The sequence below is a fragment of the Pseudomonas sp. UYEF17 genome (genome assembly GCF_040546125.1).
In the GTDB taxonomy this organism is placed as follows: Bacteria; Pseudomonadota; Gammaproteobacteria; order Pseudomonadales; family Pseudomonadaceae; genus Aquipseudomonas; species Aquipseudomonas putida_Z.
In genome coordinates this window covers 1-111,743 of sequence record NZ_JBEPNE010000015.1, presented here as the reverse complement: position 1 = coordinate 111,743, position 111,743 = coordinate 1, and the positions used below count along the sequence as shown (strand labels likewise).

Genomic DNA, 111,743 nt, shown 5'->3' with positions numbered 1-111,743 from the left:
GGTTGATGGCCAACCAGGCCCAGCGGTTGCGCAGCGAACGCCAGACCGAGGCGAAGATGTCTTCTTCCTCGCGCAAACCGGCCATGTTCAGCACTTCGCTCTCGCTTTCTTCACGAATCAGGTCGACCATTTCGTCGATGGTCAAGCGGCCGATCAGGCGTTCGTTCTTGTCCACGACCGGCGCAGATACCAGGTCATAACGCTCGAAGGCCTGCGCCGCATCATAGGCATCTTCCTCGGGGTGGAAGGAGACCGGGTCGGTCGCCATGACTTCCGCCACCTTCTTTTCCGGGTCATTGACCAGCAGGCGCTTGATCGGCAATACGCCCTTGAGAATGCCGTCATAGTCGACCACGAACAGTTTGTCGGTGTGGTTCGGCAGCTCTTTCAGGCGGCGCAGGTAGCGCAACACCACTTCCAGGCTGACGTCTTCGCGGATGGTTACCATCTCGAAGTCCATCAGCGCACCAACCTGCTCCTCGTCGTAGCTCAGCGCCGAACGCACGCGCTCGCGTTGCTGGGCATCGAGGGTTTCCATCAGCTCGTGAACAACGTCACGCGGCAGCTCAGGAGCCAGGTCGGCCAGCTCGTCGGCGTCCATTTCCTTGGCGGCGGCGAGCAGTTCGTGATCGTCCATGTCGGCGATCAGCGATTGCCGCACGGCGTCGGACACTTCCAGCAGGATGTCGCCATCGCGATCCGAGCGCACCAGCTGCCAGACCGTCAGGCGGTCTTCCAGGGGCAAGGCTTCGAGGATGTAGGCGATGTCGGCGGGGTGCAGGTCATCGAGCTTGCGCTGCAGCTCGACGAGGTTCTGGCGGTGGACCAGGTTTTCCACCAGGTCGTTGTGGGCGCCTTCCTGACGATGGGTCAGGTCTTCGACCACGCGCTGGCGTTGCAGCAGTTCGACCACCTGGGCCAGGCGGTCCTGCAGGCTTTCCTGCGCTTTTTTTACTTCTACTTCAGTCATAGGCGAACTCCACTCCCAGCAGCGGAGCACGCCGGGAGAATCAATCGGTCAGATCTTTCTGTATGAATCTTGTTAGCGAGTAACTACTGGGTAAGTCCATGGTGGTTTTCCACAAGCCCCGGCGGGGCTGACGGGCGCAATCATACACTGCTAAAGCTGTCAGATCGCTTAAAATTTTGGCCAGAACAATCGTTTGCGTGATAAAGCTGGGACAACGCTCGAGGCTATCAGTGCGACGGTGGGTCTGGCGGTCAAGTTACATTTGTTGTGTGCCGGATGTGCATGCGGTGCCTGATCGATCTTGGGGCTGCTTTGCAGCCCATCGCGACACAAGGCCGCTCCTACAAGGGATCGCGTACTTCTGTAGGAGCGGCCTTGTGTCGCGAAAGGGTCGCGCAGCGACCCCAAAGGCACACGCTCAATCTACAGAAGAGCTTAGATCGACATCACCAACAATTCATTGGCGCAGAAAAACAAAAAGCCCGCTCAATTGAGCGGGCTTCTTGATTTGGTGTGGCGGACTCAGGAGGATTCGAACCTCCGACCGCTCGGTTCGTAGCCGAGTACTCTATCCAGCTGAGCTATGAGTCCGTGGTGGTATTTTTTAGACCAGGTTACCACTGGTTGGTTGAAGTGCCTTTGCAAGCAGAGCCACTTCAAAAAGTGGCGGACTCAGCAGGATTCGAACCTGCGACCGCTCGGTTCGTAGCCGAGTACTCTATCCAGCTGAGCTATGAGTCCGCGATGGTAGTTTTAGACCAGATTACCACTGGTTGTTTGAAGCAGCCTTGCAAACAAAGCCACTTCAAAAGTGGCGGACTCAGGAGGATTCGAACCTCCGACCGCTCGGTTCGTAGCCGAGTACTCTATCCAGCTGAGCTATGAGTCCGTGTCTTGCCGCGCATTATAGGTCGCTGAAACATTTTTGCAAGAACTTTTTCGTTTAAAATCAACTACTTAGCGTTCTTACTGCTTACAGCGCCCTAAGCGAATAATGGCGGTGAAGGGGGGATTCGAACCCCCGATACCCTTATGAGGTATACTCCCTTAGCAGGGGAGCGCCTTCGGCCACTCGGCCACCTCACCGCAACACGAGGCGAATATTAAACAGGCTCTTCCTCGTTTGCAACCCTTTTTTTGAAAAAAACTTCAAAAAAATTAAAGGCTTGGCTCCTCGTCCTTCTCTTTCTTGATCCGCAGGTAGATTTCCTCGCGGTGCACAGCCACTTCTTTCGGGGCGCTGACGCCAATACGCACCTGGTTGCCTTTGACGCCGAGCACCGTCACGGTGATCTCGCCGTCTCCAATGATCAGGCTCTCGGCGCACCGACGAGTCAGAATCAACATAGCTTTCTCCTTACGCAAAACATTCAGGGGTAACAGTCTTGGGTGTCGCGGCCTGGTCGTGGACGACGACCAGGGCCCGGTTACTCGCCACACAGGGCAGGACAGGCCTGTGTGGCGAGCAGAAACGCGAAGGGCGCGGCAAGCCGCGCCCTTCCAGGCAGCGTATTACTCGCTCTGTCGTGCCGGAGCGTCGAGCTCGAACGCGGTGTGCAGCGCGCGTACGGCCAGCTCCAGGTACTTCTCTTCGATCACGACCGAAACCTTGATCTCGGAGGTGGAGATCATCTGGATATTGATGCTCTCCTTGGCCAGGGCTTCGAACATGCGGCTGGCAACACCGGCGTGCGAACGCATGCCGACGCCAACGATCGAGACCTTGGCGATCTTGGTGTCGCCGATCACTTCACGGGCACCGATTTCGCGGGCAGTGTTTTCCAGCACGCTCTGCGCCTTCTCGTACTCGTTGCGGTGTACGGTGAAGGTGAAGTCGGTGGTGTTATCGTGGGCAACGTTCTGCACGATCATGTCGACCTCGATGTTCGAGGCGCTGATCGGGCCGAGGATCTTGAAGGCCACGCCCGGGGTGTCCGGCACGCCGCGAATGGTCAGCTTGGCTTCATCACGGTTGAAGGCGATACCGGAAATGATCGGCTGTTCCATGGATTCCTCTTCATCAATGGTAATGAGGGTACCCGGACCCTCCTTGAAGCTGTGCAGCACGCGCAGCGGAACGTTGTACTTGCCGGCGAACTCCACCGAACGGATCTGCAGCACCTTGGAACCGAGGCTGGCCATTTCCAGCATCTCTTCGAAGGTGATCTTCTCCAGGCGCTGGGCCTGCGGCACAACGCGCGGGTCGGTGGTGTAGACGCCATCGACGTCGGTGTAGATCTGGCACTCGTCAGCCTTCAGCGCAGCCGCCAGGGCCACGCCCGTGGTGTCGGAGCCACCACGGCCCAGGGTGGTGATGCTGCCGTGCTCGTCGACGCCCTGGAAGCCCGCTACCACGACCACGCGGCCTTCCTTGAGGTCGGCACGAATCTTCTGGTCGTCGATCTGCAGGATGCGCGCCTTGTTGTGCGCGCTGTCGGTGAGAATGCGCACCTGGTTGCCGGTGTAGGACACCGCTGGCACACCACGCTTGATCAAGGCCATGGTCAGCAAGGCAATGGTGACCTGCTCACCGGTCGACACGATCACATCCAGTTCACGCGGAACCGGCTGATCGGTGATCTGCTTGGCCAGGTCGATCAGGCGATTGGTTTCACCGCTCATGGCCGACAGCACAACCACCAGGTCGTCGCCCGCCTCACGGTGTTTCTTGACCTTATCGGCTACCTGCTCGATCCGCTCGATGGAACCGACAGAGGTGCCGCCAAATTTCTGTACGATCAACGCCATTTCAATGGTGCCTCAGCCCATACAGGGCCCCAAAAAACAATCCAACATGAAGAGGCCGGATGGGAGTGGCCTGTGTGGCTAATTCTTGCACTCGAATTTGAGCGCAAGAATTAGCCGTACAGGCCCCTAGACCGCCGGCCCCCTCATCTCAAAGTCCCTGCTCTGCGAATGGCACGGCCAGCGCCAGGGCCTGGTCCAGTGCAGCGACGTCGACGCCGCCACCCTGGGCCATGTCCGGACGGCCACCGCCCTTGCCACCCACCGCCGCAGCGGCTTGTTTCATCAGATCGCCAGCCTTGAGTTGGCTGGAGAGGTCCTTGGTCACGCCGGCCACCAGCACGACCTTGCCCTCATGCTCGCTGCCCAGCAGGATCACTGCGTGGCCGAGCTTGTTCTTCAGCTGATCGACCAGCGCCAGCAGGGCCTTGCCGTCCTGCCCATCCAGGCGGGCGGCGAGCACCTTGGCGCCCTTGACCTCAACGGCCGCGTTGGAGAGATCATCCCCGGCGGCGCTGGCGGCCTTGGCCTGCAGCTGTTCCAGCTGCTTCTCCAGCTGGCGGTTGCGCTCGAGCACAGCCGACAGCTTGTCGATCAGGTTGTCGCGATTACCCTTCACCAGCTGCGCGGCTTCCTTGACCTGCTCTTCGGCAGCGTTCAGGTAGGCCAGCGCAGCAGCGCCGGTGACCGCTTCGATACGGCGCACGCCAGAGGCCACGCCGCCTTCGCTGATGATCTTGAACAGGCTGATGTCACCGGTGCGCTTGGCGTGGATACCGCCGCACAGCTCCACCGAGAAATCGCCGCCCATGCTCAGCACACGCACGGTATCGCCGTACTTCTCGCCGAACAGCGCCATGGCACCCTTGGCCTTGGCGGTTTCGATGTCGGTCAGTTCGGTTTCCACCGCAGTGTTCTTGCGCACTTCGCGGTTGACGATGTCTTCCAGGGCCTTGATCTGCTCCGGTTTCACCGCCTCGAAGTGGCTGAAGTCGAAACGCAGGCGCTGGCTGTCGACCAACGAGCCTTTCTGCTGCACGTGCTCGCCCAGTACCTGGCGCAGCGCTTCGTGCAGCAGGTGGGTGGCGGAGTGGTTCAGCGAGGTGGCGTGCTGCACGTCGGCATCGACCTTGGCCTGGACCGGCGAACCGATCACCAGCGCACCGCTGGCGACCACGCCGTGGTGCAGGAAGGCACCACCGGTCTTGGTGGTGTCGCGCACGTCGAAGCGCGCAGCGCCAGCCTGCAGGTAGCCGGTGTCACCCACCTGGCCACCGGATTCGGCGTAGAACGGCGTGCGGTCGAGCACGACCACGCCCTGCTCGCCTTCACCCAGCTGGTCGACGGCCTGGCCGTCCTTGTACAGGGCGATGATCTTGCCCTGGCCTTCGGTGGCATCGTAGCCGAGGAACTCGGTGGCGCTGTCGACCTTGACCAGGCTGTTGTAGTCCATGCCGAAGGCGCTGGCGGAACGGGCGCGCTCACGCTGGGCGTCCATCTCGCGCTCGAAGCCGGCTTCGTCGATGGTCAGCTCGCGCTCGCGGGCGATGTCGGCGGTCAGGTCCATCGGGAAGCCGTAGGTGTCGTACAGCTTGAACACCACGTCGCCCGGCACCACATCACCCTCGAGCTGGGCCAGGTCCTGCTCGAGGATACGCAGGCCCTGCTCCAGGGTCTTGGCGAACTGTTCTTCTTCAGCCTTGAGCACGCGCTCGATGTGCGCCTGCTGGCTGTTCAGTTCCGGGAAGGCCTCGCCCATTTCAGCGACCAGCGCGGCAACGATCTGGTAGAAGAAGCTGCCTTTGGCGCCCAGCTTGTTACCGTGGCGGCAGGCGCGACGAATGATGCGGCGCAGCACGTAGCCACGGCCTTCGTTGGACGGCAGCACGCCGTCGGCGATCAGGAAGCCGCACGAACGGATGTGGTCGGCGACCACTTTCAGCGAGGCCTGGCCCTCATTGCTGCAACCGATGGCCTTGGCCGCGGCCGACAGCAGGTTCTGGAACAGGTCGATCTCGTAGTTCGAGTGCACGTGCTGCAGCACGGCGCTGACGCGCTCCAGGCCCATGCCGGTGTCTACCGACGGCGCTGGCAGCGGGTGCAGCACGCCGTCGGCGGTGCGGTTGAACTGCATGAAGACGTTGTTCCAGATCTCGATGTAGCGATCGCCGTCTTCTTCCGGCGAGCCGGGTGGGCCGCCCCAGATGTCCGGGCCGTGGTCGTAGAAGATCTCGGTGCACGGGCCGCACGGGCCGGTGTCGCCCATGGTCCAGAAGTTGTCGGAGGCGTACGGGGCGCCCTTGTTGTCGCCGATGCGCACCATGCGCTCGGCCGGCACGCCGACTTCCTTGGTCCAGATATCGTAGGCTTCGTCGTCAGTGGCGTAGACGGTGACCCAGAGCTTTTCCTTGGGCAGGTTCAGCCATTTTTCCGAAGTCAGGAAGGTCCAGGCGAAGGTGATCGCATCGCGCTTGAAATAGTCACCGAAGCTGAAGTTGCCCAGCATTTCGAAGAAGGTGTGGTGACGCGCGGTGTAACCGACGTTTTCCAGGTCGTTGTGCTTGCCGCCGGCGCGCACGCACTTCTGGCTGCTGACGGCACGCGTGTAGGCACGCTTCTCCGCACCGAGGAAGCAGTCCTTGAACTGGTTCATGCCGGCATTGGTGAACAGCAGGGTCGGGTCGTTGTTCGGGATCAGCGAACTGGAGGCGACTCGGGTATGTCCCTGCTCTTCGAAGAAGCGAAGGAAGGCTTCACGGATTTCTGCGCTTTTCATAGGTTCTTCCACGGAAACGGCGGCCGTTTGGGCTAATACGTCGAATCGACGAAACGACGGCAAAGGGCGCCATTATATCCAGCCTGAACGGGAGATACAGTGTGTTTGTACACCAGAACAGCAATCGGCGGATGAAAAGCCGTTCATGAGCACGGCCAGGGCGGAAAAGCAGACCTGCAGGCCCACCCATGCGGTACATAAGCAACACCTGACCCGCGCAGTGGAACGGGATCCTGCCGGCCCACCCTCACTGCCGGAGCACTCCATGCCTGAGCTGAACCTCTCCAAACTCCACTCGGACCCGCATCCGCTACCCCACGGCATCATGCAGGCCAACCCGAGACCGATCTACTACATCGACGCACGGGAACCCGGCCACTCGCAAACCGCCTTCGACAATGACGAAGACAACCCTCGGCAGCAGACCGAGGTCAAGTACATCCAGGCCGACGAAAATGTGCGAATCACCCTCGAACGCGCCTATCCATTGGGGCGGCGCTATCACCGCAGCACCCAGAACAGCGAGCTGCTGGTCTTCAACGTGGCCCCGCGTGCGCTGCGCGCGAATGAGCAGCAAAAGCGCGTACGTATCGCCCCGCGCGAATGCCTGCTGGAAGTGACCATCAACGATGCGGTATTCATGGTCGCCGCGCATACCGCCCAAGCCATCGCCATTCGCCTCACCGATGGCAATCACCACATCGTCATCGCCCGGGAGGTAAAGAAGACGGTGCTGATCGACATGATAGGGAGCGGCAACAGGATCGAGACCGGCGCAGGTATCGTCCACATCGACGCCCATACCGGCACGCACCAGATTGTGGTCGGTAGCGGCCCGGTACTCATCGACAAGGGCAACGCGGTCGTCAACGTCACGGGGCACCGCCTGCTTGGCAGCGAATCCTCCAGGGTCGAGCTCTACCGCGATACCGAAAACGATGCACGACTGGCCCGGCCCGTGACGGCCGAACATCAGGCCCAGGACAATATCGGCGTGCGAGTGACGGGTAGCGACCCGTTCAGGCAAGCAGCACAGGATGCGCTGGAGCTGCTGCGCAAACTACCCTGCGGCCAGGCGCTGCTGGCGGCCCTGGATAAAAAGGCCGGGCAGTCCGGGACACCGATCAGCCTGATCGAAGCATCCAGACACCAATTCACGACCTATACACCCAGCGACCACGAAGAAGATGAAGACGAAGGCCACTTCATCATCGACGAAAACCAGAGTAGCTGGGGCTACAGCGGCGGCACCCTGGCATACAACCCAGGCTGGTCGACCGCAGCGCAACTGCCACTACTCGACCTGTATCGTTGCTTGTGCCAAGGCTGGAACTCGATGTCAGGCACCGTCTTTCCGGGCCAGACCGAGGTCCAAGGCAAAAACGGCGCTTACCCGGTGGACAACCTGCTGCTACAGAGCATCGGCTTACCCACCGATTGCAGGTTCACATTCGGCGGCAGCACCGCCCTGAACACCAACCCACCCGCCTTCACTGAGAACGGGCTACGTCAGGCGCTGCAACTGGAGCTGCGCACACAGCCGTGAGCTCAGTGCATCGGGGCCAGCTCAGCCTAGTCGCTGGCCGGAGTCAGGAACGATCAGAATCCCCGCCCTGAGGCCATTCTTGACCTTGGGGTTGGGGAAGATGATGCGCGCGCCCTCCTCCTCGACCACCCAGCGCGTCTCGGCCAGGTCTTCGGCCAGCAGATAACCCTTGCTCAGCTCGGAAAAATTCTCGATGTCCGCCGGCAGGTGCAGGTGGAAGCTGTCGCTGTGCTTGATGATCTCGCGGGACACGCTGAACAGCTGCAAGCCATCCAGAGAGCCTTCGCCCTGTGGCTCGGTGTCTTCGATGATGTGGATCAGCCTCGCTTCCAGCTTGTCGAGGTTGACCAGCTCGTTCTGACCGAACGGGCGGGCCTTGCCCAACTCCAGGGTGAAGGCTTCGGCCTCCAGCTGCTCGTAGGTGAAGGCGCTGAAGGTGATGGAGGATTTGCTCTGCAGCAACACCGCCTCCATGCCCGCCGCCGCCAGGCGTGCCAGCTCGCGACGGGAATGCTTGCGCCCCTCTTTATAAGGGTACAAGGCGAACTGCTCGATCTTCGAGCCGCGGATGGCGGTATGCAGGTCGTAGTGCAGGCGGTTGCGCCCCGGCTTGCTGAAGAACACCCGGGCGAACTGTTCCAGCTCGGCGGCACGCAATGCCTCGAAGCCACTGGACAGCTCGTGGCGGCCGTTGAACAGGCGGTTGATGTCCTGCTCGATGAAGCGCTCGCCCTTGCGGATCGCTGCCGGGTTGCCGAACAGGAACAGCACCCGGGCCTTGGGTTTGATCTTGCCGTTGGCCACGCCATGCAGCAGCCGCTCGAGCAACTCGATCGGTGCCGTTTCGTTGCCGTGGATGCCGGCGGACAACAGCAAGTCCAGCCCGCAATCCTCGCTTTCGGCCGGGCGCACTTCGAGCGCGCCCTCCCCCAGCCAACGCAAACGCGCGCCCTTGGGTGTCACTTGGGTCTTCTCGGCCGGTTCGTGATCGGTGAGGGTCAGCTCAAGCAATTTGCCAAGGGCGAGCATAGGTACTTCCTTAGTGGTGGTGGCCGCAGTCGGGGCCATGGACGTGATCGTCGTCTTCGCCGACCTCCGCCGGTTCCATTTCCAGCTGCAGGCTGACCAGGTTGGTGGCCATCGGGCGCAGCAGCAGGTTGGCGTACTCGGTGTCGTCTTCCTCGACATCCACGCCGATCAGCAGCTGGCCACGACCATCCTGCTGAATCCACACTTCCTTGCCTTGCCAGACCACGGCAAAGCGGGTGCAGGAAGTTTCCAGCTGGGTGCCGTCTTCATCTTCCAGGATAAGGCGCAGGGCGTCGGTCATTGCAAAGTCTCTCTTCAAGGTTGGCGTTGGAACGGATACACCGAGCCCAACTTCAGGATCTGGGTCAATTCGTCCAGTGCCGTACGGCATTCCACCAGCAACTGCGGGTCGGCCAGGTCCGCCTCGCCAAGGCGATCGCGGTAATGCTTGTCGACCCACAGCAGCAGGGTGTCGTACAGCGAGGCGGTCATGATAACGCCTTGGTTGACCGCTGCCAGTTCCGTTTCCTTCAACGCCACGCGCAAACGCAGGCAAGCCGGCCCACCGCCGTTCTGCATGCTCTGCTTGAGGTCGAACACCTTGACCTCTTTCACCGCGCCGCCCTGGCTGGTCAACTGGCCCAGGTAGGCCCAGACCCGCTCGTTGTTGCGGCACTCTTCCGGCACCACCAACAGCATGGAGCCGTCGTCGCGGCTGAGCAGCTGGCTGTTGAACAGGTAGGAACGCACCGCGTCCTCCACCGTCACCGCTGCCCGCGGCACGCAGATGGCCTGGAAGTTGCCACCCTTGCTGGCCAGTTTAGCTCGCAGCTGGCCAAGTACCGCGTCGGTGTCGAGGAAAGCGTCCTCGTGGTAGAACAGCACCTCGCCGTTACCCACCGCAATTACATCGTTATGGAACACGCCCTGGTCGATCACGGCCGGGTTCTGTTGAGCGTAGACCACGCCGTCATCGCTCAGGCCATGCAGCCGGGCCACAGCCTGGGAAGCCTCCAGGGTTTGCCGGGCCGGGTACTTCTGCGGCGCCGGGTAGCGGCTGTCGAAGGCGCTGCGGCCGTAGACGAAGAACTCCACGCCGGCCTCGCCATATGCACGGCAGAAGCGCGTATGGTTGGCCGCCCCCTCGTCACCGAACTGCGCCACGGCAGGCAGTGCCTCGTGGTGGGCAAAGTGCTTGTCGTTGCTGAACATGGCACCCAGCACACGGCTGGTGGTCGGGTGCTCGATGCTGCGATGGTACTTGCAGTTGAGGTTGGCAGCAGTAAAGTGCACGCGGCCATCGGCTGTGTCGGCACTGGGGCTGACCGTGGCGGCGTTGGCCACCCACATGCTCGAGGCCGAGCAGCTGGCCACCAGCAATGGCATGGCCTCCTTGGCGGCGCGCTGGATCACTTCGGCATCGCTGCCGCTGAAGCCCAGGCGGCGCAGTGCGGCCACGTCGGGGCGCTCCTGCGGCGCCAGCACGCCCTGCTTGAAGCCCATGTCGGCCAGCGCTTTCATCTTCGCCAGGCCCTGGCGCGCGGCTTCGCGCGGGTTGGAACCCTGCTGGCTGTTGCTCTGCGAAGCCACGTTGCCGTAGGACAGGCCGCCATAGTTGTGGGTAGGCCCCACCAGGCCATCAAAATTCACTTCATAGGATTTCATCGGCTAGGCTCCGTGACCTGTTGTTATAGGGTGACGCCCGGCGTCAGGGTTGCCGGCAAGGCAAGGCTGGCGGTCTCCAGCGAAGCCACGGGGTAAGCGCAGTAGTCCGCCGCGTAATAGGCGCTGGCGCGATGGTTGCCACTGGCGCCCACGCCGCCGAACGGCGCACTGCTGGCGGCACCGGTCAGTTGCTTGTTCCAGTTGACGATGCCGGCGCGGCTACGCAGCCAGAAGTACTGGTAACGGGCGCGGGAATCGGACAGCAAGCCGGCAGCCAGGCCGTACTGGGTGTTGTTGGCCTCATCGATGGCGGCATCGAAGTCGGCATAGCGGATCACCTGCAGCAGCGGGCCGAAGAACTCTTCGTCCGGGCGCTCGGCCACGGCGGTGACATCGACAATGCCCGGGGTCAGCAGTGCGGCATCGGCCTGTGGCTGGGTCATTTCCAGCAGCTTGACGGCGCCCTTGGCGACCAGTTCGGCCTGGGCTGCAATCAGCGCCCGCGCTGCCTGCAGCGAAATCACCGAGCCCATGAACGGCGCCGGTTGCTGGTCGAACGCACCGACCGTGATGGATCTGCTCACCTCGACCAGGCGCGCGATCAGCGCATCGCCCCAGGCGCCTTGCGGCACCAGCAGACGGCGGGCGCAGGTGCAGCGCTGGCCGGCGGAAATGAACGCCGACTGGATAATGGTGTACACCGCCGCATCGAGGTCCTTGACCTCATCCACCACCAGCGGGTTGTTGCCGCCCATTTCCAGGGCCAAAATCTTGTCCGGGCGGCCGGCGAACTGCTGGTGCAGCAGGTTGCCGGTGCGGCTGGAGCCGGTGAAGAACAAGCCATCGATACCCGGGTTGGCGGCCAGCGCCACACCGGTTTCGCGCGCGCCCTGCACCAGGTTGAGCACACCCGCCGGCAGCCCGGCGGCAATCCAGCAATTGACGGTCAGCTCGGCGACCTTGGGCGTCAGCTCACTGGGCTTGAACACCACGCAGTTGCCCGCCAGCAGCGCCGGCACGATATGGCCGTTGGGCAGGTGGCCGGGGAAGTTGTAAGGGCCGAACACCGCCACCACACCATGGGGCTTGTGCCGCAGCACGGCCGTGGCATCGGCCAGCGGGCCGCTCTTTTCGCCGGTGCGCTCGCGGTAGCTCTGCACCGAGATCGCTACCTTGTTGATCATGCTGGTGACTTCGGTCGCCGACTCCCACAGGGGCTTGCCGGTTTCCTCACCGATGCACTGGGCCATGGCTTCGGCATGCGCTTTCAGTTGCGTGGCGAACTTCTCCAGCAAATCGATACGCGCTTCCAGGCTCAATTGCGCCCAGGCCGGGAACGCCTGACGGGCTGCCTGCACGGCGGCATCCACCTGGCTGGCGTCAGCACCCTGCCCCTCCCAGACGACGGCTTGCGTCACCGGGTTGAGCGACTGCAGGGTTTCACCCTGGCCAACCTGCCAATTGCCTGCGATGTAATGCGTGGTCATTTACTGGGCCTCCCGGCTTGCCGACAGCGGCACGGCGCGCACGTTGTCGCCGGCGCCCATGCGCAGGCGCTTGGCGGTCAGGGGGTCGACCACCAGGGTACCGGCAGCCAGCCGCGCAGGTGCGGCCGTGATGCGGCAGTCGTCGCGCTTGCGGTTGTGGATGATGTAAGGCGTCGCGTCATCGCCCGGCGTGCCCACCGCCAGCACCAGGGTCTGGCTCTCGCGCACGGCGCGGATCTTGGAGGTGTCGCACTCGATGGCGGGGCCGGCGTCGAAGATGTCGACGTAGCCCTGATAGTTGAAGCCTTCCTGCTTGAGCATCGCCAGCGCCGGCTCGGTGTCCTTGTGCACGCGGCCGATCACGTTGCGCGCTGCCTCGGACAGGAAGCAGGTGTACAGCGGGAACTTCGGCATCAGTTCGGCAATGAACGACTTGTTGCCCACGCCGGTGAGGTAGTCGGCCTGGCTGAACTCCATCTTGAAGAAGTGCCGGCCCAGGCTTTCCCAGAACGGCGAGCGGCCCTGCTCGTCGGACATGCCGCGCATTTCGGCGATGATCTTCTTGCCGAACAGCTCGGGGAACTCGGCGATGAACAGCATGCGCGCCCGCGACAGCAGGCGGCCGTTGAGGCCGGAGCGGTAGTCGCTGCGCAGGAACAGCGAGCACAGCTCGGAGTTGCCGGTCAGGTCGTTGGCCAGGAACAGGGTGGGGATTTCGCGGTAGATCTTCAGCTCCTGCGAGGCGCTGACGGTCAGGCCGACCCGGTAGTTGTACCAAGGCTCGCGCAGGCCGACGGCACCGGCGATGGCACTGATGCCCACCACCATGCCTTCGTCGTTTTCCAGCACGAACAGGTAGTCGGTGTCGCCACGCTCGGCTTCGCCGCGGAAGCTCTTCTCCGCCCAGCCAACGCGATGCCCCAGGCGCTCTTCGTTGGCCGGCAGCGTGGTCAGCCCGGTGGTACCGGTGCTGCGTGCCAATTCGATCAACGCAGGCAAATCGCTGCTGCGTACAGGACGAACGATCATGCTATCTCCTTTTGCGGCGGCGGCGGCCGGCGCGAAACTCTTCTAACGCATCAATCCCGAAACGTCTGTTGCCAGACCTCAGACCGCAACCAGACGCACGCTGGCACCCTCGCCCACCCCCAGCGCCTCGGCAGCGGCCGGGCTCAGGCTGACCGGCTTGCCCGGCACCCAGTCCAGGTCCAGCAGTACCGCGCGGTAATCCTGCAACTGGCCGTTGCACACCAGGTACGGGCGCCCGCCCTTGACCGGGGTGTCCTCGAGCTTCACCGGCACCACCCGGCTCTGGGCGATGGAGCGGATACCCGAAGTACGCGCATGCAGGGTCGGGCCACCATCGAAGATGTCGATGTAGTGCTCGGTCTCGAAGCCTTCGCGCATGAGGATGTCGAAGGTAATCTGCGCCCGCGGGTGCACCTGGCCCATGGCTTCCTGCGCCAGGTCAGGCAGCAGCGGCACGTAGATCGGGTAGTGCGGCATCAGTTCGGCGAGGAAGGTGCGGCTCTTCAGGCCGCACAGGCGCTCGGCGTCGGCGTAGTTGAGGTCGAAGAAGTTGCGGCCGATGGCATCCCAGAACGGCGATTCGCCCTGCTCGTCGCTGTAGCCGACGATCTCGGTCACCACCGAGTCGGCGAAACGCTCCGGGTGAGCGGCCATGAACAGCAGGCGACCACGCGAATTGAGCTCGGCCCAGCCACTGTTCACCAGTTCCGGCAGCACATAGAAGCTGGTCAGCAGGCTGTTGCCGGTCAGGTCATGGCACAGCGACAAAACGTGGATCTTGTTATGGATCTTCAGCTCGCGCGAGGCGTGCACGAAGGTCTCGTTACGAAAACTGTAGAACGGCTCGGAGTAGCCGGCCGAAGCGACGATGGCCGAGCAACCGGCCAGCTTGCCGGTTTCGCTGTCCTCGAGCACGAAGAAGTAGCTTTCTTCACCGTTGAAGCTGACCTCGGCGGCGAAGGAAGTCTCGGATGCGGCGATCTTGTCGCCCAGGCGAGCGGTGTCGTCCGGCAGCGAGGTGACACCAATGGGGCTGTCTGCAGCCATGCGCTGCACTTCGTTCAGATCAGCCATTTGCGCGGGGCGCATCACCAGCATGGTGTCACTCCTTTGGAATACGGGCCGCTCACGGCGGCACGGAAAAACGGCAGGTGCACTGGCACCTGCACTGGAATCGGGTATCACCGGCCCGGTGCAGACTCGGGTTGAGCCTGCACCGGGGCCGGCGAAGGAACCGCAGGCGGATCAGCCCTTGGTCAGGGTGGCCACGGCGCGCTCGAAGCGGTCCAGGCCTTCGTCGATGTCGGCGTCTTCAACCACCAGGCTTGGCGCGAAGCGGACCACGTCCGGGCCGGCCTGCAGCACCATCACGCCTTCTTTCTCGGCGGCGTTGAGCACGTCCTTGGCCTTGCCTTTCCAGGCCTCGGTCAACACACAGCCCAGCAGCAGGCCAACGCCACGCACCTGGCTGAACAGGTTGTACTTCTGGCCGATCTGCTCCAGGCGGACCTTGAAGCGCTCATGCTTGGCCTTGATGCCGGCCAGGGTTTCCGGGGTGTTGACCACATCCAGCACCGCGCAGGCGACGGCGCAGCCCAGCGGGTTGCCGCCATAGGTGGTGCCGTGGGTGCCGACGGCCAGGTGCTTGGCCAGCTCGGTGGTGGTCAGCATGGCACCGATCGGGAAACCGCCGCCCAGGCTCTTGGCGCTGGTCAGGATGTCCGGGGTAACGCCGTAGTGCTGGTAGGCATACAGCGAACCGGTACGGCCAACGCCGGTCTGCACTTCGTCGAAGATCAGCAGGGCGTTGTGTTCGTCACACAGTTTGCGCGCGCCTTCCAGGTAGGCCTTGTCGGCCGGCACCACGCCGCTCTCGCCCTGGATCGGCTCGATCACCACGGCGCAGGTCTTGTCGGAAATCTGTGCCTTCAGCGCTTCCAGGTCGTTGTACGGCACATGGCTGATGCCGGTGATCTTCGGGCCGAAGCCATCGGAGTACTTCGGCTGGCCACCGACGCTTACGGTGAACAGGGTACGGCCGTGGAAGCTGTTCACGGTGGCGATGATTTCGTGCTTTTCCGGGCCGAAGCGGTCGTGGGCAACGCGACGGGCCAGCTTGAAGGCGGCCTCGTTGGACTCGGCGCCGGAGTTGCAGAAGAACGCACGGTCGGCAAAGGTGGCGTCCACCAGCTTGTGGGCCAGGCGCAGGGCCGGCTCGTTGGTGAACACGTTGGATACGTGCCAGAGGGTGTTGGCTTGCTCGGTCAGGGCCTTGACCAATGCCGGGTGGCAGTGGCCCAGGGCGTTGACCGCGATGCCACCGGCAAAGTCGATCAATTCGCGACCGGACTGGTCCCAGACGCGGGAACCCTCGCCTCGCACAGGAATGAAGGCCGCCGGAGAATAGTTGGGGACCATGACCTGGTCGAAATCGGCACGTTGCACCGGGGCTTGCTCAACGGACATCTGAGTCTCCTGAAGAGGAACGCTGGCCTGGAAGTGGCGAGCGATGGGGGGATTGTAAGGACTGATCCGCGCCTGTCCTTGCGGCCAAGCGACAACTTGTTACAGCGCAAAACCCAGTTTTGACAAGGCTTTCGGCAATGCGACAAACACTGTCGCAATCGCGCAGTGTACGGGAGAGAGGGGGCTGGGTGAACGGGTGTACACGAAGGTTTGTGAGGGGCTGGCTACCTGGTGAATCGTGCAGGATGTCCGGCGAGGTTCGTGTGGCGCCTGTGAGATCGAGCGCCGCCCGCGCGGCGCTTCGCAGCACAAGGCTGCTCCTACATCTGTTTCGGGCCAGTTATTCCTGAGGCGAGGGCGCGCGACCCCTTGGTGTCCACCTAGATATCGCGTCGGGCAACCCAGGCGGTCGCGTGCGATGGTGCAGGCGTGACTGGCCGGAAACAGATGTAGGAGCAGCCTTGTGCTGCGAAGCGCCGCGCGGGCGGCGCTCGATTTCAGCCCCGCCATCAACCTCAAGGCATACGCCCCGATCCCACCCGGAACCTCAACCCTTTTCGGCAGGCGCCGAGCTCAGTTCGAACGGGCTGCTGCTACGCCGCTGGTTGCGATCCTCCCGCGGCGTTGCGCCAAAGAAGTTGCGGTAGGCACTGGAAAAATGCGGCCCCGAGGAGAAGCCGCAGGACAGCCCGATCTGGATGATCGACTTGCTGGTCTGCATCAGCATCTGCCGCGCCTTGTTCAGCCGCAGCTCCAAGTAGTACTGGCTCGGCACGCGGTTCAGGTACTGCTTGAAGATACGCTCCAGCTGCCGGCGCGAAACGCACACGTGCTGGGCAATTTCGTCGGTGGTCAGCGGCTCTTCGATGTTGGCCTCCATCAGCAGCACCGCCTGGGTCAGCTTGGGGTGGCTGGAGCCCAGGCGGTTCTGCAGCGGAATGCGCTGGCGCTCGCCACCCTCGCGGATGCGCTCGACCACCAGTTCCTCCGACACTGCCCCGGCCAGCTCCGCCCCGTGGTCACGGGCCAGCACCGCCAGCAGCAGGTCGGTCACGGCCATGCCACCACAAGCGGTCAGGCGATCGCGGTCCCAGTCGAACAGGTGACTGGTGGCGATGACCTTGGGGAAGCGCTCGGCAAAATCATCCTGCCAGCGCCAGTGCACCGCAGCCCGGTAACCGTCGAGCAGGCCCAGCATCGCCAGGGGGTAGACCCCAGCCGACAGGCCGCCGATCATGCAGCCACTGCGCGCCAGTTGCTTGAGCGCCGCCGACAACGCAGCCCCCACCGCCGGCGGCTGCTCGTCAGCCAACAGGAACAGCTTTTGGCACCCCTCAAGGCGGCCGTTCCACGGCTCGCCCGGCAGGCGCCAGCTGCCCTCTTGCGCCGGCTCCGCCTGCAGGAAGACCAGCTCGTAGGCCACCTCCGGGTGCACCCGCTGCGCCACCTGCAACACTTCCTCGGCCAGCGCCAGGGTCAAGGGCCGGGTGCTGGGCCAGATGAGAAAACCGATTCGCTGGGTGGTCATAGGGTGCGGTCCGAAACCTGAGGTCGTTCGAGTCTGTGCGCCGGGTCAGGCTGCGCTCGCCGCGCAGCATGCCCTATTCTGGTGCAAAATTGCAGTTTTTACTTCAGGCTGCCGGAGAGGAACTGCTTCAGGCGCTCCGACTGCGGGTTGGCCAGCACTTCACGCGGGCAGCCGGTTTCTTCCACCAGGCCCTTGTGCAGGAACACCAGCTGGTTGGACACCTCACGGGCAAAGCCCATTTCGTGGGTCACCACCACCATGGTGCGGCCTTCCTGGGCCAGCGCCTGCATCACCTTGAGCACATCGCCCACCAGTTCCGGGTCCAGCGCCGAGGTCGGCTCGTCGAACAGCATGACCTCCGGCTCCATGGCCAGCGCCCGGGCAATTGCCACACGCTGCTGCTCGCCGCCGGACATGTGCCCCGGGAAAGCGTCCTTGCGATGAGCGACACCCACCTTGGCCAGATAGTGCTCGGCCTTTTCCAGGGCTTCCTTGCGGTTCACGCCCAGCACGTGCACCGGCGCTTCGATGATGTTTTCCAGCGCGGTCATGTGCGACCACAGGTTGAAGTGCTGGAAAACCATCGACAGGCGCGAGCGCATGCGCTGCAGCTGACGCGGGTCGGCGGCCTTGAGCGCGCCGTCCTTGCCCGGTACCAGCTTCAACTCTTCGTTGTTGAGCAGGATCTTGCCGGCGTGCGGTTGCTCCAGCAGGTTGATGCAGCGCAGGAAGGTCGACTTGCCCGAACCGCTGGAGCCGATGATGCTGATGACATCGCCTGCCTTGGCCGACAGGGACACGCCCTTGAGCACTTCATGGCTGCCGTAGCGCTTGTGCAGGTCTTGGACTTCGAGTTTGTACATGCTGTCGATTCTCACAAAGCGGTCAGTGCTTGCGCGGCGCCAGGTAGCCGAGCCAGCGGCGTTCGGCCATCTTGAACAGGCGCACCAGGATGAAGGTCAGGCACAGGTAGAACACGCCCGCCGTGATATAGGCCTCGAAAGGCAGGTAGTACTGGGCATTGACCGTGCGCGCAGCGCCAGTGATGTCGATCAGGGTGACGATCGACGCCAGGCTGGTGGTCTGCAGCATCATGATCACTTCGTTGCTGTACTGCGGCAGCGCCCGGCGCAGGGCCGACGGCAGCAGGATGCGCCGGTACATCTTCATGCGCGACATGCCCATGGCCTTGGCCGCCTCGATTTCGCCATGCGGCGTGGCCTTGAGGCTGCCGGCGATGATTTCGGCGGTGTAGGCACTGGTGTTGATGCCGAACGCCAGGCAGGCGCAGAAGGTAGCGCTGGACAGCAGCGGCCACAGGAAGCTTTCGCGCACCGCCTCGAACTGCGCCAGGCCGTAGTAGATCAGGAACAGCTGCACCAGCATCGGCGTGCCGCGGATCACGTAGGTGTACAGCCACGCCACGAGATTGACCGCTGGCTGCTTGGACACCCGCATCAGGCCCAGCGGAATGGCCGCCAGCAGCCCGAAGAACAGCGAAATCGCCAGCAGCTTGAGGGTGGTCAGCAGGCCGCCGAAGTACATCGGCAATGCCTCCCAGACGACGTTGTAGTCGAAGATCATAGTTCAGCCACCTTGACGCCCACCGAGTAGCGGCGCTCGAGATACTTCAGGGCCAGCAGCGAGATGCTGGTCAGCACCAGGTACAGGGCCGCCACCGCCAGGAAGAAGGTGAAAGGCTCGCGGGTGGCGTCGGCCGCCTGCTTGGCCTTGAACATCATGTCCTGCAGGCCCACTACCGAAATCAGCGCGGTGGCCTTGGTCAGCACCAGCCAGTTGTTGGTGAAGCCCGGGATCGCCAGGCGAATCATTTGCGGCACCTGGATGCGGAAGAACACCTGGCGGTTGCTCATGCCATACGCCACGCCCGCTTCGGCCTGGCCTTTCGGAATACCGAGGAACGCACCGCGGAAGGTTTCCGACAGGTAGGCACCAAAGATGAAGCCCAGGGTACCGATACCCGCGATCAGCGGATTCAGGTCGATGTAGTCTTCATAACCGAGCAGCGGCGCAACGCGGTTGATGATGTCCTGCCCGCCGTAGAAGATCAGCAGGATCAGGACCAGGTCCGGAATACCACGAATCACCGTGGAATACAGATCGCCCAGCCAGGCCACCCAGCGCACCGGCGACAAGCGCAGCGCCACACCGATCAGGCCGAGCACGATGGCCAGGGCCATCGACGACAGGGCGAGCTGAAGCGTCAGCCACGCCCCGTCGAGGATGACTGCCCCGTAGCCTTTCAACATGATGAGGTCCTCGACCTAGAGAATGAAAAATGGTGCAAACCTCAGAGCCTCTGCTGTTTGCACCATTGCACAGGTGAAACCCGACGTCTTAGTTCGAGTCTGGACCGTAGATATCGAAGTTGAAGTACTTCTTCTCGATTTCTTTGTACTTGCCGTTGGCACGGATGGCATCGATGGCAGCGTTGATGCGGTCGACGTTGGCCTTGTCACCCTTGCGCACGGCAATACCGATGCCGTCACCGAAGTACTTGGCGTCGGTGAAGGACGGGCCTACGAAGGCGAAGCCCTTGCCGGCGTCGGTCTTGAGGAAGCCGTCTTCCAGCAGGGTGGCGTCAGCCACGGTGCCATCGAGGCGACCAGCTGCCACGTCCAGGTAGATTTCGTTCTGGGTGCCGTAAGGAACCACGGTGGCACCTTTGGCGCCCAGTACTTCCTTGGCGAAGCGGTCGTGGATCGAACCGCGCTGCACACCAATCTTCTTGCCCTTGAGCTCATCCAGGCTGTCGCTGACGGCGGTACCTTCCTTCATCACCAGGCGCGCCGGGGTCAGGTAGTAGCGCTTGGTGAAGTCGACCGATTTCTTGCGGTCTTCGGTGATCGACATGGACGACAGGATGGCGTCGATCTTGCGCACTTTCAGCGCCGGGATCAGGCCGTCGAACTCCTGCTCGACCCAGGTGCACTTGGCTTTCATCTCTTCGCACAGGGCGTTGCCGATGTCGTAGTCAAAACCGGCAATGCTGCCGTCTGGCTGCTTGAAGGCGAAGGGTGGGTAAGCGGCTTCGATGCCGATTTTCAGCGGTTTTTCATCGGCCTGCGACACCAGGGAAAACACGGACAGCGCCAGGGCGCCAAGCAGTGCGAGCTTCTTCATCAGGTAACTCCATCGGTACGGAGCAATACAAGGCAGGTAACGGCTGCCCGATATGCGAATGGGTACAACGCGAGCCGCGCAGGGTTCGACCAAGGTCGCAGACCACGAGCGAGTGATTGGCATTTTAACGACAGCCCGGTAGTCGATATTTCTTCAAAGCGACAACTACTTACAGAAGCGCTTGAAACGGCAGCGGGCAATGTTGACAGCCATTGCAAAATATGCAAGAGCGCAAGAAATAGAACCTATAGTACTAGCAATTCCCGGGCCTATTATTGGCAAAGCCTTGTATTACGGCAAGTGCAGCGTGCCGTGTCGCAAAAAAGGCTGCGAAAACGCACCGAAACAGGGCCGGATTTGTTTCCTGGCGCCCCGATATTGTGCGGCGCCGGTGACAGAACAGTTACCGATGAATGTCGGGTAACAGTAAAGCAAAAAACCCCGCCGGTTGCCCGGACGGGGTTTTGTTGGCGGCATACGCCCCTGTAGGAGCGGCCTTGTGTCGCGATGGGTCGCAAAGCGACCCCGGCAATTCAGGCTGTGAAGCCGAAATCCTGGGGCCGCTTCGCGACCCATCGCGACGCAAGGCCGCTCCTACAACGGATCGCGTCCAGCCCCACTATCAGGCCGAAGCCAGGCTCATGGCCTTGTGGGTATCGATCAGGTGCTGCACCACACCCGGGTCGGCCAGGGTCGAGATATCGCCCAGGGCATCGTACTCACCCGTGGCAATCTTGCGCAGGATGCGGCGCATGATCTTGCCCGACCGGGTCTTCGGCAGCCCCGGCGCCCACTGGATCACATCCGGCGAGGCGATCGGGCCGATTTCCTTGCGCACCCAGTTCTTCAGTTCCAGGCGCAGCTGCTCGCTGGCCTCGATACCGGCGTTGAGGGTGACATACACATAGATGCCCTGCCCCTTGATGTCGTGCGGCACACCCACCACCGCGGCCTCGGCCACTTTCGCATGCGCCACCATGGCACTTTCGATCTCGGCAGTACCCATGCGGTGACCGGACACGTTCAGCACGTCATCCACGCGACCGGTGATCCAGTAGTAGCCATCCTCGTCGCGGCGCGCACCGTCACCGGTGAAGTACATGCCACGGAAGGTCTTGAAGTAGGTATCGACGAAACGGTCGTGGTCGCCGTACAGCGAACGCGACTGGCCCGGCCAGGAATCGAGGATCACCAGGTTGCCTTCGGCGGCACCCTCGATCAGGTTGCCCAGGTTGTCCACCAGCGCCGGCACCACGCCGAAGAACGGGCGGGTTGCCGAGCCCGGCTTGAGGCCGGTAGCGCCCGGCAGCGGGCTGATCAGGATGCCGCCGGTCTCGGTCTGCCACCAGGTGTCGACGATCGGGCAACGCTCCTTGCCCACGGTCTTGTAGTACCAGTTCCAGGCTTCGGGGTTGATCGGCTCACCCACCGAGCCCAGCAGGCGCAGGCTGGAGCCATCGGCACCTTCAACAGCAGCCTGCCCTTCGGCCATCATCGCGCGGATGGCGGTTGGCGCGGTGTACAGGATGTTGACCTTGTGCTTGTCGACGATCTTCGACACGCGGGTGATGTCGGGGTAGTTCGGCACGCCTTCGAACAGCAAGGTAGTGGCGCCGTTGGCCAGCGGGCCGTAGACGATGTAGCTGTGGCCGGTGACCCAACCCACGTCGGCGGTGCACCAGTACACCTCGCCCGGGCGATAGTCGAACACGCGCTCATGGGTCAGCGCGGCGTATACCAGGTAGCCGCCAGTGGTGTGCAGCACGCCCTTCGGCTTGCCGGTGGAACCAGAGGTATAAAGGATGAACAGCGCTTCCTCGGCACCCATCTCTTTTGGCGCGCAGTGGCTGGAGGCGACTTTCATCAGGTCTTCGTACCAGATGTCGCGGTGCTGGTGCCAGGCAATGTCGCCACCGGTGCGCTTGCACACGATGATCTTCTGCACGCTGTTGGTTTCAGGGTTGGTCAGCGCCAGGTCGACGTTGGCCTTGAGCGGGGTACGCCGGCCACCGCGCACGCCTTCGTCGGCGGTAATCACGACCTTGGACTTGCAGTCGATGATACGGCCGGCCAGCGCCTCGGGCGAGAAGCCGCCGAACACCACCGAATGGATCGCACCGATACGGGCACAGGCCAGCATGGCGACCACGGCCTCGGGGATCATCGGCATATAGATGGTGACCACGTCACCCCGGTGCACATCCTGGCCACGCAGGGCGTTGGCGAACTTGCAGACCTGCTCGTGTAGTTCGCGGTAGGTGATGTTGCGGTGTTCGGAAGGGTCGTCGCCTTCCCAGATGATGGCCAGCTGGTCGCCGCGCTCTTCGAGGTGGCGGTCCAGGCAGTTGGAGGAAACGTTCAGAGTGCCGTCGGCGAACCATTTGATATCGACGTGGTGGTCGTCGAAGGAGGTCTGCTTGACCTTGGTGAACGGCTTGATCCAGTCGATGCGCTGGGCCTGCTCGCGCCAGAAGCCGTCCGGGTTGATCACCGACTGCTGGTACATGGCCTTGTAGGTGGCCTCGTCGGTCAGGGTGGTGGCCGCAACCTCGGGACGAACGGGATACAGTGGAGCCGCACTCATCTGTGTTACCTCGGTGTAATAGTTGTTTTTGTATGGAACCGTTTGTAACTGTACCAGAGCGACAAAAGCCATTCGACGTTGGTAGTAATTTGGTACGCCCGTCCCGACAAAGCGCTCTGGCACGCACCTTACAGCCATGGCGAGGAAAAAATGGGGCCGTTTACCAGAGGATTGTTACAGATTCTGTCAAAACACTTTATCAAAAGACCCACTGTTTCGGCCTTGGCCCCAGCCATAAAATTCACCTCGCCAGCAACGGCAAGGCGATTAACAACTGGTAACAGCCCCCACGAAGGCAAACGTTAATCCCCATCCAAACCCGATAGTTAAAACTAGCAATACTCGCGGCGCCATAAGCGCCGCGTGCCCCCTCACGACCTTAGACAGGTAAATTGAAAATGAAAGCTTTACTGGTATTGGTACTTGGCAGTCTTTGCGGCGCGGCGATGGCCGGCGAAGCCAAAGATGCCGAGCAGATTCCGGTTGAACAGTACAGTTACTCGCAGCACCTGGACATAGCCCGCGTCATTTCCATGAGCGAAGTGCCCAATGTGTGCGAAGTCGTGCCAGCCCGCATGACCTACGAGGACTCCAAGGGCCAGAAGCACATTCTCGAATACCGCGTGATGGGGAACGGCTGCTCGAACGGCTGATACCTTGTGAATTGGGGGCCCTGCGGGCCCCTTTCGCGACACAAGGCCGCTCCTACATTGATAGGCGTACGCAGGCCTTTGTAGGAGCGGCCTTGTGTCGCGAAACGACTGCGCAGCAGTCCCACCTTTTATAAAGGCGGATTAATCTGCAGACTTGCCAAGTGAATAATCCCTCAACTTGTTGGCAATAGTCGTATGCGAAACACCCAGTCTTTTACCTAAAGCCCGACTACTCGGGAATTCCCCCATCAAACTTTCCAGCACCGCTTTTTCAAAGCGCCCGACAATCTGCGAAAGATCCCCATCCAGCGAAAACTCACCCAGCGGTTGGCGCACGCCGTAATCCGGCAAACGTATATGTTCACTTTTGACCACGCCGCCTTCGCATAACGAAACCGCCTGGAACAACACGTTTTCCAACTGCCTTACATTACCCGGCCAATGATATTGGCCAAGTTTGTCCATCGCCGCCGGCGCCAGGCGCGGCATGGCACAGCCGATCTGTCGGCTGGCCTGGTCGAGAAAGTGCTGCACCAGCCCTTCCAGGCCATCCATGCATTCGCGCAAAGGCGGAATGTGCAGCGACAACACATTGAGCCGGTGATACAAGTCCTGGCGAAACTCGCCACGGGCACACAATTCGGACAAATCCACCTGGGTCGCGCAGATCACCCGCACATCCAGGTACACCTCTTCATCGCTGCCGACACGACGGAAACAGCCATCCTGCAGAAAACGCAGCAGCTTCACCTGCAGGCGCGGGCTCATCTCCCCTACCCCGTCAAGGAACAGCGTGCCACCGGCGGTCAGCTCCAGCAGCCCCAGCTTGCCCTCGGCCCGCGCCCCTTCGAATGCCCCGGGCCCGTAACCGAACAGTTCGGTCTCGGCCATCGACTCGGGCAACCCGGCGCAGTTGAGCGCCATCAGCGGCGACTGGCCGCGCGGGCTGGCCAAGTGGCAGGCACGCGCCAGCAACTCCTTGCCGGTGCCGGTCTCGCCCTCGATCAGCAATGGTGCGTCCAGCGGCGCCATGCGCCGCGCCTCGCGTACCACCGCAGCCATCACCCGCGAACTCTGGAAGATACTGTCGAAACCGCGCAGCTCCTGCTTGCGCACGTTGTAGATGCGCTCACCGATACGGTCGGCGCGGTGCAGGGTCAACACCGCGCCAGCCAGCGCCTCGCTGTCGTCGTGCTCGGACTGCAGCGGCGCGATATCGGCCAGGAACACATCGCCCTTGACCTTGATGCGCAGGCCGTTGATGCGTGACTTGTTGGCGCGCACCAGCTCTGGCAGGTCGAAGTCCTCCACATAGCGCGCCAGCGGCATGCCCGGCACCTCGTCCACCCGCACCCCCAGCAGCTGCGCAGCGGCCCGGTTGGCAGCGACGATGCTGCCGCCCATGTCGATCGACAACACCGGGAAGTCCAGCGCCCCCAGCAGCGCATTCAGCTCCATGTGCCGGCGCTCGCTGGGCATCAGCCCCACGCGCTTGACACCGAATACCCCGGCAATCGCCTCGAACTTCGGCCGCAGCGCCTGGAACTGCAGATTGATCAGGTTCGGGCAATGCAGGTAGATGGCGTTGCCATGGTCACCGCCCACCTCGCCGCGCAGCACGTTGATGCCGTACTCCACCAGCAGGTTGAGGATGTCGCGCAGGATGCCAATACGGTTCTGGCAATGCACTTTGATACGCATGAGGGCTCTCGAAGCGCCAATGTTTTTCAACACCGCGCGGAAAAGTCGTAAAGATAAGCTGACAAAAACAGCCGAAGCTTCAGCCAGATGCCTCGGATTTTCCGACACCTGCGCCTTTTTGTAAAATTATCGTTACGAAAACGTCGCCGGATGCCGGTCCCGCCCACTGGCCCACCCCGTGCAAAGCGGCCAGCGAAGGGATATTCCTAAGGCATGTCCTGCACATAACAAGAAAAGCCCTCACCAGGAGAGCCACATGAAACAGACGCAATACGTGGCACGCGAGCCCGATGCGCATGGTTTTATCGATTACCCGCAGCAAGAGCATGCGGTATGGAACACCCTGATCACCCGTCAGCTGAAAGTGATCGAAGGCCGCGCGTGCCAGGAATACCTGGACGGCATCGACCAGCTCAAGCTGCCCCATGACCGTATTCCGCAATTGGGCGAGATCAACAAGGTGCTGGGCGCCACCACCGGTTGGCAGGTTGCCCGGGTCCCTGCGCTGATCCCCTTCCAGACCTTCTTCGAACTGCTGGCCAGCAAGCGCTTCCCGGTGGCCACCTTCATCCGTACCCCGGAAGAGCTGGACTACCTGCAAGAGCCCGATATCTTCCACGAGATCTTCGGCCACTGCCCGCTGCTGACCAACCCCTGGTTCGCCGAATTCACCCATACCTACGGCAAGCTCGGCCTGGCCGCGACCAAGGAACAACGCGTGTACCTGGCGCGCCTGTACTGGATGACCATCGAGTTCGGCCTGATGGAAACCGCGCAGGGCCGCAAGATCTATGGCGGCGGCATCCTCTCGTCGCCTAAGGAGACCGTCTACAGTCTGTCTGGCGAGCCCGAGCACCAGGCCTTCGACCCGATCGAGGCCATGCGCACACCGTATCGCATCGACATCCTGCAGCCGCTGTATTTCGTGCTGCCGAACATGAAGTGCCTGTTCGACCTGGCCCACGAAGACATCATGGGCATGGTTCACAAAGCCATGCAGCTGGGCCTGCACGCACCGAAGTTTCCACCCAAGGTCGCTGCCTGAGCGACCTTGCCGATAACAACTCGAACCGGAAAACACCACATGAATGCCTTGAACCAAGCCCATTGCGAAGCCTGCCGCGCCGACGCACCAAAGGTCACCGACGAAGAGCTGGCCGAGCTGATTCGCGAAATCCCGGACTGGAACATCGAAGTACGTGACGGCCACATGGAGCTGGAGCGCGTGTTCCTGTTCAAGAACTTCAAGCACGCCCTGGCGTTTACCAATGCCGTGGGCGAGATCGCCGAGGCCGAAGGCCACCACCCGGGCCTGCTGACCGAGTGGGGCAAGGTTACCGTGACCTGGTGGAGCCACTCGATCAAAGGCCTGCACCGCAATGACTTCATCATGTGCGCACGCACCGACAAGGTGGCGGAGACGGCTGAAGGTCGCAAGTAAGCACTGAGAAACTGGAGCCTGTGGGAGCGGGTTCACCCGCGAAGCAGACAACGCGGTGCATGGCACCGGCTTCGCCGGTGTTCGCGGGTAAACCCGCTCCCACAGGGGCCCCAGTTTTTTGCAGGAAAAATGTCCGCTGTTCGCCCGCAAAACCGACAAGCGACCGCTAAAAAATCCAAACTGTCATCCAGACTTGTGTATCCTGCCCCAGCTTTGCGAAGCTTCAAACGCGCCTGGCGCAGACTTTTCACTCACACTTGCGAGGAACGACGAGATGCATGAAATCCCGAATCTTCCCTTCCCAAGCCTGAACCCAGAAGAGCCAACCGTGACCGTTCACGCCGAACCGGCAGCTGCCGTCGAGCAGGATGGTGACGATCAATCCAGCGCTGACCAGGAATAACCGCGCATCCCCCGACTGTGTGAAAACGGCTGACCTGCGGGCTACCCCCGTCATCACGTTTTCACACCGTCCAGAACCCACGTAGGCCCTCATGCCCCACTCACCGCGCCCCCTTGCGGTCACCCTGCAAGTCGTCTCCATCGTCCTCTTCACCTTCATCGGCTACCTGAACATCGGCATCCCACTGGCCGTATTGCCCGGCTATGTGCACAACGATCTGGGCTTCAGTGCCGTGGTCGCGGGCCTGGTGATCAGCGTGCAGTACCTGGCCACCCTGCTCAGCCGGCCCACCGCCAGCCGCATCATCGACAACCACGGCAGCAAGAAGGCAGTCATGTATGGCCTGGTCGGCTGCGGGCTCAGCGGAGTGTTCATGCTGGCCTGCGCCTTCCTCACCCACCTTCCCTGGCTAAGCCTGGCCTGCCTGCTGGTCGGCCGCCTGGTACTCGGCAGTGCGGAAAGCCTGGTGGGCTCCGGTGCCATTGGCTGGGGCATTGGCCGCGTAGGTGCCGAAAACACCGCCAAGGTCATTTCCTGGAATGGCATCGCCAGCTATGGCGCGCTGGCCATCGGTGCTCCGCTGGGCGTGCTGATGGTCAAGAGCCTGGGCCTGTGGAGCATGGGCGTGAGCATCATCCTGCTGTGTGCGCTCGGGTTGCTGCTGGCCTGGCCCAAACAGGCCGCACCGATCGTCAGTGGCGTGCGCCTGCCGTTCCTGCGGGTGCTGGGCAAGGTGTTCCCGCACGGCTCGGGGCTTGCCCTGGGCTCGATCGGCTTTGGCACCATCGCCACCTTCATCACCTTGTATTACGCCAGCCGCGGCTGGGCCAATGCGGCACTGACGCTGAGCCTGTTCGGCGCCAGCTTCATCAGTGCGCGACTGCTGTTCGGCAACCTGATCAACCGGCTTGGCGGGTTCCGGGTGGCGATTGCCTGCCTGTCGGTGGAAACGCTCGGGCTGCTGATGCTGTGGCTGGCACCCAGCGCCGAACTGGCGTTGGCGGGGGCCGCGCTGAGCGGGTTCGGCTTCTCGCTGGTGTTCCCGGCACTGGGGGTGGAGGCGGTGAACCAGGTGTCGGCGGCCAACCGCGGGGCGGCGGTGGGGGCTTATTCGCTGTTCATCGATTTGTCGCTTGGGGTGACCGGGCCGCTGGTGGGCGCGGTGGCGGCGGGGTTCGGGTTTGCTTCGATGTTTCTGTTTGCGGCAGCGGCGGCGGCTTGCGGGCTGGTGTTGAGCCTGTATCTGTACAGGCAGGTGCGGCGTCAGCGGGGTCTTTAAAAACAGGGGGGGCGCGTTGCGCCCCTTTCGCGACACAAGGCCGCTCCTACAAGAAAAACGCGATCTCTTGTAGGAGCGGCCTTGTGTCGCGATGGGCTGCAAGGCAGCCCCCGGGGCCCTGAAGGTCAGCGCTGAGCGTACTGCAGCACTACTTCCAGCGGGTGGCGCATCTGCCGCTCGGTCATGCGCTTGACCTGGCTGCGGCACGAGTAACCGGTCGCCAGCGGCTCGCCTTCCTTGTCCAGCTTGGTCGCCCACGACTGCTCGAAGATGGTCCGCGAGGTGTCCTGGTTACGCGCCTCATGCCCATAGGTACCGGACATACCGCAGCAGCCAGTCGCCTCGGTCACCAGCTTCAGGCCAAGGCGGGCGAACACCTGCTCCCACTGCCTGGTGCTGGCCGGCACGTTGGTCTTCTCGGTGCAGTGCGCCATCAGGCGGAAATTGCCCGGCGCGGTCGGTGCCTGCTCCGGCAGCACATCCATCAACCACTCCTGCGGCAACAGCACCTGCGGGCAGCCATCCAGGCCCGGCACCTTCTGGTACTCCTGGCGATACACCAGGGTCATTGCCGGGTCCAGGCCCACCAGCGGCACGCCGCACTCGGCCAAAGCCTTGAGCTGGGTGGCATTGCGGATCGCCGCCTTGGCGAACGCACCGAGGAAGCCCTGAACGTGCAGTGGCTTGCCGTTGGCACTGTACGGCGCCAGGAACACCCGGTGGCCCAGGCGGTGCGCCAGGTCGATGAAGGCCGACAGCAGCGGTGTCTCGAAGTAACGGGTAAAGGCATCCTGCACCAGCACGATGCTGCGCTCGCGCTGGGCCGGGGTCAGTTCACGCAGGGCCGGCACGCTGGCCACGCCGACGCGGCAGCGGGTCAGGGTGGCCTGGAAGTTGAAGCGGCTAATCAGCGGGCTGTCGACCATGCCGACCTTGTCGGCCAGCAGCTTGCTCACCCACTTCGAGCCCATCACCGCGTTGTACAGCCCTGGCGCGTGGGCCAGGTACGGGATGGTGAACTCCAGCGAACCGATCAGGTAGTCACGCAGCGGGCGCTGGTAGCGGCCGTGGTACAGCTCGAGGAAGCGCGAGCGGAAGTCCGGCACGTTGACCTTGATCGGGCACTGACCGGCGCACGACTTGCACGCCAGGCAGCCGGCCATGGCGTCATACACCTCATGGGAGAAGTCTTCCTGGCCCTGGCTGCGCGCACGGTTGTTGCGCAGGCGTGCCGGCAGGCCCTTGAGCCACGACACCTTGTTGCGCGCCGCCGCCAGCACGTCGATGTTGGCCTCGCCCTGCAAGCGCAGCCATTCGCGCATCAGCGAAGCACGGCCCTTGGGCGAATGCTGGCGCTCACGGGTGGCCTTCCACGACGGGCACATGGCGTCGTTGGGGTCGTAGTTGTAGCAGGCGCCGTTGCCGTTGCAATGCACGGCGCTAGGGAAGTCCTGCCACACGCGTTCGTCGATGGTGCGGTCGAGGTCGCCGCGCAGGGTTACGCCATCGACCTTGGTCAGGCCTTCGGCGCTGCCTGGCGGGGTGCAGATCTTGCCCGGGTTTAGCTGGTTGTGCGGGTCGAAAGCGCCCTTCAGGCGCTGCAGCGCCGGGTACAGCTCGCCGAAATACTCCGGCACGTATTCCGAACGCAGGCCCTTGCCGTGCTCGCCCCACAGCAAGCCGCCATAGCTTTTGGTCAGCGCCGCCACGGCGTCGGAAATCGGCTTGACCAGTGCGGCCTGGGCCGGGTCCTTCATGTCCAGTGCCGGGCGCACGTGCAGCACGCCGGCATCGACGTGGCCGAACATGCCGTAGGCCAGGCCGTAGCCATCGAGCAGTGCACGGAAGTCGGCGATGTAGTCGGCCAGTTGCTCCGGCGGTACCGCGGTGTCTTCCACGAACGGTTGCGGGCGTACTTCGCCCTCGACGTTGCCCAGCAGGCCCACCGAACGTTTACGCATGGTGTAGACGCGGGTCACCGCCTCGGCACCCTCGGCCAGGGTATGGCCCAGGCGCTCGACGCTGGTGTCGCTCTGCAGGTGCTGGATGAACGCTTGCACCTTGGCATTGACCTCGGCCGGCTCGTCACCGCAGAACTCCACCAGGTTGATGCCCAGGGTCGGGCGCTCGGGGTCGGCCGGGAAGTATTCGGCAACGCTGTGCCAGACGATGTCCTTCATCGCCAGCATCAGTACCTTGGAGTCGACGGTCTCGATCGACAGCGGCTTGTGCGCCATCAGCGCGTTGGCGTCACGCAGGGCATCCATGAAGCTGGTGTAACGCACGTTGACCAGCACGGCGTACTTGGGGATCGGCAGCACATTGAGCTTGGCTTCGACCACATAGCCCAGCGAGCCCTCGGCACCGCACAGCACGCTGTTGAGGTTGAAGCGGCCCTGCTCGTCGCGCAGGTGCGCCAGGTCGTAGCCGGTCAGGCAACGGTTGAGCTTGGGGAAGGTGGTTTCGATGAGGTCGGCCTGGGTTTCCTGGATTTCCCGCGCCATGCGGTACACCTCGCCGACCCGCCCAGGCGCGGCACAGGCCTGTTCCAGCGCGGCATCGTCGATCGGCAGGCTGTGCAGGCGCTCGCCACCGAGCAGCACGCTGTGCAGCTCCAGTACGTGGTCGCGGGTCTTGCCATAGGTGCAGCTGCCCTGGCCGCTGGCATCGGTGTTGATCATGCCGCCGACAGTGGCACGGTTGGAGGTGGACAGCTCGGGGGCGAAGAACAGCCCGTGCGGCTTGAGCGCGGCGTTGAGCTGGTCCTTGACGGTACCGGCCTGCACCCGCGCCCAGCGCTCCTCGACGTTGATTTCGAGGATCTTGTTCATGTGCCGCGACAGGTCGACGACGATCCCGTCGGTCAGCGACTGCCCGTTGGTGCCGGTACCACCGCCGCGCGGGGTCAGCTTGATCTGCTGGAAGCGCTCCTCGGCCATCAGCGTGGCGACCCGCGCCACATCGTCGGCGTCCAGCGGGAACACCGCCGCCTGTGGCAAGCGCTGGTAGATCGAGTTGTCGGTGGCCAGCACCGTGCGGGTGCCGTAGTCGGCACTGATCTGGCCACGGAAGCCGCTGTTGCGCAGGGCTTCGAGGAATTCGGGGTAGTTGGCGCTCGGGGCAACGGTCGGCAGCTGGGCGATCATCGAAGGATGGCCTCTTGATATTGGCTAATTCACGGGATTCCTGTCGTTCCGGCATGGGTGATGGCATGCGGAGGTGACGTGCAGACCAATGTTCCTGTAGTTTCGCTTCAGGGGCAAACGGATAATCCTGCCGCTATTAATGACTTTCATGAATGAATTACCGCCATCTGACCCCGTCCATGTCGCTGCTACTGGCTTTCGAGGCTGCGGCCCGGCATGAAAGCTACACCCGCGCCGCCGCCGAGCTGTCGCTGACCCAGAGCGCGGTCAGCCGCCAGGTGCAGGCGCTGGAGCAGCAACTGGGCCTGACCCTGTTCCGCCGCGAGGGGCGCCAGGTGCAGCTGACCGATGTCGGCCGCCTGTACCAGCGCGAGCTCAGCGAGGCACTGGGGCGCATCCGCAGCGCCACCTTGCAGGCACTGGCCTACCAGTCGGGGGTGGGCACCTTGCGCCTGGCCACCTTGCCCACCTTCGGCTCGAAATGGCTGCTGCCAAGGCTGCACGCCTTCTACAGCGCCCACCCGGGCATGCTGGTGCACATACATTCACGCATCGAAGCCATCAACTTCGACACCAGCGAGATCGATGCCGCCATCGGCGTGGCCAGTCACGACCTGCCGGGGTTGATCTGCCATCGCCTGCATGCCGAGGAACTGGTGGTGATATTGCCGCCGGAGGCTGGCGCGGACAGCCAGGGCTGGAGCCCTGCACGCATCAGTGAAGAAGTGCTGCTGAATGTGGCCAACAACCCGCATGCCTGGGGCGAGTGGTTCTCGCACCATGGCCTGGCGCACCGGGCGATGCGCCTGGGGCCGAGCTTCGAGCTGACCTCGCACCTGATCCAGGCGGTACGGGCCGGGATCGGCATCGGCCTGGTGCCGCGCATACTGGTGGAGGAAGAACTGGCCAAGGGTGAGCTGTACAGCCCCGGGGTGGCATTTGCCAGCCAGCGCAGTTATTACCTGATCTACCCACCGCGCAACGAGGCGTTGCCGTCGCTGCGGGCGTTTCGCAGTTGGTTGCTGGAGCAGATCTGATGTTTGCCTGTGCCGGCCTCTTCGCGGGTAAACCCGCTCCCACAGGTATAGCGCTGCTTTCAGATCAGGTGATGTCCCTGTGGGAGCGGGTTTACCCGCGAAGGGGCCGGTACAGGCAATAAAAAACCCGAAGCCAGTTCCTGACTTCGGGTTGTTTGTACGCTACCTGCAGCGCCTTACTTGGCCACACTACCAGCAGCCCCAAGCGCCTGCGCCCTGCGACGCGGCTTGACCATGTAGACCACGAACATGGCGAACAGCCACACCGGGATCACATACACGGAAACCTGGATACCCGGGATCATCGCCATGATGCCCAGGATCAGCACCACGAACGCCAGGCAGATGTAGTTGCCATAGGGGTACCACAGCGCCTTGAACAGCGGCTTCTGGCCAGTGCGGTCCAGGTGCTGGCGGAACTTCAGGTGCGAGTAGCTGATCATCGCCCAGTTGATCACCAGGGTGGCCACCACCAGCGACATCAGCAGCTCCAGCGCGTTTTGCGGCATCAGGTAGTTGAGCAGCACCGCGATCAGCGTCACGCCTGCCGACGCCAGGATCGAGCGCACCGGCACACCGCGGCTGTCGACCTTGGCCAGCGACGCCGGGGCATCGCCCTGCTCGGCCATGCCCAGCAGCATGCGGGCGTTGCAGTAGGTGCCGCTGTTGTACACCGACAGCGCTGCAGTCAGGACCACGAAGTTCAGCAGGTGCGCAGCCACGTCACTGCCCAGCAGCGAGAACACCTGCACGAACGGGCTGCTGCCATAGCTGCCGCCGGACGCATCGATGCTGGCGACCAGGTTGTCCCATGGGGTCAGCGACAGCAGCACCACCAGGGCACCGACATAGAAGATCAGGATACGGTAGATGACCTGGTTGATCGCCTTGGGGATCACGGTCTTCGGCTTGTCGGCCTCGGCAGCGGTGAAGCCGAGCATTTCCAGGCCACCGAAGGAGAACATGATGAAGGCCAGGGCCATCACCAGCCCGCTGACACCGTTCGGGAAGAAGCCGCCGTGCGACCACAGGTTGGCCACGGTGGCTTCAGGGCCGCCGCTGCCGCTGGTCAGCAGGTAGGCACCCAGGCCGATCATGCTGACGATGGCCACCACCTTGATGATGGCAAACCAGAATTCGGCCTCACCGAAGAACTTCACGTTCATCAGGTTGATGGCGTTGATCAGCACGAAGAACGCTGCCGCCGTGACCCAGGTAGGGATCTCCGGCCACCAGTAGTGGACATACTTGCCGACCGCCGAAAGCTCCGACATGCCCACCAGAATGTACAGCACCCAGCAGTTCCAGCCCGACAGGAAGCCGGCGAAACCACCCCAGTAGGTGTGGGCGAAATGGCTGAACGAGCCGGCCACCGGCTCTTCGACGATCATTTCGCCGAGCTGGCGCATGATCATGAAGGCGATGAAGCCGCAGATGGCGTAGCCAAGGATCATCGACGGGCCAGCGGATTTCATCACGCCTGCCGAGCCGAGGAACAGGCCGGTACCAATCGCACCGCCGAGGGCGATCAACTGGATATGGCGGTTCTTCAGGCCCCGCTTGAGCTCGCCTGAATGCATGTTTTGTCCACTCATGAACGAAGTCACCTGCATTGTTTTTATCTGTGACGGAATCGGACCCACCGCGCTCGTGGCGCAGCGGAATGGGCAAGGTGGTTACCTTGGGTTTCCTGACCTCAGGTGCCGCCGGGGCGGGTCAACCAGGCGTGATCAAGAGTGCGCGGTACGCAAGGGAGTCACAGGTAAAACGCGGCGCACTGTATACCCCTGCAAACGCGCAGGCGTCAACGCGTTGCATCGTTTCCTCGGGAAAAAACGCAGCGATCCTGTGGTGTGGGCCTTGAAAGGCGAAGTGATCGGCGTACATGGCGCCTCCATTTGTTGTTTTGTCAGCCTGGCTCTGTGGACAGGCTTTTGCACACGGCAATGGCGGCTATAACACCGTGGGGCGGGGCTTTGAGCAAGGGTGGGTGGGGCTTAGTCGGCTGTTTTGACGGGGAGGCAGCGGCAAGGTTTGTTTACACGATTCGACCTAATCTGAAATACGGGCTGAAACCGACCACATTTGTACAATTTTCTTTACAGAGTGGTTCGAGAACTTGCCAGTCGTCCGAAAATTCTTTTTGTTCAATATCTTGGGGCCGCTTTGCGGCCCTTTCGCGACACAAGGCCGCTCCCACAGGTGACGCGTTTTCTGTGGGAGCGGCCTTGTGTCGCGATGGGCTGCACAGCAGCCCCAAAATCTGACAGGCATAAAAAACCAGCCCGAAGGCTGGTTTCTCGATTACCACACAGGCCAATCAACCACGCGGTTTGCCGCGGCCACGCCCTGCTGGCTTGTCACCTTCAGGCTTGGCCGGACGCTTGCGCATCTCGCTAGGGCGTTCGGCCACGGTGCTGCCACGGCCGGTCTTGCGCGGGGCCTCTTCACGCGGCTGGCGCGCCGGGCGTTCGCCGGCAGCAGCACCTTCGTGGGCCGGGCGCAGGCTGCGCACGCGCTCGCCACGGCCCAGCGGGCGGGTCGACTTGCGCTGCAGGCGCTCCATCTTGTCCTTGGCCTTGAGCTTCATGGCTGGCAGCGCCACCGGCTGCAGGCCAACTTCAGCAGCGAGGATGTCGATTTCGCCCTGGCTCATTTCACGCCAGCGGCCCATCGGCAGGTCGGAGTTGAGGAACACCGGGCCGAAACGCACGCGCTTCAGGCGGCTGACCACCATGCCCTGAGACTCCCACAGGCGACGCACCTCACGGTTGCGGCCTTCCATCACCACGCAGTGGTACCAGTGGTTGAAGCCTTCGCCACCTGGTGCCTTCTGGATGTCGGTGAACTTGGCCGGGCCATCTTCCAGCATCACGCCGGCCTTCAGGCGCTCGATCATTTCGTCGTCGACCTCACCACGCACACGTACCGCGTACTCACGGTCCATCTCGTAGGACGGGTGCATCAGGCGGTTGGCCAGTTCACCGTCGGTGGTGAACAGCAGCAGGCCGGTGGTGTTGATGTCGAGGCGGCCAATGTTGATCCAGCGGCCTTCTTTCGGCCGTGGCAGGCGGTCGAACACGGTCGGGCGGCCTTCCGGGTCGTCACGGGTGCAGATTTCGCCATCGGGCTTGTTGTACATGATCACCCGACGGGTGGCCTCGGCGGCCTCTTCGCGCTTGATCAACTTGCCATCCACGGCAATGGCGTCGTGCAGGTCGACGCGCTGGCCGAGGGTGGCCTCGACGCCGTTGACCTTGATGCGGCCCTGGCTGATCCAGGCCTCGACGTCACGGCGCGAGCCAACGCCAATGCGCGCCAGCACTTTCTGCAGCTTTTCGCCGGATGGAGGGGTGATTTCGGTATCTTGCAGGTCTTGCTCACTCATCTGGGCACCTCCCGGTGTAGGAATGAAATAAGGGTTCTGGCGACGAACGCGCCAAAAGGCCGCGCATCATACGCGGTTCGGCGGGGGAACGCACTGGAGGGTAGAGGGTTTTGTGGGCATTGCGACGGGTTTCTGCCTAATGGTTATGTATTGGCAGTACCGGCCTCTTCGCGGGTAAACCCGCTCCCACAAGTACCGCATCACTCTCAGGACCTGTGATATCCCTGTGGGAGCGGGTTTACCCGCGAAAGGGCCAGCACAGACAACAGAAGACTCAGGGCTGCAACTTGCCGTCCTCTTCCACAGCAGCCTCAGCCTCTTCCTCGCGCAAATCATCGAAATCGGTCTTCAGCCCCTCTTCCATCGCATCCAGCTCCACCAGCAGGCTACGGAAGCTGGTCTCCTCCTTCGGTTCGGCAACCTCTTCCTCTTCCCCAAGGCTGGCATCCGCCAATGCCTGCAGGTGCGCCGGCACTGGCGCATCGTCCGGGTCGAGCAGCGGCTCGGGCTCCATCTCCCGCAGCTCGGCCAAGGCTGGCAGCTCGTCCAGGCTCTTGAGGTTGAAATGGTCGAGAAACGCCTTGGTAGTGGCGAACATCGCCGGCCGCCCGGGCACTTCGCGGTAACCGACCACGCGGATCCACTCGCGCTCCATCAGGGTCTTGATGATGTTGCTGTTAACCGCCACGCCACGCACATCCTCGATTTCGCCACGGGTGATGGGCTGGCGGTAGGCGATCAGGGCCAGGGTTTCCAGCAGCGCGCGCGAGTAGCGCTGCGGGCGCTCTTCCCACAGGCGCCCGACCCACGGCGCAAAGTCCTCGCGAATCTGCAGGCGGTAACCGCTGGCCACCTCCTTGAGCTCGAAGGCACGGCCATTGCACGACTTGCCCAGCAGCTCCAGAGCCTGCCTGAAGACCTTGGGCTCCGGTCGCTCGGCTTCCTCGAACAGTTCGTACAGGCGCTCCAGGGATTGCGGCTTGCCCGAAGCCAGCAGGAAGGCTTCGATCAGCGACGCCAGGTCGCGGGGTTCATTCAGGTTCATCAGGTTCTTCAACAAGCGCGGGGCGAAGCCGCACGTGGATGGCGGCGAAGGGTTCATTCTGCACCAGTTCGATCAGCGATTCCTTCACCAGCTCGAGAATCGCCATGAACGTCACCACAACACCTAGCTTGCCCTCCTCGGCGGCGAACAGCTCGACGAACGGCACGAAACCGCCGCCCTTCAGGCGTTCCAGCACCTGGCTCATGCGTTCGCGGGTGGACAAGGTCTCGCGGGTGATCTGATGGCTTTCGAACAGGTCGTTGCGGCGCATCACCTCGGCCATCGACACCAGCAGCTCCTCCAGGCTGACCTGGGGCAACAGCTTGCGCACCTTGGCCTGCGGCGCCTCCAGCCGCGGCACCACCACCTCGCGGCCAACCCGTGGCAATTCATCGATACCTTCGGCGGCGGCCTTGAAGCGCTCGTACTCCTGCAGCCGGCGGATCAGTTCGGCGCGCGGGTCGCCCTCCTCCTCCTCGACGTCGGCCGAGCGCGGCAGCAACATGCGCGACTTGATCTCGGCGAGCATGGCAGCCATCACCAGGTATTCGGCGGCCAGCTCCAGGCGCACGCTCTTCATCAGCTCCACGTAGCCCATGTACTGGCGGGTGATTTCCGCCACCGGGATGTCGAGGATGTCGATGTTCTGCTTGCGGATCAGGTACAGCAACAGGTCCAGCGGGCCTTCGAAGGCTTCGAGGATGACTTCCAGGGCGTCCGGCGGGATGTACAGGTCCAGCGGCAGCTCGGTCAGGGCTTCGCCATAGACCAGGGCCAATTGCAGTTGGCGAGGCACCTCGGCCTGTTCGGCCGGTGCCTCGGGCGTTTCCACCTGGCTCACGCGTTGACCAGGAACGGCGTGGGGTCGCCGCAGCCTTCACGGACCAGTTCCGGCTCATCACCGGACAGGTCGATGATGGTCGATGCCTTGAGGTCACCGAAACCGCCGTCGATCACCAGGTCGACATGGTGCTCCAGGCGCTCACGGATCTCGTAAGGGTCGGTCATCGGCTCGGTGTCGCCCGGCAGGATCAGGCTCACACTCATCAACGGCTCGCCCAGCTCAGCCAGCAAGGCCAGGGTGATGGCATGGGCCGGCACCCGTAGCCCGATGGTGCGGCGTTTATCGTGCAACAGCAGCCGCGGCACTTCGCGCGTGCCATTGAGGATGAACGTGTAAGGCCCCGGCACATGTGCCTTGAGCAGGCGGAAGGTGCCGGTATCGACCTTGGCGTACAACCCCAGCTGCGACATGTCGCAGCACATCAGGGTGAAGTTGTGGGTCTTGTCCAGCCCGCGCAGGCGCCGCACCCGTTCGATGGCCGCCTTGTCACCCATCTGGCAACCCAGCGCATAGGCCGAATCCGTCGGGTACACCACTACACCGCCCTTGCGGATAATCTCGACGGCCTGCTTGATCAGGCGCTGCTGCGGGTTCTCCGGATGAATCTGGAAAAATTGGCTCACGTAGTCGTCCTGTTCATACCGCCAAAGGCTGTTCATGGCTGAATCGGCGCCACAGAGGTGGCAGGTCCTCGGGCAAAGGCCGGTAGGCACCGATCTCGCCCCAGGTGCCGGGGCCGTGGAAGTCACTGCCAGCGCTTGCCAGCAGGCCGAACTCACGGGTGAGGATGGACATGGTGCCCACCTGCTCGGCAGGCATCATCCCGTTGACCACTTCAAGCGCCTGCCCGCCTGCCTGAATATAGTCGGCAATCAGCCTTCTGCGCTTGCTGCGGGTCAGATCGTAGTGCATGGGATGCGCCAGGCTCACCCAAGCGTTGGACTGGCGCAGGGTGGCGACGGTTTCATCGAGGGTAGGCCAGTGCTGCTTGACGTCCCCGAGCTTGCCGGCGCCCAGCCATTTGCGAAACGCCTCGCCGCGGTCCTTGACGTGCCCGGCACGCACCAGGTACTCGGCAAAATGCGGGCGCGCCGGGGCGTTGCCGCTATCGCCCAGTTCGTGCTGCACGGCGCGAGCGCCGTCGAGGGTACCGGGCATGCCCTTGGCCGCCAGCCGTTTGTCGATTTCTTCGGCGCGCAGCCAGCGGCCACGGTGCAGCGCTTCGATCGCCGCCAGCAGGGGCGGCGCGTCGAGCGGGAAGTCATAGCCCAGCACATGGATGGTCGCGCCACCCCAGGTGCACGACAGTTCCACCCCGCTGACCCAGTGCATGCCCTTGTCGCGGCACGCCTGGCGCGCCTCGGGCAGGCCTTCGATGGTGTCATGGTCGGTCAGTGCCAGCGTTTGCACCCCATGCTCATGGGCCCGGGCGACCAGTATCGAGGGCGACAGGGCGCCGTCGGAGGCCGTGCTGTGACAGTGCAGATCAACATTCATGGAGGAGCGCTTTCGCTGGAATCGATGTTTGTTATTATGCCGTCACATCCTGATTCTGGCTGCCATTGTGAAACAATTCATCGATTTCATCCCGCTGCTGCTGTTCTTCATCGTCTACAAGCTCGACCCGCGCCCCATGGAAGTCGCCGGTCACAGCTTCGAGTTCGGCGGCATTTACAGCGCCACCGCCATGCTGATCATCAGCTCGCTGGTGGTCTACGGCGCGCTGTTCCTGCGCCAGCGCAAGCTGGAAAAGGGCCAGTGGCTGACCCTGGTGGCCTGCCTGGTGTTCGGCGGCCTGACCCTGACCTTCCACAGCGAAACCTTCCTGAAGTGGAAGGCGCCGGTGGTGAACTGGCTGTTCGCCCTGGGCTTCGCCGGCAGCCACTTCATCGGCGACCGGGTGCTGATCAAGCGCATCATGGGCCACGCCCTGAGCCTGCCTGATGCCATCTGGACCCGCCTGAACCTGGCCTGGATCGGCTTCTTCCTGTTCTGCGGCGCGGCCAACCTGTTCGTCGCCTTCACCTTCCAGGACTTCTGGGTCGACTTCAAGGTGTTCGGCAGCCTGGGCATGACCGTGATGTTCCTGGTAGCGCAGGGCGTGTACCTGTCGCGCCACCTGCACGACGACCCTTCTACCTCCAAACCCAAGGATTGACATGCTCTACGCCATCATCGCCAGTGACGTCGCAAACTCCCTGGAAAAGCGCCTGGCCGCCCGCCCGGCGCACATCGAACGCCTGCAGCAGCTGAAGGCCGAGGGCCGCGTGGTACTGGCCGGCCCGCACCCGGCCATCGACAGCAACGACCCGGGCGAAGCGGGTTTCAGCGGTAGCCTGATCGTTGCCGAGTTCGACTCCCTGGCCGCTGCGCAGGCCTGGGCCGATGCCGACCCTTACATTGCCGCGGGCGTGTACGACAAGGTGGTGGTCAAGCCGTTCAAGCAAGTGCTGCCTTGATCTGAGACCGCGTGGGCTTCTTCGCGGGCTTGCCCGCTCCCACAGGGACACCACAGGTCCTGAGGTTTGTGGGTTACCTGTGAGAGCGGGCAAGCCCGCGAAGAAGCCCACGCGGTACCGGCAGTTATACTGTTGCCATCAGTCTGCGGTATCTTTGCCACTGGCGGGCCGAATAGCCGCCGTCAATGGTTGAATTGAGTGAGTCATGAGCGAGCTGTTACTGATAGATGATGACCAGGAGCTGTGCGAGCTGCTCGGCAGCTGGCTGACCCAGGAAGGGTTTACCGTGCGCGCCTGCCACGACGGCCAGAGCGCACGCCAGGCCCTGGCCACGCATGCCCCGGCGGCCGTGGTGCTGGACGTGATGCTGCCCGACGGCAGTGGCCTGGAACTGCTCAAGCAGTTGCGCAGCGAGCATGCCGAACTGCCGGTGCTGATGCTCTCGGCCCGCGGCGAGCCGCTGGACCGCATCCTCGGCCTGGAACTGGGCGCCGACGACTACCTGGCCAAACCCTGCGACCCGCGTGAACTCACCGCTCGCCTGCGTGCCGTGCTGCGCCGCAGCCACCCCACCGCCACCACCAGCCAGGTGGAGCTGGGCGACCTGGTCTACAGCCCTGCCCGTGGCGTGGCCAGCATCGATGGCCGCGAAATGACCCTGACCCTGTCCGAAAGCCGCATTCTCGAAGCCCTGCTGCGCCAACCCGGCGAGCCGCTGGACAAGCAGGAACTGGCGCAGATCGGCCTGGGCCGCAAGCTGACCCTGTACGACCGCAGCCTGGACATGCACGTCAGCAACCTGCGCAAGAAGATCGGCCCCCACGCCGATGGCCGGCCGCGCATCGTCGCCCTGCGCAGCCGTGGTTATTACTACTGCCTCTGAACATCTTTACCGAGCCTTTACCATCCACTGACCGCGCTTGACGGTGATCTCCCTAGACTGTGCTCATCCGGTAACCACCGGCCCATGAAAGGAGAGACACCATGCGCAAGACCCTTATCGCCCTGATGTTCGCCGCCGCCCTGCCGACCGTGGCCATGGCCATGCCTGAAGGCGGCCCGCGCCACGACGGCCCACATCATCGCGGTGATGCGCCTTTCCACCAACTGGACCTGAGCCGTGACCAGCGCCAGCAGATCGGCAAACTGATGGGCGAGCAGATGAAACAGCGCCGCGACATCACCGAGCGCTACCTGTCCAAACTGCCGGCCGCCGACCAGAAGGCGCTGAAGGACGAACTGCAGGCCAACCGCGACAAGACCGACAGCGCGGTCCGTGCCCTGCTCAAGCCAGAGCAGCAGAAGAAGTTCGACGAACTGCAGAAGGAACGCGCCGCACAGAAAGCCGAGTGGCAGGAGTTCCAGGCCTGGAAAGCTGAAAAAGGCAACAAGGCCCAGTAAGCTGTCCGCCCGATGCCCGGCCCGCCTCAGTGCGAGCCGGGCTTTTCTTGTTTGCAGGAGGTGCACTTGCGTTCACTGTTCTGGCGCATCCTGGCCAGTTTCTGGCTGGCCATCACCCTGGTTGCGGGCCTGTCGATCCTGCTGGGCCATATGCTCAACCAGGACGCCTGGATCCTCAGCCGCCACCCGGGCCTGAATACCCTGGCCAGCAAGTGGGCCAAGCATTACGAACAGGAAGGCCTGGCTTCGGCACAGCACTTCCTGGAACGGCGCAAGGACCGCTACAAGATCGACGTGCAGGTGCTCGACGACAGTGGCGAAGCCGTGGTGCCCGGCACCTTCCCGCGCCGTGCGGCAGCCTTCGAGGCACGCCAGCACAATGACCAGCGGCGCCTGCCGTGGCGCCGGTTGACCGAGGAATACACCAGCCCCGACACCGGCGAGACGTACCTGCTGATCTATCGCATCCCCCACCCGGCGCTGGATGCCTGGCACCGCGAAAGCCTGTTGTGGCCGCTCAGTGCGCTGGGCATTGCCCTGGTGGTGCTGACCCTGTTCAGCCTGCTGGTGACCCTGTCCATCACCCGCCCGCTCAGCCGCCTGCGCAGCGCCGTGCATGACCTGGGCCAGACCACCTACCAGCAGAACAGCCTGGCGCAGCTGGCGGCGCGGCGTGACGAGTTCGGCGTGCTGGCCAAGGACTTCAACAAGATGGGCGCGCGCCTGCAAAGCACCATCGGCAGCCAGCGCCAGTTGCTGCGCGATGTGTCCCACGAACTGCGCTCGCCGCTGGCCAGGCTGCGTATCGCCCTGGCCTTGGCCGAGCGCGCCGAGCCTGAGCAGCGTGAGGCGCTGTGGCCACGCCTGACCCGCGAATGCGACCGCCTGGAAGACCTGATCAGCGAAATTCTCGCCCTGGCGCGGGTCGATGCCGAACAGGCCCATGCCGAGCCGGTCGACCTCAACGCCCTGCTCGGCAGCGTGCGCAAGGACGCCCAGCTCAGCGCACCAGAGCAGGACGTGCGCCTGGAGGCACAATCGGGGTTGACCTTGCAGGGTTGGCCAACGCTGATCGAGCGTGCCGTGGACAACCTGCTGCGCAACGCCCTGCGCTTCAACCCGCAGGGCCAGCCAATCGAAGTCAGCGCCATGCGCGAGCAGGATCGTATCGTGATCAGCGTGCGTGACCATGGGCCGGGAGCGGCGGCGGAACACCTGGCGCAGCTGGGGGAACCGTTCTTCCGTGCGCCGGGGCAGGATGCGCCGGGGCATGGGCTGGGGCTGGCGATTGCACGCAAGGCGGCAGAGCGGCATGGTGGCAGCCTGGTGCTGGAGAACCATCCACAGGGGGGCTTTGTGGCGCGGCTGGAGTTGCCTGTGACTGAAGCGACAGGCAGTTGATTTGATGTAAATGCTCCCGGCCTCTTCGCGGGTAAACCCGCTCCCACAGGTACCTGTGCAAGGCCTGAGATTTGCGCACCACCTGTGGGAGCGGCGGGCGGTGATGTGCTGTAAAGGCACCCGCCCTCTTCCACAGGTACTGTGCAAGGCCTGAAATTTGCGCAACACCTGTGGGAGCGGGTTTACCCGCGAAAGGGCCGGATGCCTTGATACGGCAATCAGCCCAAGGCCGCGTTACTCGCCCCAGGCACTGACGAAATCTGCAGTTTCCAGAATCGGCGCGGTGCGCGGCTCGGTCAGCGGCGTACCCACATACAGGTAACCGATCAGCTCCTCGTTCGCGGCCAGCCCCAGGCCCTTGTGCACATGGGCATCGAAAGCCATGTCCCCGGTGCGCCACACCGCACCGATACCTTGCGCATGCGCCGCAATCAGAATGCCGTGCGCCGCACAGCCTGCCGCCAGCCGCTGCTCGGACTTGGGCACCTTGAAGTGGTCCTGCAGCTTGGCAACGACCACGATCAGCAACGGCGCCCGCAGGGGCATGGCGCGGGCCTTGTCCAGGGCAGCCTGGCTGGCATCCCCCTTGTGCTGCAGCGCTTCGGCGAACAGCTCACCCAGCTTCTCGCGGCCCTGGCCTTCGATGGTGAGAAAGCGCCACGGCCGCAGCTGGCCGTGGTCCGGGGCGCGCAGGGCGGCCTGGAACAGCGCCTCGCGCTGGGCGGCATTGGGCGCCGGGTCGGTCAGGCGTGGCACGGAAACACGGTTGAGCAATGCGTCGAGAGCCTCCATCGGCTACCCTCCTGGCAGGTAAATGTGCCGCCATTCTAGCGTTTACATCACCAGACCCATAGGTAGAATGGCGCCCTTCCGTTTCGAGTCAGAGCAGATCACATGGCGTTGCCGACCTTAAGGATCATTGGTTTCATCATCGGCATCTTCCTGATTACCCTCGCCGTCAGCATGGCCGTGCCCATGGCGACCCTGGTGATCTTCGAACGCACCCGTGACATGCCGTCGTTCCTCTGGTCGAGCCTGATCACCTTCATCGCCGGCCTGGCCCTGGTGCTCCAGGGCCGCCCCGAACATGTGCACCTGCGCCCGCGCGACATGTACCTGCTGACCGTCAGCAGCTGGCTGGTGGTGTGCGTGTTCGCCGCCCTGCCGTTCCTGCTGACCCAGCACATCAGCTACACCGACGCCTTCTTCGAAAGCATGTCGGGCATCACCGCCACCGGCGCCACCGTGCTCAGCGGGCTGGACAACATGTCACCGGGCATCCTGATGTGGCGCTCGATGCTGCACTGGCTCGGCGGCATCGGCTTCATTGGCATGGCGGTAGCGATCCTGCCGCTGCTGCGCATCGGTGGCATGCGCCTGTTCCAGACCGAATCGTCCGACCGCTCGGAGAAGGTCATGCCGCGCTCGCACATGGTCGCCAAGTCGATCGTGGGGGTATACGTCGGCTTCTCGATCCTGGGCGCGCTGGGCTTCTGGTGGGCCGGCATGAGCCCGTTCGATGCGATCAACCACGCCATGTCGGCGATTTCCACTGGCGGGTTTTCCACCTCCGACCAGTCGCTGGCCAAGTGGGATATCCCGGCCGTGCACTGGGTCGCGGTGGTGGTGATGATCCTCGGCAGCCTGCCCTTCACCCTTTACGTGGCGACCCTGCGCGGCAACCGCAAGGCACTGATCCGCGACCAGCAGGTGCAGGGTTTGCTGGGCATGCTGGTGGTCACCTGGCTGGTGCTTGGCACCTGGTACTGGGCCACCACCAACCTGCACTGGCTCGACGCCCTGCGCCACGTTGCGCTGAACGTGACTTCGGTGGTCACCACCACCGGCTTCGCCCTGGGTGACTACAGCCTGTGGGGCAACTTCTCGCTGATGCTGTTCTTCTACCTGGGCTTCGTCGGCGGCTGCTCCGGCTCGACGGCAGGTGGCATCAAGATCTTCCGCTTCCAGGTCGCCTACATCCTGCTCAAGGCCAGCCTCAACCAGCTGATCCACCCACGCGCGGTGATCAAGCAGAAGTACAACGGCCACCGCCTCGACGAAGAAATCGTGCGTTCGATCCTGACTTTCTCGTTCTTCTTCGCCATCACCATCTGCGTCATGGCGCTGCTGCTGTCGTTGCTTGGCGTGGACTGGATGACCGCCCTGACCGGCGCTGCCGGCACGGTCTCGGGTGTGGGCCCGGGCCTGGGTGAAGTGATCGGCCCGTCGGGCAACTACGCCACGCTGCCGGACGCTGCCAAGTGGATTCTCGCCAGCGGCATGCTGCTCGGCCGATTGGAAATCATCACCGTGCTAGTGTTGTGCATGCCGGCGTTCTGGCGTCACTGACCACCTCGGGCTCGGCACCCAGGCGGGCGCGGTACTCACTGGGCGTGGCATGGAACCAGCGGCGGAACGCCCGGTAGAAGTTGCTGGGGTCGGCAAAACCCAGCAGGTAGGCGGTTTCCAGCAGGGTCATGCCTGGCTGCGCCAGGTACTGTTCGGCCAGTTCGCGGCGGGTATCGTCGAGCAGGGTCTGGAAGCTGGTGCCTTCTTCCTGCAGCCGCCGCTGCAAGGTGCGCTGCGACAAGTGCAGGGCCTGAGCCAGGGTTTCGCGCTTGGGCTCGCCCTGCGGCAGGATGCGGCACAGTACCTGGCGCACGCGGTGGGTGACCCGGCTTTCCGAGAAACGCGCCAGGTATTCGCCGGCAAAGCGATCATGCAGGATGGCCATGGCTTCGTTGGCGGTGGGCAGCGGCGCCTCCATGTCGGCGCGTTCGAACACCAGCGCATCGTGCGGCGCACCGAACACCAGCGGCGAATGGAACGCCACCTTGTACGGCTCGATATTCTTTGGCTGCGGCCCCTGCACCAGCACCCGGCGCGGTTGCACCGGCCGACCGCTGAGCCAGCTGCACAGCGCCAGCGCGCAGGCCAGCGATGCCTCGGCACTGTGCCGGGTCGGTGGCAGATGGTCGCCGTGTACGGTCAGGATCAGCGAATAGCCCTCGGGGCCGAGGACGAAGCTGAGGTCGGAGCTTTCGGCGATGATGCGCTGGTAACGCACCAGGCGCTCGAAGCCTTCGGCCAGGGTGCGGCTGGACATCAACGCATAGCCCACCACATGGAACGACGCCGGGCGCACCACCCGCGCCATGTTCAGGCCTATGGCCTCGTTGCCCGAGAGTTCCACTGCCAGTTGCCATAGCCGGGTCATGGAGTCCTGGGGGAAGCGCGCGTCGGGGTCGTCGAGGGCAGCGAAATCCAGCCCCAGCTGCTTGAACATGGCCCGGCAGTCCAGCCCTTCCAGTTCGAGTGCCTTCACGATCCCTGATGCCCAGCTGGCTGACGTGGTTCTTTCGCTCATGACAGGCATTTATGCTGACCGCTCCTGCGGTGAACCCCAAGGATATTCAATTGGCGCCTATTGTCACTGATAGGCCTCGCCAGTCACTCTAGACTCGATTCAGGCTCCACGCCGTGCATCTTGTCCAGAAGTATTAATCCCGGAGCACTGTCATGAACCGCACAGCGCAGTTTCGCAGTTTTGCCGAGTTCTACCCTTACTACCTGGGGGAGCACAGCAACCCCACCTGCCGCCGCCTGCACTTCGTCGGCACCAGCCTGGTGATAGCCCTGCTGGCCTTTATCATCGGCAGTGGCAAATGGTTGTTGCTGCTGGCCTTGCCCGTGTTCGGCTACGGCTTTGCCTGGGTCGGGCATTTCTTTTTCGAAAAGAACCGGCCTGCGACCTTTACCCATCCGCTGTATAGCCTGATCGGGGATTTCGTGATGTTCAGGGATATCCTGTTGGGCAAGATCAGCCTGTAGATTTTTTGGGGCCGCTTTGCGGCCTGTGGGAGCGGCCTTGTGTCGCGAAAGGGCTGCAAGGCAGCCCCCTTGGCCCTCAACCCCTACGCCGGTTCGCGCACCGCCGCCGCTGCCTGCGCTTCACGCGCCTGCGCCTCCGCCAGCCGATACAGCTCGATCGTGCCATCCCAATGCTCGATCAGCGCCGTGCACGACTCCACCCAATCCCCGCAATTGAGGTACTCCACCTCCCCCACCTGGCGAATCTCGGCATGGTGGATATGCCCACACACCACCCCATGAAAACCGCGGCGGGTGCACTCGTGGGCAATGGCATCCTCGAAGTCGCTGATGAAGTTCACCGCGCCTTTGACCTTGTGCTTCAGGTATGCCGACAGCGACCAATAGCCGTATCCATAGCGGGCACGCCAGTGGTTGAGCCAGCGGTTGAGCACCAGGGTGAACTCGTAGGCACGGTCACCGAGGAACGCCAGCCAGCGGTGGTAACGGGTAATCACGTCGAACTGGTCGCCATGGATCACCAGCAGGCGGCGGCCATCGGCGGTCAGGTGCTCGGCCTCGTCCACCAGCTGGATGTTGCCGAGCATCAGCTTGGAGTAACGGCGCAGGAATTCGTCATGGTTGCCGGTGACGTAGATCACCTCGGTGCCGCGCTTGCTCATGGTCAGCAGGCGGCGGATCACGTTGGTATGGGCTTGAGGCCAGTAGATTCCGCCGCGCAGCTTCCAGCCATCGATGATATCGCCCACCAGGTAGATGCGGTCGGCCTGGTAGCCCTTGAGGAACTGCGACAGGTGTTCGGCCTGGCAGTCGCGGGTGCCCAGATGCACATCGGAGATCCACAGGGTACGCACGCGTTGCTTGCGCGAGGGACGTGACAGTTCGGCATGGGTCATGGGCAGGCTCCGGCGCAGTTTGCTGGAGACTGGCAGGCGCGGATGACAGCGCAGTGGCAAAACCGTTACGAGTGATGGACTGCAGGGAATGAGGCACAATGCGGTTCTGCCCTGCGAGGACGACTCTCCCCATGACCGCCGGCCCGATCCTCTCGCTGCGCCATTACCGCGACAGCCTGATCGCCCACAGCCACGAACACCCGCAACTGGTGTTCGGCCTGCGCGGTCGCCTGGAGTTCGAGGTGCAGGGGCATGGCGCCGGGATCGATCGACAGGGGCTGATCGTGGTACCGGCGGGCGCCCATCACACCTGCACCAGCGATGGCGGCAGCGATTGCCTGGTGCTGGATGTACCAGGGGACCACTGGTTGCGCGAGCAACTGGGCGAACATGCCGATGCCAGCCGCCGCCTGCTCGACCGCCCCGCCGCCCTGGGCCTGGACGAGCGCCAGCAGCAATTGGTGGACTGGCTGGCGACCAGCCCCATGCACGACCCGCTGATTGCCCGGCAAGGGGCAGCGCTGCTGCTGGCCAGCCTCAACCCCACGGCAGCAGCCAGCGTCGCAGCCAGCCAGCGCCTGCCCTATGCCGCCTTCGATGCGCATATCGAGCGGCATGCCGCCTACCCGCTGCAAGTGGCTGACCTGGCGCGCATCGCCGGGTTGTCCAGTGCCCGCCTGCATGCGCGCTTTACCGCAGAATGCGGGATGACGCCGATGGACTACATTCGCCAGCGGCGCTTGCTCAAGGCGCGGCGGCTGGTGATGCAGACCTTGCTACCGATGGGGGAGATTGCGGCGCAGGTGGGGTACAGCTCGCAGAGTGCGTTTTCGGCGGCGATGTTGCGGGCGTTCGGGTGTACGCCGTTGGCATTGCGGCGAGAGTCTGGCGACAATTGACGCCAGTCTTGCGACAGACCGCCTTTGCCTGTGCCTATACACTTTGCCTGTGCCGGCCCTTTCGCGGGTAAACCCGCTCCCACAGGTACTGCGCAGGCTTCAAAAGCGGTGCAGTAACTGTGGGAGCGGGCATGCCCGCGAAGAGGCCGGCACAGCCAGTAGAGATCTTGAGCAAGGACCACCCATGAACCACCGCACCGCCCTCGGCGCCCTGCACATCGGCGCGCTGTTCTTCGGCCTCACCGGCGTTTTCGGCAAACTGGCCGCCAGCGCCAGCCCGGCGATCATCGTCTTCGGCCGCGCCGCCTTCGCCGTGCTCGCCCTGGCCCTGTTCGCCAGCCTGGCCGGGCCGGGCTGGCAACGCCTGAGCGGCCAGGACGCCCGCCGCCTGCTGCTCGGCGGCGTGCTGCTGGCCGGGCACTGGGTCAGTTTCTTCATCGCGGTAAAGGTCGCCGGCGTGGCCATCGCCACCCTCGGCTTCGCCAGCTTCCCGGCCTTTACCGTGATCCTCGAAGGCCTGCTGTTCCGCGAACGCATCCGCCGCAACGAGGCTTCGCTGGTGTTGCTGGTCAGCATCGGCCTGGTACTGGTCACACCAGCATTCGACCTGGCCAGTGAAGCCACCGGCGGCCTGCTCTGGTCATTGCTGTCGGGGCTGCTGTTCTCCTTGCTGTCACTCACCAACCGCGCCGGCTCCGGCCGCCTGCCTGCAGTGCAGGCGGCGCTGTGGCAGAACCTGGTGGTGGGCTTGTGCCTGCTGCCGTTCGCGGCACCGGACCTGGCCGGCGTAGCCACCATGGACTGGCTGTGGATCGCCCTGCTCGGCATCTTCTGCACAGGCGTGGCGCACAGCCTGTTCGTCGCCAGCCTGTCGGTGATCAAGGCGCGCACCGCCGCCGTGGTATTCGGCATGGAACCGGTCTACGGCATTGCCGTGGCCTGGGTGGTGTTCGCCGAAACCCCGACCCTGCGCATGCTGCTGGGCGGCGCGCTGATCATCTTCGCCATCGTGCTGTCCAGCCGCCTGGCCGCCGAGCAACCGCCCAGGCAGCGGCCGCTGGCCGAGGGCGCCTGATTCAGCGGTCGTTGTGGCCCAGGTCGCGCTGCGGGTCGATCTGGTCGCGCACCCGCTGCTTCAGCACCTTGGCTTCGGGGAAGCCACCGTCGGCCTTGCGCTCCCAGATCTGCACGCCATTGCAGGTGATGCGGAAGATACCGCCGGTGCCAGGCTCCAGGGCCACCCGGCCAAGGTCGTCGGTGAAGGTGCTGAGCAGTTCCTGGGCCAGCCAGGCGGCACGCAGCAGCCATTGGCACTGGGTGCAATACGTGATGACGATTTCCGGTTTGCTGTCGGCCATGGTGAGGCATCTCCAGGTGAGGGGCCGCTTATACTAGCGGTCTTTAGCCCACGGTTTGAGACTCACGATGCGCCGTTTGCTGTTCTGTTTCCTGCTCACCCTCACCTCCCTCACGGTATTCGCCGCCGAACCGGCCAGGCCCAAGGTTGGCCTGGTGCTGTCGGGGGGCGCGGCCCGTGGCCTGGCCCACATCGGTGTGCTCAAGGCCCTGGAGGAACAGGGCGTGCGCATCGACGCCATCGCCGGAACCAGCATGGGCGCGGTGGTCGGCGGCCTGTATGCCTCGGGCTACAGTGTCGAAGAGCTGGAAAAGCTCGCCACCACCCTCGATTGGCAACAGGCGCTGTCCGATGCCCCGCCGCGCAAGGACGTGCCGTTCCGGCGCAAGCAGGATGACCGCGACTTCCTGGTCAAGCAGAAGCTCAGCTTTCGCGACGACGGCAGCCTGGGCCTGCCGCTGGGGGTGATCCAGGGCCAGAACCTGGCGCTGCTGCTGGAAAGCAAGTTGGCGCATACCGCCGACACCCGTGACTTCGACAAGCTGCCCATTCCCTTCCGCGCCGTGGCCACCGACATCGCCAGCGGCGAAAAGGTGGTGTTCCGCCGTGGCCACCTGCCCCAGGTGATCCGCGCCAGCATGTCGATCCCGGCGGTGTTCGCCCCGGTCGAACTGGACGGCCGGCTGCTGGTGGACGGCGGCATGGTCGACAACATCCCGGTGGACGTCGCCCGCGAAATGGGTGTGGACCTGGCCATCGTGGTCGACATCGGCACCCCGCTGCGTGACCGCAAGCAGCTGGCCACGGTGGTCGATGTGCTCAACCAGTCGATCACCCTGATGACCCGGCGCAACTCGGAAGAACAACTGGCCAGCCTGCACCGCGACGACATCCTCATCCAGCCACCACTGACCGCCTTTGGCGTCACCGACTTTGGCCGCGCCCGGGAAATGATCGAGGCCGGCTACCGCGCCACCCGCCTGCTCGACCCGCGCCTTGCCGCCCTGCGCCAGCCCGAAGGTGACAGCAGCCTGGCCGTGGCCCGCTCGCCGCGCCAACGCACGCCGACGATCACCGCGATCAGGATCGAAAACGACTCCAAGGTCAGCGACGAGGTCATCCGCTCGTACATCCGCCAACCGATCGATGCGCCGCTGGAGCTAGGCCGCCTGCAGACCGACATGGGCACGCTGTACGGCCTGGACTACTTCGACCGGGTGCAGTACCGCGTGGTGCACAAGGGCGACGACAACACCCTGGTGATCAACGCCCGCGGCCGACGCGGTGGCACCGACTACCTGCGCCTGGGCCTGAACCTGTCGGACGACCTGCGCGGCGACAGCGCCTTCAACCTGGGCGCCAGCTACCGGGTCAACGGCATCAACAGCCTCGGCGCCGAATGGCTGACCCGTGGCCAGATCGGCGACCAGCAGGAGTTGTACAGCGAGTTCTACCAGCCGCTGGACGTGGGCTCGCGCTACTTCATCGCGCCGTACCTGGACTTCAGCTCGCAGAACATCGAAGCCACCCTGGACAACGACCCGGTGGCCGAGTACCGCCTGGAGCGTTACGGCTTTGGCCTTAACGTGGGGCGGCAGATCGGCACCAACGGCGAAGTGCGCCTGGGCGTGGGCAAGGCCTGGGGCGAGGCCGAGGTACGCATCGGCGACCAGGACCTGCCCAAGGTCAGTTTCAACGAAGGTTTCTACGAGCTGAAGTACTCGTTCGACACCCTCGACAACGTGTACTTCCCGCACAGCGGCGAGGATATCGGCCTGACCTTGCGCAAGTATGACCAGTCGCTGGATTCCGACCAGGATTACCGGCAGTGGATGTTCAACCTGGACAAGGCCCTCAGCAGCGGGCCGAACACCTTCGTGCTGGGCGGGCGCTACGGGCGCACGCTGGATGATACCGAAGTGGTGACGTCGAGCTTCGTGCTGGGTGGCGCGCGGGAGCTGTCAGGCTTCCGCCAGGACTCGGTGTCGGGGCAGAACGTGAGCCTGATGCGCATGGTCTACTACCGCCGCCTGACACCACGGGCCTACGTGCCGCTGGACTTCCCGCTGTACATCGGCGGGTCGCTGGAGCGAGGGCGGGCGTGGAACAACGACAACGATTTCGACAGTGGCTACATCAATGCGGCGAGCATCTTCCTGGGGCTGGAGACGCCGCTGGGGCCGTTGAACCTGAGCTACGGGGCCAACAGTGCGCATGAGCAGGCGGTGTACCTGAACCTTGGGCATACCTTCTGAACCGTCGGGGCTGCCTTGCAGCCCATCGCGACACAAGGCCGCTCCTACAGGAGTACGCGATCCCCTGTAGGAGCGGCCTTGTGTCGCGATGGGCCGCAAAGCGGCCCCAGGCCCCTCAGGATTTCTCCAGGTTGGCCAGGATCTTGGCATGCACCCGCATGCACACCTGCAGCTCCGCCTCGTCAACCCCGGTGAACAGCTCTACCCGCAGTTGATTGGCAATGGTCTCGATCTGGTCGATCAGCGGTTTGGCCGGCGGGCAAAGCACAATCTTCTTCGCCCGCCGGTCTTCCAGCACCGCTTGCCGGCGTACCAGCCCCTGCGCCTCCAGGCTGTCGAGCAGGCGCGCCAGGGTCGGGCCTTCGACGCCCACGCTCTGGGCCAGCTCACGCTGGGTCGGGGCCTCTTCGAAACGGGCCAGGTGCAGCAACACCAGCCAACGCGCCTGGGACAGGTTGAGCCCGGCCAGGCGGCGGTCCAGCTCGGCACGCCAACCCCGGGACATCTGGGCCAGCTGCATGCCGAAGCGGTGTTGGTTGTCGGTCAGGGGCATAAGCAACTCATTGAACAGATCTAATTATTAGGCAGCTAACCATGGCCCGTCCCACGAGGCAAGGCTCGGGCACCCTGGAATGTTCGATAATCGTCAAAAAACATGACAAAGGTCAGCAGATGGCAGTTCTGCCTTCGATCCTGTCGTCACTTACAGCTCGAACTCGGCCGCCAGCGCAGCCCGCACGCAGTACAGCACGCCCTCCGGTACCCGCGCCCCGAACAGTGGCGCAATCGCCGATACCGGTGGAAGCTCGCCCTCGCCATCGAGGAAGGCATCCTGCACTTCCATCAACAGGTCTTCCGGCAGGTCCAGGGCCTGTTCCAGGCTCAGTTCCTGGCGGCCCAACGCCTCGGCCAACAGGCTGTAGACGTTCTTCTCGCTGCAGTTGAGCTGCCCGGCGATCTGCGCCGGAGTCATGCCGGCACGGGCCAGGCTGACCAGTTCGTGGCGCAGGTCGAGTACCACTTTCGGCGCTTCGTCGGTGCCGCCGCTGTTGTTCAGCACCTCGAGGAAGGCCTGGCCATAACGCTCCAGCTTGCGCGCACCCACGCCGCTGACCTGGGCCATGTCGCTGAGGCTGACCGGCTGGCTGCGCAGCATCTCCAGCAGCGTCGAGTCGGGGAAGATGACGTAGGGCGGCACGCTGTGCTCCTCGGCCAGCTTGCGCCGCAGGGTACGCAGCGCTTCCCACAGTTCGCGCTCTTCGGCACGCACCAGCTGGCTGGCCGGGCTGCCGCCACTGGACGACGAAGTCCTGGCGGTGGTCTGCGGCTTGAGGTCACGGCGCAGCTGCAAGGTCACTTCGCCACGCAGCAGCGGCCGGCAGCTGTCGGACAGGCGCAGGCCGCCGTAGCCTTCCAGGTCGATGTCGACCAGGCCGCGCGCCACCAGCTGACGGAACAGCGAACGCCACTCGACTTCGGCCAGCCCCTTGCCGACGCCAAACACCGAGAGCTTCTCGTGGCCGAAATTGCGCACCTTCTCGGTGTCCTTGCCCAGCAGCACATCGACCAGGTGACCGACGCCATAGCGCTGGCCGGTGCGGAACACCGCCGACAGCGCCTGGCGGGCCGGCTCGGTGGCGTCCCAGGTCTGCACCTGGTCGACACAGTTGTCACAGTGCCCGCACGGTTGCTCGAGGGTTTCGTCGAAATAGGCCAGCAGCGACTGGCGGCGGCAGCGGGTTTCTTCGCACAGGGCCAGCATGGCGTCGAGCTTGTGCTGCTCGATGCGCTTGTGGCGCTCGTCACCTTCGGAGTTCTGCAGCATCTGCTTGAGCATCACCATGTCCTGCAGCCCGTAGGCCATCCAGGCATCGGACGGCAACCCGTCACGGCCGGCACGGCCGGTCTCCTGGTAGTACGCCTCGAGCGACTTGGGCAGGTCAAGGTGGGCGACAAAGCGCACGTTGGGTTTGTCGATACCCATGCCGAAGGCGATGGTGGCGACCATGATCAGACCTTCCTCGTTGAGGAAGCGGTGCTGGTTGGCCGCACGCGTCTCGGCAGCCAGGCCGGCGTGATACGGCAGCGCGGGGAAGCCCTGGTCACAGAGGAAGGCGGCGGTTTCGTCGACTTTCTTGCGCGACAGGCAATAGACGATACCGGCGTTGCCGCGGCGCTCGCCGAGGAACGCCATCAGCTGCTTGCGCGGCGCCTCCTTGGGCACGATGCGGTAGAAGATGTTGGGCCGGTCGAAACTCGACAGGAAGCGCTCTGCGCCTTGCAGGTGCAGGCGCTGGACGATCTCCTCGCGGGTGCGCATGTCGGCGGTGGCGGTCAGCGCAATGCGCGGCACATGCGGGAACAGCTCGGCCAGCTGGCCCAGTTGCAGGTATTCGGGGCGGAAATCGTGGCCCCATTGCGACACGCAGTGGGCCTCGTCGATGGCGAACAGCGAGATGTCCAGGTCGCGCAGGAAGTCGAGCATGCGCGGCTGCACCAGGCGCTCCGGCGCCAGGTACAGCATCTTCACTTCACCACGGCGCAGGCGCCCGGCCAGGTCACGCTGCTGCTCCGGGGTCAGCGTGGAGTTCAGCGCAGCGGCCGGCACACCCAGTTCGTCGAGCGTGGCGACCTGGTCGTCCATCAGCGCGATCAGAGGCGAGACCACCACCGTCAGGCCCGGGCGCAGCAGCCCCGGCACCTGGAAACACAACGACTTGCCGCCGCCGGTGGGCATCAGCACCAGGGCATCGCCGCCATTGGCCACGCAGTCGATGATCGCTGCCTGGCGCCCGCGGAAACTGTCGTAGCCGAAGACGTCCTTGAGAACGCGCTGAGCCTGTTCGAGCATGTGCAACTCCACAAATCGCCGTACCATCCCGGATACAGGCTGGACGAAAAACCCGCCCCGCACACGCCAAATGCGTAAGCGGTTTTTGCCAGGTAGCCGGCAAACCCTGCCCCTGGATGAAAAATCGCGGAGTATACCGCAGCACCGCCCCGCGCAGGGCACCACGGCGATAGACGTTCCCTTTACCCCGCCGCCGTCGCAAGGTGCTAGAATTCGTTATCGTTTATTCCCCAAGGTAGCCCTGTAATGTCCTTCGCCGAGCAACTGACCCGCCTGCAAGCCTTCCTCGACGCCGACGAGCTGCACGAGGAAGCGCTGGACTATGTCGCCGCCCACGGCTACCTCACCGCCCTTTCGATCAATGCCGAGGAAGTGCCCGAGCGCGAGTGGATCGACGCCCTGTTCGCTGAAGAGCCGCACTACGCCAGCGATGCTCAGCGCACCGAGATCGAGGCCACCCTGGTGGCGCTGAAAGCGCACATTGCCCGCCAGCTGGCCAGCGACGACGAGTTCGAGCTGCCATGCGACCTCGACCTGACCGACGAGCCGGACGATTCCGACCTGCGCGGCTGGTGCATCGGCTTCATGGAAGGCGTATTCCTGCGTGAAGAGGCCTGGTTCGAGAACGCCGAGGAAGAAGTCAGCGAGATGCTGCTGCCGATCATGGTCGGCTCGGGCCTGTTCGACGAGCAGCCGGAGTTCGCCGACATCGCCAGCAACGCCAACCTGCAGGACGACATGATCGTACAGATCCCCGAAGCGCTGACGGCGCTGTTCCTGCTGCTGCATGCCCCAGACGAAAAACCGGCGCTGCTCAAGCCACGCCACCACTAAGTCGCCTGTGCGCTACCTGCTGCTGGCCACCGGCTGGCTCAGCGTCGCGTTGGGGGTGTTGGGGATATTCCTGCCGGTATTGCCCACCACCCCGTTCCTGCTATTGGCGGCCGCCTGCTTTGCCCGCAGCTCGCCGCGCTTTCACCACTGGCTGGTCCATCACCCCAAGCTCGGGCCATGGATCCGTGACTACCTCAGTGGTGAAGGCATCCCCCTCAAGGGCAAGGTCTACGCCATCGGCCTGATGTGGGCCAGCATCGGCCTGTCGTGCTATCTGGTGCCCCTGTTCTGGGCGCGCACCTTCATGTTGACCAGCGCCGTACTGGTAAGCCTGTACATCCTCAGCCAGAAAACTTTGCACAAGCCAAAGTGACAATATTTTGTCGCCAAATATCAATTTCGCCTAACGATTATTCTCCTTATCCGAAATGATTCTGGAACTCTGTTAAGCCCCCGTATTAATTGGCTTTCATGGACTTTTCCGCTGCCATTCCCTGGGTCCTTCTGCGAGCCCATTAGACAATTTATATATTATATGGCAATTTGATATGAAGAAATCTTCTTATCTATCGCGTTGAATGTACTTAGCTGTGTTATTAAAAACCTGCAACACTATATGCAATAACTTTATCGTCATTTTTTTGGCGATCAGCAGGATAAATTCCAGAATCAGGGAGATGTAGCATGCGCGTTTTGAACCCCATCACCAGTGCATTACTGTTGGCCCTGGCGAGTGCCAACGTACAGGCGATGTCGATCACCGAGGCTGTCCAGAGCGCCGTGGACTACCACCCGCAGGTCAGCTCCAACCGCAACAGCAAGCTGTCGGCCGATGAAGATGTGAAGTTCGCGCGTGGTGGCTACTACCCTTCCGTGGATCTGGTCGCCGGCTATGGCCGCCAGCGTTCGGACAACACCACGACGCGTGCCGAGGGCAACCACAACAAGGAAACCCTCAACTACACCCAGTCCGAACTGCGCCTGCGGCAGATGATCTTCGACGGCTTCAACACCTCGAATGAAGTGGGCCGCACCGAAGCAGTCTCCACCTCCCGCGCCTACTACACCCAGGCCGTTGCCCAGGATGTCGCCCTGCGTGCAGTCGAGGTGTACCTGGAAGTGCTCAAGCGCCGTGAACTGGTGACCCTGGCCAGGAACAACCTGCAAGCCCACCTGCGAGTCAACGACCAGATCGGCCTGCGCAACGAGCGCGGCGTCGGCAGCACCGCCGACCTTGACCAGTCCCGCGCACGTCGCGCCCTGGCGGAAAACAACCTGGACACCGCCGAAGTCGACCTGGCCGATGCCGAGGCCAACTTCTTCAGCGTCGTCGGCCGCATGCCGGACGAGCTGGAAAGCCCGCAGACCATCAAGGGCGAGGTGCCTGGCACCCTCGACGAAGCCCGCGACGGCATGCGCCAGAACAACCCGTACATCAAGTCTGCCCAGGCTGACGTGAATGCTGCCGAGCAGCAATACGAAGTGGCCAAGTCGACCTTCTACCCACGCTTCGACGCCATTCTGGCCACCGGTGCCAACAACAACACCGGCGGCGAGAAAGGCCACAACAACAACGACTGGCAAGCTGGCGTGGAGATGAACTACAACCTGTTCCGCGGTGGCAGCGACAAGGCTCGCCTGCAGTCCGACGCGCACAAGATCAACCAGGCCCTGGACATCCGCAACAACGCCCTGCGTGAGCTGACCGAAAACCTGAGCCTGGCGTGGAACGCCATGAACAACGCCAGCAAGCAGCTGCCGACTGCGCGTGAATACGCCGAGACCACCAAGCGCGTGCGTGCTGCCTACCAGGACCAGTTCGGCCTGGGCCAACGTACCCTGCTCGACGTGCTCGACAGTGAAAACGAGCTGTACAACGCCGACCGCCGCTACACCGAGGTGCGTTATACCGAGGAGTTCTCGCGCTACCGCGTGCTGGCGACCATGGGCGAGCTGCTGAGCAAGCAGCGTATTTCGCTGCCGCCGGAAGCGCTGGCTACCACCGAAGTACGCACCGAGGCGCGTTTGCCTGATATGCGTTGATCGGGTTCGAGATTTTTGGGGCCGCTTTGCGGCCCATTCGCAGCACAAGGCTGCTCCTACAGGAAAGCGCGCAACATCTGTAGGAGCAGCCTTGTGCTGCGAATGGGCTGCAAAGCAGCCCCCTGCCCTCACTCGCTACCATGGTTACGCTGGAACGTCTCCAAACCCATGGCCCTGATCTGCCCCTCGATCAACGCCTCGAACGGTGCCAGCAGCGCATCGAAACAGGCAGGCTGCTCCAATGCGTTCAGCGCTCCCACCACCGCCTCGATAGTCGATAACGCCCCCGCCTCCGGCGCCTTGCGCAAGCGGTAGCGTGAAGGCGCGACAGCCCCCAGCGTCACCCGCGGCAACGCCTCCAGCAACGGGTTCAGGTACAACAGCTTGCGCGCCTTGCGCCAGGTGCCGTCGGGCACGATCAACAGCAAGGGTTGGTCGTCCGTCTCGCCATAGGCCACCAATTCCTGGGCGTCGTCACCCGGGAATAACAGGGCTGGCCGGTAGCCGGGGGTCGCCAGCAATTCGTTCAGGTCATCGAATACCTCGCCTACTCGCAACTCGGCATTGTTCAGGCCAAGGGCGGCCAGGCGGGCGGTATTCAGGGCATGGGTGGTTTCACTGGGGTGCTGCAGCAGGATGACGCGGGTGCGGCTGTCGAGTGCGGGGATCAGTGGGCAGAGGCAATGGTCGAGCGGGCGCTGGCAGCGCTCGCAGCGGGGTCTGGGCATGGGATTCTCCTTGGCGGGAACAGTTTGCCACAGAACCGGGGCCCGCTTTGCGGGCCATTCGCCGGCAAGCCAGCTCCCACAGGTATTGCACAAGGCCCAGGTCTGTGGTGATCCTGTGGGAGCTGGCTTGCCGGCGATAGGGCCGCAAGGCGGCCCCGGCAATCTCAACGGTTGAACCGCTCCGCCAGGCTATGCAGGTACTCCGCCATGCGCTCCAGGTCCTGGCTGATTTCCGCGCCTTGCCTGGCCTGCCCGGCACTCTGGTCGCACAGGTGGGCTATGCGCACGATCTGCTGGTTGATGTCCTCGGCCACATGGCTCTGCTGCTCCGACGCCGTCGCCATCTGCTGGCTCATGCCGGTGATGCGGCTGACCGCCTGGGCAATCCCGCTCAACGCTGCCTGCACCGCCTCGACACTGTGCACGCTGTCCCGCGAGATCTGTTCGCCGCGGCTGGCGGTGCTCACCGCGCGCTCTGCCCCGGCGCGCAACGAGGCGATGATCTGGTGAATCTCCTCGGTCGAGGCACGGGTGCGCTGGGCCAGCGATCGCACCTCATCCGCCACCACGGCAAACCCGCGCCCCTGTTCGCCGGCACGCGCCGCCTCGATCGCCGCATTGAGCGCCAGCAGGTTGGTCTGCTCGGCGATCGAGGTAATCACATCGACCACGCTGCCAATCGACTGGGTCTGCTCGGCCAGGGCATTGACGGCCTGGCCGATGTCGTTGACCGCATTGCTCATGCTGCCCATGGCTTGCAGGCTCTGCATGGCCAGCTCGCTGCCCTGCTGCGCCAGCTGGTCGGCATCGCCCGCTGCGTGCGCCGTGCTCTGCACGTTATGGGTAACCTGCTGAATGGTCGCCGCCATCTGCGCGATGGCGGCGGCGGACTGGTCGGTCTCGCTGCGCTGGCGGTCGAGCATCTGTGCCTGGGCATCGGACAAGTCGGAGGACTGCGCCGCCCGCGACTTCACCCCGACCCCGGCATCCACCAGGCGGGTCAAGGCCGTTTGCAGGCGTGCTTCCTCGCTGATGATGGCAAGATCCAGCTGGCCTTGCAGGCCTGGGTTGTCGCTGTAGGTCAGTGCCACCAGCGGGCTGGTGAAGGCCTTGGGGTGCTCGGCCAGCGTGCGGCGGATGGCCTGGTTCTGCCGGTGCTCGACCAGATACCAGGCCAGCAGCAGGCTGGCCATCAGTACCCCGAGCGCCGCGTAGGGCGGCAGCCACAGGTAGCCTGCCGCCGACAGCAGGCCCGCACCGATCAATGGCCAACCGTGACCCAGGCCATGCCCCAGACGGGCCGCCCACGGCACCGGCGCGCGGCCAGCCCGCAAGCGCGCGTACAACGCCTCGGCGCGGCGGATCTGCTCACGGGTGGGCACCGAGCGCACCGACTCGTAGCCACTGATGCGGCCCTGCTCGTAGACGGCCGTGACATAGGCGCTGACCCAGTAGTAATCACCGTTCTTCGCCCGGTTCTTGACTACGCCCATCCACGGTTTGCCTTGTTTGATGGTTTCCCACATGTGGCCGAACACGGCCGGAGGCATGTCCGGATGGCGCACCAGGTTGTGGGGTTGGCCGACCAGCTCGTCGTAGGTGAACCCGCTGATCGCCACGAAAGCGTCGTTGCAGTAGGTGATGCGGCTGTTGAGGTCAGTGGTGGAAATCAGGCGCTGATCGTTGGGAAAGGTTCTTTCGTGCTCAGTGACGGGCAAATTCATGCGCATCTTGGGCAATCCTTGCAGGATGAAAGGGAGGTAGACAGCAGCACACACTGATTTGATATATAGCAGGGCGCCATTATGTTGTCGGTCAGCGGCACCAACAATTTAACGGGGGCCGACGAAATACAGCATGTGCCGGACTTCAACCCACGTTGAGCTGGCTTTTCAGCAGGTCGCGGAAAGTCTGGATCAACGGTTCGCGGCTGCGCCCGCGGCGAATGATCAGCGAAAACGGTGCCTGGTAGCCGAAGGTGGACGGCGACAGCACGCGCAAGTCGCCCTTGTCGACCCAGGCCTGGGCATAGTGCTCGGGCAGGTAGCCGATGTAGGCCCCGGAGAGAATCAGGATCAACTGCGCCTCCATGCTCTCCACCGTCGCCGCACTGTGCTTGAAGCCATGCCGGGCCAGTTCGGCCTGGCTCCAGTAGCCACGCCCGACCATGCGCTGCTGGGTCACCACCTGCTCGGGGATGCGCCGTTCGGCATACAACGGGTGGCGGCTGCTGCAGTACAGCCAGTGCTGCTCACGGTACAGCGGCTGATAGAGCAGCCCGCTCATGCGCGAGGAAAACGCCCCGATCGCCAGGTCCAGGCGGTTGTCCTGCACGCCCAGTTGCAGCTCGTAAGGGCTGGACACCGACAGGTGCAGGTGCACCGCCGGGTGTTCCTGGCTGTAGGCGCCGATGGCTTCGGCCAGCGGCAAGGCCTGGTCACCGACCGTGGAGTCGATCACCCCCAGGTTGAGGGTGCCGCGCAACTCGCCCTTGAGGGCGGCGGCGTACTGTTCGAAACCGTCCAGCTCGGCCAGCAGGCGCAGGGTTTCCTGGTGGAACAGCTCGCCCTTGCTGGTCAGGCTGAAGCCGCCACGGCCGCGGTGGCACAGTACGATCCCCAGGGCACCTTCCAGCTGGCTCATGTAGGTGCTGATGGCCGAAGTCGACAGGTTCAGCTCGCGCTGGGCATTGGCAAAGCCCTGGTGGCGCACCACGCTGACGAAGATGCGCAGCAGTTTCAGGTCGGGCAAGGTCGAGGCCATGGTGCAACGGTTCCGCAAGGGTGTTTGCGCGCAGTCTAACCGCTCTGCCGGCCTTTAGTTCAGAAATTCCTGAACTAAGTATTTGCCGGTAGCGATTTTTCCCCGGCACTACCTTCAGCAGACTTGGCCGAAATGTCCCTGCCCGCCGGCAAGACCACACCTGGAAGGCGCGCGGCGGCACAGGTTCGAACAAACAGAACAATCGACCGACTGATGAGGCCCACCGTGGACAAGATCCTCCACCAACCACTGGGCGGCAACGAAATGCCGCGTTTCGGCGGCATCGCCACCATGCTCCGTCTCCCCCACCTGCAAAGTGCCCAAGGCCTGGACGCCGCCTTCATCGGCGTGCCACTGGACATCGGTACCTCGCTGCGCTCCGGCACCCGCTTCGGCCCGCGTCAGATCCGCGCCGAATCGGTGATGATCCGCCCGTACAACATGGCCACCGGGGCTGCACCGTTCGACTCGCTGTCGGTGGCCGACATCGGTGACGTGGCGATCAACACCTTCAACCTGCTGGACGCCGTGCGCATCATCGAAGAAGCGTATGACGAGGTCCTCGAGCACAACATCATCCCGCTGACCCTCGGTGGCGACCACACCATCACCCTGCCGATCCTGCGGGCGCTGCACAAGAAACACGGCAAGATCGGCCTGGTGCACATCGATGCCCATGCCGACGTCAACGACCACATGTTCGGCGAGAAGATCGCCCACGGCACCACCTTCCGCCGCGCCGTGGAAGAAGGCCTGCTCGATTGCGAGCGCGTGGTGCAGATCGGCCTGCGCGCCCAGGGCTACACCGCCGATGACTTCAACTGGAGCCGCCGCCAGGGCTTCCGTGTGGTCCAGGCCGAAGAGTGCTGGCACAAGTCGCTGGAACCGCTGATGGCCGAAGTGCGCGAAAAGGTCGGCGGTGGCCCGGTGTACCTGTCGTTCGACATCGATGGCATCGACCCGGCCTGGGCGCCTGGTACCGGCACCCCGGAAATCGGCGGCTTGACCACCATCCAGGCGATGGAGATCATTCGCGGCTGCCACGGCCTGGACCTGATCGGCTGTGACCTCGTCGAAGTCTCCCCGCCTTACGACACCACCGGCAACACCTCGCTGCTCGGTGCCAACCTGCTGTTCGAGATGCTCTGCGTGCTTCCGGGCGTTGTCCGCCGGTAAACGACGGCCCTTTGTAGGAGCGGCCTTGTGTCGCGACCGGGCCGCAAGGCGGCCCCCGGACTGTGGCGGTGTCGCATAGGCTGCCGGGGCCGCTCTGCGGCCCGATCGCGACACAAGGCCGCTCCTACAGAAAGCGCCCGCAGTACTTGCTACACCCCGGCAGGAGCCATATGGGAGGGCCATTGAGGCCCGCCAACAACACGACAAGACCGCCGGGCGCCGTGAACCCGCCCGCGTGGTCGATCTCGCCATAATAAAGATAATCGGGAGACCCCCCAATGGCCTTGGACATCATTGTTGTAATGATCTATACCGCCGGCATGCTCGGGCTTGGCTGGTATGGCATGCGGCGCGCGAAAACCCACGAGGACTACCTGGTGGCCGGGCGCAACCTCGGCCCGGTCCTGTACATGGGTACCATGGCCACCACCGTGCTCGGTGGCGCGTCTACCGTCGGCACCGTGCGCCTGGGCTACGTCCACGGCATCTCCGGCTTCTGGCTGTGCGCAGCCCTGGGCCTGGGCATCATCGCCCTCAACCTGTTCCTCGCCAAACCCTTGCTGCGCCTGCGCATCTTCACCGTGACCCAGGTGCTGGAGCAGCGCTACAACCCGGCCGCACGCCAGGCCAGCGCCGTGATCATGCTGGCCTACGCACTGATGATCGGCGTCACCTCGACCCTGGCCATGGCCACCGTATTGCAGGTGCTGCTCGACCTGCCGTTCTGGGCCTCGCTGCTGCTGGGCGGTGGTGTGGTGGTGCTGTACTCGACCATTGGCGGCATGTGGTCGCTCACCCTGACCGACATCGTCCAGTTCGTGATCAAGACCGTCGGCCTGATGTTCATCCTGCTGCCAGTGTGCCTGTACAAGGCCGGTGGCTGGGACACCCTGGTGGCCAAGCTGCCGGCGGCCAGCTTCCAGCTGACCACCATTGGCTGGGACACCATCATCACCTACTTCCTGATCTACTTCTTCGGCATCCTCATCGGCCAGGACATCTGGCAGCGGGTGTTCACTGCCCGTGACGAGAAGGTCTGTCAGCGCGCCGGCACCACCGCCGGTGTGTACTGCGTACTGTACGGCCTGGCCTGCGCCGCGATCGGCATGGCCGCGCATGTGCTGATGCCCGACCTGGCCAACCCGAACAATGCCTTTGCCGAGATGATCAAGACCACCCTGCCCGATGGCATCCGTGGCCTGCTGATGGCAGCGGCGCTGGCCGCCATGATGTCCACCGCCAGCGCCGGCCTGCTGGCTGCGTCGACCACCCTGACCGAAGACCTGCTGCCCAAGCTACGTGGCGGCAAGGCGTCGAGCCTGGGCGTCAGCCGCCTGTTCACCCTGCTCACCGGCCTGGTGGTGCTGGGCATCGCCCTGGTGGTGAACGATGTGATCAACGCCCTGACCCTGGCCTACAACCTGCTGGTCGGCGGCATGCTGATCCCGCTGATCGGGGCGATCTTCTGGAAGCGCGCTACCACCGCCGGGGCTATCGCCAGCATGTCGCTGGGCTTTGCCACCGCGCTGCTGTTCATGTTCAAGGATGGGCTGGAGGCCAATACGCCGATCTACTACAGCCTGGCGGTTGGTCTGGTGAGCTTTGTGGTGGTCAGCCTGATGTCGCGTAAATCGGTGGCGGCGGTGAAGCTGGCCTGATAGATCGCGGCTGCCTGTACTGGCCCTTTCGCGGGTAAACCCGCTCCCACAGGAATATCACAGGTCTCGAGTGCTGTGGGGTACCTGTGGGAGCGGGTTTACCCGCGAAGAGGCCGGTTCAGGCAACAGATTTTCATCAGGCACAAAAAGGCCGCTGCACCCACCCAGGTGCAGCGGCCTTTGTCTGTATCAGCGACGACGCGGTTGGCGTTTGCGCTGCTCTTCATCAGTCGGGATCGGCACCGGCTGCAAGGGTGGTGGAATCAGCCCCAAGGCGACAGCCAGGTCGTGGAGCCAGTTGGACAGTGGTTTATTCATAATGCCCCCTTGACGGGTCAGCCTCACGGCAATTCAATCCTGCGATGTTTCATACAGATCATAGCCCTATGTCCTGTATTACGCATGCCTCTAAACCTACAGATACGGGCCATTTTGATACGGATCAAGCCGTAACGGCGCATTCCGACGACTGGTTAATCGTTTCGCTTTGTTGCAGGTCGATCCAGGCCTGCAAATTTGCCCCGCGCATGCCCTGGCGCCACATCAACCAGGTGACCGCCTGATCGAACGGCGCCTGCAGTTGGTGCACCCGCACCCGGTCGCGCCCGGGCAGGCTGTCGAGCATCGACCTGGCCATCATCGCCACACCCGCGCCGGCGATCACGCAGGCCAGCATGCTCTGGTACGACTCGATTTCCATCACCCGGCCCATTGGCGTATGGGCATGGGCATACCAGGCCTCCAGGCGCATGCGGTACGAGCAGCCCTGGCGGAAGGTGAACACCGCCTTGCCCGCCACATCCTTGGCAGTGTGTACCGCCGGGTGCTCGGGGCTGGTGATCAGCACCAACTGCTCATCGCAAAGCGGCACGCCATCCAGCCCGGCCAGGCTCGGTGGCCCATCTACCAGGGCCACGTCCAAGGTGTGGTTGAGCAGGCCTTCCAGCAACTCGCCACTGGGCGCCGCACGCACCTGCAGGTTAACCGCCGGGTAGGCCTGGTGATAACGCGCCAGCAACCCCGGCAAATGGGTCGCCGCCGTACTGTACATGGTTCCCAGCACGAAGTGCCCGGCCGGTTGGCCGCCCCGCACGGCGGCCAGCGCCTCGTCGCGCAAGGCTGACATGCGGTTGGCGTAATCCAGCAGCACCTTGCCCGCCGGCGACAGCTGCAGGCGCTGGCGTTCGCGCAGGAACAGCTCGACACCCAGTTGCTCCTCGAGCTGGCGCAAGCGTGTCGACAGGTTCGACGGCACCCGATGCAGGCGCTCTGCGGCACGGGTGACCGAACCTTCCTCGGCCACGGCCTGGAAGATACGCAGTTGGCTGAATTCCACGGCATTCTCCAAAACAGAACAACTTGATCATCATTATTCAATTTTATTGAAAAATAAACCGCCCTAACCTGCCAGCCATCGCTTACATCAGTGCAGGAGACTCGTCATGTCGCCACTCATTCAACTGCTGGCCAGCGCCGTGGCGCTGATGATGGCCATGGGCATCGGCCGTTTCGCCCTGACCCCGCAGCTGCCGCAACTGATCGCCGAAGGCCAGTTCGACCTGACGGTCGCCGGGCTGGTGGCCGCGGCCAACTACCTGGGTTACTTCATCGGCGCGGTCGATGCCATGTTCGCTCGCTCGCCGGGCCAGGTGCGCCTGCGCCTGCACGGTGGGCTGTGGCTGTGCGTGCTGTTGACCCTGGCCTCATGGGCCGCAGACGGGTTCTGGAGCCACCTGCTGCTGCGCTTCGGCACCGGCGTGGCCAGCGCCTGGGTGCTGGTGATGATCACCAGCCTCAGCCAACAGGTGGCCAATGCAAACAACCGCCAGCGCCTGGGTGCCCTGGTGTTCGCGGGGCCCGGCCTGGGCATTGCGCTGACGGGTTTGCTGGCGCTGGTGGCGCATTTGTGGGGGCTGGGCTCGGCAGCACTGTGGCTGATCTATGCCGTGGCCGCGCTGGTGATGCTGCTGGCGGTCCGGCCTTGGCTGCCAAGGGCGCTGCAAGCGGCGCCGGTGCCGTCGGCTGCACGCCAGGGCCCCACGCGCAGTGTCGGCATCGGCCGCCTGGGGCTGGTGTATGCGCTGTATGGCGTGGGTTACATCCTGCCGGCCACCTTCCTGTCGCAGATGGCCAACCAGCAGTTCCACGGGCAGTGGCTGGCCGACCTGTTCTGGCCGGCGTTCGGCCTGGCGGCGGCGCTGGGGGTGCTGCTGGTGAGCCTGCGCCGTGGCGGCCGCACCTCGGCCTGGCTCACGGCCACCCTGTGGCTGCAGGGGCTGGGTGTACTGGCCTGCCTGATGGGCGGGGGTGTCGGGCTGGCGTTGGGCGTGGTGCTGTGTGGCGGGCCGTTCCTGGCCTGCATGCAGCTGGTGATGCAACGTTCGCGGGAGCTGGCGCCGCATGCCACGCAGCGCAATGCCGGGCTGCTGACGGCCTGCTTTGCCCTGGGGCAGTTGAGTGGGCCGCTGCTGGCGGCGGTCAGCAGCCATTACAGCAGCGGGCTGCAGCCGGCGCTGATGGTGGCCGCGGGTGGGTTGGTGGTGGCTGGGGGGCTGGTGCTGTTTGGCAGTTCTGCACAGCAGGGCAGCGCCTGTCAGGCCGAGGCAGCATCCTGAATCGTGGCTGCCCGTGCCGGCCTCTTCGCGGGTAAACCCGCTCCCACAGGTACTGCACAGGCCTTGAAGATTGTGCGGCCCCTGTGGGAGCGGGTTTACCCGCGAAGAGGCCGTAACAGGCTAAAACTCACCCCACAAACTTACGCAACTGCTGCTTCACCCAAGGCTCGGCACTCACCAGGACCACCCCCAGCAGCACCATCAACGCGCCAACCACAAAGTTCAGGCTCAGCGGCTCATCCAGCAACAACACGCCGAAGGTCACCCCGAACAGCGGGGTGATGAACGAGAACACTGCCAGGTTCGACGCCAGGTACTTGCGCAGCAACCAGAACCAGGTCAGGTAGCTGATGAACGACACCACAATCCCTTGGAACAGCACGCTGCCCATCGCCAGCGGCGTCAGCGTCACCGCGCCGATCTGGCCGCTGAGCAAGGCAATCAGCAGCAACCCGGCAAAGCCCACCGCCAGCTGATAGAACAGGGTCAGGGTCGCCGGTGCTTCCGACAGCCGCGAGCAACGCACCACCACCGTGGTCGCCCCCCAGGCCAACCCGGCGATCACGCCAAAGGCATCCCCCAGCAGGGTGCGGCCATCCATGTGCTCGAACGACATGCCGCCGGCAAACGCCATGGCAATGCCGCCGAAGGCCAGCAGGATCCCCAGCCATTGCAGCAGCCGCAGGCGTTCGCTGGGCAACCTGAAATGCAGGCCTAACGCGGTAAACACCGGCGCGGTATAGAGGAACACCGACATGTGCGCCGCAGAGGTCAGCTTCAGCCCCTCGGCAATGAACAGGAACTCCAGGCCGAACAGCCCGCCCGCCACCACCCCGGCACGCCAGGTGCTGCCGACCTGCTCCCAGCCCCCGCGCCAGCACAGCATCAGGCCCACCAGCACGGCGGCGATACCGTTGCGCAGGGCCGCCTGCATCACCGGCGCGATATCGATGGCGGCAGTCTTGATCAACACCTGCTGGCAACCCCAGATCAGGCACAGCCCCAGCATCACCTGGAAGGCAAAGGCATCGGGGTTCTTGCGGGCCGCGCTCATAGGCGGGCCTCGGCGGTGGTCATTGGCATGGGCAAGGGCTCGGCAGTGTTCAGGAACTACCGATTATCGGGTTTCCATGGCCGCCCTTGCCAGCCTCAAAACGACCTCAGGCAATCTGTGCCTTCGCCGACACCTGCTCGAAGGTGGTTTCGTCCAGCGCATCCTCCTGCTCGTCCAGCACCTGGCGCGGGTGCTCGAAGCCGGGAATGCTGCTGTCGATCAGGCTCATCAGCCGCGAACCGCGCTCGGTCAGCACGAAGTTCTCGCCATTGCCGCCATCCTCTTCGGGCCGGGTTTCGATGAAACCACGCTCGAACAACAACCTTTCGTACTCGCAGGCACGGGTTTTCAGGTGGTCTAGGTCGCCCACCGGCTCCCCCTTGGCAGCCAGTGCCGCAGCGTGCTGCTCGGCATAGGGGCGTGGCGTGAAGCTGTGACCGGCGCCGTTCTGCACCTCGTGCAGCAAACGCTCGATCAGGTCCCAGTCGTAGGCGATGCTCATGGCTACGGGCTCCTGCTGTGGACGGAAGGGGTACACAGGTTGGGACCTGCCGGTGAGCCGTGGTGTTCCGAAAGATCTTGCACAGTGATACGCCACGCTCTGAAGCCGCTGGTACCGCAACAGGCAGAAACCATTTGCTGTCTAGCCACCTGTAGTTTATAAACTACATTCACTCGATGAAAAAAATCGAATCCAGCAGTTTCAGACATTGGGTGACCGGTCTCCGAGACGTTAGTGCCAGAGCCCGAATCATTTCTCGGATCAACCGGTTGATGGAGGGCCTGCCTGGCGACGTATCACCGGTTGGCCACGGCGTCAGTGAGCTCAGGGTTCACTATGGGCCTGGCTACCGGGTGTACTTCCATCAGGCTGGCAGCACATTTGTCATTCTGCTTTGCGGCGGCGACAAAGGCAGCCAACAGCGCGACATCAAGGCAGCCCACCAGATTCTGCGTTCGTGGAGGATGCAAAATGACTGAAACCTTCTCTGATTTCGACCCCGCCCAGTACCTCACTACCCCTGAAGCGATCGCGCAGTTCATGACCGACGCACTCGAAACCGGGGATGCCGGCTATGTCGCCAAGGCTGTAGGCGTGGTAGCGCGTGCAAAAGGCATGAGCGAGCTGGCTAAAGAAACCGGTCTGTCGCGCGAGCAGCTCTATCGGTCTTTCAGTGAGCATGGCAACCCGACTCTGAAGTCGTTCCTGACCGTGATGAAGGCGCTGGGAATAGACATGACGGCGCGGCCTCACCTCGCTGGGTAATAAACGAACACGCCGGCTCTCAGCTGATCGGTTAACGCGCTCAGGTTACTGCTTGACCAGATAGTTGATGAACAACCGAAACAGCTCCGCATTCCCGGCAATCCCCAGCCGCTGCCAGATGTTGTGCCGGTGCACTTTCACCGTGCCTTCCGAAATGCCCAGCTCGCGTGAGATCGACTGGCTGCTGTGCCCTTGCAGGATCAGCTTGGCCACATGCCGCTGGGTTTCGGTCAGCTGGCCTTGGAGGATATCGACGAAAGCATCTTCCAACTGGCTGTCGGACTCCTGCGGGTCGGCCAGGTCATCGGCATGTGCCAGGCGCAGGTGCTGCCTGAAAATGGCATCGATGACTGGCGTCAACGCTGCCAGCCGCTGCGCCTCCTCGGCCTCGAACGCGCCCTTGTCCAGGCCACGCATCAACGAATACACCAGAGCGGTCCGTGGCCTTACCGGCACGATGAAACCGATCTCTTCGATCAGGCTGCCGTGGTGCGACGAGACGCAGGGGTGGATGTCGTGGGAGATGGAAAAGCCCGAGGCGAAGAAGCTGTCCGGGGCCAGTTCGCGCATCCGCCACAGGCCACCCGGGTGGTTGTTGGTACAGGCGACGTAGAACGGGTCGAGCAGATAGCCGCCGCGCAGGTAGGCTTTCAGCGTACGTTCGGCGACTCGCTGGTTGTAGCCGTCATGAATCAGCAGCGCGGGTTGGTTGAAGCGAAACAGGTAGGCGCAGCTCATGTCGAAATCGACCACGCCCTTGAGCGCGGTGTCGAGGGCCGGGCCCAGTGCATCGCTGCCGATGCTGCGAATGACCGCACCCAGGCGGTTGGCGTTGTCGCTGTTCATTGCGGAGGCCCGTGCGGTGTGGGAGAAGGCGCAAATGCCGCCCGGCTGTGCAAGCCCGAACGGCATTGAACGATGCCTGGCCCTGTCAGTGCAACGGTGCACTGGCGGGCAGCAGGCCGGCCTCTTCTTCCTGGCGGCCCAGTTCCAGTGCCTTGGGCACCGCCAGCCAGTAGGCCAGTAGCATGCCCAGCAGGCCACCGGCGAGCTTGCCGATGATCAGCGGCCCGATCAGCGTGGGCTGGAAGTTGGCCGAGTAGGCCAGGTGATCACCAAAGGTAAAGGCGGCGCACACGGCAAAGGCAATCACCAGCACCTTGTCTTTCGGCGGCATGTCGGCCACCAGGCGGAACATCGCCAGGATGTTGGCCGAGGCCGCGAGGATACCGGCCGCGCCCACCGGCGACAGGCCGAGTTTCGACGCCACCTTTTCGATCGGCTGCGACAGGAAACGCTTGATCAGGTAAACCATCGGGAACGCACCGCACAGCATGATACCCACGTAGCCGGCAATCTCCAGCGCCCGGAATTGGTCGTCCTTGTCGGCGATGATCGGGGCAAAGCCCCAGCCACCGAACAGCGAAGTGAACGCACCGGTGAAGTACTCGACGATCGACGCCACCAGCACCAGCGTCACGGCGGCGTACATCAACTGCCCCAGCTTGAGGAACAGGCTGACCATGAGGTTGGGGAAGTAGCGCAGCGCCGCCGCCAGTGCCACGCAGAACAGGATCAGCGGCGACAGGTTGCGCAGCAGGGTCGGCAGGGTGAAGTGCAGCGCCTGGGTCGCAGCGCCCGCCGTGGCGATGTCCGGGCGCACGCCCAGGCCCATGGCCTGCATGCCCATGGCGATCAACACGATGCTGATCGGGATGCTCAGCAGCCCGGCCATGATGCCCAGCGCCATGTACTTGTGGTCGGCCTTGTTGAGCATTGCCAGGCCCACCGGGATGACGAAGATCACCGTCGAACCGCACTGGAAGCCAGTGATAAGGCCGAGGATCCAGCCTTCGGGGCTGTGCGACAGCGCCTGGGCCAGCTGGTAGCCGCCCAGGTCCGAGGCGATGAAGATCGGCCCGGCAATGCCGGCATCGGCGCCCATGGCCAGGAACAGCGGGCCGATGAACTGGCTGATGAAACTGGAAATGAACGGGATGGCGGCCATGATCCCGGCCACCGGGATGAAGATCGGGCCAATGCTGTGCAGGCCGGCGGTGAACTCCTTGGCCAGCTCGGATTCCGCATTGACGATCGATGCGATCGCGCCGATCACGGCGCACACCATGATCACGTAGATGACGTAAGTGCCTATGTTTTCCATCTGCTGCCTCTGTCTTGTTGGAATTGGCTTTGTGGGCAGAATTGAAGGGTGCTGCGTGTTGTTCTTGTTGGTGCCGGCAGGGTACTGCCGGCCGGGCATTACATGGCGGTGTAGGCGTTGTCGACGAACAGGTGCGAGCCGCTGACGAAGCTCGACTCGTCACTGGCCAGGAACAACGCGGCGTTGGCCACTTCGGCCGGCTCGCACAGGCGCCCCTGCATGGTCTTGATCGCTTCGTCGGAAGCGTCCACGCCAAAACCGCGCAGCAGGTCGAGTTCGCGGCGGCCATGGGCGGTGCCGATGAAGCCTGGGCAAATGGCGTTGCTGCGGATGTTCTGGTCGCGGTATTCCACGGCCAGGGCGCGAGCGAACATGTGGCAGGCGCCCTTGGTGGTGCAATACAGCACCTCCATTGGCGTGCCGACCACCGCCGAGATCGACGAGGTGCAGATCACGCTGCCGCCGCCGGCGGCGAGCATGCCAGGCAACACCGCCTTGGTGACCAGGAACATGCTTTTTACGTTGATGCTCATCAGCCGGTCCCATTCCGCTTCGCTGGTTTCGAGGAACGGGCCGGCGGCGATGATCCCGGCGTGGTTCATCAGCACGGTGATCGGGCCGAAGTGCACCTGGGCCTGGGTTACGGCGCGGTGCACCTGGTCGGCCTGCGACACATCGGCGGCGACGAACAGCGCCTGGCCGCCATCCGCGTTGATGCGCGCCGCCACGGCTTCGCCCTGGCTGGTCGGCAAGTCGAGGATCACCACCTTGGCGCCCTCGGCGGCGAACAGTTCCGACGCGGCCAGGCCACAACCACCTGCGCCGCCGGTAATCAGTGCCACCTTGCCTTTCAATCGATCCATGGGTGTGTTCCTCGGTTGTCATGTTTGTGGCTTCAAACTAGAGCCGAGGATGAGCGCGGTAAATATACCCAGGGGTATAGCCACCGGTCGAAGGCGCTGAACTAACGGCCAGGCGCATGCCTCCACCGGGCATCACCACCGCCGGAGGTAGGAAGGATGAAACCGCTGCTGCCCATTGCCTGCGCCACTGCCCTGTTCTGCGCCCTGCCCGCCTGGGCCTGTACACCGGAAGAAGCGACGCAGAAACGCGAAGAGCTGGCCGGGTTGGTCACCCAGTTGACCGAGCAGAACCCGCAGAAGGCCAAGGAGATCAATGACGAGCTTCAAGGGATGGAGCTGGGGACGGCGAGCAAGGATTTGCCCGACAAGTGTCAGCTGATCGACAAGCGGATCAAGGAGTTGAAAGAGGCGGAGAAAAAGGCTGAATGATCAATGGCCGCGTGACGCGCGCCCTGTAGGAGCGGCCTTGTGTCGCGAAAGGGCCGCAAAGCGGCCCCCGGATAGATGCGTCACTCACGAAATCGAGGGGGCTGCTTCGCAGCCCTTTCGCGACACAAGGCCGCTCCTACAAAGGACGCACCAACCTGACAGAGTGCTGATTACTCAGCCGCAGGCTTGCGCTTTTTCAGCGGCGCCAGGCCGTCAGCGCTGGCCAGCGGTGCATTGGCCTTCGGCTTGGCGGTTGGCTTGCGCTTGGCGGCCGCCTTCTTGTCACCGGTCTTCTTCTCGACCTTTTTCTTCTTGCTGCCAGCCGCCTTGCCCGAGGCCTTGACCTTCTTCGGCCCGTTGTAGGTGCCCTTCACTTCCTTGATCACCCGGCGCTCGAACTGCTGCTTGAGGTAGCGCTCGATGCTCGACATCAGGTTCCAGTCGTTGTGGGTGATCAGCGAGATCGCCAGGCCTTCGCCACCGGCACGGCCGGTACGGCCCACGCGGTGCACGTACTCGTCACCGCTGCGCGGCATGTCGAAGTTGATCACCAAGTCCAGGCCGTCGATGTCCAGGCCACGGGCCGCAACGTCGGTAGCCACCAGCACCTTGGAGCTGCCCTGCTTGAAGCGGTCCAGGGCCAGCTTGCGGTCCTTCTGGTCCTTCTCGCCGTGCAGCACGAAGGCCTTCACGTCCTTGGCCACCAGGTGGCCGTAGATGCGGTCGGCCAGGGCGCGGGTGTTGGTGAAGATGATCGCCTTGTCGAAGGTTTCGTTGGCCAGCAGCCACTGCACGATCTGCTCTTTGTGCTGGTCGTGGTCAGCGGTGATGATCTGCTGGCGGGTGCCTTCGGCCAGCTGCGAGACGCTGTTGAGCATCAGGTGCTCTGGGTCTTTCAGCACCTTGCCGATGATGTCGCGCAGGGCCGCACCACCGGTGGTGGCGGAGAACAGCAGGGTCTGCTGGCGGTTCTCGCACTCCTTGCACAGGCGCTCCATGTCTTCGGCAAAGCCCATGTCGAGCATGCGGTCGGCTTCGTCGAGGATCAGCACCTGCACGTGGGACAGGTCGAGGTTGCCGGCATTGAGCTGCTCGAGCAGGCGGCCCGGGGTGCCGATCAGCACATCCGGCACCTTGCGCAGCATGGCGGCCTGTTCCTTGAAGTCTTCACCGCCGGTAACCAGGCCCGACTTGATGTAGGTGAACTGCGAGAACAGCTGTACCTGTTTGAGGGTCTGCTGGGCCAGTTCACGGGTCGGCAGCAGGATCAGCGCGCGGATCTCGACGCGGCGTTCGCGCAGGTCGACCAGGCGGTTGAGCAGTGGCAGCACGAAGGCCGCGGTCTTGCCGCTGCCGGTCTGCGCGGTCACACGCAGGTCACGCCCTTGCAGGGCCAGGGGGATGGCCGCGGCCTGCACCGGGGTTGGCTCGACAAAGTTAAGCTCGGCCACGGCTTTAAGCAGGCGTTCGTGCAGGGCGAATTGGGAGAACACGGAGGTAACCTCAGGCAAGTGCGGAAAATTCAGTTGCATAGGGTAACGTTTTCTGCCGCCTTAGCCGAATTTCTTTTGGCAACTTTGTCGCCATCCGCGCTCTAATGGCGCTTCGTTTGGCAACAAGACTGTACGCAAGCCCATGGATATCCAACGAATCTGGCGTGACTCCCTCGACCTGTGGGGCACCCTTGACCAACATCCGATGCTGCACGCGGCCATTGGCCTGGCGGTGCTGCTGCTCATTTCGCTGGTCATCGGCCGCCTGGCACGCTTCCTGGTGCTGCATGGCGCCCGCCTGCTGGCCCGCCAGCCAGCGCTGAAATGGCTGGACGACCTGCGCAACAACAAGGTGTTCCACCGCCTGGCACAGACCACGCCGTCACTGGTGCTGCAGTTCGGCCTGAAACTGGTGCCCGAGCTGTCCGACACCGCCCAGCACTTCCTCGGCAATGTCGCCCTGGCCTTTACCCTGCTGTTCATGACCATGGCGCTGTCGTGCCTGCTGGATGCCCTGCTCGACATCTATGCCCGCACCGAACACGCCCGCACCCGCTCGATCAAGGGTTACGTGCAACTGGCCAAGATGATGCTGTGGATCTTCGCCTCCATCGTCATCGTCGCCACCCTGATCGACCGCTCGCCGCTGTTGCTACTGTCGGGCCTGGGTGCCATGTCGGCGGTGCTGCTGTTGGTGTACAAGGACACCCTGCTGTCGTTCGTCGCCAGCGTGCAGCTGACCAGCAACGACATGCTGCACGTGGGCGACTGGATCGAAATGCCCCAGGTAGGCGCCGATGGCGACGTGGTGGACATCACCCTGCACACGGTGAAGGTGCAGAACTTCGACAAGACCATCGTCTCCATCCCCACCTGGCGCCTGATGAGCGAGTCGTTCCGCAACTACCGCGGCATGCAGCAGTCCGGTGGCCGACGCATCAAGCGCAGCCTGTTCATCGATGCAGCCGGCGTGCGGTTCCTGACTCGCGAGGAAGAACAGCGGCTGAGCCAGGTGCACTTGCTGGCCGACTACCTGGCCGGCAAGCGCCAGGAGCTGCAGCGCTGGAACGAGGCCATGGGGCCAGTGGCCGAGCTGTCGGCCAATCGCCGCAAGCTGACCAACATCGGCACCTTCCGGGCGTTTGCCCTGGCCTACCTGAAGAACCACCCCAACGTGCACCCGAACATGACCTGCATGGTGCGGCAAATGCAGACCACCGCCGAGGGTGTACCGCTGGAAATCTACTGCTTTACCACCACCACGGCGTGGGCTGAGTACGAGCGGATTCAGGGGGATATCTTCGACTACCTGCTGGCGGTGTTGCCGGAGTTTGGCTTGAGCCTGTATCAGCAGCCAAGTGGCAACGACATGCGGGTAGGGTTGAGCGGGCGTGTATCGCAAGAGCCTGTGCCGCGTCGGCTGGAAGACATGAGCGAGGCTTGATATTGCCGGGGCTGCTTCGCAGCCCATCGCCGGCAAGCCAGCTCCCACAGGTACTGCAAACGTCTCGAATTTTGCGCGGTGCCTGTGGGAGCTGGCTTGCCGGCGATGGGCCGCAAAGCGGCCCCTTTCCGAGTCAGGTGTGCACATTCATGGTTGTCGAAAGCCGGTTGCTCTCGCGCCCATGGACCATGCAATACAGCGCACCGGCCAGGATCAACCCCATCGCCCAACTGATATCCGCCCCCAGCCACTCGGCCACGAACCCCGTGTAGAACGAAAGCTTCATGAACGGGATGGTACCGATGATCGACACAGCGTACACACTCAGGCTTCGACGATTGAAGCACCCATAACGCCCCTTGGAGTCATACAGCGCCCCGACATCATAGTGGCCTCGGCATACCCAGTAGTAATCCACCAGGTTGATCGCGCTCCATGGGATCAACAGGTACAGCTGGCCGATCAGGATGTCGGCAAAGAACGTATCGAAATTGTACTGGGTGGCGATGGCGATCACCGTTGCCGCTGCGGTCAGCCCAGCCATCACCAAGGCCTTGGCCGTCGCAGTCACGCGCCGGATGGTCTTGAAGGCGCCAAAGATCGTGACCGACGACATGTAGGCGCTGTACAGGCACAGGACGTTGTACTGGATCACCCCCAGCGCGATCACTGCCAGCGCCAGCGGCGCCCACGGGCCAAACAACGCGGCAATGGCTGTGGCCGGGTCGTGCCCCAGTGCCGAGGGCAACTCCACTGCCACCAGCGCGCCGAGCGCCATCATGGCGAAGGAGCCCAGCGCACAACCGCAATAGGTGGCCCAGAAGGTGGCGCGTGGGTTGACGTTGGCCGGGAGGTAGCGCGAGTAATCGGCTACATAGGGGCCATACCCCAGCGTCCAGGAGGCCGACTGGGCCACGATCAGGTTGAAGGCGGTGAACGAGAAGCCGGTACTCACTGCCGTTGTGGTTGCCATGTCGCCGGGGTGCAGCAGGATCAGCACCAGGGCGCCGGCAAAAACCAGCGTGGACAACAGGCTCATCCATGCCCCAAGGCGGTGGATGAGTTCGTAGCCGACAAAGCCGATGACAAAAGTCAGCAAGCCGACCACCACGATGGCCTGGTCATCGCTCATGGGCACCAGCGCCTGCAGGGCATTGCGCATCAGCACGCCGCTGGCGGCGAGGAACAGGACTGCGGCCGTGACCATCACCAGCAGAGGGAGCGCGGCACCATGGACACCGAACTGGGCTCGGCTCTGGATCATCTGTGGCACGCCCAGGTGGGGCCCCTGGGCAGAATGCGCGGCCATGAACACGGTGCCGATCAGGTTGCCGACCAACAGGCCCAGCAAGGTCCAGCCCAGACTCAGCCCCGAGGCAGCGCCCAGGGTGCCGACCATCAGGGCGGTTATCTGGAAATTGGAGCTGAACCAGATGGTGAACAATCGTTTAGGCGTGCCATAACGCTCGGCGTGTGGGACAAATTCGATACTTCGCGTTTCTAGCTTCACGCCGGTCTCCCGATTTGGTTTTCCGGATTATCGGGTAGGGACCGGCGGAATTTGGGTTCAGTAACGAACGCGTCATAGCTGGCTGCGCCATGGCTTGCTTGATAACGTCAGGGTACCCAGGCGGCTCATCCACACCGACGCCAGGATCACCGCCGCGCCGATGAACAGCCTGCCCAATGGCTCGTCCTGGTTCCAGATCAGCAAATTGAGCAGCAACCCTACTGGCACATGCAGGTTGTTCATCACCGCCAGCGTCCCGCCCGAAACCATGCAGGCGCCCTTGTTCCACCAGTACAGGCCCAGCGCCGTCGGGCACAGGCCCAGGAACAGCAGCACCAGCCACTGCACATCGGTGGTCGGCAGGTGCTGGGCGTTGCCAAACAGCAGGAAGGCCGGCAACACCACGATCAACGCGCCCAGGTAGAAGTAGCCAAAGCGCTTGTAGTGCGGCAAGTCGCTGGGGTGGCGTGCAACCAGGTGGCGGTACAGCACCTGGCCGGCGGCGTAGGTGAAGTTGGCCAGTTGCAGCAGCAGGAAGCCGATGAAGAACTCGCCGCTGATGGTGTCGAAGCGGATCACCGCCGCGCCGGCCACCGCCACCAGCGCTGCCAGCAGCGCCCACGGGTTGAAGCGCCGGTTCATGGCGTCTTCGATCAGCGTCACATGCAACGGCGTGAGAATGGTGAACAGCAGCACCTCCGGCACGGTGAGCACGCGAAAGCTCAGGTACAGGCAGACGTAGGTGATGCCGTACTGCAGCGCGCCGATCAGCAGCATCGAGCGCATGAAGCGCGGCTCGACCTGGCGCCAGCGGGTCAGCGGCAGGAACATCAGGCCAGCCAGCACCACGCGCGCGAGCACGGCAAAGTAGCTGTCGACGTGCCCGGCCAGGTACTCGCCGATCAGGCTGAAGGAAAACGCCTGGATCAGCGCGACGATTATCAGGTAGCCCATGGTTGCCTCTCGTGGATCAAGGCCGCGACCTTAGCGGGTTGCGGCAAATGAGTTCAACCATTAGGAATGTAAGGGCTGTGCCGGCCTCTTCGCGGGTAAACCCGCTCCCACAGGGACACCACAGGCCTCAGGTGCCGTGATATCCCTGTGGGAGCGGGTTTACCCGCGAAGAGGCCGGCACAGGCACCCATGAAATTCCAGGCATAAAAAAGCCCGGCCATGCAGGCCGGGCAGGTACACCCAAAGGAGCAACAACAGGTGTCAGGGTTGGGAATTCGCTAAGCCTCAGGCCACCGCCGCCAGCTTGGCCTTGGCCTGGTTGACGCCCTTCTCGTGGAAGTCAGGGCTCATGTTCAGGCCTTCGGCATGGATGAAGTCGACATCGTGAATGCCGATGAAGGCCATTACCTGGCGCAGGTACGGTTCCTGGTGGTCGCTGGTGGCGCCGGCATGAATGCCGCCACGGGCAGTCAGGACGATGGCGCGCTTGCCGGTCAGCAAGCCCTGCGGGCCGGTGGGGGTGTACTTGAAGGTGATGCCGGCACGCAGCACGTGGTCCAGCCAGGCCTTGAGGGTGCTGGGGATGGTGAAGTTGTACATCGGCGCAGCCATCACCAGCACGTCGGCGGCGAGCAGCTCATCGGTCAGTTCGTTGGAGCGGGCCAAGGCGTCCAGTTCGGAAGCACTGCGCTGTTCTTCGGGCTTCATCCAGCCACCCAGCAGGTTGGCGTCCAGGTGCGGCACCGGGTTCACGGCCAGGTCGCGCACACTGATCTGATCGGCCGGGTGGGCGGCCTGCCACTGCTGGATGAAATCACGGGTCAGCTGACGGGAAACGGAATCCTGCTGGCGGGCGCTGCTTTCGATGATCAGTACGCGGGACATGGGGGGCCTCCATCGGCAAAAAGGGTTGCGATTCGATGGAGGTGAGATTACGGCTTGACCTATCGATAAAAAAGCGTAAAAAGTGGGTTCAATCTATCGATTTATCAGTTTATTCTGCACTGCAGTTCAAGGCGATCCGTAATTTGATGATCTGCCGGTTGAACTTGGCAGTGACATCGACGCTTTTACCGGCCGGTACGTTCACCCGGCGCACCCGCGGTGCCTCGGGGCCATTGCGGAAAGTCACCTTGCACGCGGCCGGTACCTGCCCATAGTTGTTGAGGGTGATGGCGCCAATGTCATAGGCCGTGTCATAGGCGGTGTAGTCGAGCTTTACCCCGGTCAGTTCTTTCTCAACGTCGATGGGATAAGCCATGGCCCCGAGGGGCAGGCACATCAGTATTGCCGCACAACATTTCTTCATGGGCCGCTCTCCTTGAAAGAGCGCAGCTTAGGACAACAGGAGCGAAAGATGAAAGCGCCGCGCGTAACCCTTGACCAGTGGCGAACCCTGCAGGCAGTGGTCGATCACGGTGGGTTTGCCCAGGCCGCCGAGGCACTGCACCGCTCGCAGTCATCGGTCAGCTACACCGTGGCCCGCATGCAGGAGCAACTGGGCGTGCCGCTGCTGCGCATCGATGGCCGCAAGGCGGTGCTCACCGAGGCCGGCAATGTCCTGCTGCGCCGTTCGCGCCACCTGGTCAAGCAGGCCAGCCAGCTCGAAGACCTTGCCCACCACATGGAACAGGGCTGGGAGGCCGAAGTACGCCTGGTGGTCGATGCCGCCTACCCCAGTGCCCGCCTGGTACGCGCCCTGGCCGCGTTCATGCCGCAGAGCCGTGGCTGCCGGGTACGCCTGCGTGAAGAAGTGCTGTCTGGCGTCGAGGAAGTGATGCACGAAGGCATCGCCGACCTGGCCATCAGCAGCTACAGCATCGGCGGCTACCTGGGCGCCGAACTGAGCGCGGTGGAGTTCGTCGCCGTCGCCCACCCCGAACACAGCCTGCACCGCCTGGGCCGCGAACTGACCTTCCAGGACCTGGAAAGCCAGTTGCAGGTGGTAATCCGCGACTCCGGCCGCGCCCAGCCGCGCGATGTCGGCTGGCTGGGTGCCGAGCAACGCTGGACCGTCGGCAGCCTGGGCACCGCCGCTACCTTCGTCAGCAGTGGCCTGGGCTTTGCCTGGCTGCCCCGCCACATGATCGAGCGCGAGCTGCGCGAAGGCGTGCTCAAGCCGTTGCCGCTGGATCAGGGTGGCAGCCGCCACCCACTGTTCTACCTTTATTCGAGCAAAGAGAAGACCTTGGGCCCGGCTACGCAGATTCTCATCGACCTGCTGCGCAATTTCGACACCGCGCCACTGGACGTGCCCTTCGCAGCCCCCCCACAAGCCTGAGAGGACCGCGCCCATGGCCTATTTCGAACACGAAGGATGCGCACTGCATTACGAGGAATATGGCCAGGGCGAACCCCTGGTATTGCTGCATGGCCTGGGCTCCAGCTGCCAGGACTGGGAGCTGCAGGTGCCGGTGCTCAGCCGCCACTACCGGGTAATCCTCATGGACATCCGCGGCCACGGCCGCTCCGACAAGCCACGCGACGGTTACCAGATCGCCACCTTCAGTGCCGACCTGCTGGCCCTGCTCGAACACCTGCACACCGGCCCGGTGCACATCGTCGGCCTGTCCATGGGTGGCATGGTCGGCTTCCAGTTCGCCGTCGATCACCCGCAGTGGCTGCGCAGCCTGTGCATCGTCAACAGCGCCCCCGAGGTCAAGCGCCGCACCCGCAGTGACTGGGCGTGGTGGCTCAAGCGCTGGGGCCTGGCGCGCCTGCTCAGTGTCGAAACCGTCGGCAAGGGCCTGGCCGAGCGGCTGTTCCCCAAACCGCAGCAGGCCGAACTGCGGCACAAGATGGCCCAGCGCTGGGCGCGCAACGACAAGCGCGCCTACCTCAAAAGTTTCGACGCCATCGTCGACTGGGGCGTGCAGGAACGCATCGGCCAGATCCACTGTCCTACCCTAGTGATCGCCGCCGACCACGATTACACCCCGATACAACTGAAAGAACGCTACGTCGCCCTGATGCCCCACGCCAGGCTGGTGGTCATCGACGATTCCCGGCACGCTACACCCCTCGACCAACCCGAGGTCTTCAACCAGACCCTGCTGCAGTTCCTTGCAGCCGCTTCCACCTCTCAAGGATCTTTGAGCCCATGCTGAAAAAACTCCTGCTCACCGCCTGCTCGGTCGCCTTCGCCACCAGCGTCATGGCCTCCGACAAGACCCCGCACGTACTGCTGGACACCAGCTTCGGCCAGGTCGAAATCGAACTGAATGCCGAGAAGGCGCCGGTCAGTACCAAGAACTTCCTCGAGTACGTCGACAGCGGCTTCTACAACAACACCATCTTCCACCGGGTAATTCCGGGCTTCATGGTCCAGGGCGGCGGTTTCACCGAGCAGATGGTACAGAAGCAGACCCGTGACCCGATCCAGAACGAGGCCAGCAACGGCCTGCAGAATACCCGCGGCACGCTGTCGATGGCGCGCACTTCCGACCCGAACTCGGCCACCAGCCAGTTCTTCATCAACGTTGCCGACAACGACTTCCTCAACCCGGGCCGCGACCGTGGCTACGCGGTGTTCGGCAAGGTCACCAAGGGCATGGAGGTGGTCGACCAGATCGTCAACTCGCCAACTACCATCAAGAAAGGCATGCGCGATGTCCCGGCAGACCCGGTGTTCATCAAGTCCGCCAAACGCATCGACTGACTGCAGGTTTCACAGGGACGTGAGACCTTCCGGGGTCGGGTAGCACAGGAGTCTTGTCACCCATGCTGTACCGCCGTTTCGAGCAACTGATCGACATCTTCCGCGACGCGCCCAGCGAGTCGCCACCCGGCCAGGTGTGGCCGTTCTACCTGTACTACCTGCGCCAGGTGTGGCCGAGCTTTGTCGCCCTGCTGGTGGTGGGCCTGGTCGCCTCGCTGATCGAGGTGGCGATGTTCAGCTACCTCAGCCGCATCATCGACCTGGCCCAGGGTACGCCCAATGCCAATTTCTTCAGCGAACACAGCGGCGAGCTGATCTGGATGCTGGTGGTGATCCTGCTGCTGCGGCCGGTATTCTTCGGCCTGCACGACCTGCTGGTGCACCAGACCATCAACCCCGGCATGACCAGTCTGATCCGCTGGCAGAACCACACCTATGTGCTCAAGCAGAGCCTGAACTTCTTCCAGAGCGACTTCGCCGGGCGCATCGCCCAGCGCATCATGCAGACCGGCAACTCACTGCGCGACTCTGCGGTGCAGGCGGTGGATGCGCTATGGCATGTGCTGATCTACGCCATCACCTCGCTGGTGCTGTTCGCCGAGGCCGACTGGCGCCTGATGCTGCCGCTGTTGCTGTGGATCGCCGGCTACATCGCCGCGCTGTTCTACTTCGTCCCCCGGGTGAAGGAGCGTTCGGTGATCTCCTCCGACGCCCGCTCCAAGCTGATGGGGCGCATCGTCGACGGCTACACCAACATCGCCACCCTCAAGTTGTTCGCCCACACCGACTTCGAGCAGCAGTACGCCCGCGAAGCGATCCGCGAGCAGACAGAGAAAACCCAGCTGGCCGCACGCGTGGTCACCAGCATGGATGTGGTCATCACCACCCTCAATGGCCTGCTGGTGGTCGCCACCACCGGCCTGGCGCTGTGGCTGTGGAGCCAGTCGCTGATCACCGTCGGCGCCATCGCCCTGGCCACCGGCCTGGTGATCCGCATCGTCAACATGTCGGGCTGGATCATGTGGGTGGTCAACGGCATCTTCGAGAACATCGGCATGGTCCAGGACGGCCTGCAGACCATCGCCCAGCCGGTCACCGTGACCGACCGGCCCAACGCACCGGCGCTCAAGGTAAGCCGCGGTGCGGTGCGCTTCGATGACGTGGACTTCCATTACGGCAAGGCCGCCAACGTGATCGAAGGGCTCGACCTGGACATCCGCCCGGGCGAGAAGATCGGCCTGATCGGCCCGTCCGGGGCAGGCAAGTCGACCCTGGTCAACCTGTTGCTGAGGCTTTATGACGTGCAGGGCGGGCGCATCCTCATCGACGGCCAGGACATTGCCGAAGTGAGCCAGGCCAGCCTGCGCGCGCAGATCGGCATGATCACCCAGGACACCTCGCTGCTGCACCGCTCGATCCGCGACAACCTGCTGTATGGTCGCCCCGGTGCCAGCGAGGCGGCGCTGCATGAAGCGGTGCGCCGGGCCCGCGCCGACGAGTTCATCCCGCAGTTGTCGGACGCCCAGGGGCGCACCGGTTTCGATGCCCATGTGGGCGAGCGCGGGGTCAAGCTGTCGGGTGGCCAGCGCCAGCGCATCGCGATTGCCCGGGTGTTGTTGAAGAATGCACCGATCCTGATCATGGACGAGGCCACTTCGGCGCTGGACTCGGAGGTGGAGGCAGCGATCCAGGAAAGCCTGGAGACGCTGATGCAGGGCAAGACGGTGATCGCGATTGCCCACCGGCTTTCCACCATCGCGCGGATGGACCGGCTGGTAGTGCTGGACAAGGGGCGGATTGTCGAGAGTGGCAGCCACAGTGAACTGCTGGAGCAGCAAGGCTTGTATGCCCGGTTGTGGCATCACCAGACCGGGGGGTTTGTCGGGGTCGACTGATCAGGGCAACAGCGCGCTTCCTGTAGGAGCGGCCTTGTGTCGCGAAAGGGCTGCGCAGCAGCCCCAGGTTTCCAGCTTCGCAGCAGAAATAGCTGGGGCCGCTTTGCGACCCTTTCGCGACACAAGGCCGCTCCTACAGGATTTGCGCCGGCCTTGAGCCAGGATCAGTCCCGGCGATAGGGCAACATCCCCCTGGCCTCCTCGGCATAGGCCCGTACCCCTTCCCGCTCCTGCGCCAGAAAATCCTCCACCGCCCGCCGCAGCCCCGGGTGCAGCAGGTAGTGCCACGACCGCGTCAGCACCGGCTCGAACCCGCGAATCAGCTTGTGCTCCCCCTGCGCCCCGGCATCGAAACGCTGCAGCCCTTCGGCGATGGCAAAGTCCATGCCCTGGTAGAAACAGGTTTCGAAATGCAGCCGGTCGAATTCGTCCAGGCACCCCCAGTAGCGGCCAAACAGGCTGTCGCCCCCCACCAGGCTCAGGGCCATGGCCACATCACGGCCACCCTGCCGCGCCATCACCACGCGCAAGGCCTCGGGCATGCGCTCGGCCAGCAGGCTGAAGAACTCGCGTGTCAGGTAGGGCGCACGGCGGCGCACCGCGTAGGTATTGGCGTAGCAGCGGTAGACGAAATCCCACTGCGCCTCATCCAGTTCCCCCCCACGGTACCAGCGGAATTCAATACCGTGCCCGGCCACCTGTTCACGCTCCTTGCGCATCTGCTTGCGCTTGCGCGAACTCAGGCTGTCGAGAAAATCCTGGAAGTCACGGTAGCCGTGGTTACGCCAATGAAACTGGCAACCCAGGCGCTCCATCCAGCCCGGCTGGCCGGCCAGCTGTTCGTCCAGCGCCGGCTCGGTGAAATTGATGTGCGCGCCAGACAGCCCGCCCTTGCCCAGGTACTCCGGCAACGCCTGCAGCACCAGCAGACCATCGGCTGGGTCGGCGGCGAGCAGGCGCGGGCCGCTGACCGGGCTGAACGGCACGGCACCGAGCAGCTTGGGGTAGTAGGCAATGCCGGCCCGCTCACAGGCATCGGCCCAGCCATGGTCGAACACGTACTCGCCAAACGAGTGCCATTTGCGGTACGCCGGCAGCAGCGCCCGTACCTGCCCGTCACGTTCCAGCACCAGGTGCTCGGCGGCCCAGCCGGTGTTGCGCGCGACGCTGCCGCTGTCCTCCATGGCGCTGAGAAACGCATGGCGCAGGAACGGTTGGCCGGCCGGCACCAGGGCATCCCAGGTGGCCGCCGGTAGATCACGCAGATGGGCAAGGCTGTACAGGCTGGTCACGGTTTCGGCTCGCTGTTTCAAGGTACCCAGTATCCCCAAGGAAGGCCCGCCACTCAAATCACGATAGCCGGGACAGATCCTTTTATTCTCAATTACTTAACCGCAGTGCCACTAATTCGACATTAATCTGTCATTCGCCCCCGCAATACTTGCGCCTGTTTTCCGGAACCCCAGAACCTGTCTATTCAGGCCCTTTCCGAAGACATGCCAACACAGGGGCGGGCGCTTGAGCCTCCCCCATCTTATTCAACAGGGAGAACCTTATGCGTCTTGTTTCTACACTTACCGGAGTGAGCCTCACCGGCATGATGCTGGCTCTGAGTACTCCGGCCAGTGCAGCTGTCGACGCCAAGCTGCTCGAAATGCTCCGCGCCAATGGCTCGATCAACCAGGCGCAGTACAACGAACTGCAGGCGGACCTGGCTCAAGAAACCAAGGAAAAGGCCGCTCAGAAAGCTCAGTCCGAAAGGATGAGCTCCTTTGAACAGAAAGTGGCATGGGCCGCCAAGACCCAGATCAAGGGTGATGTGCGCCTGCGTTACGAAGACGTCAACGTCGACGACCCGATCGCTCGCAGCGGCAACCAGGACCGTGAACGTGTACGTGCCCGTGTCGGCTTCTACAGCGAGATCAACCCGCAGGTCGACGCCGGCGTGCGTGTGGCCACCGGCAGCAGCGCCGATGCCCGCTCGACCAACCAGAGCCTGGACAACTACTTCGAGAAGAAATCGCTGTGGGTCGACCTGGCCTACCTCGACTGGCACCCGACTGCCGTCCCGAACCTGCACCTGATCGGCGGCAAGATGCTGCAGCCATGGGTGAGCATGGGAGACATCATCTGGGACAGCGACATCAACCCGGAAGGCCTGGCCGCTACCTACAAGACCAACCTCGGCCCGGCCGAAGTGTTCGGCAGCATCGGCCACTACAACCTGAAGGACAACGTCGACGGCGACGGCGTGCAGTTCAAGCACGACGCGCAGCTGTACGCGGCCCAGCTGGGTACCAAGTTCAACGCGGCTGACACCGTCAAGGTCACCGTCGGCGGCAGTATCTACGGCTACGACAACGACAAGGAATCTGCTGCCCTGCGTTCGCTGGGCAACACCACCAACGAGTTCCAGCTGGTGGAAGGTTTCGGCCAGGTCGACTTCACCGGCTTCGCCATCCCGCTGTCGGCCTACGGCCAGTTCGTCAAGAACACCGAAAGCACCGATGGCAAGGACAAGGCCTGGCTGGCTGGTTTGAAGAGCAAGATCGGTGCCTGGAGCCTGGACTACAACTACCGCGACGTGCAGCGTAACGGTGTAGTCAGCCTGTTCACCGACTCTGACTTCGGTAACGGCTTCACCGGTTCCCGTGGCCACAAGTTCAAGGTGGGTTACGAAATCGACAAGAACTTCGCCCTCGGCGCGGCCTACATGATGGCCAAGACCGACTTCTCCAACCTGCCGAACAGCGATGCTGACGTAGACACGCTGCAGGTAGACCTGGAAGCCAAGTTCTAAGCGACACGCTGCACTGCTTCACCTGAAGCGGGAAATGCCGACCCCATCCGGCATTTCCCGCTTTTTTTTGCCTGTGAAATTGCAGGGGGCTGCCTTGCAGCCCTATCGCGACACAAGGCCGCTCCTACAAGAGAATGCGTCCGTTGCAGGTACGCGATCTCCTGTAGGAGCGGCCTTGTGTCGCGATAGGGCCGCAGAGCGGCCCCGGCAATCTCGGATCAGACGAAGCAATCAGCGCTTGCGCAGAATCACGCTACCAATCGAATACCCCGCACCAAACGAGCTCAACACCCCCAGCGAGCCCTTGGCCAGGTCGTCCTGGTACAGGTGGAAGGCAATCACCGACCCCGCCGAACTGGTGTTGGCATAACGGTCGAGAATCACCGGTGCATCTTCCTCGGCCACTTCACGCCCCAGCAGTTTCTTGACGATCAGGTGGTTCATGCTGAGGTTGGCCTGGTGCAGCCAGAAGCGTTTCACATCGCTGGGTTGCAGCCCGTTTTCCTGCAGGTGCTCACCGATCAGCTCGGCCACTTTCGGGCACACCTCGCGGAACACCTTGCGGCCTTCCTGGATGAACAGCTTGTCCGCCGCGCCCTCGCCCTCTTCCGCCGCGCGGTTGAGGAAACCGAAGTTGTTACGGATGTTGTTGGAGAACTCGGTCCACAGCTTGCTGCTGACGATGTCGAACTGGTGCGCCGAGGTGGCCTTGTCGGCACGCTCGAGCAATACCGCAGTGGCAGCATCACCAAAGATGAAGTGGCTGTCGCGGTCACGGAAGTTCAGGTGGCCGGTGCACACCTCCGGGTTGACCATCAGCACCGCGCGCGCCTGGCCCAGGGCCACGCTGTTGGCGGCGGTCTGGATGCCGAAAGTGGCCGACGAGCAGGCCACGTTCATGTCGAAGGCAAAGCCCTGGATGCCCAGCGCCTGCTGCACTTCGATGGCGATGGCCGGGTACGGGCGCTGCAGGTTGGAGCAGGCGACGATCACCCCGTCGACATCGGCCGCCGTGCGACCGGCGCGCTCCAGGGCCTGCCGGGCAGCGGCCACGGCCATTTCGCAGAGCACCGACGGTTCGTCGTTGGAGCGCTCTGGCAGGCGCGGCTTCATGCGCTGCGGGTCGAGGATGCCGGCCTTGTCCATGACGAAGCGGCTCTTGATGCCCGAAGCCTTTTCGATGAACGCCGCATCGGACAGCGGCGCCGCCTCGACTTCACCGCGCTCGATGGCGGCGGCGTTGTCCTGGTTGAACTGCTGCGACCAGGTGTTGAAGGACGCCACCAGTTCTTCGTTGGAAATGCTCTGGGCCGGGGTGTACAGGCCGGTGCCGCTGATCACGACGTTATGCACGGTCGTTCCTCTGGTCAAAGGCCATCGCCACGGGGCGCTGGCTGGAAACATGACAGGTTAATGGCACTTTAGTGCCAATTTATAGGCGAGGGCTGCGCCCTCGTTCGCGGGCACGCCCGCTCCCACAGGGATCGCACCGCTCCCGAGGACATCGCTGTACCTGTGGGAGCGGGCGTGCCCGCGAAGGGGCCGCCAGGCGGCCCCAAATTGCATCAATATTGCCACAACTGTGGAAGTTTAGCCCTCCACCTGGCTCCATTGCTTGCTCAATCGCTTGTCGGAAATCGGCACCTTGGTCCCCAACTGCTGGGCAAACAGCGAAACCCGATATTCCTCCAGCCACCAGCGGTACACCGTCAGTTGCTCATCACGCTTGCCTTCCTGGGCATGCTTGTCGGCACGGGCCTTGTACTGCGCCCACAGGTTGGCCAGCTCACCGCTCCACACCCGGTCCTTCTGCACCTGCGAACCCAGCTTCTCCAGGCGCAGTTCCACCGCCTTGAGGTAACGCGGCAGCTCCTTGAACCAGGCCCCGGGGGTTTCACGCACGAAGCCTGGGTACACCAGGTTGCCGAGCTGTTGCTTGATGTCGTTCAGCGCCACTGCCTGGCTCAGGTCGATCTTGCCCTTGAAGCGCTTCTGCAGACCATGCCACAGCTTCAGCACTTCCAACGTCTGCCGTGCCAGGCGCTCGGCATGCTCGGCCCAGCTGCCGCGCTTGCGCTCGGCCAGGCCAGCCAGGGCCGCACCATCGCGTGGCAGCGGCTGTTCACCTTCGAGGATGCAACTGTCCAGGCTGGCCAGCAGAATGTCCTCGACCAGCGCCTCGACCCGGCCCATTTCACGGTACAGCAGGCCCAACTCGGTCAGCCCCGGCAGCTTGCCACGCAGGTACTTGGCCGGCTCGGCCAACTGCTGCAGCAACAGACGCTGCAAGGCGCGGCGGTGCTGGAATTCGGCCTCGGCCTGGGTCGAGAAGCGCCCTTCGCGCACGGTGCCGCCCTCTTCCACCAGCGCCGGGTACACGGTCATCGACAGGCCGGCGATCTTCTGCTGCGCGGTCTGCTTCACCTCGCTGAAAGCCTTGGCCTGCACCGGCTGCTCGCTCTTGGCGTCACGCGGCACGGCCAACGCTGCCTGGCTGGCTGCTGCAAAGCGCGCGGTCAGCTCGGCCAGGTCGCGGCCTTCACCCAGGAACTTGCCCTGGCCATCGACCACTTCGATGTTCATGCGCAGGTGGCCTTCGACCAGGTTGACCGACTCGTCCCATGCCTCGTCGGGCACACGGGCGCCAGTCATGCGCAGCAGTTCCTGGCCCAGGGCCTGCGGCAATGCGCCCTGGCCGAAGGTCATGCGTGCCAGCGAGGCCTTGACGAAGTCCGGCACCGGCACGAAGTTCTTGCGCAGCGCCTTGGGCAGGTTGCGCACCAGCGCCACGCACTTGGCTTCCAGCAGGCCGGGCACCAGCCATTCCAGGCGCTCGCCCGGCAGGCTCGGCAACAGCGGTGCCGGCACCCGCACGGTCACGCCATCGCGGGGGTGACCGGGCTCGAAGTGGTAACTCAGCGGCAGGCGCAGTTCGCCCACCTGCAGGCTGTCGGGGTACTGCGCGGCGGTGACTTCGCTGGCCTCGCGGGCCAGCACGTCTTCCTCGCGCATGATCAGCAGGTTGGCGTCCTTCTGGCTGCCCATGCGGTACCAGCTGTCGAAGGTCGCGGTCTGGTGGATTTCCGCCGGTAGACGCGCTTCGTAGAAGGCGTACAGCGTCTCTTCGTCGGCAAGAATGTCGCGGCGGCGGGCCTTGGCCTCCAGCTCGTCGAGCTCTTCCAGCAGGCGCTTGTTGGCCGCCAGGCACTTGGCCCGCGACTGGATTTCGCCACCCACCAGGCCTTCGCGGATGAACAGCTCGCGCGAGGTGACCGGGTCGATCGGGCCGAAATGCACCGGCCGACGGCCGACCAGGATCAGGCCGTACAGGGTGATCTGCTCGTAGGCCACCACCTGCCCGCGCTTCTTCTCCCAGTGCGGCTCGAAGTGGTTCTTCTTGACCAGGTGGCCGGCCAGCGGCTCGATCCAGTCCGGCTCGATCCTGGCCACCATGCGTGCGTACAGCTTGGTGGTTTCGACCAGTTCGGCCGCCATCACCCACTGCGGGCGCTTGCGCCCCAGGCCCGACGACGGGTGCACCCAGAAGCGCCGCTGACGGGCGCCCTGGTAGTCGCCCTCTTCGGTCTTCTGGCCGATCTGGCTGAGCAGGCCACTGAGAATGGCCTTGTGCATTTTCGGGTAGTCGGACGGGTCCTTGTTCACTGTCAGCTGCAGGTCACGGCAGATCAGTGCCAGCTGGCGATGGGCATCGCGCCATTCGCGCAGGCGCAGGTAGTTCAGGAAGTTCTTGCGGCACCAGTTGCGCAGCGGGTTGGCGGTCAACGCCTGGCGCTGTTCCTCGAAGCCACGCCACAGGTTGACCAGCGCGGCGAAGTCGGAATCCACGTCCTTCCATTGCGCGTGCGCCTGGTCGGCGGCCTGCTGGCGCTCCGGCGGGCGCTCGCGCGGGTCTTGCACCGACAGCGCACTGGTGACGATCAGCACTTCCTGCAGGCTGCCCAGGCGGGCGCCTTCGAGCAGCATGCGGCCCAGCCGCGGGTCGATCGGCAGGCGCGCCAACTGGCGGCCGATCGGCGTCAGCTGGTTTTCGCGGTTGACCGCCGACAGCTCCTGCAGCAGGTTGAAACCATCGCTGATGGCCTTGCCGTCCGGCGGCTCGATGAACGGGAAGGCGTCGATTGCGCCCAGACGCAGGTGCAGCATCTGCAGGATCACTGCCGCCAGGTTGGTGCGCAGGATCTCCGGGTCGGTGAACGCCGGCCGGCTGTTGAAATCCTCTTCGCTGTACAGGCGCACGCAGATGCCCGGCTCGACCCGGCCGCAGCGGCCCTTGCGCTGGTTGGCACTGGCCTGCGACACGGCCTCGATGGGCAGGCGCTGCACCTTGGCGCGGTAGCTGTAGCGGCTGATGCGCGCGGTACCGGTGTCGATCACATAGCGGATGCCCGGCACGGTCAGCGAGGTTTCCGCAACGTTGGTGGCCAGCACCACACGGCGCCCGGTGTGTGGCTGGAAGATGCGCTGCTGCTCGGCCGGCGACAGGCGCGCGTACAACGGCAGGATCTCGGTGTGGCGCAGTTGCGCCTTGCGCAAGATCTCGGCGGCATCACGGATCTCGCGCTCGCCCGGCAGGAAGATCAGCACATCGCCGGGGCCCTTGCCCTCACTCCGCTCGTGGTGCGCAAGCTCGTCCAGCGTGGCGAGGATGGCCTGGTCGACGGTGAGGTCGTCCTCGATCTGGTTGCCCTCCTCGTCCTGCTCGCTGGTCAGTGGGCGATACCAGGTTTCCACCGGGAAGGTACGCCCGGACACCTCGATGATCGGCGCGCCGTCGAAGTGTTTGGAGAAGCGCTCCAGGTCAATGGTCGCCGAGGTGATGATCAGCTTCAGGTCCGGGCGGCGGTGCAGCAGGGTCTTCAGGTAGCCGAGCAGGAAGTCGATGTTCAGGCTGCGTTCGTGGGCTTCGTCGACGATGATCGTGTCGTAGCGCTCGAGGAAGCGGTCATGCTGGGTTTCGGCCAGCAGGATACCGTCGGTCATCAGCTTGACCAGGGTGTTGGCGTCGCTCTGGTCCTCGAAGCGCACCTGGTAGCCGACCAGCCCGCCCAGGGGCGTGCCCAGTTCTTCGGCGACCCGCGCGGCAACGCTGCGGGCGGCGATCCGGCGTGGCTGGGTGTGGGCGATCAGGCCATGGCTGCCACGGCCCAGTTCAAGGCAAATCTTCGGCAACTGAGTGGTCTTGCCCGAGCCGGTTTCGCCGGCGATCACCAGCACCTGGTGCTCGGCCAGGGCCTTCTTGATTTCGTCACGCTTGGCAGCGATGGGCAGGCTGTCGTCGTAGCGCACGGTCGGCACGCTCTGCTGGCGCGCGGTGACCTGGGCGCAGGACGCCTGGACCTTTTCCACCCACTGCGCCAGCTTGGCCTCGTCGGGGCGCTTGCGCAGTTCGTGCAATTGCCGGCGCAGGCGATGGCGGTCGGCGATCATGGCGTGGTCGAGGTTTTGCAGCAGTTTGTCGATGGCGTGGTCAGTCATGGGGCTTTTTAGTGATGCAGGTGGGCCTGCTTTTTCATGATCGGCATTCGAAGGATGCGCGATTGTCGCAGATTTGAGCCTGCTTTGCTGTCCAGGCTGGCGCTGCCCCTGTAGGAGCGGCCTTGTGTCGCGATGGGCTGCGGCAGCAGCCCCAGGATCTTCGCTCCAGCACAAATTGCCGGGGCTGCTGCCGCAGCCCATCGCGACACAAGGCCGCTCCTACAGGGATCGCACGGCGGCTGAAAGTTTAGCAAGGGCTTATGTAAAGGTTGCCATTCACTGCTTTAATCAACCTTACGCCGCATGTGAGTATCAAAGGCATGACTCCCGTCCAGCCCATCGCCCCACCGTCGTCCCGCCCTTCGCAAGCGAAGGCCCGGCGCCGTGCCGGTGAGAATCCGCTGGTCCATATCATCCTCGCTTTCTGGGCCCTGTGGCACTGCCGTCACGCACGCCCACCGGATTTCCCGCTCACGCCGTTGTGACCAGACCCGGCCGTCTTCCGGCCGTTTAACTCAGCCGGGCCGCCTGCATGCGCGGTGGCCCGTGCGCCCGTGAGCGAATCCATCATGCACTTTGCACCTGTAGAGCAGGCCAGCCGTTTTCTGGCCGACAACCCCGATATCGAACTGTTCGAACTGTTCATCCTCGACGCCAACGGCGTACCGCGCGGCAAGCTGCTGCACCGCGAGGAACTGCTGGCCGTGTACCAGACCGGCCGGCCGCTGCCCAGCACCATTCTCGGCCTGACCCTGAACGGCGACGACGTGGAAAACTCCGGCCTGGTGTGGGACGTGGGCGATATCGACTGCCGCGCCTACCCGCTTGAAGGCAGCCTGGTACGCCTGCCCTGGCGCCGGGTGCCGACTGCCGCGGTGCAGGTGAGCATGCACCCGAACGAGGGCCTGCCGGCCAGCATCGCCGATCCGCGCCACGTGCTGCTGCGTACCATCGAGGCGTTGAAGGCCGACGGCTACCATCCGGTGATGGCCTGCGAGCTGGAGTTCTACCTGCTCGACCAGCAACGTGATGCCCAGGGCCGCCCGCAACCGGCACTGGACAATGACGGCGGCCGCCCACGCACCACCCAGGTGTATGGCCTGCGCGAACTGGAGCAGATCGAGCCGTTCCTTGCCGACCTCTACGCCGCCTGCAAGGCCCAGGGCATCCCGGCGCGCACGGCGATTTCGGAATACGCCCCCGGCCAGGTGGAAATCACCCTCGAGCACGGCGACGCCCTACAGGCGATGGACCAGGCCGTGCGCTACAAGCGCCTGGTCAAAGGCATTGCCCACGCCCATGGCATGCAGGCCTGCTTCATGGCCAAGCCGTTCGCGCAACTGGCCGGTACCGGCATGCACATGCACCTGAGCCTGGCCGACAGCGTCGGCAACAACCTGTTCGCCAACGAGGACAAGGCAGGCACCCCGCTGCTACGCCAGGCCGTGGCCGGCATGCTGCGCCACCTGCGCGACTCGCTGTTGCTGTTCTGCCCCAACGCCAACTCGTTCCGCCGCTTCCAGGCCAACAGCTATGCCCCGCTGGCACCAACCTGGGGCGTCGACAACCGCACCGTGAGCCTGCGCATACCGGGCGGCCCGGCCAACAGCCGGCATGTGGAGCACCGCATCTGTGGCGCCGACGCCAACCCCTACCTGGCCGCTGCGGCGATCCTTGCCGCCAGCCACCGGGGCATCCGCGAACAGCTGGACCCAGGGGCACCGGTGGAAGGCAACGGCTATGCCCAGGCCACCGAACACCTGCCCACCGACTGGCTGACTGCCCTCGACGCCCTGCAGCATTCCAGCTGGGCTCGCGAAGCACTGGGCGAGGACTTCCTTGGCGTGTACCTGAAGGTCAAGCGCGCCGAGTACCGCCAGTTCATGGCCGAAGTCAGCGAGCAGGACTGGCGCTGGTACCTGCACCAGGCCTGAGCCCCCAGATAACAAGGAACCCCCATGAACGCAGCATTGAACAAGGGCCCGGCGCAGCGCGCGCCGTCCTATTACAGCGCCACCCTCAACGACCACACCGAGTACCCGCAGCTCAAGGGCACGGTACAGGTGGATGTGGCGATCATCGGCGGCGGCTTCACCGGCGTGGCCACGGCGGTGGAACTGGCCGAGCGTGGCCTGAAGGTGGCCATCGTCGAAACCAACCGCATCGGCTGGGGTGCCAGCGGGCGCAACGGCGGCCAGGTCACCGGCAGCCTGTCGGGTGACGAAGCCATGCGCACGCAGATGCGCAACCGCCTGGGTGCCGAGGTCGATGACTTCATCTGGCACTTGCGCTGGCGCGGCCACCAGGTGATCGAGCAGCGCGTGGCACGCTACAACATCGACTGCGACCTCAAGCGCGGCCACCTGCACGCGGCCATGAAGCCCTCGCACATGGACGAGCTGCGCGCATTCGAAGCCGAGGCCCGGCGGCGCGGCATGGGCGAGCAGGTGCAATTGCTGGACCGCGAAGCCATGGCCGAGCACCTGCAAAGCCCGCTGTACCTGGGCGCGCTGAAGAACCTGCGCAACCTGCACCTGCACCCGCTCAACCTGTGCCTGGGCGAGGCCCGTGCCGCCCATGGCCTGGGGGCGCTGATTTTCGAAAACTCCGAAGTGCTGGACATCGTCCACGGCCCGCGCCCGGCGGTGGTCACCGCCCACGGGCGGGTCGAGGCGCGCCAGGTAATGCTGGCCGGCGATGTGTACCACAAACTGGAAAAGCGCCAGCTCAAGGGCAAGATCTTCCCGGCCATGGGTGGCATCGTCACCACCGCACCGCTGGGGGAACTGGCCGAACAGATCAACCCGCAGGACCTGGCGGTGTACGACTGCCGCTTCGTCCTCGACTACTACCGCCTGACCGCCGACAAGCGCCTGTTGTTCGGCGGTGGCGCCAACTATTCCGGCCGTGATTCACGGGATATCGAAGGCGAACTGCGCCCGTGCATCGAGCGCACCTTCCCGGCGTTGAAAGGCGTGCCGATCGAGTTCCAGTGGAGCTGCGCCATGGGCATCGTGGTCAACCGCATCCCGCAGCTGGGCAAGCTGTCGGACAACGTGTGGTATTGCCAGGGTTATTCGGGGCACGGCATTGCCACCAGCCACATCATGGGCGAGATCATGGCCGAGGCGTTGACCGGGACGCTGGAGAAGTTCGACACCTTTGCCCAGTGCAAGCATGTGCGGGTGCCGATGGGGGACTTGCTGGGCAACCCGCTGCTGGCGGCGGGGATGTGGTACTACCAGATGCTGGAGAAACTGCGCTGAACCTGAGGCCTGCGCAACCTCTGTAGGAGCGGCCTCGTGTCGCGATCGGGCCGCGAAGCGGCCCCAGCAATTTCAGCATCACGGCTGAAAACCTGGGGCCGCTTCGCGACCCGATCGCGACACAAGGCCGCTCCTACACAGACCGCGCTGGCTGGACGTCAGGCGATCTTCTTCAAACCCTGTTTCTTCAGCTCTTCATCGCGCAGTTCGCGGCGCAGGATCTTGCCCACGTTGGTGGTCGGCAGCGCGTCGCGGAACTCGATCTGGCGCGGGACCTTGTAGCCGGTGACGTTGGCACGCATGTGCTCCATCACCTGTTCCTTGGTCACGGTCATGCCCGGCTTGACCACGATGAACACCTTGATCACTTCACCGGACTTCTCGTCCGGCACGCCGATGGCCGCGCACTGAAGCACGCCCGGCAGGGCCGCCAGCACATCTTCCAGCTCGTTGGGGTACACGTTGAAGCCCGAGACCAGGATCATGTCCTTCTTGCGGTCGACAATGCGCATGTAGCCGTCCGGCTGGATCACGGCGATGTCACCGGTCTTCAGCCAGCCATTGCTGTCGAGGATTTCGGCAGTGGCCTCTTCGCGCTGCCAGTAGCCCTTCATCACCTGCGGGCCCTTGACGCACAACTCGCCCACCTCGCCCAACGGCAACTCGTTGCCGTTGTCGTCGATGACCTTGCACAGGGTGGACGGCACCGGAATACCGATGGTGCCGACCTGGTTGGCCTCCGCCGGGTTCACCGCAGCCACCGGGCTGGTTTCGGTCATGCCATAGCCTTCGCAGATGGCGCAGCCGGTCACGGCCTTCCAGCGCTCGGCCACGCTCAGCTGCAAAGCCATGCCGCCGGACAGGGTGATCTTCAGCGCCGAGAAGTCCAGGGCACGGAACGCCTCGTTGTTGCACAAGGCAACGAACAGGGTGTTGAGGCCGACGAAGCCGCTGAACTTCCACTTGCCCAGCTCCTTGACCATGGCCGGCAGGTCACGCGGGTTGCTGATCAGCACGTTGTGGTTGCCGATCAGCATCATTGCCATGCAATGGAAGGTAAAGGCGTAGATGTGATACAGCGGCAGCGGGGTGATGAGGATTTCGCAGCCTTCGTGCAGGTTGGAGCCCATCAGCGCCCGGCACTGCAGCATGTTGGCCACCAGGTTGCGGTGGGTCAGCATCGCGCCCTTGGCCACGCCGGTGGTACCACCGGTGTATTGCAGCACCGCCACATCGTTGGCCTGCGGGTTGGCCTCGGTCACCGGCTGGCCCTTGCCCAGCGCCAGTGCGTCATTGAAGCGTACGGCACGCGGCAGGTTGTAGGCCGGCACCATCTTCTTCACGTACTTGATCACGCTGTTGATCAGCAGGCGCTTGAGCGGCGGCAGCAGGTCGGCCACTTCGGTGACGATGACGTGCCTGACCTGAGTCTTGGGCACCACCTTCTCGGCCAGGTGGGCCATGTTGGCCAGGCACACCAGGGCCTTGGCGCCGGAGTCGTTGAACTGGTGTTCCATTTCCCGTGCGGTGTACAGCGGGTTGGTGTTGACCACGATCAGCCCGGCACGCATGGCACCGAATACCGCTACCGGGTATTGCAGTACGTTAGGCAGCTGCACGGCAATGCGGTCACCCGGCTTGAGGTCGGTATGCTGCTGCAACCAGGCGGCAAACGCCCCCGACAGCGCATACAGCTCGCCATAAGTGATAGTCTTGCCCAGGTTGCTAAAGGCCGGTTTGTCGGCAAAGCGTTGGCAGGATTGCTTGAGTACCGCCTGGATATTGGGGAATTCGTCAGGATTGATTTCCGCCGTAATCCCGGCTGGGTACTTATCCTTCCAAAAATGTTCGATCATGGAAGCCCACTCCTTCAGCAACAGCGAAGTTCGATTCACGCGTCGATGCGCTTATTATTGATATGAGATGACGGCTCGTTGCAAACCGGATCATCTGAAAGCGGGCCGAGAGTAACAGCTTTGCCTGGGGTCGCCTAGAGGCCAAAACAGGCCTCACGGTCACAAAAATGACTCAATGAACAATACAGGTCATTTTTAGAGTAATTATCCAAAATGTCGCAGATCGTGCTGTAAACAGCCTGCTAGAGCGGTTTGAGAGCATTCGCGGGTGAACCCGCTCCCACACAGGTACTGCACAGGCCTTGAGAACTGCAAGCCCCCTGTGGGAGCGGGTTCACCCGCGAAGAATCCAACTCGGTCTCAAGCTATATCGCGCAGCTCCCGCCGCAGGATCTTGCCCACCGGCGTCATCGGCAACGACTCGCGCAGCACGATGTGCTTGGGTACCTTGTAGCCGGTGAAGTTGGCCTTGCAGTAGGCCTTCAGCTCATCCACGCTCAGCCCGCCCTCGCGCGGCACCACGAACAGCTTCACCGCCTCGCCGGAGCGCTCGTCCGGCACGCCGATGGCCGCGCAGTTGGCAACCTTGGGATGCCCCATCACCACATCCTCGATCTCGTTGGGGTACACGTTGAAACCCGAGACGATGATCATGTCCTTCTTGCGGTCGACGATGCGGGTGAAGCCGTCCGGGTCGATCACCGCGATGTCGCCGGTCTTGAACCAGCCTTCCGCATCCAGGGCCTGGGCCGTGGCCTCGGGCTGCTGCCAGTAGCCTTTCATCACCTGCGGGCCCTTGATGCACAGCTCGCCCCGCTCGCCCAGCGGCAGCTCGTTGCCGTCATCGTCGATCACCTTGAAGGCGGTGCCGGCCACCGGGATGCCCACCGTGCCCAGGCGCGCCAGCTGGCCATAGGGGTTGGTGCTGGCCACTGGCGAGGTTTCGGTCAGGCCGTAGCCTTCGACGATGCGGCAACCGGTAAGCGCCTCCCAGCGCTCGGCCGTGGCCTTGACCAGCGCGGTGCCGCCGGAGTTGGTGACCTTCAGCGCCGAAAAGTCGAGCTGGCGGAAGCCCGGGTGGTCCATCAGTGCGACGAACAGCGTGTTCAGGCCCAGCAAGGCGGAGAAACGCCATTTGCCCAGCTCCTTGATGAAGCCGGAAATATCCCGCGGGTTGGTGATCAGCACGTTGTGGTTGCCGGTGACCATCATGCACATGCAGTTCGCGGTAAAGGCATAGATGTGGTACAGCGGCAGCGGCGCGATCATCACCTCCTGGCCGTCCTTGATCAGCTTCTGCCCGTCCGGCCCGTGCTGCGAGAAGCAGGCCAGCACCTGCAGCATGTTGGCCACCAGGTTGCCGTGGGTGAGCATGGCGCCCTTGGCCAGGCCGGTGGTGCCACCGGTGTATTGCAGCACGGCAGTATCGTCCAGGCTGAGCGGCACCGGCTTGTGCGACAGCTCGCGGCCCTGGCGCAGCACCTGCTTGAACGACACCGCCTGTGGCAGCTGATAGGCCGGGACCATCTTCTTCACCTTGTCGACCACGGTGTTGACCAGCCAGCCCTTGGCGGTGGGCAGCATGTCGCCCATCCTGGCCTCGATCAGGTACTCGATGCCGGTATCGGGCAACACCTCCTGCACGCGCTTGCCGAACATGTTCAGGTACACCAGCGCACGCGCGCCGCTGTCCTTGAACTGGTGGCGCATCTCGCGCTCGGTGTACAGCGGGTTGGTGTTGACCACGATCAGGCCTGCGCGCAGGGCACCGAACACGGCGATGGGGTATTGCAGCACGTTGGGCATCTGCACCGCGATGCGGTCGCCCGGCTTGAGGTCTGTGTGCTGCTGCAACCAGGCGGCAAAGGCCGCCGAGTGGCGCTCCAGCTCCGCGTAGGTCAGGGTCACGCCCAGGTTGCTGAAGGCCGGGCGGTCGGCGAAACGTTTGCAGGAGCGCTCGAACACCTCGACGACCGAGGTGTAGGCATTGATATCGATGGTGGAAGGCACGCCCGCCGGGCGCTTGTCATTCCAGAAGTCGGCTTGCATTTATTATTGTTCCTCTGCCTGGACCTGCTGTAAGTCCTAAGTCCTTTCACCTGCCCGCTTGAAAGCGAAAAGGCGTTGATCCGACGTTAGCAGGTAAGCCCAAGGCGGCATATACGCCAAGTGCCGCCATTAACATTGTGAATCTTATTTGTGCCCTTCCTGCAATCCGGTCGGTTGTGCATACACTGTTCGGGTACCTGTGCGCACAAGGACCCGCCATGCCTCACGACGCCTTCTGGCTGCCCGCCAGCGAGCACTGCAGCCTGTACGTGCACCAATGGTTGCCGGCCACACCGGTAAAAGCCGTGGTGTTGCTGGCCCATGGCATGGCCGAGCATGCCGGGCGCTACCAGCACCTGGGCCATGCCTTGAGCGAGGCCGGCTTCGCCCTGTTCGCCGCCGACCAGCGCGGCCATGGGCGCACCGCCGAACTGGGCAGCCTCGGCCTGTTCGCCCGCCATCATGGCTGGAATGCCGTGGTCAACGACCTCGGGCTGCTGGCCCAGCACATCGGCCAGCAATACCCGTGCACGCCGCTGTTCCTGTTCGGCCACAGCATGGGCAGCTACATCGCCCAGGCCTACCTGCTGCACCACAGTGGCAGCCTGCATGGGGCGATCCTCAGCGGCTCCAACTACCAGCCGGCAGCGCTGTACCACGTGGCGCGGCTGATTGCCCGGCTGGAAGCCTGGCGCCAGGGGCCGCTGGGCAAGAGCGCACTGATCGAGTGGTTGTCGTTCGGCTCGTTCAACAAGGCCTTCAAGCCCAACCGCACGGCGTTCGACTGGCTCAGCCGCGACCCGGCGCAGGTCGACCTGTACGTCAACGACCCGCTTTGCGGCTTTCGCTGCAGCAACCAGTTGTGGCTTGACCTGCTGCAAGGCTTGGCGCAGATCAGCCAGCCGAGTAACCTCGCGCAGATCGATCCGAACCTGCCGCTGCTGGTAATCGGTGGTGAATGTGATCCGGTCAGTGCCGGCAAGCGTCTCACCCACCTGGCCGACGCCCTGCGCGCGACCGGCAATCGACATGTACAGCTGCGCGTCTATCCTGAGGCGCGGCACGAAGTACTCAACGAAACCAACCGTGACGAGGTCACCGCCGATATTCTCGGCTGGCTTGAACAGGCGCTGGCTCTTGGCCGCCCTGTGCGCAGTGAATGACAGCCGCCCTCGCCTACCCCTTAAGGAAGCCCCGATGTCCCAGGTCACCAACACGCCTTACGAAGCCCTCGAAGTCGGCCAGAAGGCCGAGTACAAGAAGTCCGTCGAAGAACGCGACATCCAGTTGTTCGCCGCGATGTCCGGTGACCACAACCCGGTACACCTGGACGCCGAGTTCGCTGCCAAGAGCATGTTCCGCGAGCGCATTGCTCACGGCATGTTCAGCGGCGCGCTGATCAGTGCTGCAGTGGCCTGCACCCTGCCTGGCCCTGGCACCATCTACCTGGGCCAGCAGATGAGCTTCCAGAAGCCGGTGAAGATTGGCGATACCCTGACCGTGCGCCTGGAAATCCTGGAGAAGCTGCCCAAGTTCAAGGTGCGCATCGCCACCAATGTGTACAACCAGAATGATGAGCTGGTGGTCCAGGGCGAGGCCGAGATCCTGGCACCGCGCAAGCAGCAGACCGTCGAGCTGGTGTCGCCGCCGAATTTTGTGGCTAGCTGAAGATTGATGCAGGCAGTACCGGCCCTTTCGCGGGTAAACCCGCTCCCACATGGACCTCACAGCATCAAGCCGTGACGCAATCCTGTGGGAGCGGGTTTACCCGCGAAGAGGCCGGCGCAGCCAACATTATTCGATAGCCTGCAACCGCCGCTCGATATGCCTGCGCTCCGGCTCCTGCCGGGTCAGCGCCAGCGCCTGCCGCCAGGCCGCCCGGGCCTCTTCCATATGCCCCAGCTGGTAATGCAGCTCGCCCCGCGTCGCATGCGCCAGGTGATAGTCCAGCAACTCTCCCCTCGCCAGAATCCCTTCGACTTCCCGCAGCCCAACCTCCGGCCCATCCCGCTTCGCCAGCGCCACGGCTCTGTTCAGCTCTACCACTGCTGACGGCCAATGCCGCTGCAGCACGTCATACAGCCCGACGATCTCCGCCCAGTCGGTCGCTTCGGCCGTAGCCGCCTCGGCATGCACCGCCGCAATCGCCGCCTGCACGGTATAGGCACCGAACGCCCGGCTTTGCAGGGCCTGGCGCACCAGTTCGCAGCCTTCGGCAATGCGTTGCCGGTCCCACAGGCTACGGTCCTGCTGCTCGAGCAATACCAGATTGCCCCGGCCATCGGTACGCGCGCGCTGCCGGGACGCCTGCAGCAACATCAGGGCCAGCAGGCCGACCGCCTCCGGGTCGGGCAGCAACTGCACCAGCAGGCGCGCCAGGCGAATGGCTTCATCGCTCAGCTCCTGCTGCAACAGCGCCTCGCCCGACGACGCCGAATAGCCCTCGTTGAACACCAGGTAGATCACCCGCAGCACACTCTCCAGGCGCTCGGGCAGTTCGTTCAGCTCCGGCACCTGATAAGGGATGCCGGCATCGCGGATCTTGGCCTTGGCGCGCACGATACGCTGGGCGATGGTGGCCGGGCTCTGCAGGAAAGCACGGGCGATCTGCTCGGTGGTCAGGTCGCAGACTTCACGCAGGGTCAGCGGCACCTGGGCATCGGCGGACAATGCCGGGTGGCAGCAGGTGAAGATCAGCCGCAGGCGGTCGTCGGCCAGCAGTTCTTCCTCGCTGGGGTCCTGCGCCTGGCCGTCGAGCAGCATGCTCAGGTCTGCCTGGGAACGGTCGAATCGGGCCCGCCGGCGCAGCGCATCGATGGCCTTGAAGCGGCCGGTGGACACCAGCCACGCCCGCGGGTTATCGGGGATACCGTCGCGCTGCCAGCGCTCGACGGCGATGAAGAAGGCATCGTGCATGGCCTCCTCGGCCAGGTCGAAATCACCCAGCAGGCGGATCAGCGTCGCCAGGATGCGCCGTGACTCGCTCCGGTAGACCGCCTCGACCTCGGCGCGCACCTGCGCCAGTGCCATCATCAGTCGGGCATCCGCTGGGTCACCACCTCCACCAGGCGGTCCAGGCTTTCTCCCCAGCCCTGGTGGAAGCCCATTTCCTCATGGGCGCGGCAGTCGGCGGCATTCCAGTGCCAGGCGCGGGCGGTGTAGCGGGTTTTGCCTTGCTCCTCGTCAAAGCTGATCACGGCAGTCATGAACGCCTTGCCCGAAGGCACCCAGCCCGTGCCGAAGGCATCGGTGAACACCAGCCGCCGCGGCGCGGCGATTTCCAGGAACACGCCCTGGTTCGGGTACTCGCTGCCATCCGGCGCCCGCATCAGGGTGCGGAACAGGCCACCGACCCACAACTGCATCTCGCACTCCGGGGTGGTCATGCCCTGCGGCCCCCACCACTGCATCAGCCACTGGGGCTCGGTCCAGGCGCGGAACACCTTGGCCGGTGGCGCGTCGATCAGGCGGCTGATGGACAACTCGTGTTGCGCTTGCGCGGGGTGTGCAAGGCTCATGCTGGTAGGTCTCCATTGCTGTCAGGGTTGCAGTTCGCGCACCGGCCGCACCTCGACACTGCCGACCCGCGCGGCGGGGATGCCCTTGGCGATGTTCAGCGCCTCGTTCAGGTCGCGGGCTTCCACCAGGTAGAAGCCCGCCAGTTGCTCCTTGGTCTCGGCGAACGGGCCGTCGGTCAGGCTCATGTGCCCGTTGCGCATGCGCACTGTGGTGGCGGTCTGCACCGGCTTCAGCGCCTCGGCCGCCAGCATTCGCCCGGAGCCTTGGATGGATTCGGCATACGCCATGCATTCGGCGTCTTCCGGGCTGTCGGGCAGGCTGTGCAGCAGCCCCTCGTCACAATAGACCAGGCACAGGTATTTCATGGTCGCCTCCAGGGCATTGGCAAAGTGCGTTTGGCGATAACGGCTCAGGGCTTGAGATCGAACAGGGCTTTCTGGGTTTCCATGTCGAATGGCGCCGACCAGTGTTCGTGGATTACCTGCCACTGGCCACCTTGACGACGATAGCCCACGGTGGCGCGCATGAAGCCGCACTGGCTCTCGTTGTCCGCGGGGCCACAGCGGTTCAGCCAGTGGGCCAAGGCCAGGTCGCCAGCGGCATGCACGGTAAGTTCGGCGAATTCGAAAACCATCGGGCCGGGGCACATGCCCATGCACATTTCCCAATGCGCCTGGTAGGTTGCCTTGCCTTTGAATTGCAGGGCCTGGATGGCATCGAAGGCGACGATGTCGTCGGCATAGGGAGCGACGATGTTGGGTATGTCGCGGTCGCGCACGGCCTGCATCCAGCGCTCGATCAATTGGCGGATCTCGGTTTCGGCTGCGGTGTTCATCGGGAGTTCCTCCGACAGGTCATGGGTGATTGGGCACGGGGGTGCAACGTGCTCTCACCTATTGGTCGAACGGGAACTGGAGGAATCGACAGGAAACGGAAATTATTCTGCATGGGTAATTGCAGAATACCCGCGAGAAACAACGAAAGCAGGCTTGTTCAGGCCATTGCGGCTTGTTCGAAGACCTCGTCGGCCCACTGGTTGAGGCTTTTGCCGGCAGCACGGGCAGCAACACTCGCGGCAGCATGAACTTCGGGCCGGATACGCAGCATTACTTTGCCCGAGGCAGGTTTTTCCGGCGCAATGCCCTGCTCTGCGCAATCGGCCAGGTAATCTTCCAGCGCATCGCGAAACGCCTCATGCAGCTCGGGCACCGAGCTTGCGTGAAAACTGATGATGTCACGCATACCAAGCACACGGCCGACGAAGATATCGTCACGCGCGTCGTACTCGATACGGGCAGCGTAGCCTTTGTAGCGCATGCAACTCATATCCTGACTCCTGCCCGCAAGAGGAATTCACGGGCTTCTTCAATCTGATACCGCTTGGCTTCCTTGCCTGGATGAGGCCGATGGCATCTCCAGCATTGGCCACCCAGCAACAGCTTGACCCTGGAGCCTTGCCGCTCCAGCACCTCACCGCCCAGATGGAGTACCAATGCCTCGATCTCGGAGAAAGCCAACGACGCCGTGGTCGGCGTTCGGAAAATTGCGTCGAGGATTTTGCGGTATCGAGTGTTCATCAAAAAATGCTATCAAATTAAGATAGCACTTTTTCCTCGATATTCATTCAGGATTTTTCTGTTGCCCGAACTGCGAGACGGTTGATGGCCCCGTCACCCGCAGGCCGGCGAAAGGGCCATCAACACCAGGCAAGCCGATCAACCCTGCTGGCACCCCTCACCCATGGCTCGGTACTGGATGGTGTGCACCTGGCCCTGGTGGTCTTCGTAGGTCATGGTCGCAGGTACCACTTCGCAGACGTTGGGGATGGTCGACAGGTTGATCACCCGCTTGATGTCCAGATTCATGGAGTAGTCGTACTGCTGGGCGACGGGCTCGCTGGAGACGGGTCTGGCCTCATCGGCGAGGGCGAACGAGGACATACCGACCAATGCAAGAATCAGTAATGGTTTCATGTGAGTTTGCCTTTTGAGCATTCAAGCTGATCGATTGACTTCTATTGCCGTGCCCGGCGCGGAGAAGTTGCCATCTGCGGTGAAGATGGCACGAAGTACCGATCCCGCTTCGTACTGCCAGTGGGGATGGCTAAAAGTCTACTCCCGGCCTGGAATAGTTGAACCCCGAACTCGGACATTCACCCTTGCCAGATATGCAACAATCTGCGACAAGTTCACCGCAAAACATCGGGCCAGAGCCTCTGGCCACCTTTCAGGGCAGGGCGCGCAATTTCTGAAAATTTGTACTGTTCGAAACTTTCGGCCACGGAACGCCGGCTGCTGGACCACTTTTACCGCCAGCACGGCTCACACATGCGTGCTGCGGGCGATGCTGAGCTGTGGGTGGCGCGGGCCCCCGGCATCATCGCAGGGTTGAGCCTGAGCCCGGTGGGCGATGGCTTCTGGCTGACCGGGTTGTTCGTCGACCCGCAGCGGCGCAGCCAAGGGGTGGCCGGGCGGTTGGTCGAGGCGGCGCTGGCGCAGGCTGGCGGGCCCACCTGGCTGTTCTGCCACCCGGACCTTGCGCCCTTCTACCAGCGCCTGGGCTTCGACATGACCCAGCAGCTGCCGGAAGCCCTGGCTGGCCGCCTGCAGCGCTACCAGCGCAGCAAGCGGCTGGTGGCACTGCAACGGGGTCAGTCGTCGCTGGCGTCGAGCCCGGGGAACAGCACCTCGGTGTAGCCGAACCGGGAAAAGTCCTGGATGCGTGACGGGTACAGCCGACCGATCAGGTGGTCACATTCATGCTGCACCACCCGCGCATGGAAGCCGTCGGCAAAGCGATTGATCGGGTTGCCCTGGGGGTCGATGCCTTCATAGCAGATGTGCTTGAAACGCGGCACCACGCCGCGCAGGCCGGGTACCGACAGGCAGCCTTCCCAACCGTCCTCGATCTCGCTGGACGTCGGCGTGATGACCGGGTTGAGCAGGATGGTCTGCGGCACCGGTTCGGCATCCGGGTAACGCTCGCTGCGCTCGAAGCCGAAGATCACCAACTGCAGGTCGATGCCGATCTGCGGTGCGGCCAGGCCCACGCCGCCCACATGGCGCATGGTTTCGAACATGTCGTCGATCAATTGCTGCAGTTCGGCACTGCCGAGCATGTGCTCGGGCACTGGCGGGGCGATGCGCAGCAGGCGTTCGTCGCCCATCTTGAGAATGTCACGGATCATCGGGGGTTCGGCTCGGAAGATTGCTGCTCGCTCGGTACAGGGTGCTCATGGCCCAGCACGGTAATGGTTTCGCGGGCCTTGTGCTCATCGGCGTCCTTCTCGCCAGGGTTCTTGCCCTCGCTCGACATGTGCTCGATCACTGCGTTCATCTCCGCGCCCAGCAGCAAAACGGCGGCGGAGATATAGAAATACAGCAATAGCACGATGATTGCACCGATACTGCCGTACATGGCGTTGTAGTCGGCAAAGGTCTTCACATAGTAGGCAAAGCCCAGCGAGGCCAAGATCCACACCACCACCGCCAGCACCGAGCCCGGGGTGATGAAGCGGAACTGCTGCTTCACATCGGGCATCACGTAGTAGATCAGCGCCACCGCCACCATCATCAGGATGATGATCGCCGGCCAGCGCAGGATGGTCCACACCGTGACGATCACCTCCTGCATGCCGACCTGGGCGGCAATCCACTCCATCACCTGCGGCCCCAGCACCATCAGCGCCGCAGCCACCAGCAACATGCCGGCAATGCCCACGGTGTAGATGATCGACAACGGAATGCGCTTCCACACCGGGCGGCCCTCGGGCACATCGTAGGCGGCGTTCATCGCGCTCATCATCAGGCGCACACCGGCCGATGCGGTCCACAAGGCAATCACGATACCCACCGACAACAGCCCGCCCTTGGACTGCTGCAACTGGTCGATCACCGGGTTCACCTGCTCCAGCGCCTGGGGTGGCAGCACCAGTTCCGATTGCAGGCGCAGCCAGGAGAAGAAGTCCGGCAGGTGCAGGAAACCGATCAGGGCAATCAGGAACAGCAGGAACGGGAACAACGAGAACAGCATCTGGTAGGCCAGTGCGGAAGCGTAGGTCGACATCTCGTCGTCGAGGAATTCCTTGACGGTGCGTACCAGCACGCGGTGCAGGGGCAGGCCGCGCAGGTCGGGGAAAATCATAGCGTCTCCTTTCGCCGCTCGATTCGTGTGTACCACGGTAAGTCTAATAGACCATGCCGCTGCTGTGCTGATCCCGGCCATGCTGCAAGAATTTGCTTACGCCAGTAGCGGCCTCTTCGCGGGCGTGCCCGCGAAAAGGCCGGGACAGGCCACTCACATCAAGGCTTTTTCACCGCGTCTTTCACGTTGCCCTTGATCTGTTGCCCCTCGCCCTTGAGCTCCTGCGCTTCACCCTCGGCCCGCAGCCGCTCGTTGTCGGTCACTTTGCCGACACCCTGCTTGACGTTGCCGATCGCTTCGTTGGCCAGGCCTTTCGCTTTGTCTTTGGTACCGCTCATGGCAAAACTCCTGCAATTGGGGGCACGTGGACCGTGCCGACAGTCGGTGGACCCGACGCCTTCGCCAAGCGTTCCAAGAGTTTTTTCGCCCTCGAGCCGAACGGCAAGGCGGTTGGCAAACCTTGCCCCGCTACCCGCCACCCCTCACAATGCAGGCCTTCATAGCGTCAACCCGCAGGAACCTGCATGAAACTCGACAAACCCGCCGCCATCGCCCGGCGCAACGAAGCACTGGCCCGCCCGGTGCTGACCAGCAGCAACACCCTGTTCGCCATTCTCGATCGCAAGCGCAACCTGTGGTGGTTCGAGGTGCCGGTGGCGCTGCTGCGCAAGGGCCAGCCCGACTGGGTCAACCTGCTGCTGCACACCCCGGAAAGCGACGAGCTGCAGCACCTGAAGGTGCCGACCAACTTCCTGCGCGCTCACCAGGAACAGATGGAAGTGCGCAACCCCGGCAAGCGCCGCTCGACCATCAGCCTGGCCCTCAGCGCCGACCGCGACTCGCTGCTGCGCGACACCCGCCCGGGTGGCGAGCAGCTGGACTTCCGTACCTTCGTGCAGGCCTGATCAGGCCTTCTCGATGCGATCGTCATGGATGACGATGCGGCCCTGCTTGAACAACCCGCCAATGGCCTTCTTGAAGTTGCCCTTGCTGACGTTGAACAGCTTGCTGATCAGCGCCGGGTCGCTCTTGTCGCACACCCCCAGCACCCCGCCTTCGGCCTCCAGGCGCGCCATGATCTGCTCCTGCAGGCTGTCGGCCAGGGCCGCACCCACCGGTTGCAGGCTCAAGGCGATCTTGCCGTCCGCGCGCACTTCCTTGATGAAGCCCTTCTCGTGCATGCCCGAGCGCAGGAACTTGAACACCTCGTTCTTGTGGATCAGGCCCCAGTGGCGGTTGTTGATGATCGCCTTGAAGCCCATCGGCGTCTCGCCGGCTACCAGCAGCTCGACCGGCTGGCCTACCTGGTAGTCCGCCGGGGTGCGGTCCAGGTAACGGTCCAGGCGTGAGGTGGCGGTGATGCGGCGGGTGCGCTTGTCGAGGTACACATGCACCACGCAGTAGTCGCCGATCTTCAGCGGCCGCGCCTCTTCCGAGTACGGCATCAGCAGGTCCTTGGACAGGCCCCAGTCGAGGAAAATGCCGGCACCGTTGATGTCCTTGACCTTGAGGCTGGCGAACTCGCCAACCTGCACCTTGGGCTTCTCGGTGGTGGCGATCAGCTGGTCTTCGCTGTCCAGGTAGATGAACACGTTCAGCCAGTCATCCACTTCGGTTTCGGCGTTTTTCGGGATGTAGCGCCCGGGCAGCAGGATCTCGCCGTCGGCGCCGCCGTCCAGGTACAGGCCGAAGTCCACGTGTTTTACGATTTGCAAACTGTTGTAACGCCCAAGCAGAGCCATTTCCGATGTTCCTCAAGACAAGGCGGCTATTCTACACCTGAAGCCAGCGCGCCGCCCGACCGCTGATGCAGTGGAACCGTCAGCGTCCCTCTTGCGTCTACCGTCTGGCCAGCACCCGCAAGGAACAGCCCATGCCGCTACGCCTGTCCAAAGCCCTGCTCGTCGCCATCGGCTGCGCCCTGGCCCTGGCTGCCTGCAGCCGTATCGACCTGGCCTACCGCAACCTCGACCGCCTGGTGCCGTGGTCGCTGGGCGACTACCTGGCCATGAACAGCGAGCAGAAGGCCATGCTTGACGACCGCCTGCGGGAGCACTTGGCCTGGCATTGCAAGACCCAGCTGCCTGGTTACCTCGACTGGCTGGACCGGGTACGCGGCATGGTCGCCGACGACCAGGTGACCGACCAGGCCCTGCAGCAGCGTACCCGCGAAGCCCGCGAGGCGATTGGCCGGGTAGCCGAGGAAATCACCCCTTCGGCCACCGAGTTGCTGCGCGGCATGAGCGATAGCCAGGTGGCGGAGATGCGCGAGGCGTTCCGCGAGGACATCAGCGAACGGCAGAAGAAGTATGTGGATACGCCGTTGGACAAGCAGATCGCCCGCCGTTCCGAACGCATGGAGAAACGCCTGACGCCGTGGTTTGGCGAGCTGACCGCGGTACAGAAGCAGCGCGTGCAGGCCTGGTCCCAGGCACTGGGCGACCAGAACCGCGAATGGATCGCCAACCGCGCGCACTGGCAGCAACAATTGCTGCTGGCGATGAACCAGCGCAACGACGCCAGCTTCGAGCCGCGCCTGGCGACGTTGTTGCAGCGCAAGGAGAGTTTGTGGACGCCGGAGTACCGGGCGGCGTATCAGAATACCGAGCAGCAGGCGCGCAGCTTGCTGGTGGACCTGGTGCACCAGAGTACCCCGCAGCAGCGGCGGTTCCTGCAGGAGCGGTTGGGCAAGGTGCGTACCGATTTCAGTGAATTGAAGTGTTTGAAGGGGTAATTGGGAAAAGCAGGCCCGGCCTCCTCGCGGGTAAACCCGCTCCCACAGGGACCTCACTGGTTTCGAATCCTGTGCCGTACCTGTGGGAGCGGGTTTACCCGCGAAGGGGCCAGGCCTGCCAAAGCACAGTCACCGCCCCTTGCGCCGATACGGAAACACATCGATCACCTTCCCTTCACGAATCGCCGCTTGCAGCCCCTTCCAGTAATCCGCGTCGTACAACTCCCCATGCAGCCGGCTGAACAAGCGCCGCTGGCCGATATCGGCAAACAGGAACGGCGGAAACTCCTCGGGGAACACGTCATGCGGCCCGATCGAGTACCACGGCTCGCCCGACATCTCGTCCTCCGGGTAACGCGGCGGCGGGATATGGCGGAAGTTCACCTCGGTCAGAAAGCTGATCTCGTCATAGTCATAGAACACCACCCGGCCATGGCGGGTAACGCCAAAGTTCTTCAGCAGCATGTCGCCAGGGAAGATATTCGCCGCCGCCAGCTGCTTGATGGCCAGGCCGTAATCCTCCAGGGCCTCCAGCACCTGGCCCTCGCTGGCGTGTTCCAGGTACAGGTTCAGCGGCGTCATGCGCCGCTCGGTCCAGCAGTGGCGGATCAGCACCGTGTCACCCTCCAGCGCCACGGTCGAAGGCGCCACCTCCAGCAGTTCGGCCAGGCATTCCGGCTCGAACTTGCTACGCGGGAAGCGAAAATCGGCGAACTCCTGGGTATCGGCCATGCGCCCGACGCGGTCGACGCTTTTCACCAGCCGGTACTTGTCGATCACCGTGGCACGGTCGACCGTCTTCGACGGTGAAAAGCGGTCCTTGATGATCTTGAACACGGTGTTGAAGCCCGGCAGGGTGAACACGCTCATGACCATGCCGCGTACCCCGGGCGCCATGACGAAGCGGTCGTCGCTGCTGGCCAGGTGGTTGATCAGCGCCCGGTAGAACTCCGACTTGCCGTGCTTGTAGAAACCAATGGAGGTGTACAGCTCGGCCACGTGCTTGCCCGGCAAGATGCGCTTGAGGAAGTTGACGAACTCCGCCGGCACCGGCACATCGACCATGAAGTACGAGCGGGTGAAGGAAAAGATGATCGACACCTCGGCCTCGTCGGTGATCAGCGCATCGGCCTCGATACCGTGCCCTTCGCGGTGCAGCAGCGGGATTACCAGCGGCCACTGCTCGTCGCTATTGAACAGCCGGCCGACCAGGTAGGCGCCCTTGTTGCGGTACAGCACCGGCACAAACAGCTCCAACGCCAGTTTCGGATCCTTGCATACCCAGTCCGGCAGGCACTCGCGCAGCTGATCCTCCAGGCGCGCCAGGTCGCCTTCCAGGTCGCCGTACGGCACTTCGAACGGGTAATCGCTGAACACTGCCCGCAGCAGGCTCTTGAGCCCAGCGTCAGGCCGATAGGTACGGGTTTGCGCGGCGCGCTCACGGCTGCGCATGGACGGTCGGGTGGTGTGGATGAACATGCAGCCGTCGCTGATCAGGTCGTGGCTGAACAGGCTGCAGAACAGCGAGTTGTACCAGGTCTCGGACAGCTCGTCGTCCAGCCTTGGGTCGATCAGGTGGATATAGGCGTTCTTCACCAACGGCCATTGTTCCACATCCAGCAGCACATCCTCGGCAAAGCCCTGGCGCAGCCAGCCGTTGACCTCGGCGACCTTCTCTTCATAGAGATTGATGCGGGCGGCGGAGGCACGCTGGATATCCTGCCAGCGCGCCTGCTCGAAGCGCTTGCGGGCACCGAGGGTTATGCGCTGGAAGTGGTCGCGGTAGTCGTCGAAGCCGGCGAGGATCATTCGGGCGATTTCGACAGCGGGCCAGGGCTGGGGCATGCGAGGACCTCGGTGCAAGGGTGAGATACAGAGCTTAGTCTGCCTGTCCGGAATACGGCGCCTGTGCCGGCCTCTTCGCGGGTAAACCCGCTCCCACAGGTTCTATGCAATGCTCGGCCCTGTGGTAATCCTGTGGGAGCAACTGTCTTGCTCAATTTCTAAAATCTAGCGCGTCACCTGTGGGAGCGGGCTTGTCCCGCGAACACGGGCGAAGCCCGTGCCATCCGGCGC

General features: G+C 63.6%; 102 protein-coding genes and 4 tRNA genes (1 of these 106 running past the window's edge). 39 read left to right on the top strand and 67 right to left on the bottom strand.

Translation table 11 applies throughout. From position 1 onward, the window contains the following. The 8 genes from mgtE to alaS form a co-directional block, all read right to left on the bottom strand. Nucleotides 1–970, bottom strand: the 5' portion of a protein-coding gene (gene mgtE / locus ABIB24_RS20370; RefSeq protein ID WP_025340118.1) for a magnesium transporter. 473 nt of this gene lie to the left of the window's left edge; only the first 970 of its 1,443 coding nucleotides appear in the window; the start codon lies at nucleotides 968–970; its stop codon lies beyond the left edge, outside the window. A 514-nt stretch (nucleotides 971–1,484) separates the two neighbouring features. Then, nucleotides 1,485–1,561, bottom strand: a tRNA-Arg gene (locus ABIB24_RS20365). A gap of 73 nt (nucleotides 1,562–1,634) precedes the next feature. Continuing rightward, a tRNA-Arg gene (locus tag ABIB24_RS20360) sits at nucleotides 1,635–1,711 on the bottom strand. Nucleotides 1,712–1,782: 71 nt separating this feature from the next. Continuing rightward, nucleotides 1,783–1,859: transfer RNA gene (locus ABIB24_RS20355), tRNA-Arg, on the bottom strand. A 106-nt stretch (nucleotides 1,860–1,965) separates the two neighbouring features. Further along, nucleotides 1,966–2,056: transfer RNA gene (locus ABIB24_RS20350), tRNA-Ser, on the bottom strand. Between the two features lie 72 nt (nucleotides 2,057–2,128). Next, entirely contained in the window at nucleotides 2,129–2,317 is a 189-nt protein-coding gene (gene csrA, locus ABIB24_RS20345; RefSeq protein ID WP_003254503.1) for a carbon storage regulator CsrA, read from the bottom strand. A gap of 165 nt (nucleotides 2,318–2,482) precedes the next feature. Beyond that, the gene (locus ABIB24_RS20340) at nucleotides 2,483–3,718 is read right to left on the bottom strand and encodes an aspartate kinase (protein ID WP_013973645.1); all 1,236 of its coding nucleotides are present in this window, start codon (nucleotides 3,716–3,718) and stop codon (nucleotides 2,483–2,485) included. A gap of 148 nt (nucleotides 3,719–3,866) precedes the next feature. Further along, the gene (gene alaS, locus ABIB24_RS20335) at nucleotides 3,867–6,491 is read right to left on the bottom strand and encodes an alanine--tRNA ligase (RefSeq protein ID WP_354317099.1); all 2,625 of its coding nucleotides are present in this window, start codon (nucleotides 6,489–6,491) and stop codon (nucleotides 3,867–3,869) included. 265 nt (nucleotides 6,492–6,756) lie between these two features. Here alaS and ABIB24_RS20330 point away from each other — a divergent pair, with 265 nt between their 5' ends. Continuing rightward, a complete protein-coding gene (locus ABIB24_RS20330; RefSeq protein ID WP_354317097.1) occupies nucleotides 6,757–8,037 on the top strand; it encodes a M91 family zinc metallopeptidase in 1,281 nt (426 codons plus the stop codon). Between the two features lie 21 nt (nucleotides 8,038–8,058). On the opposite strand, the gene astE is transcribed toward ABIB24_RS20330, so the two are convergent. The 13 genes from astE to acs form a co-directional block, all read right to left on the bottom strand. Then, complete coding sequence (astE, locus tag ABIB24_RS20325) at nucleotides 8,059–9,066, bottom strand: succinylglutamate desuccinylase (RefSeq protein ID WP_085589087.1); 1,008 nt, start codon at nucleotides 9,064–9,066, stop codon at nucleotides 8,059–8,061. A gap of 10 nt (nucleotides 9,067–9,076) precedes the next feature. Next, on the bottom strand, nucleotides 9,077–9,367 hold the full coding sequence (locus tag ABIB24_RS20320) for a topoisomerase II (protein WP_003256592.1): 291 nt from the start codon (nucleotides 9,365–9,367) through the stop codon (nucleotides 9,077–9,079). A 14-nt stretch (nucleotides 9,368–9,381) separates the two neighbouring features. Further along, nucleotides 9,382–10,731 (bottom strand): N-succinylarginine dihydrolase, encoded by a 1,350-nt coding sequence (astB, locus tag ABIB24_RS20315; RefSeq protein WP_085614561.1) that lies wholly within the window; start codon nucleotides 10,729–10,731, stop codon nucleotides 9,382–9,384. 23 nt (nucleotides 10,732–10,754) lie between these two features. Continuing rightward, nucleotides 10,755–12,218, bottom strand: coding sequence for a succinylglutamate-semialdehyde dehydrogenase (gene astD, locus ABIB24_RS20310; RefSeq protein ID WP_137164557.1), 1,464 nt, complete (start codon nucleotides 12,216–12,218; stop codon nucleotides 10,755–10,757). Next, nucleotides 12,219–13,247 carry an arginine N-succinyltransferase gene (astA, locus tag ABIB24_RS20305; protein WP_085589092.1) on the bottom strand — a complete coding sequence of 343 codons (1,029 nt, stop codon included), beginning with the start codon at nucleotides 13,245–13,247 and terminating at the stop codon, nucleotides 12,219–12,221. A gap of 78 nt (nucleotides 13,248–13,325) precedes the next feature. After that, entirely contained in the window at nucleotides 13,326–14,345 is a 1,020-nt protein-coding gene (gene aruF / locus ABIB24_RS20300; RefSeq protein WP_085601600.1) for an arginine/ornithine succinyltransferase subunit alpha, read from the bottom strand. A gap of 147 nt (nucleotides 14,346–14,492) precedes the next feature. After that, nucleotides 14,493–15,713 carry an aspartate aminotransferase family protein gene (locus tag ABIB24_RS20295; RefSeq protein ID WP_013973653.1) on the bottom strand — a complete coding sequence of 407 codons (1,221 nt, stop codon included), beginning with the start codon at nucleotides 15,711–15,713 and terminating at the stop codon, nucleotides 14,493–14,495. Nucleotides 15,714–16,260: 547 nt separating this feature from the next. Continuing rightward, a complete protein-coding gene (gene argR / locus ABIB24_RS20290; RefSeq protein ID WP_075045964.1) occupies nucleotides 16,261–17,241 on the bottom strand; it encodes a transcriptional regulator ArgR in 981 nt (326 codons plus the stop codon). A gap of 98 nt (nucleotides 17,242–17,339) precedes the next feature. Further along, nucleotides 17,340–18,104 (bottom strand): ABC transporter ATP-binding protein, encoded by a 765-nt coding sequence (locus ABIB24_RS20285; protein WP_025340127.1) that lies wholly within the window; start codon nucleotides 18,102–18,104, stop codon nucleotides 17,340–17,342. Between the two features lie 22 nt (nucleotides 18,105–18,126). Then, a complete protein-coding gene (locus tag ABIB24_RS20280) occupies nucleotides 18,127–18,825 on the bottom strand; it encodes an ABC transporter permease (protein WP_003260115.1) in 699 nt (232 codons plus the stop codon). Further along, nucleotides 18,822–19,511, bottom strand: a complete 690-nt coding sequence (locus ABIB24_RS20275; RefSeq protein WP_354317095.1) for an ABC transporter permease — start codon at nucleotides 19,509–19,511, stop codon at nucleotides 18,822–18,824. Before ABIB24_RS20275 ends, ABIB24_RS20280 begins: the two co-directional genes overlap by 4 nt. Nucleotides 19,512–19,599: 88 nt before the next feature. Beyond that, on the bottom strand, nucleotides 19,600–20,385 hold the full coding sequence (gene aotJ / locus ABIB24_RS20270) for an L-arginine-binding protein AotJ (protein WP_075045965.1): 786 nt from the start codon (nucleotides 20,383–20,385) through the stop codon (nucleotides 19,600–19,602). Nucleotides 20,386–21,007: 622 nt separating this feature from the next. Beyond that, nucleotides 21,008–22,969 carry an acetate--CoA ligase gene (acs, locus tag ABIB24_RS20265; RefSeq protein ID WP_015271271.1) on the bottom strand — a complete coding sequence of 654 codons (1,962 nt, stop codon included), beginning with the start codon at nucleotides 22,967–22,969 and terminating at the stop codon, nucleotides 21,008–21,010. 398 nt (nucleotides 22,970–23,367) lie between these two features. Between acs and ABIB24_RS20260 the strand changes: the two genes are divergently transcribed. After that, nucleotides 23,368–23,622, top strand: coding sequence for a DUF2790 domain-containing protein (locus ABIB24_RS20260; RefSeq protein WP_003260110.1), 255 nt, complete (start codon nucleotides 23,368–23,370; stop codon nucleotides 23,620–23,622). A gap of 141 nt (nucleotides 23,623–23,763) precedes the next feature. On the opposite strand, the gene ABIB24_RS20255 is transcribed toward ABIB24_RS20260, so the two are convergent. Further along, on the bottom strand, nucleotides 23,764–25,323 hold the full coding sequence (locus ABIB24_RS20255) for a sigma-54-dependent phenylalanine hydroxylase transcriptional regulator PhhR (protein ID WP_025340129.1): 1,560 nt from the start codon (nucleotides 25,321–25,323) through the stop codon (nucleotides 23,764–23,766). 256 nt (nucleotides 25,324–25,579) lie between these two features. Between ABIB24_RS20255 and phhA the strand changes: the two genes are divergently transcribed. From phhA to ABIB24_RS20235, 4 genes are all read left to right on the top strand, one after another. After that, nucleotides 25,580–26,368, top strand: a complete 789-nt coding sequence (phhA, locus tag ABIB24_RS20250) for a phenylalanine 4-monooxygenase (RefSeq protein WP_025340130.1) — start codon at nucleotides 25,580–25,582, stop codon at nucleotides 26,366–26,368. A 39-nt stretch (nucleotides 26,369–26,407) separates the two neighbouring features. Continuing rightward, entirely contained in the window at nucleotides 26,408–26,764 is a 357-nt protein-coding gene (locus ABIB24_RS20245) for a 4a-hydroxytetrahydrobiopterin dehydratase (RefSeq protein WP_003254532.1), read from the top strand. Nucleotides 26,765–27,038: 274 nt separating this feature from the next. Continuing rightward, nucleotides 27,039–27,167: a hypothetical protein gene (locus ABIB24_RS20240; protein ID WP_015271274.1), complete on the top strand. Its 129-nt coding sequence runs from the start codon at nucleotides 27,039–27,041 to the stop codon at nucleotides 27,165–27,167. Nucleotides 27,168–27,258: 91 nt separating this feature from the next. Next, nucleotides 27,259–28,446 carry an MFS transporter gene (locus ABIB24_RS20235; protein WP_025340131.1) on the top strand — a complete coding sequence of 396 codons (1,188 nt, stop codon included), beginning with the start codon at nucleotides 27,259–27,261 and terminating at the stop codon, nucleotides 28,444–28,446. A 125-nt stretch (nucleotides 28,447–28,571) separates the two neighbouring features. Here the strand turns inward: ABIB24_RS20235 and ydiJ are convergent, their stop codons facing one another. After that, nucleotides 28,572–31,592 (bottom strand): D-2-hydroxyglutarate dehydrogenase YdiJ, encoded by a 3,021-nt coding sequence (gene ydiJ, locus ABIB24_RS20230; protein WP_274079346.1) that lies wholly within the window; start codon nucleotides 31,590–31,592, stop codon nucleotides 28,572–28,574. A gap of 152 nt (nucleotides 31,593–31,744) precedes the next feature. Here ydiJ and ABIB24_RS20225 point away from each other — a divergent pair, with 152 nt between their 5' ends. Beyond that, nucleotides 31,745–32,629, top strand: coding sequence for a LysR substrate-binding domain-containing protein (locus tag ABIB24_RS20225; RefSeq protein WP_013973663.1), 885 nt, complete (start codon nucleotides 31,745–31,747; stop codon nucleotides 32,627–32,629). 176 nt (nucleotides 32,630–32,805) lie between these two features. On the opposite strand, the gene ABIB24_RS20220 is transcribed toward ABIB24_RS20225, so the two are convergent. The 6 genes from ABIB24_RS20220 to ABIB24_RS20195 all read right to left on the bottom strand — a co-directional run bounded on the left by ABIB24_RS20220 (nucleotide 32,806) and on the right by ABIB24_RS20195 (nucleotide 39,403). Continuing rightward, complete coding sequence (locus ABIB24_RS20220) at nucleotides 32,806–34,224, bottom strand: amino acid permease (RefSeq protein ID WP_274079347.1); 1,419 nt, start codon at nucleotides 34,222–34,224, stop codon at nucleotides 32,806–32,808. A gap of 725 nt (nucleotides 34,225–34,949) precedes the next feature. Continuing rightward, complete coding sequence (gene rluB, locus ABIB24_RS20215; protein WP_025340133.1) at nucleotides 34,950–36,017, bottom strand: 23S rRNA pseudouridine(2605) synthase RluB; 1,068 nt, start codon at nucleotides 36,015–36,017, stop codon at nucleotides 34,950–34,952. A 274-nt stretch (nucleotides 36,018–36,291) separates the two neighbouring features. Next, nucleotides 36,292–37,062, bottom strand: coding sequence for an SMC-Scp complex subunit ScpB (gene scpB, locus ABIB24_RS20210; protein WP_085618582.1), 771 nt, complete (start codon nucleotides 37,060–37,062; stop codon nucleotides 36,292–36,294). Then, nucleotides 37,049–37,903 carry a segregation and condensation protein A gene (locus ABIB24_RS20205; RefSeq protein WP_490818700.1) on the bottom strand — a complete coding sequence of 285 codons (855 nt, stop codon included), beginning with the start codon at nucleotides 37,901–37,903 and terminating at the stop codon, nucleotides 37,049–37,051. The genes scpB and ABIB24_RS20205 overlap by 14 nt, the downstream gene beginning before the upstream one ends. Further along, nucleotides 37,900–38,529 carry an L-threonylcarbamoyladenylate synthase gene (locus ABIB24_RS20200; RefSeq protein WP_038408376.1) on the bottom strand — a complete coding sequence of 210 codons (630 nt, stop codon included), beginning with the start codon at nucleotides 38,527–38,529 and terminating at the stop codon, nucleotides 37,900–37,902. Before ABIB24_RS20200 ends, ABIB24_RS20205 begins: the two co-directional genes overlap by 4 nt. Nucleotides 38,530–38,542: 13 nt before the next feature. Further along, nucleotides 38,543–39,403 (bottom strand): PHP domain-containing protein, encoded by an 861-nt coding sequence (locus tag ABIB24_RS20195; protein ID WP_023661025.1) that lies wholly within the window; start codon nucleotides 39,401–39,403, stop codon nucleotides 38,543–38,545. Nucleotides 39,404–39,470: 67 nt separating this feature from the next. On the opposite strand from ABIB24_RS20195, the gene ABIB24_RS20190 reads away from it, so the two are divergent. From ABIB24_RS20190 to ABIB24_RS20170, 5 genes are all read left to right on the top strand, one after another. Further along, complete coding sequence (locus tag ABIB24_RS20190; RefSeq protein ID WP_003259096.1) at nucleotides 39,471–40,064, top strand: septation protein A; 594 nt, start codon at nucleotides 39,471–39,473, stop codon at nucleotides 40,062–40,064. 1 nt (nucleotide 40,065) lies between these two features. Then, a complete protein-coding gene (locus ABIB24_RS20185; protein WP_015271283.1) occupies nucleotides 40,066–40,365 on the top strand; it encodes a YciI family protein in 300 nt (99 codons plus the stop codon). Between the two features lie 205 nt (nucleotides 40,366–40,570). Further along, nucleotides 40,571–41,248, top strand: a complete 678-nt coding sequence (locus ABIB24_RS20180; protein WP_025340136.1) for a response regulator transcription factor — start codon at nucleotides 40,571–40,573, stop codon at nucleotides 41,246–41,248. Between the two features lie 101 nt (nucleotides 41,249–41,349). Beyond that, the gene (locus ABIB24_RS20175) at nucleotides 41,350–41,766 is read left to right on the top strand and encodes a Spy/CpxP family protein refolding chaperone (RefSeq protein ID WP_137164566.1); all 417 of its coding nucleotides are present in this window, start codon (nucleotides 41,350–41,352) and stop codon (nucleotides 41,764–41,766) included. A 60-nt stretch (nucleotides 41,767–41,826) separates the two neighbouring features. Continuing rightward, entirely contained in the window at nucleotides 41,827–43,167 is a 1,341-nt protein-coding gene (locus ABIB24_RS20170; RefSeq protein ID WP_354317093.1) for a sensor histidine kinase, read from the top strand. Nucleotides 43,168–43,401: 234 nt separating this feature from the next. Here the strand turns inward: ABIB24_RS20170 and ABIB24_RS20165 are convergent, their stop codons facing one another. Beyond that, nucleotides 43,402–43,959 carry a nitroreductase family protein gene (locus ABIB24_RS20165; protein WP_025340139.1) on the bottom strand — a complete coding sequence of 186 codons (558 nt, stop codon included), beginning with the start codon at nucleotides 43,957–43,959 and terminating at the stop codon, nucleotides 43,402–43,404. Between the two features lie 102 nt (nucleotides 43,960–44,061). On the opposite strand from ABIB24_RS20165, the gene ABIB24_RS20160 reads away from it, so the two are divergent. Beyond that, entirely contained in the window at nucleotides 44,062–45,516 is a 1,455-nt protein-coding gene (locus tag ABIB24_RS20160; protein WP_013973677.1) for a TrkH family potassium uptake protein, read from the top strand. Here the strand turns inward: ABIB24_RS20160 and ABIB24_RS20155 are convergent. Then, nucleotides 45,473–46,534: an AraC family transcriptional regulator gene (locus ABIB24_RS20155; protein ID WP_025340140.1), complete on the bottom strand. Its 1,062-nt coding sequence runs from the start codon at nucleotides 46,532–46,534 to the stop codon at nucleotides 45,473–45,475. The genes ABIB24_RS20160 and ABIB24_RS20155 overlap by 44 nt on opposite strands. A gap of 152 nt (nucleotides 46,535–46,686) precedes the next feature. Here ABIB24_RS20155 and ABIB24_RS20150 point away from each other — a divergent pair, with 152 nt between their 5' ends. Further along, a complete protein-coding gene (locus ABIB24_RS20150) occupies nucleotides 46,687–46,998 on the top strand; it encodes an Mpo1-like protein (protein WP_274079294.1) in 312 nt (103 codons plus the stop codon). A gap of 83 nt (nucleotides 46,999–47,081) precedes the next feature. Here the strand turns inward: ABIB24_RS20150 and ABIB24_RS20145 are convergent, their stop codons facing one another. Continuing rightward, a complete protein-coding gene (locus ABIB24_RS20145; RefSeq protein ID WP_085589115.1) occupies nucleotides 47,082–47,894 on the bottom strand; it encodes a UDP-2,3-diacylglucosamine diphosphatase in 813 nt (270 codons plus the stop codon). Between the two features lie 131 nt (nucleotides 47,895–48,025). Here ABIB24_RS20145 and ABIB24_RS20140 point away from each other — a divergent pair, with 131 nt between their 5' ends. Both ABIB24_RS20140 and ABIB24_RS20135 read left to right on the top strand, forming a co-directional pair. After that, complete coding sequence (locus ABIB24_RS20140; protein WP_137164570.1) at nucleotides 48,026–48,793, top strand: helix-turn-helix transcriptional regulator; 768 nt, start codon at nucleotides 48,026–48,028, stop codon at nucleotides 48,791–48,793. Between the two features lie 184 nt (nucleotides 48,794–48,977). Next, a complete protein-coding gene (locus ABIB24_RS20135) occupies nucleotides 48,978–49,868 on the top strand; it encodes a DMT family transporter (RefSeq protein WP_137164571.1) in 891 nt (296 codons plus the stop codon). A 1-nt stretch (nucleotide 49,869) separates the two neighbouring features. On the opposite strand, the gene ABIB24_RS20130 is transcribed toward ABIB24_RS20135, so the two are convergent. Further along, a complete protein-coding gene (locus ABIB24_RS20130) occupies nucleotides 49,870–50,151 on the bottom strand; it encodes an Rdx family protein (RefSeq protein ID WP_025340145.1) in 282 nt (93 codons plus the stop codon). A gap of 67 nt (nucleotides 50,152–50,218) precedes the next feature. Here ABIB24_RS20130 and ABIB24_RS20125 point away from each other — a divergent pair, with 67 nt between their 5' ends. Further along, a complete protein-coding gene (locus ABIB24_RS20125) occupies nucleotides 50,219–52,405 on the top strand; it encodes a patatin-like phospholipase family protein (RefSeq protein ID WP_238066738.1) in 2,187 nt (728 codons plus the stop codon). A 115-nt stretch (nucleotides 52,406–52,520) separates the two neighbouring features. Here the strand turns inward: ABIB24_RS20125 and ABIB24_RS20120 are convergent, their stop codons facing one another. Continuing rightward, nucleotides 52,521–52,958: a MarR family transcriptional regulator gene (locus ABIB24_RS20120; protein WP_013973685.1), complete on the bottom strand. Its 438-nt coding sequence runs from the start codon at nucleotides 52,956–52,958 to the stop codon at nucleotides 52,521–52,523. 150 nt (nucleotides 52,959–53,108) lie between these two features. Beyond that, complete coding sequence (recQ, locus tag ABIB24_RS20115; RefSeq protein ID WP_085589121.1) at nucleotides 53,109–55,256, bottom strand: DNA helicase RecQ; 2,148 nt, start codon at nucleotides 55,254–55,256, stop codon at nucleotides 53,109–53,111. Nucleotides 55,257–55,502: 246 nt separating this feature from the next. Between recQ and ABIB24_RS20110 the strand changes: the two genes are divergently transcribed. The 3 genes from ABIB24_RS20110 (at nucleotide 55,503) to ABIB24_RS20100 (ending at nucleotide 58,133) form a co-directional block, all read left to right on the top strand. Further along, entirely contained in the window at nucleotides 55,503–56,090 is a 588-nt protein-coding gene (locus ABIB24_RS20110) for a YecA/YgfB family protein (protein WP_025340148.1), read from the top strand. 7 nt (nucleotides 56,091–56,097) lie between these two features. After that, a complete protein-coding gene (locus ABIB24_RS20105) occupies nucleotides 56,098–56,463 on the top strand; it encodes a YbaN family protein (RefSeq protein ID WP_025340149.1) in 366 nt (121 codons plus the stop codon). A 311-nt stretch (nucleotides 56,464–56,774) separates the two neighbouring features. After that, nucleotides 56,775–58,133: a TolC family outer membrane protein gene (locus ABIB24_RS20100; RefSeq protein WP_085618603.1), complete on the top strand. Its 1,359-nt coding sequence runs from the start codon at nucleotides 56,775–56,777 to the stop codon at nucleotides 58,131–58,133. Nucleotides 58,134–58,261: 128 nt separating this feature from the next. Here the strand turns inward: ABIB24_RS20100 and ABIB24_RS20095 are convergent, their stop codons facing one another. The 3 genes from ABIB24_RS20095 to ABIB24_RS20085 all read right to left on the bottom strand — a co-directional run bounded on the left by ABIB24_RS20095 (nucleotide 58,262) and on the right by ABIB24_RS20085 (nucleotide 61,624). Next, nucleotides 58,262–58,861 (bottom strand): tRNA-uridine aminocarboxypropyltransferase, encoded by a 600-nt coding sequence (locus tag ABIB24_RS20095; RefSeq protein WP_085618605.1) that lies wholly within the window; start codon nucleotides 58,859–58,861, stop codon nucleotides 58,262–58,264. A 164-nt stretch (nucleotides 58,862–59,025) separates the two neighbouring features. Further along, on the bottom strand, nucleotides 59,026–60,591 hold the full coding sequence (locus tag ABIB24_RS20090; protein ID WP_137164573.1) for a methyl-accepting chemotaxis protein: 1,566 nt from the start codon (nucleotides 60,589–60,591) through the stop codon (nucleotides 59,026–59,028). A gap of 139 nt (nucleotides 60,592–60,730) precedes the next feature. Next, the gene (locus ABIB24_RS20085; protein ID WP_025340153.1) at nucleotides 60,731–61,624 is read right to left on the bottom strand and encodes a LysR family transcriptional regulator; all 894 of its coding nucleotides are present in this window, start codon (nucleotides 61,622–61,624) and stop codon (nucleotides 60,731–60,733) included. A gap of 225 nt (nucleotides 61,625–61,849) precedes the next feature. Here ABIB24_RS20085 and speB point away from each other — a divergent pair, with 225 nt between their 5' ends. Continuing rightward, a complete protein-coding gene (gene speB / locus ABIB24_RS20080) occupies nucleotides 61,850–62,800 on the top strand; it encodes an agmatinase (protein WP_025340154.1) in 951 nt (316 codons plus the stop codon). 278 nt (nucleotides 62,801–63,078) lie between these two features. Next, nucleotides 63,079–64,458: a sodium:solute symporter family protein gene (locus ABIB24_RS20075; protein WP_025340155.1), complete on the top strand. Its 1,380-nt coding sequence runs from the start codon at nucleotides 63,079–63,081 to the stop codon at nucleotides 64,456–64,458. Nucleotides 64,459–64,647: 189 nt separating this feature from the next. Here the strand turns inward: ABIB24_RS20075 and ABIB24_RS20070 are convergent, their stop codons facing one another. Together ABIB24_RS20070 and ptrR are read right to left on the bottom strand one after the other, a co-directional pair. Next, a complete protein-coding gene (locus tag ABIB24_RS20070; RefSeq protein WP_009683677.1) occupies nucleotides 64,648–64,776 on the bottom strand; it encodes a PA1414 family protein in 129 nt (42 codons plus the stop codon). A 124-nt stretch (nucleotides 64,777–64,900) separates the two neighbouring features. Then, nucleotides 64,901–65,794 carry a putrescine utilization regulator PtrR gene (gene ptrR / locus ABIB24_RS20065; protein ID WP_354317091.1) on the bottom strand — a complete coding sequence of 298 codons (894 nt, stop codon included), beginning with the start codon at nucleotides 65,792–65,794 and terminating at the stop codon, nucleotides 64,901–64,903. A 106-nt stretch (nucleotides 65,795–65,900) separates the two neighbouring features. Here ptrR and ABIB24_RS20060 point away from each other — a divergent pair, with 106 nt between their 5' ends. After that, complete coding sequence (locus ABIB24_RS20060; protein ID WP_354317090.1) at nucleotides 65,901–67,073, top strand: MFS transporter; 1,173 nt, start codon at nucleotides 65,901–65,903, stop codon at nucleotides 67,071–67,073. A 127-nt stretch (nucleotides 67,074–67,200) separates the two neighbouring features. On the opposite strand, the gene ABIB24_RS20055 is transcribed toward ABIB24_RS20060, so the two are convergent. Both ABIB24_RS20055 and ABIB24_RS20050 read right to left on the bottom strand, forming a co-directional pair. Next, nucleotides 67,201–68,127, bottom strand: coding sequence for a DMT family transporter (locus tag ABIB24_RS20055; protein WP_013973697.1), 927 nt, complete (start codon nucleotides 68,125–68,127; stop codon nucleotides 67,201–67,203). Between the two features lie 106 nt (nucleotides 68,128–68,233). Then, nucleotides 68,234–68,629: a hypothetical protein gene (locus tag ABIB24_RS20050; RefSeq protein ID WP_013973698.1), complete on the bottom strand. Its 396-nt coding sequence runs from the start codon at nucleotides 68,627–68,629 to the stop codon at nucleotides 68,234–68,236. A gap of 176 nt (nucleotides 68,630–68,805) precedes the next feature. Between ABIB24_RS20050 and ABIB24_RS20045 the strand changes: the two genes are divergently transcribed. Together ABIB24_RS20045 and ABIB24_RS20040 are read left to right on the top strand one after the other, a co-directional pair. Then, on the top strand, nucleotides 68,806–69,108 hold the full coding sequence (locus tag ABIB24_RS20045) for a type II toxin-antitoxin system RelE/ParE family toxin (protein ID WP_025340160.1): 303 nt from the start codon (nucleotides 68,806–68,808) through the stop codon (nucleotides 69,106–69,108). Then, on the top strand, nucleotides 69,101–69,394 hold the full coding sequence (locus ABIB24_RS20040; RefSeq protein WP_025340161.1) for an addiction module antidote protein: 294 nt from the start codon (nucleotides 69,101–69,103) through the stop codon (nucleotides 69,392–69,394). The genes ABIB24_RS20045 and ABIB24_RS20040 overlap by 8 nt, the downstream gene beginning before the upstream one ends. A gap of 45 nt (nucleotides 69,395–69,439) precedes the next feature. On the opposite strand, the gene ABIB24_RS20035 is transcribed toward ABIB24_RS20040, so the two are convergent. The 3 genes from ABIB24_RS20035 to ABIB24_RS20025 all read right to left on the bottom strand — a co-directional run bounded on the left by ABIB24_RS20035 (nucleotide 69,440) and on the right by ABIB24_RS20025 (nucleotide 72,421). Continuing rightward, the gene (locus ABIB24_RS20035; RefSeq protein ID WP_137164578.1) at nucleotides 69,440–70,240 is read right to left on the bottom strand and encodes a helix-turn-helix transcriptional regulator; all 801 of its coding nucleotides are present in this window, start codon (nucleotides 70,238–70,240) and stop codon (nucleotides 69,440–69,442) included. 85 nt (nucleotides 70,241–70,325) lie between these two features. Further along, nucleotides 70,326–71,558, bottom strand: a complete 1,233-nt coding sequence (eutH, locus tag ABIB24_RS20030; RefSeq protein ID WP_025340163.1) for an ethanolamine utilization protein EutH — start codon at nucleotides 71,556–71,558, stop codon at nucleotides 70,326–70,328. A gap of 98 nt (nucleotides 71,559–71,656) precedes the next feature. After that, nucleotides 71,657–72,421 carry an SDR family NAD(P)-dependent oxidoreductase gene (locus tag ABIB24_RS20025; protein WP_354317088.1) on the bottom strand — a complete coding sequence of 255 codons (765 nt, stop codon included), beginning with the start codon at nucleotides 72,419–72,421 and terminating at the stop codon, nucleotides 71,657–71,659. A gap of 156 nt (nucleotides 72,422–72,577) precedes the next feature. Here ABIB24_RS20025 and ABIB24_RS20020 point away from each other — a divergent pair, with 156 nt between their 5' ends. After that, entirely contained in the window at nucleotides 72,578–72,850 is a 273-nt protein-coding gene (locus tag ABIB24_RS20020; protein WP_274079297.1) for a hypothetical protein, read from the top strand. 170 nt (nucleotides 72,851–73,020) lie between these two features. Here ABIB24_RS20020 and ABIB24_RS20015 read toward each other — a convergent pair whose 3' ends face one another. Further along, nucleotides 73,021–74,382 (bottom strand): DEAD/DEAH box helicase, encoded by a 1,362-nt coding sequence (locus tag ABIB24_RS20015; protein WP_039612590.1) that lies wholly within the window; start codon nucleotides 74,380–74,382, stop codon nucleotides 73,021–73,023. 103 nt (nucleotides 74,383–74,485) lie between these two features. Here ABIB24_RS20015 and ABIB24_RS20010 point away from each other — a divergent pair, with 103 nt between their 5' ends. Next, nucleotides 74,486–75,787 (top strand): mechanosensitive ion channel family protein, encoded by a 1,302-nt coding sequence (locus ABIB24_RS20010; protein WP_137164596.1) that lies wholly within the window; start codon nucleotides 74,486–74,488, stop codon nucleotides 75,785–75,787. A gap of 133 nt (nucleotides 75,788–75,920) precedes the next feature. On the opposite strand, the gene ABIB24_RS20005 is transcribed toward ABIB24_RS20010, so the two are convergent. From ABIB24_RS20005 to ABIB24_RS19990, 4 genes are all read right to left on the bottom strand, one after another. After that, on the bottom strand, nucleotides 75,921–77,297 hold the full coding sequence (locus ABIB24_RS20005; protein WP_354317087.1) for a purine-cytosine permease family protein: 1,377 nt from the start codon (nucleotides 77,295–77,297) through the stop codon (nucleotides 75,921–75,923). Nucleotides 77,298–77,369: 72 nt separating this feature from the next. Further along, entirely contained in the window at nucleotides 77,370–78,251 is an 882-nt protein-coding gene (locus tag ABIB24_RS20000; RefSeq protein ID WP_354317085.1) for a carboxylate/amino acid/amine transporter, read from the bottom strand. Nucleotides 78,252–78,536: 285 nt separating this feature from the next. Continuing rightward, nucleotides 78,537–79,136, bottom strand: a complete 600-nt coding sequence (locus ABIB24_RS19995) for an FMN-dependent NADH-azoreductase (RefSeq protein ID WP_085704974.1) — start codon at nucleotides 79,134–79,136, stop codon at nucleotides 78,537–78,539. Between the two features lie 109 nt (nucleotides 79,137–79,245). Further along, a complete protein-coding gene (locus ABIB24_RS19990; protein WP_012051530.1) occupies nucleotides 79,246–79,560 on the bottom strand; it encodes a hypothetical protein in 315 nt (104 codons plus the stop codon). Nucleotides 79,561–79,608: 48 nt separating this feature from the next. On the opposite strand from ABIB24_RS19990, the gene ABIB24_RS19985 reads away from it, so the two are divergent. The 4 genes from ABIB24_RS19985 to ABIB24_RS19970 all read left to right on the top strand — a co-directional run bounded on the left by ABIB24_RS19985 (nucleotide 79,609) and on the right by ABIB24_RS19970 (nucleotide 83,804). Next, nucleotides 79,609–80,532, top strand: coding sequence for a LysR family transcriptional regulator (locus tag ABIB24_RS19985; protein ID WP_012273620.1), 924 nt, complete (start codon nucleotides 79,609–79,611; stop codon nucleotides 80,530–80,532). A gap of 13 nt (nucleotides 80,533–80,545) precedes the next feature. Beyond that, the gene (locus ABIB24_RS19980) at nucleotides 80,546–81,358 is read left to right on the top strand and encodes an alpha/beta fold hydrolase (RefSeq protein WP_025340171.1); all 813 of its coding nucleotides are present in this window, start codon (nucleotides 80,546–80,548) and stop codon (nucleotides 81,356–81,358) included. Further along, nucleotides 81,352–81,909 (top strand): peptidylprolyl isomerase, encoded by a 558-nt coding sequence (locus ABIB24_RS19975; RefSeq protein ID WP_354317083.1) that lies wholly within the window; start codon nucleotides 81,352–81,354, stop codon nucleotides 81,907–81,909. Before ABIB24_RS19980 ends, ABIB24_RS19975 begins: the two co-directional genes overlap by 7 nt. A gap of 62 nt (nucleotides 81,910–81,971) precedes the next feature. Then, the gene (locus ABIB24_RS19970) at nucleotides 81,972–83,804 is read left to right on the top strand and encodes an ABC transporter ATP-binding protein (protein ID WP_025340173.1); all 1,833 of its coding nucleotides are present in this window, start codon (nucleotides 81,972–81,974) and stop codon (nucleotides 83,802–83,804) included. Nucleotides 83,805–83,968: 164 nt separating this feature from the next. On the opposite strand, the gene ABIB24_RS19965 is transcribed toward ABIB24_RS19970, so the two are convergent. Further along, nucleotides 83,969–85,096, bottom strand: a complete 1,128-nt coding sequence (locus ABIB24_RS19965) for a GNAT family N-acetyltransferase (RefSeq protein WP_085691709.1) — start codon at nucleotides 85,094–85,096, stop codon at nucleotides 83,969–83,971. Between the two features lie 263 nt (nucleotides 85,097–85,359). Here ABIB24_RS19965 and ABIB24_RS19960 point away from each other — a divergent pair, with 263 nt between their 5' ends. Next, entirely contained in the window at nucleotides 85,360–86,604 is a 1,245-nt protein-coding gene (locus tag ABIB24_RS19960; protein ID WP_025340175.1) for a putative porin, read from the top strand. Between the two features lie 231 nt (nucleotides 86,605–86,835). On the opposite strand, the gene ABIB24_RS19955 is transcribed toward ABIB24_RS19960, so the two are convergent. Together ABIB24_RS19955 and hrpA are read right to left on the bottom strand one after the other, a co-directional pair. After that, the gene (locus ABIB24_RS19955; protein ID WP_015271305.1) at nucleotides 86,836–87,957 is read right to left on the bottom strand and encodes a beta-ketoacyl-ACP synthase III; all 1,122 of its coding nucleotides are present in this window, start codon (nucleotides 87,955–87,957) and stop codon (nucleotides 86,836–86,838) included. Nucleotides 87,958–88,194: 237 nt separating this feature from the next. Beyond that, a complete protein-coding gene (gene hrpA / locus ABIB24_RS19950) occupies nucleotides 88,195–92,100 on the bottom strand; it encodes an ATP-dependent RNA helicase HrpA (protein WP_047933722.1) in 3,906 nt (1,301 codons plus the stop codon). 569 nt (nucleotides 92,101–92,669) lie between these two features. On the opposite strand from hrpA, the gene ABIB24_RS19945 reads away from it, so the two are divergent. After that, on the top strand, nucleotides 92,670–94,034 hold the full coding sequence (locus ABIB24_RS19945) for a glutamine synthetase family protein (protein WP_354317102.1): 1,365 nt from the start codon (nucleotides 92,670–92,672) through the stop codon (nucleotides 94,032–94,034). A gap of 24 nt (nucleotides 94,035–94,058) precedes the next feature. Beyond that, nucleotides 94,059–95,366 carry an NAD(P)/FAD-dependent oxidoreductase gene (locus ABIB24_RS19940; RefSeq protein ID WP_354317081.1) on the top strand — a complete coding sequence of 436 codons (1,308 nt, stop codon included), beginning with the start codon at nucleotides 94,059–94,061 and terminating at the stop codon, nucleotides 95,364–95,366. Nucleotides 95,367–95,524: 158 nt separating this feature from the next. Here ABIB24_RS19940 and fadD1 read toward each other — a convergent pair whose 3' ends face one another. Both fadD1 and fadD2 read right to left on the bottom strand, forming a co-directional pair. Next, a complete protein-coding gene (fadD1, locus tag ABIB24_RS19935; protein WP_025340179.1) occupies nucleotides 95,525–97,222 on the bottom strand; it encodes a long-chain-fatty-acid--CoA ligase FadD1 in 1,698 nt (565 codons plus the stop codon). Between the two features lie 360 nt (nucleotides 97,223–97,582). Then, nucleotides 97,583–99,271, bottom strand: coding sequence for a long-chain-fatty-acid--CoA ligase FadD2 (gene fadD2 / locus ABIB24_RS19930; protein ID WP_015271310.1), 1,689 nt, complete (start codon nucleotides 99,269–99,271; stop codon nucleotides 97,583–97,585). Nucleotides 99,272–99,489: 218 nt separating this feature from the next. Between fadD2 and ABIB24_RS19925 the strand changes: the two genes are divergently transcribed. Next, nucleotides 99,490–100,434 (top strand): alpha/beta hydrolase, encoded by a 945-nt coding sequence (locus ABIB24_RS19925; protein WP_085691688.1) that lies wholly within the window; start codon nucleotides 99,490–99,492, stop codon nucleotides 100,432–100,434. A 34-nt stretch (nucleotides 100,435–100,468) separates the two neighbouring features. Continuing rightward, nucleotides 100,469–100,939 (top strand): MaoC family dehydratase, encoded by a 471-nt coding sequence (locus ABIB24_RS19920; protein WP_012273633.1) that lies wholly within the window; start codon nucleotides 100,469–100,471, stop codon nucleotides 100,937–100,939. A gap of 126 nt (nucleotides 100,940–101,065) precedes the next feature. Here the strand turns inward: ABIB24_RS19920 and ABIB24_RS19915 are convergent, their stop codons facing one another. The 7 genes from ABIB24_RS19915 to ABIB24_RS19885 all read right to left on the bottom strand — a co-directional run bounded on the left by ABIB24_RS19915 (nucleotide 101,066) and on the right by ABIB24_RS19885 (nucleotide 104,763). Further along, nucleotides 101,066–102,304: an RNA polymerase sigma factor gene (locus ABIB24_RS19915; protein WP_354317078.1), complete on the bottom strand. Its 1,239-nt coding sequence runs from the start codon at nucleotides 102,302–102,304 to the stop codon at nucleotides 101,066–101,068. Further along, nucleotides 102,304–102,789 carry an SRPBCC family protein gene (locus ABIB24_RS19910; RefSeq protein ID WP_354317076.1) on the bottom strand — a complete coding sequence of 162 codons (486 nt, stop codon included), beginning with the start codon at nucleotides 102,787–102,789 and terminating at the stop codon, nucleotides 102,304–102,306. Before ABIB24_RS19910 ends, ABIB24_RS19915 begins: the two co-directional genes overlap by 1 nt. Before the next feature lie 21 nt (nucleotides 102,790–102,810). Beyond that, a complete protein-coding gene (locus tag ABIB24_RS19905; RefSeq protein ID WP_013973721.1) occupies nucleotides 102,811–103,155 on the bottom strand; it encodes a YciI family protein in 345 nt (114 codons plus the stop codon). A 44-nt stretch (nucleotides 103,156–103,199) separates the two neighbouring features. Next, nucleotides 103,200–103,625, bottom strand: coding sequence for a YybH family protein (locus ABIB24_RS19900; protein WP_137164610.1), 426 nt, complete (start codon nucleotides 103,623–103,625; stop codon nucleotides 103,200–103,202). A gap of 158 nt (nucleotides 103,626–103,783) precedes the next feature. After that, nucleotides 103,784–104,116, bottom strand: coding sequence for a type II toxin-antitoxin system HicB family antitoxin (locus tag ABIB24_RS19895; protein WP_015271315.1), 333 nt, complete (start codon nucleotides 104,114–104,116; stop codon nucleotides 103,784–103,786). Then, on the bottom strand, nucleotides 104,113–104,367 hold the full coding sequence (locus ABIB24_RS19890) for a type II toxin-antitoxin system HicA family toxin (protein WP_354317075.1): 255 nt from the start codon (nucleotides 104,365–104,367) through the stop codon (nucleotides 104,113–104,115). The genes ABIB24_RS19895 and ABIB24_RS19890 overlap by 4 nt, the downstream gene beginning before the upstream one ends. 138 nt (nucleotides 104,368–104,505) lie before the next feature. Beyond that, nucleotides 104,506–104,763: a DUF2790 domain-containing protein gene (locus tag ABIB24_RS19885; RefSeq protein WP_004375752.1), complete on the bottom strand. Its 258-nt coding sequence runs from the start codon at nucleotides 104,761–104,763 to the stop codon at nucleotides 104,506–104,508. Between the two features lie 354 nt (nucleotides 104,764–105,117). On the opposite strand from ABIB24_RS19885, the gene ABIB24_RS19880 reads away from it, so the two are divergent. After that, on the top strand, nucleotides 105,118–105,486 hold the full coding sequence (locus ABIB24_RS19880; RefSeq protein ID WP_337993832.1) for a GNAT family N-acetyltransferase: 369 nt from the start codon (nucleotides 105,118–105,120) through the stop codon (nucleotides 105,484–105,486). On the opposite strand, the gene def is transcribed toward ABIB24_RS19880, so the two are convergent. The 3 genes from def to ABIB24_RS19865 all read right to left on the bottom strand — a co-directional run bounded on the left by def (nucleotide 105,441) and on the right by ABIB24_RS19865 (nucleotide 107,271). Further along, nucleotides 105,441–105,977, bottom strand: coding sequence for a peptide deformylase (def, locus tag ABIB24_RS19875; protein WP_013973724.1), 537 nt, complete (start codon nucleotides 105,975–105,977; stop codon nucleotides 105,441–105,443). The two genes, ABIB24_RS19880 and def, sit on opposite strands and share 46 nt — an antisense overlap. Continuing rightward, the gene (locus ABIB24_RS19870) at nucleotides 105,974–106,933 is read right to left on the bottom strand and encodes a YihY/virulence factor BrkB family protein (RefSeq protein WP_025340186.1); all 960 of its coding nucleotides are present in this window, start codon (nucleotides 106,931–106,933) and stop codon (nucleotides 105,974–105,976) included. The genes def and ABIB24_RS19870 overlap by 4 nt, the downstream gene beginning before the upstream one ends. Nucleotides 106,934–107,091: 158 nt before the next feature. Next, complete coding sequence (locus tag ABIB24_RS19865) at nucleotides 107,092–107,271, bottom strand: CsbD family protein (protein ID WP_015271319.1); 180 nt, start codon at nucleotides 107,269–107,271, stop codon at nucleotides 107,092–107,094. 186 nt (nucleotides 107,272–107,457) lie between these two features. Between ABIB24_RS19865 and ABIB24_RS19860 the strand changes: the two genes are divergently transcribed. Next, nucleotides 107,458–107,838: a hypothetical protein gene (locus tag ABIB24_RS19860; protein ID WP_013973727.1), complete on the top strand. Its 381-nt coding sequence runs from the start codon at nucleotides 107,458–107,460 to the stop codon at nucleotides 107,836–107,838. Here the strand turns inward: ABIB24_RS19860 and ABIB24_RS19855 are convergent, their stop codons facing one another. Beyond that, on the bottom strand, nucleotides 107,839–108,675 hold the full coding sequence (locus ABIB24_RS19855) for a CvfB family protein (RefSeq protein ID WP_013973728.1): 837 nt from the start codon (nucleotides 108,673–108,675) through the stop codon (nucleotides 107,839–107,841). A gap of 131 nt (nucleotides 108,676–108,806) precedes the next feature. Between ABIB24_RS19855 and ABIB24_RS19850 the strand changes: the two genes are divergently transcribed. Continuing rightward, nucleotides 108,807–109,667 carry a DUF6279 family lipoprotein gene (locus ABIB24_RS19850; protein ID WP_137164612.1) on the top strand — a complete coding sequence of 287 codons (861 nt, stop codon included), beginning with the start codon at nucleotides 108,807–108,809 and terminating at the stop codon, nucleotides 109,665–109,667. 129 nt (nucleotides 109,668–109,796) lie between these two features. Here the strand turns inward: ABIB24_RS19850 and aceK are convergent, their stop codons facing one another. Beyond that, the gene (aceK, locus tag ABIB24_RS19845) at nucleotides 109,797–111,512 is read right to left on the bottom strand and encodes a bifunctional isocitrate dehydrogenase kinase/phosphatase (protein WP_354317072.1); all 1,716 of its coding nucleotides are present in this window, start codon (nucleotides 111,510–111,512) and stop codon (nucleotides 109,797–109,799) included. Between the last annotated feature and the right edge of the window lie 231 nt (nucleotides 111,513–111,743).

What these genes read in the sequence shown, in the direction of transcription:
- csrA (WP_003254503.1), bottom strand. Translation starts at nt 2,317, where the DNA reads ATGTTGATTCTGACTCGTCGGTGCGCCGAGAGCCTGATCATTGGAGAC.
- ABIB24_RS20340 (WP_013973645.1), bottom strand. Translation starts at nt 3,718, where the DNA reads ATGGCGTTGATCGTACAGAAATTTGGCGGCACCTCTGTCGGTTCCATC.
- alaS (WP_354317099.1), bottom strand. Translation starts at nt 6,491, where the DNA reads ATGAAAAGCGCAGAAATCCGTGAAGCCTTCCTTCGCTTCTTCGAAGAG.
- ABIB24_RS20330 (WP_354317097.1), top strand. Translation starts at nt 6,757, where the DNA reads ATGCCTGAGCTGAACCTCTCCAAACTCCACTCGGACCCGCATCCGCTA.
- astE (WP_085589087.1), bottom strand. Translation starts at nt 9,066, where the DNA reads ATGCTCGCCCTTGGCAAATTGCTTGAGCTGACCCTCACCGATCACGAA.
- ABIB24_RS20320 (WP_003256592.1), bottom strand. Translation starts at nt 9,367, where the DNA reads ATGACCGACGCCCTGCGCCTTATCCTGGAAGATGAAGACGGCACCCAG.
- astB (WP_085614561.1), bottom strand. Translation starts at nt 10,731, where the DNA reads ATGAAATCCTATGAAGTGAATTTTGATGGCCTGGTGGGGCCTACCCAC.
- astD (WP_137164557.1), bottom strand. Translation starts at nt 12,218, where the DNA reads ATGACCACGCATTACATCGCAGGCAATTGGCAGGTTGGCCAGGGTGAA.
- astA (WP_085589092.1), bottom strand. Translation starts at nt 13,247, where the DNA reads ATGATCGTTCGTCCTGTACGCAGCAGCGATTTGCCTGCGTTGATCGAA.
- aruF (WP_085601600.1), bottom strand. Translation starts at nt 14,345, where the DNA reads ATGCTGGTGATGCGCCCCGCGCAAATGGCTGATCTGAACGAAGTGCAG.
- ABIB24_RS20295 (WP_013973653.1), bottom strand. Translation starts at nt 15,713, where the DNA reads ATGTCCGTTGAGCAAGCCCCGGTGCAACGTGCCGATTTCGACCAGGTC.
- argR (WP_075045964.1), bottom strand. Translation starts at nt 17,241, where the DNA reads ATGACCACCCAGCGAATCGGTTTTCTCATCTGGCCCAGCACCCGGCCC.
- ABIB24_RS20285 (WP_025340127.1), bottom strand. Translation starts at nt 18,104, where the DNA reads ATGTACAAACTCGAAGTCCAAGACCTGCACAAGCGCTACGGCAGCCAT.
- ABIB24_RS20280 (WP_003260115.1), bottom strand. Translation starts at nt 18,825, where the DNA reads ATGATCTTCGACTACAACGTCGTCTGGGAGGCATTGCCGATGTACTTC.
- ABIB24_RS20275 (WP_354317095.1), bottom strand. Translation starts at nt 19,511, where the DNA reads ATGTTGAAAGGCTACGGGGCAGTCATCCTCGACGGGGCGTGGCTGACG.
- aotJ (WP_075045965.1), bottom strand. Translation starts at nt 20,385, where the DNA reads ATGAAGAAGCTCGCACTGCTTGGCGCCCTGGCGCTGTCCGTGTTTTCC.
- acs (WP_015271271.1), bottom strand. Translation starts at nt 22,969, where the DNA reads ATGAGTGCGGCTCCACTGTATCCCGTTCGTCCCGAGGTTGCGGCCACC.
- ABIB24_RS20260 (WP_003260110.1), top strand. Translation starts at nt 23,368, where the DNA reads ATGAAAGCTTTACTGGTATTGGTACTTGGCAGTCTTTGCGGCGCGGCG.
- ABIB24_RS20255 (WP_025340129.1), bottom strand. Translation starts at nt 25,323, where the DNA reads ATGCGTATCAAAGTGCATTGCCAGAACCGTATTGGCATCCTGCGCGAC.
- phhA (WP_025340130.1), top strand. Translation starts at nt 25,580, where the DNA reads ATGAAACAGACGCAATACGTGGCACGCGAGCCCGATGCGCATGGTTTT.
- ABIB24_RS20245 (WP_003254532.1), top strand. Translation starts at nt 26,408, where the DNA reads ATGAATGCCTTGAACCAAGCCCATTGCGAAGCCTGCCGCGCCGACGCA.
- ABIB24_RS20240 (WP_015271274.1), top strand. Translation starts at nt 27,039, where the DNA reads ATGCATGAAATCCCGAATCTTCCCTTCCCAAGCCTGAACCCAGAAGAG.
- ABIB24_RS20235 (WP_025340131.1), top strand. Translation starts at nt 27,259, where the DNA reads ATGCCCCACTCACCGCGCCCCCTTGCGGTCACCCTGCAAGTCGTCTCC.
- ydiJ (WP_274079346.1), bottom strand. Translation starts at nt 31,592, where the DNA reads ATGATCGCCCAGCTGCCGACCGTTGCCCCGAGCGCCAACTACCCCGAA.
- ABIB24_RS20225 (WP_013973663.1), top strand. Translation starts at nt 31,745, where the DNA reads ATGAATTACCGCCATCTGACCCCGTCCATGTCGCTGCTACTGGCTTTC.
- ABIB24_RS20220 (WP_274079347.1), bottom strand. Translation starts at nt 34,224, where the DNA reads ATGAGTGGACAAAACATGCATTCAGGCGAGCTCAAGCGGGGCCTGAAG.
- rluB (WP_025340133.1), bottom strand. Translation starts at nt 36,017, where the DNA reads ATGAGTGAGCAAGACCTGCAAGATACCGAAATCACCCCTCCATCCGGC.
- scpB (WP_085618582.1), bottom strand. Translation starts at nt 37,062, where the DNA reads ATGAACCTGAATGAACCCCGCGACCTGGCGTCGCTGATCGAAGCCTTC.
- ABIB24_RS20195 (WP_023661025.1), bottom strand. Translation starts at nt 39,403, where the DNA reads ATGAATGTTGATCTGCACTGTCACAGCACGGCCTCCGACGGCGCCCTG.
- ABIB24_RS20185 (WP_015271283.1), top strand. Translation starts at nt 40,066, where the DNA reads ATGCTCTACGCCATCATCGCCAGTGACGTCGCAAACTCCCTGGAAAAG.
- ABIB24_RS20180 (WP_025340136.1), top strand. Translation starts at nt 40,571, where the DNA reads ATGAGCGAGCTGTTACTGATAGATGATGACCAGGAGCTGTGCGAGCTG.
- ABIB24_RS20175 (WP_137164566.1), top strand. Translation starts at nt 41,350, where the DNA reads ATGCGCAAGACCCTTATCGCCCTGATGTTCGCCGCCGCCCTGCCGACC.
- ABIB24_RS20165 (WP_025340139.1), bottom strand. Translation starts at nt 43,959, where the DNA reads ATGGAGGCTCTCGACGCATTGCTCAACCGTGTTTCCGTGCCACGCCTG.
- ABIB24_RS20160 (WP_013973677.1), top strand. Translation starts at nt 44,062, where the DNA reads ATGGCGTTGCCGACCTTAAGGATCATTGGTTTCATCATCGGCATCTTC.
- ABIB24_RS20155 (WP_025340140.1), bottom strand. Translation starts at nt 46,534, where the DNA reads ATGAGCGAAAGAACCACGTCAGCCAGCTGGGCATCAGGGATCGTGAAG.
- ABIB24_RS20150 (WP_274079294.1), top strand. Translation starts at nt 46,687, where the DNA reads ATGAACCGCACAGCGCAGTTTCGCAGTTTTGCCGAGTTCTACCCTTAC.
- ABIB24_RS20145 (WP_085589115.1), bottom strand. Translation starts at nt 47,894, where the DNA reads ATGACCCATGCCGAACTGTCACGTCCCTCGCGCAAGCAACGCGTGCGT.
- ABIB24_RS20140 (WP_137164570.1), top strand. Translation starts at nt 48,026, where the DNA reads ATGACCGCCGGCCCGATCCTCTCGCTGCGCCATTACCGCGACAGCCTG.
- ABIB24_RS20135 (WP_137164571.1), top strand. Translation starts at nt 48,978, where the DNA reads ATGAACCACCGCACCGCCCTCGGCGCCCTGCACATCGGCGCGCTGTTC.
- ABIB24_RS20130 (WP_025340145.1), bottom strand. Translation starts at nt 50,151, where the DNA reads ATGGCCGACAGCAAACCGGAAATCGTCATCACGTATTGCACCCAGTGC.
- ABIB24_RS20125 (WP_238066738.1), top strand. Translation starts at nt 50,219, where the DNA reads ATGCGCCGTTTGCTGTTCTGTTTCCTGCTCACCCTCACCTCCCTCACG.
- ABIB24_RS20120 (WP_013973685.1), bottom strand. Translation starts at nt 52,958, where the DNA reads ATGCCCCTGACCGACAACCAACACCGCTTCGGCATGCAGCTGGCCCAG.
- recQ (WP_085589121.1), bottom strand. Translation starts at nt 55,256, where the DNA reads ATGCTCGAACAGGCTCAGCGCGTTCTCAAGGACGTCTTCGGCTACGAC.
- ABIB24_RS20110 (WP_025340148.1), top strand. Translation starts at nt 55,503, where the DNA reads ATGTCCTTCGCCGAGCAACTGACCCGCCTGCAAGCCTTCCTCGACGCC.
- ABIB24_RS20100 (WP_085618603.1), top strand. Translation starts at nt 56,775, where the DNA reads ATGCGCGTTTTGAACCCCATCACCAGTGCATTACTGTTGGCCCTGGCG.
- ABIB24_RS20095 (WP_085618605.1), bottom strand. Translation starts at nt 58,861, where the DNA reads ATGCCCAGACCCCGCTGCGAGCGCTGCCAGCGCCCGCTCGACCATTGC.
- ABIB24_RS20090 (WP_137164573.1), bottom strand. Translation starts at nt 60,591, where the DNA reads ATGCGCATGAATTTGCCCGTCACTGAGCACGAAAGAACCTTTCCCAAC.
- ABIB24_RS20085 (WP_025340153.1), bottom strand. Translation starts at nt 61,624, where the DNA reads ATGGCCTCGACCTTGCCCGACCTGAAACTGCTGCGCATCTTCGTCAGC.
- ABIB24_RS20075 (WP_025340155.1), top strand. Translation starts at nt 63,079, where the DNA reads ATGGCCTTGGACATCATTGTTGTAATGATCTATACCGCCGGCATGCTC.
- ABIB24_RS20070 (WP_009683677.1), bottom strand. Translation starts at nt 64,776, where the DNA reads ATGAATAAACCACTGTCCAACTGGCTCCACGACCTGGCTGTCGCCTTG.
- ABIB24_RS20060 (WP_354317090.1), top strand. Translation starts at nt 65,901, where the DNA reads ATGTCGCCACTCATTCAACTGCTGGCCAGCGCCGTGGCGCTGATGATG.
- ABIB24_RS20055 (WP_013973697.1), bottom strand. Translation starts at nt 68,127, where the DNA reads ATGAGCGCGGCCCGCAAGAACCCCGATGCCTTTGCCTTCCAGGTGATG.
- ABIB24_RS20050 (WP_013973698.1), bottom strand. Translation starts at nt 68,629, where the DNA reads ATGAGCATCGCCTACGACTGGGACCTGATCGAGCGTTTGCTGCACGAG.
- ABIB24_RS20045 (WP_025340160.1), top strand. Translation starts at nt 68,806, where the DNA reads ATGAAAAAAATCGAATCCAGCAGTTTCAGACATTGGGTGACCGGTCTC.
- ABIB24_RS20040 (WP_025340161.1), top strand. Translation starts at nt 69,101, where the DNA reads ATGACTGAAACCTTCTCTGATTTCGACCCCGCCCAGTACCTCACTACC.
- ABIB24_RS20035 (WP_137164578.1), bottom strand. Translation starts at nt 70,240, where the DNA reads ATGAACAGCGACAACGCCAACCGCCTGGGTGCGGTCATTCGCAGCATC.
- eutH (WP_025340163.1), bottom strand. Translation starts at nt 71,558, where the DNA reads ATGGAAAACATAGGCACTTACGTCATCTACGTGATCATGGTGTGCGCC.
- ABIB24_RS20025 (WP_354317088.1), bottom strand. Translation starts at nt 72,421, where the DNA reads ATGGATCGATTGAAAGGCAAGGTGGCACTGATTACCGGCGGCGCAGGT.
- ABIB24_RS20020 (WP_274079297.1), top strand. Translation starts at nt 72,578, where the DNA reads ATGAAACCGCTGCTGCCCATTGCCTGCGCCACTGCCCTGTTCTGCGCC.
- ABIB24_RS20015 (WP_039612590.1), bottom strand. Translation starts at nt 74,382, where the DNA reads ATGCAACTGAATTTTCCGCACTTGCCTGAGGTTACCTCCGTGTTCTCC.
- ABIB24_RS20010 (WP_137164596.1), top strand. Translation starts at nt 74,486, where the DNA reads ATGGATATCCAACGAATCTGGCGTGACTCCCTCGACCTGTGGGGCACC.
- ABIB24_RS20000 (WP_354317085.1), bottom strand. Translation starts at nt 78,251, where the DNA reads ATGGGCTACCTGATAATCGTCGCGCTGATCCAGGCGTTTTCCTTCAGC.
- ABIB24_RS19995 (WP_085704974.1), bottom strand. Translation starts at nt 79,136, where the DNA reads ATGTCCCGCGTACTGATCATCGAAAGCAGCGCCCGCCAGCAGGATTCC.
- ABIB24_RS19990 (WP_012051530.1), bottom strand. Translation starts at nt 79,560, where the DNA reads ATGAAGAAATGTTGTGCGGCAATACTGATGTGCCTGCCCCTCGGGGCC.
- ABIB24_RS19985 (WP_012273620.1), top strand. Translation starts at nt 79,609, where the DNA reads ATGAAAGCGCCGCGCGTAACCCTTGACCAGTGGCGAACCCTGCAGGCA.
- ABIB24_RS19980 (WP_025340171.1), top strand. Translation starts at nt 80,546, where the DNA reads ATGGCCTATTTCGAACACGAAGGATGCGCACTGCATTACGAGGAATAT.
- ABIB24_RS19975 (WP_354317083.1), top strand. Translation starts at nt 81,352, where the DNA reads ATGCTGAAAAAACTCCTGCTCACCGCCTGCTCGGTCGCCTTCGCCACC.
- ABIB24_RS19970 (WP_025340173.1), top strand. Translation starts at nt 81,972, where the DNA reads ATGCTGTACCGCCGTTTCGAGCAACTGATCGACATCTTCCGCGACGCG.
- ABIB24_RS19960 (WP_025340175.1), top strand. Translation starts at nt 85,360, where the DNA reads ATGCGTCTTGTTTCTACACTTACCGGAGTGAGCCTCACCGGCATGATG.
- hrpA (WP_047933722.1), bottom strand. Translation starts at nt 92,100, where the DNA reads ATGACTGACCACGCCATCGACAAACTGCTGCAAAACCTCGACCACGCC.
- ABIB24_RS19945 (WP_354317102.1), top strand. Translation starts at nt 92,670, where the DNA reads ATGCACTTTGCACCTGTAGAGCAGGCCAGCCGTTTTCTGGCCGACAAC.
- ABIB24_RS19940 (WP_354317081.1), top strand. Translation starts at nt 94,059, where the DNA reads ATGAACGCAGCATTGAACAAGGGCCCGGCGCAGCGCGCGCCGTCCTAT.
- fadD1 (WP_025340179.1), bottom strand. Translation starts at nt 97,222, where the DNA reads ATGATCGAACATTTTTGGAAGGATAAGTACCCAGCCGGGATTACGGCG.
- fadD2 (WP_015271310.1), bottom strand. Translation starts at nt 99,271, where the DNA reads ATGCAAGCCGACTTCTGGAATGACAAGCGCCCGGCGGGCGTGCCTTCC.
- ABIB24_RS19925 (WP_085691688.1), top strand. Translation starts at nt 99,490, where the DNA reads ATGCCTCACGACGCCTTCTGGCTGCCCGCCAGCGAGCACTGCAGCCTG.
- ABIB24_RS19920 (WP_012273633.1), top strand. Translation starts at nt 100,469, where the DNA reads ATGTCCCAGGTCACCAACACGCCTTACGAAGCCCTCGAAGTCGGCCAG.
- ABIB24_RS19915 (WP_354317078.1), bottom strand. Translation starts at nt 102,304, where the DNA reads ATGATGGCACTGGCGCAGGTGCGCGCCGAGGTCGAGGCGGTCTACCGG.
- ABIB24_RS19910 (WP_354317076.1), bottom strand. Translation starts at nt 102,789, where the DNA reads ATGAGCCTTGCACACCCCGCGCAAGCGCAACACGAGTTGTCCATCAGC.
- ABIB24_RS19905 (WP_013973721.1), bottom strand. Translation starts at nt 103,155, where the DNA reads ATGAAATACCTGTGCCTGGTCTATTGTGACGAGGGGCTGCTGCACAGC.
- ABIB24_RS19900 (WP_137164610.1), bottom strand. Translation starts at nt 103,625, where the DNA reads ATGAACACCGCAGCCGAAACCGAGATCCGCCAATTGATCGAGCGCTGG.
- ABIB24_RS19895 (WP_015271315.1), bottom strand. Translation starts at nt 104,116, where the DNA reads ATGAGTTGCATGCGCTACAAAGGCTACGCTGCCCGTATCGAGTACGAC.
- ABIB24_RS19890 (WP_354317075.1), bottom strand. Translation starts at nt 104,367, where the DNA reads ATGAACACTCGATACCGCAAAATCCTCGACGCAATTTTCCGAACGCCG.
- ABIB24_RS19885 (WP_004375752.1), bottom strand. Translation starts at nt 104,763, where the DNA reads ATGAAACCATTACTGATTCTTGCATTGGTCGGTATGTCCTCGTTCGCC.
- ABIB24_RS19880 (WP_337993832.1), top strand. Translation starts at nt 105,118, where the DNA reads ATGCGTGCTGCGGGCGATGCTGAGCTGTGGGTGGCGCGGGCCCCCGGC.
- def (WP_013973724.1), bottom strand. Translation starts at nt 105,977, where the DNA reads ATGATCCGTGACATTCTCAAGATGGGCGACGAACGCCTGCTGCGCATC.
- ABIB24_RS19870 (WP_025340186.1), bottom strand. Translation starts at nt 106,933, where the DNA reads ATGATTTTCCCCGACCTGCGCGGCCTGCCCCTGCACCGCGTGCTGGTA.
- ABIB24_RS19865 (WP_015271319.1), bottom strand. Translation starts at nt 107,271, where the DNA reads ATGAGCGGTACCAAAGACAAAGCGAAAGGCCTGGCCAACGAAGCGATC.
- ABIB24_RS19860 (WP_013973727.1), top strand. Translation starts at nt 107,458, where the DNA reads ATGAAACTCGACAAACCCGCCGCCATCGCCCGGCGCAACGAAGCACTG.
- ABIB24_RS19855 (WP_013973728.1), bottom strand. Translation starts at nt 108,675, where the DNA reads ATGGCTCTGCTTGGGCGTTACAACAGTTTGCAAATCGTAAAACACGTG.
- ABIB24_RS19850 (WP_137164612.1), top strand. Translation starts at nt 108,807, where the DNA reads ATGCCGCTACGCCTGTCCAAAGCCCTGCTCGTCGCCATCGGCTGCGCC.
- aceK (WP_354317072.1), bottom strand. Translation starts at nt 111,512, where the DNA reads ATGCCCCAGCCCTGGCCCGCTGTCGAAATCGCCCGAATGATCCTCGCC.